Source organism: Agrobacterium sp. LAD9, from assembly GCF_003031125.1.
Lineage (GTDB): Bacteria > Pseudomonadota > Alphaproteobacteria > Rhizobiales > Rhizobiaceae > Agrobacterium > Agrobacterium radiobacter.
In genome coordinates, this window is sequence record NZ_PHGS01000001.1 from 1 (window position 1) to 114,833 (window position 114,833).

The 114,833-nt window shown below is 59.2% G+C and carries 105 protein-coding genes, 1 tRNA gene, 1 other RNA gene and 1 riboswitch (1 of these 108 running past the window's edge); of the genes, 54 read left to right on the forward strand and 53 right to left on the reverse strand.

Going from position 1 to position 114,833, the window contains the following annotated elements:
• Positions 1-231 precede the first annotated feature (231 nt).
• Positions 232-2,040 carry a DNA helicase RecQ gene (gene recQ, locus DA915_RS00005; protein WP_107674690.1) on the forward strand — a complete coding sequence of 603 codons (1,809 nt, stop codon included), beginning with the start codon at positions 232-234 and terminating at the stop codon, positions 2,038-2,040.
• Between the two features lie 58 nt (positions 2,041-2,098).
• Here recQ and DA915_RS00010 read toward each other — a convergent pair whose 3' ends face one another.
• On the reverse strand, positions 2,099-3,331 hold the full coding sequence (locus DA915_RS00010) for an ROK family transcriptional regulator (RefSeq protein ID WP_107674692.1): 1,233 nt from the start codon (positions 3,329-3,331) through the stop codon (positions 2,099-2,101).
• 263 nt (positions 3,332-3,594) lie between these two features.
• Between DA915_RS00010 and DA915_RS00015 the strand changes: the two genes are divergently transcribed.
• From DA915_RS00015 to nrdF, 8 genes are all read left to right on the forward strand, one after another.
• Positions 3,595-4,617, forward strand: a complete 1,023-nt coding sequence (locus DA915_RS00015; protein WP_003507133.1) for a sugar ABC transporter substrate-binding protein — start codon at positions 3,595-3,597, stop codon at positions 4,615-4,617.
• Between the two features lie 226 nt (positions 4,618-4,843).
• Positions 4,844-5,926, forward strand: coding sequence for an ABC transporter permease (locus DA915_RS00020; RefSeq protein ID WP_107674694.1), 1,083 nt, complete (start codon positions 4,844-4,846; stop codon positions 5,924-5,926).
• A complete protein-coding gene (locus DA915_RS00025; protein ID WP_107674696.1) occupies positions 5,926-6,708 on the forward strand; it encodes an ATP-binding cassette domain-containing protein in 783 nt (260 codons plus the stop codon). The genes DA915_RS00020 and DA915_RS00025 overlap by 1 nt, the downstream gene beginning before the upstream one ends.
• Positions 6,705-7,334 carry a nucleoside triphosphate hydrolase gene (locus tag DA915_RS00030; protein WP_099085773.1) on the forward strand — a complete coding sequence of 210 codons (630 nt, stop codon included), beginning with the start codon at positions 6,705-6,707 and terminating at the stop codon, positions 7,332-7,334. The genes DA915_RS00025 and DA915_RS00030 overlap by 4 nt, the downstream gene beginning before the upstream one ends.
• A gap of 133 nt (positions 7,335-7,467) precedes the next feature.
• Positions 7,468-7,692: riboswitch (cobalamin riboswitch) on the forward strand.
• 309 nt (positions 7,693-8,001) lie between these two features.
• Positions 8,002-8,223, forward strand: a complete 222-nt coding sequence (gene nrdH / locus DA915_RS00035; RefSeq protein WP_003507138.1) for a glutaredoxin-like protein NrdH — start codon at positions 8,002-8,004, stop codon at positions 8,221-8,223.
• A 12-nt stretch (positions 8,224-8,235) separates the two neighbouring features.
• Positions 8,236-8,634, forward strand: coding sequence for a class Ib ribonucleoside-diphosphate reductase assembly flavoprotein NrdI (nrdI, locus tag DA915_RS00040; protein ID WP_003507140.1), 399 nt, complete (start codon positions 8,236-8,238; stop codon positions 8,632-8,634).
• Positions 8,622-10,808, forward strand: coding sequence for a class 1b ribonucleoside-diphosphate reductase subunit alpha (nrdE, locus tag DA915_RS00045; RefSeq protein WP_107674698.1), 2,187 nt, complete (start codon positions 8,622-8,624; stop codon positions 10,806-10,808). The genes nrdI and nrdE overlap by 13 nt, the downstream gene beginning before the upstream one ends.
• A gap of 16 nt (positions 10,809-10,824) precedes the next feature.
• Positions 10,825-11,799: a class 1b ribonucleoside-diphosphate reductase subunit beta gene (nrdF, locus tag DA915_RS00050; protein ID WP_003507143.1), complete on the forward strand. Its 975-nt coding sequence runs from the start codon at positions 10,825-10,827 to the stop codon at positions 11,797-11,799.
• Between the two features lie 30 nt (positions 11,800-11,829).
• Here the strand turns inward: nrdF and DA915_RS00055 are convergent, their stop codons facing one another.
• A complete protein-coding gene (locus tag DA915_RS00055; RefSeq protein WP_099085770.1) occupies positions 11,830-12,933 on the reverse strand; it encodes an alpha/beta hydrolase in 1,104 nt (367 codons plus the stop codon).
• A 152-nt stretch (positions 12,934-13,085) separates the two neighbouring features.
• Here DA915_RS00055 and recF point away from each other — a divergent pair, with 152 nt between their 5' ends.
• From recF to DA915_RS00070, 3 genes are read left to right on the forward strand one after another with little or no spacing between them, the layout of a single operon-like run.
• The gene (gene recF, locus DA915_RS00060; RefSeq protein ID WP_003507147.1) at positions 13,086-14,213 is read left to right on the forward strand and encodes a DNA replication/repair protein RecF; all 1,128 of its coding nucleotides are present in this window, start codon (positions 13,086-13,088) and stop codon (positions 14,211-14,213) included.
• A 22-nt stretch (positions 14,214-14,235) separates the two neighbouring features.
• On the forward strand, positions 14,236-15,003 hold the full coding sequence (locus DA915_RS00065; RefSeq protein ID WP_107674700.1) for a molybdopterin-synthase adenylyltransferase MoeB: 768 nt from the start codon (positions 14,236-14,238) through the stop codon (positions 15,001-15,003).
• A complete protein-coding gene (locus DA915_RS00070; RefSeq protein ID WP_107674702.1) occupies positions 15,000-15,476 on the forward strand; it encodes a GNAT family N-acetyltransferase in 477 nt (158 codons plus the stop codon). Before DA915_RS00065 ends, DA915_RS00070 begins: the two co-directional genes overlap by 4 nt.
• Before the next feature lie 64 nt (positions 15,477-15,540).
• Here DA915_RS00070 and DA915_RS00075 read toward each other — a convergent pair whose 3' ends face one another.
• Both DA915_RS00075 and DA915_RS00080 read right to left on the reverse strand, forming a co-directional pair.
• Positions 15,541-16,230 (reverse strand): hypothetical protein, encoded by a 690-nt coding sequence (locus tag DA915_RS00075; RefSeq protein WP_107674704.1) that lies wholly within the window; start codon positions 16,228-16,230, stop codon positions 15,541-15,543.
• Between the two features lie 45 nt (positions 16,231-16,275).
• The gene (locus DA915_RS00080) at positions 16,276-17,280 is read right to left on the reverse strand and encodes a D-glycerate dehydrogenase (protein WP_003507155.1); all 1,005 of its coding nucleotides are present in this window, start codon (positions 17,278-17,280) and stop codon (positions 16,276-16,278) included.
• Between the two features lie 174 nt (positions 17,281-17,454).
• Here DA915_RS00080 and DA915_RS00085 point away from each other — a divergent pair, with 174 nt between their 5' ends.
• On the forward strand, positions 17,455-17,994 hold the full coding sequence (locus DA915_RS00085; RefSeq protein WP_003507156.1) for an SH3 domain-containing protein: 540 nt from the start codon (positions 17,455-17,457) through the stop codon (positions 17,992-17,994).
• Here DA915_RS00085 and DA915_RS00090 read toward each other — a convergent pair.
• A complete protein-coding gene (locus tag DA915_RS00090) occupies positions 17,987-18,979 on the reverse strand; it encodes an adenosine kinase (protein ID WP_107674707.1) in 993 nt (330 codons plus the stop codon). The genes DA915_RS00085 and DA915_RS00090 overlap by 8 nt on opposite strands.
• A 482-nt stretch (positions 18,980-19,461) precedes the next feature.
• Here DA915_RS00090 and DA915_RS00095 point away from each other — a divergent pair, with 482 nt between their 5' ends.
• Positions 19,462-20,406 carry an AEC family transporter gene (locus DA915_RS00095; RefSeq protein ID WP_003507159.1) on the forward strand — a complete coding sequence of 315 codons (945 nt, stop codon included), beginning with the start codon at positions 19,462-19,464 and terminating at the stop codon, positions 20,404-20,406.
• 17 nt (positions 20,407-20,423) lie between these two features.
• Here the strand turns inward: DA915_RS00095 and DA915_RS00100 are convergent, their stop codons facing one another.
• The 9 genes from DA915_RS00100 to rimP all read right to left on the reverse strand — a co-directional run bounded on the left by DA915_RS00100 (position 20,424) and on the right by rimP (position 31,644).
• A complete protein-coding gene (locus DA915_RS00100; protein WP_035213073.1) occupies positions 20,424-21,440 on the reverse strand; it encodes a class I SAM-dependent methyltransferase in 1,017 nt (338 codons plus the stop codon).
• A 75-nt stretch (positions 21,441-21,515) separates the two neighbouring features.
• The gene (pnp, locus tag DA915_RS00105; RefSeq protein ID WP_003507162.1) at positions 21,516-23,663 is read right to left on the reverse strand and encodes a polyribonucleotide nucleotidyltransferase; all 2,148 of its coding nucleotides are present in this window, start codon (positions 23,661-23,663) and stop codon (positions 21,516-21,518) included.
• Between the two features lie 279 nt (positions 23,664-23,942).
• The gene (rpsO, locus tag DA915_RS00110) at positions 23,943-24,212 is read right to left on the reverse strand and encodes a 30S ribosomal protein S15 (RefSeq protein ID WP_003492949.1); all 270 of its coding nucleotides are present in this window, start codon (positions 24,210-24,212) and stop codon (positions 23,943-23,945) included.
• Between the two features lie 163 nt (positions 24,213-24,375).
• Positions 24,376-25,323, reverse strand: a complete 948-nt coding sequence (gene truB / locus DA915_RS00115; RefSeq protein WP_003507165.1) for a tRNA pseudouridine(55) synthase TruB — start codon at positions 25,321-25,323, stop codon at positions 24,376-24,378.
• A gap of 3 nt (positions 25,324-25,326) precedes the next feature.
• On the reverse strand, positions 25,327-25,743 hold the full coding sequence (rbfA, locus tag DA915_RS00120) for a 30S ribosome-binding factor RbfA (RefSeq protein ID WP_006309910.1): 417 nt from the start codon (positions 25,741-25,743) through the stop codon (positions 25,327-25,329).
• A gap of 75 nt (positions 25,744-25,818) precedes the next feature.
• Positions 25,819-28,566: a translation initiation factor IF-2 gene (gene infB, locus DA915_RS00125; protein WP_107674709.1), complete on the reverse strand. Its 2,748-nt coding sequence runs from the start codon at positions 28,564-28,566 to the stop codon at positions 25,819-25,821.
• Positions 28,567-28,668: 102 nt separating this feature from the next.
• Positions 28,669-29,370, reverse strand: coding sequence for an RNA-binding protein (locus DA915_RS00130; protein ID WP_003507171.1), 702 nt, complete (start codon positions 29,368-29,370; stop codon positions 28,669-28,671).
• The gene (gene nusA / locus DA915_RS00135) at positions 29,367-30,983 is read right to left on the reverse strand and encodes a transcription termination factor NusA (RefSeq protein WP_003507172.1); all 1,617 of its coding nucleotides are present in this window, start codon (positions 30,981-30,983) and stop codon (positions 29,367-29,369) included. The genes DA915_RS00130 and nusA overlap by 4 nt, the downstream gene beginning before the upstream one ends.
• 64 nt (positions 30,984-31,047) lie before the next feature.
• Complete coding sequence (gene rimP / locus DA915_RS00140) at positions 31,048-31,644, reverse strand: ribosome maturation factor RimP (RefSeq protein WP_003507173.1); 597 nt, start codon at positions 31,642-31,644, stop codon at positions 31,048-31,050.
• Positions 31,645-31,931: 287 nt separating this feature from the next.
• Between rimP and DA915_RS00145 the strand changes: the two genes are divergently transcribed.
• A complete protein-coding gene (locus DA915_RS00145) occupies positions 31,932-33,560 on the forward strand; it encodes an MFS transporter (RefSeq protein WP_060722713.1) in 1,629 nt (542 codons plus the stop codon).
• Positions 33,561-33,725: 165 nt separating this feature from the next.
• Here DA915_RS00145 and DA915_RS00150 read toward each other — a convergent pair whose 3' ends face one another.
• Together DA915_RS00150 and recR are read right to left on the reverse strand one after the other, a co-directional pair.
• Positions 33,726-34,991, reverse strand: a complete 1,266-nt coding sequence (locus DA915_RS00150) for a lytic murein transglycosylase (RefSeq protein ID WP_107674711.1) — start codon at positions 34,989-34,991, stop codon at positions 33,726-33,728.
• Positions 34,992-35,028: 37 nt separating this feature from the next.
• Entirely contained in the window at positions 35,029-35,634 is a 606-nt protein-coding gene (gene recR, locus DA915_RS00155; RefSeq protein ID WP_107674714.1) for a recombination mediator RecR, read from the reverse strand.
• A 37-nt stretch (positions 35,635-35,671) separates the two neighbouring features.
• Between recR and DA915_RS00160 the strand changes: the two genes are divergently transcribed.
• Entirely contained in the window at positions 35,672-36,307 is a 636-nt protein-coding gene (locus DA915_RS00160; protein WP_003507178.1) for an MOSC domain-containing protein, read from the forward strand.
• A gap of 66 nt (positions 36,308-36,373) precedes the next feature.
• Here the strand turns inward: DA915_RS00160 and DA915_RS00165 are convergent, their stop codons facing one another.
• The 3 genes from DA915_RS00165 to ffs form a co-directional block, all read right to left on the reverse strand.
• Complete coding sequence (locus DA915_RS00165) at positions 36,374-36,697, reverse strand: YbaB/EbfC family nucleoid-associated protein (RefSeq protein WP_003507179.1); 324 nt, start codon at positions 36,695-36,697, stop codon at positions 36,374-36,376.
• A gap of 24 nt (positions 36,698-36,721) precedes the next feature.
• The gene (locus DA915_RS00170) at positions 36,722-38,599 is read right to left on the reverse strand and encodes a DNA polymerase III subunit gamma/tau (protein ID WP_107674716.1); all 1,878 of its coding nucleotides are present in this window, start codon (positions 38,597-38,599) and stop codon (positions 36,722-36,724) included.
• Between the two features lie 80 nt (positions 38,600-38,679).
• An RNA gene (gene ffs, locus DA915_RS00175) (signal recognition particle sRNA small type) lies at positions 38,680-38,776 on the reverse strand.
• A gap of 65 nt (positions 38,777-38,841) precedes the next feature.
• On the opposite strand from ffs, the gene DA915_RS00180 reads away from it, so the two are divergent.
• Both DA915_RS00180 and nudC read left to right on the forward strand, forming a co-directional pair.
• Positions 38,842-39,270 carry an HIT domain-containing protein gene (locus DA915_RS00180; protein WP_162709037.1) on the forward strand — a complete coding sequence of 143 codons (429 nt, stop codon included), beginning with the start codon at positions 38,842-38,844 and terminating at the stop codon, positions 39,268-39,270.
• A complete protein-coding gene (nudC, locus tag DA915_RS00185; RefSeq protein WP_003507186.1) occupies positions 39,270-40,232 on the forward strand; it encodes an NAD(+) diphosphatase in 963 nt (320 codons plus the stop codon). Before DA915_RS00180 ends, nudC begins: the two co-directional genes overlap by 1 nt.
• A 15-nt stretch (positions 40,233-40,247) precedes the next feature.
• On the opposite strand, the gene DA915_RS00190 is transcribed toward nudC, so the two are convergent.
• Both DA915_RS00190 and DA915_RS00195 read right to left on the reverse strand, forming a co-directional pair.
• Positions 40,248-41,111: a prephenate dehydratase gene (locus DA915_RS00190; protein ID WP_003507188.1), complete on the reverse strand. Its 864-nt coding sequence runs from the start codon at positions 41,109-41,111 to the stop codon at positions 40,248-40,250.
• 11 nt (positions 41,112-41,122) lie between these two features.
• Positions 41,123-41,878 (reverse strand): 3-deoxy-manno-octulosonate cytidylyltransferase, encoded by a 756-nt coding sequence (locus tag DA915_RS00195; RefSeq protein WP_107674718.1) that lies wholly within the window; start codon positions 41,876-41,878, stop codon positions 41,123-41,125.
• Positions 41,879-42,027: 149 nt separating this feature from the next.
• On the opposite strand from DA915_RS00195, the gene DA915_RS00200 reads away from it, so the two are divergent.
• Positions 42,028-42,603 (forward strand): cytochrome c family protein, encoded by a 576-nt coding sequence (locus DA915_RS00200; protein ID WP_003507191.1) that lies wholly within the window; start codon positions 42,028-42,030, stop codon positions 42,601-42,603.
• Positions 42,604-42,699: 96 nt separating this feature from the next.
• Here DA915_RS00200 and DA915_RS00205 read toward each other — a convergent pair whose 3' ends face one another.
• The 3 genes from DA915_RS00205 to DA915_RS00215 all read right to left on the reverse strand — a co-directional run bounded on the left by DA915_RS00205 (position 42,700) and on the right by DA915_RS00215 (position 46,618).
• A complete protein-coding gene (locus tag DA915_RS00205) occupies positions 42,700-43,428 on the reverse strand; it encodes a sugar transferase (RefSeq protein WP_003507192.1) in 729 nt (242 codons plus the stop codon).
• A gap of 290 nt (positions 43,429-43,718) precedes the next feature.
• Complete coding sequence (locus DA915_RS00210) at positions 43,719-46,013, reverse strand: transglycosylase domain-containing protein (RefSeq protein WP_107674720.1); 2,295 nt, start codon at positions 46,011-46,013, stop codon at positions 43,719-43,721.
• A 146-nt stretch (positions 46,014-46,159) separates the two neighbouring features.
• Positions 46,160-46,618 carry a YbaK/EbsC family protein gene (locus tag DA915_RS00215; protein ID WP_003507196.1) on the reverse strand — a complete coding sequence of 153 codons (459 nt, stop codon included), beginning with the start codon at positions 46,616-46,618 and terminating at the stop codon, positions 46,160-46,162.
• A 477-nt stretch (positions 46,619-47,095) separates the two neighbouring features.
• Here DA915_RS00215 and DA915_RS00225 point away from each other — a divergent pair, with 477 nt between their 5' ends.
• Positions 47,096-47,305 carry a cold-shock protein gene (locus DA915_RS00225; protein WP_003492998.1) on the forward strand — a complete coding sequence of 70 codons (210 nt, stop codon included), beginning with the start codon at positions 47,096-47,098 and terminating at the stop codon, positions 47,303-47,305.
• A gap of 400 nt (positions 47,306-47,705) precedes the next feature.
• Here DA915_RS00225 and DA915_RS00230 read toward each other — a convergent pair whose 3' ends face one another.
• Both DA915_RS00230 and DA915_RS00235 read right to left on the reverse strand, forming a co-directional pair.
• The gene (locus tag DA915_RS00230; protein WP_059758948.1) at positions 47,706-49,097 is read right to left on the reverse strand and encodes a dipeptidase; all 1,392 of its coding nucleotides are present in this window, start codon (positions 49,095-49,097) and stop codon (positions 47,706-47,708) included.
• 166 nt (positions 49,098-49,263) lie between these two features.
• Positions 49,264-49,698, reverse strand: a complete 435-nt coding sequence (locus tag DA915_RS00235) for a MarR family winged helix-turn-helix transcriptional regulator (RefSeq protein ID WP_035213110.1) — start codon at positions 49,696-49,698, stop codon at positions 49,264-49,266.
• A gap of 415 nt (positions 49,699-50,113) precedes the next feature.
• Between DA915_RS00235 and polA the strand changes: the two genes are divergently transcribed.
• The 10 genes from polA to DA915_RS00290 all read left to right on the forward strand — a co-directional run bounded on the left by polA (position 50,114) and on the right by DA915_RS00290 (position 61,800).
• A complete protein-coding gene (gene polA, locus DA915_RS00240; protein ID WP_003507202.1) occupies positions 50,114-53,113 on the forward strand; it encodes a DNA polymerase I in 3,000 nt (999 codons plus the stop codon).
• Between the two features lie 75 nt (positions 53,114-53,188).
• Positions 53,189-53,908 carry a DUF1868 domain-containing protein gene (locus DA915_RS00245; protein ID WP_107674722.1) on the forward strand — a complete coding sequence of 240 codons (720 nt, stop codon included), beginning with the start codon at positions 53,189-53,191 and terminating at the stop codon, positions 53,906-53,908.
• 192 nt (positions 53,909-54,100) lie between these two features.
• Complete coding sequence (gene rpmF / locus DA915_RS00250; protein WP_003507205.1) at positions 54,101-54,286, forward strand: 50S ribosomal protein L32; 186 nt, start codon at positions 54,101-54,103, stop codon at positions 54,284-54,286.
• 187 nt (positions 54,287-54,473) lie between these two features.
• The gene (locus DA915_RS00255) at positions 54,474-56,276 is read left to right on the forward strand and encodes a sensor histidine kinase (protein WP_162686210.1); all 1,803 of its coding nucleotides are present in this window, start codon (positions 54,474-54,476) and stop codon (positions 56,274-56,276) included.
• Positions 56,273-57,619 carry a sigma-54 dependent transcriptional regulator gene (locus tag DA915_RS00260; protein WP_080865692.1) on the forward strand — a complete coding sequence of 449 codons (1,347 nt, stop codon included), beginning with the start codon at positions 56,273-56,275 and terminating at the stop codon, positions 57,617-57,619. Before DA915_RS00255 ends, DA915_RS00260 begins: the two co-directional genes overlap by 4 nt.
• A 197-nt stretch (positions 57,620-57,816) precedes the next feature.
• A complete protein-coding gene (locus tag DA915_RS00270) occupies positions 57,817-58,800 on the forward strand; it encodes a tripartite tricarboxylate transporter substrate-binding protein (RefSeq protein WP_060723017.1) in 984 nt (327 codons plus the stop codon).
• A gap of 97 nt (positions 58,801-58,897) precedes the next feature.
• A complete protein-coding gene (locus tag DA915_RS00275) occupies positions 58,898-59,359 on the forward strand; it encodes a tripartite tricarboxylate transporter TctB family protein (protein WP_035213079.1) in 462 nt (153 codons plus the stop codon).
• Between the two features lie 9 nt (positions 59,360-59,368).
• Complete coding sequence (locus DA915_RS00280; protein ID WP_003507211.1) at positions 59,369-60,874, forward strand: tripartite tricarboxylate transporter permease; 1,506 nt, start codon at positions 59,369-59,371, stop codon at positions 60,872-60,874.
• Positions 60,875-61,022: 148 nt separating this feature from the next.
• Positions 61,023-61,235, forward strand: coding sequence for a SlyX family protein (locus tag DA915_RS00285; protein WP_035213112.1), 213 nt, complete (start codon positions 61,023-61,025; stop codon positions 61,233-61,235).
• A 13-nt stretch (positions 61,236-61,248) separates the two neighbouring features.
• The gene (locus DA915_RS00290; RefSeq protein WP_107674726.1) at positions 61,249-61,800 is read left to right on the forward strand and encodes a DUF924 family protein; all 552 of its coding nucleotides are present in this window, start codon (positions 61,249-61,251) and stop codon (positions 61,798-61,800) included.
• Between the two features lie 3 nt (positions 61,801-61,803).
• Here DA915_RS00290 and DA915_RS00295 read toward each other — a convergent pair whose 3' ends face one another.
• Entirely contained in the window at positions 61,804-62,391 is a 588-nt protein-coding gene (locus DA915_RS00295; protein ID WP_107674728.1) for a TetR/AcrR family transcriptional regulator, read from the reverse strand.
• A 237-nt stretch (positions 62,392-62,628) separates the two neighbouring features.
• Between DA915_RS00295 and DA915_RS28775 the strand changes: the two genes are divergently transcribed.
• Positions 62,629-62,871 carry a hypothetical protein gene (locus tag DA915_RS28775; protein WP_162687143.1) on the forward strand — a complete coding sequence of 81 codons (243 nt, stop codon included), beginning with the start codon at positions 62,629-62,631 and terminating at the stop codon, positions 62,869-62,871.
• Between the two features lie 122 nt (positions 62,872-62,993).
• Here the strand turns inward: DA915_RS28775 and dnaJ are convergent, their stop codons facing one another.
• From dnaJ to DA915_RS00325, 4 genes are all read right to left on the reverse strand, one after another.
• Positions 62,994-64,130, reverse strand: a complete 1,137-nt coding sequence (gene dnaJ, locus DA915_RS00305; RefSeq protein ID WP_003507223.1) for a molecular chaperone DnaJ — start codon at positions 64,128-64,130, stop codon at positions 62,994-62,996.
• Positions 64,131-64,219: 89 nt separating this feature from the next.
• Positions 64,220-66,121 (reverse strand): molecular chaperone DnaK, encoded by a 1,902-nt coding sequence (gene dnaK / locus DA915_RS00310; RefSeq protein WP_107674733.1) that lies wholly within the window; start codon positions 66,119-66,121, stop codon positions 64,220-64,222.
• A 463-nt stretch (positions 66,122-66,584) separates the two neighbouring features.
• Positions 66,585-67,400, reverse strand: a complete 816-nt coding sequence (locus tag DA915_RS00320) for an APH(3')-I family aminoglycoside O-phosphotransferase (protein ID WP_107674814.1) — start codon at positions 67,398-67,400, stop codon at positions 66,585-66,587.
• Positions 67,401-67,519: 119 nt separating this feature from the next.
• A tRNA-Ser gene (locus DA915_RS00325) sits at positions 67,520-67,609 on the reverse strand.
• Between the two features lie 219 nt (positions 67,610-67,828).
• On the opposite strand from DA915_RS00325, the gene DA915_RS00335 reads away from it, so the two are divergent.
• The 10 genes from DA915_RS00335 (at position 67,829) to deoA (ending at position 77,057) form a co-directional block, all read left to right on the forward strand.
• Positions 67,829-68,146, forward strand: a complete 318-nt coding sequence (locus DA915_RS00335; RefSeq protein ID WP_060722723.1) for a hypothetical protein — start codon at positions 67,829-67,831, stop codon at positions 68,144-68,146.
• Between the two features lie 76 nt (positions 68,147-68,222).
• Positions 68,223-68,873: a peptide-methionine (S)-S-oxide reductase MsrA gene (gene msrA / locus DA915_RS00340; RefSeq protein ID WP_107674737.1), complete on the forward strand. Its 651-nt coding sequence runs from the start codon at positions 68,223-68,225 to the stop codon at positions 68,871-68,873.
• Positions 68,874-69,088: 215 nt separating this feature from the next.
• The gene (locus tag DA915_RS00345; protein WP_107674739.1) at positions 69,089-70,081 is read left to right on the forward strand and encodes a BMP family protein; all 993 of its coding nucleotides are present in this window, start codon (positions 69,089-69,091) and stop codon (positions 70,079-70,081) included.
• Positions 70,082-70,164: 83 nt separating this feature from the next.
• Entirely contained in the window at positions 70,165-71,670 is a 1,506-nt protein-coding gene (locus DA915_RS00350) for an ABC transporter ATP-binding protein (RefSeq protein ID WP_099085762.1), read from the forward strand.
• A 7-nt stretch (positions 71,671-71,677) separates the two neighbouring features.
• Complete coding sequence (locus DA915_RS00355) at positions 71,678-72,781, forward strand: ABC transporter permease (RefSeq protein WP_087743164.1); 1,104 nt, start codon at positions 71,678-71,680, stop codon at positions 72,779-72,781.
• Between the two features lie 6 nt (positions 72,782-72,787).
• Positions 72,788-73,759, forward strand: coding sequence for an ABC transporter permease (locus DA915_RS00360; RefSeq protein WP_099085761.1), 972 nt, complete (start codon positions 72,788-72,790; stop codon positions 73,757-73,759).
• A 4-nt stretch (positions 73,760-73,763) separates the two neighbouring features.
• Complete coding sequence (locus DA915_RS00365) at positions 73,764-74,168, forward strand: cytidine deaminase (RefSeq protein ID WP_003507241.1); 405 nt, start codon at positions 73,764-73,766, stop codon at positions 74,166-74,168.
• Positions 74,168-74,968, forward strand: coding sequence for a purine-nucleoside phosphorylase (locus tag DA915_RS00370; RefSeq protein ID WP_003507243.1), 801 nt, complete (start codon positions 74,168-74,170; stop codon positions 74,966-74,968). The genes DA915_RS00365 and DA915_RS00370 overlap by 1 nt, the downstream gene beginning before the upstream one ends.
• Positions 74,969-74,970: 2 nt before the next feature.
• Complete coding sequence (gene deoC / locus DA915_RS00375) at positions 74,971-75,744, forward strand: deoxyribose-phosphate aldolase (protein WP_003507245.1); 774 nt, start codon at positions 74,971-74,973, stop codon at positions 75,742-75,744.
• Entirely contained in the window at positions 75,741-77,057 is a 1,317-nt protein-coding gene (deoA, locus tag DA915_RS00380) for a thymidine phosphorylase (protein ID WP_107674746.1), read from the forward strand. Before deoC ends, deoA begins: the two co-directional genes overlap by 4 nt.
• Here the strand turns inward: deoA and DA915_RS00385 are convergent.
• The 9 genes from DA915_RS00385 to cyoA form a co-directional block, all read right to left on the reverse strand.
• Complete coding sequence (locus tag DA915_RS00385; protein WP_060722729.1) at positions 77,050-77,571, reverse strand: TIGR02281 family clan AA aspartic protease; 522 nt, start codon at positions 77,569-77,571, stop codon at positions 77,050-77,052. The genes deoA and DA915_RS00385 overlap by 8 nt on opposite strands.
• Positions 77,572-77,704: 133 nt before the next feature.
• Complete coding sequence (upp, locus tag DA915_RS00390; RefSeq protein ID WP_003493096.1) at positions 77,705-78,334, reverse strand: uracil phosphoribosyltransferase; 630 nt, start codon at positions 78,332-78,334, stop codon at positions 77,705-77,707.
• Positions 78,335-78,430: 96 nt separating this feature from the next.
• The gene (locus tag DA915_RS00395) at positions 78,431-79,408 is read right to left on the reverse strand and encodes an adenosine deaminase (protein WP_107674749.1); all 978 of its coding nucleotides are present in this window, start codon (positions 79,406-79,408) and stop codon (positions 78,431-78,433) included.
• Positions 79,405-80,625, reverse strand: coding sequence for a phosphopentomutase (locus DA915_RS00400; RefSeq protein ID WP_107674751.1), 1,221 nt, complete (start codon positions 80,623-80,625; stop codon positions 79,405-79,407). The genes DA915_RS00395 and DA915_RS00400 overlap by 4 nt, the downstream gene beginning before the upstream one ends.
• 113 nt (positions 80,626-80,738) lie before the next feature.
• A complete protein-coding gene (locus tag DA915_RS00405; RefSeq protein WP_192886368.1) occupies positions 80,739-81,500 on the reverse strand; it encodes an SURF1 family protein in 762 nt (253 codons plus the stop codon).
• 168 nt (positions 81,501-81,668) lie between these two features.
• Entirely contained in the window at positions 81,669-82,061 is a 393-nt protein-coding gene (cyoD, locus tag DA915_RS00410) for a cytochrome o ubiquinol oxidase subunit IV (RefSeq protein WP_107674754.1), read from the reverse strand.
• Positions 82,061-82,684, reverse strand: coding sequence for a cytochrome o ubiquinol oxidase subunit III (gene cyoC / locus DA915_RS00415; protein WP_099085758.1), 624 nt, complete (start codon positions 82,682-82,684; stop codon positions 82,061-82,063). Before cyoC ends, cyoD begins: the two co-directional genes overlap by 1 nt.
• A gap of 6 nt (positions 82,685-82,690) precedes the next feature.
• Positions 82,691-84,694 (reverse strand): cytochrome o ubiquinol oxidase subunit I, encoded by a 2,004-nt coding sequence (gene cyoB / locus DA915_RS00420; protein WP_107674761.1) that lies wholly within the window; start codon positions 84,692-84,694, stop codon positions 82,691-82,693.
• Between the two features lie 72 nt (positions 84,695-84,766).
• Positions 84,767-85,897 (reverse strand): ubiquinol oxidase subunit II, encoded by a 1,131-nt coding sequence (cyoA, locus tag DA915_RS00425; RefSeq protein ID WP_003507258.1) that lies wholly within the window; start codon positions 85,895-85,897, stop codon positions 84,767-84,769.
• Positions 85,898-86,146: 249 nt separating this feature from the next.
• Here cyoA and DA915_RS00430 point away from each other — a divergent pair, with 249 nt between their 5' ends.
• The 3 genes from DA915_RS00430 to DA915_RS00445 all read left to right on the forward strand — a co-directional run bounded on the left by DA915_RS00430 (position 86,147) and on the right by DA915_RS00445 (position 95,148).
• Positions 86,147-87,475 (forward strand): MFS transporter, encoded by a 1,329-nt coding sequence (locus DA915_RS00430; protein ID WP_003507259.1) that lies wholly within the window; start codon positions 86,147-86,149, stop codon positions 87,473-87,475.
• Positions 87,476-87,883: 408 nt separating this feature from the next.
• On the forward strand, positions 87,884-93,385 hold the full coding sequence (locus DA915_RS00440; protein WP_107674765.1) for a glutamate synthase-related protein: 5,502 nt from the start codon (positions 87,884-87,886) through the stop codon (positions 93,383-93,385).
• Complete coding sequence (locus DA915_RS00445) at positions 93,382-95,148, forward strand: sulfite reductase subunit alpha (RefSeq protein ID WP_107674768.1); 1,767 nt, start codon at positions 93,382-93,384, stop codon at positions 95,146-95,148. The genes DA915_RS00440 and DA915_RS00445 overlap by 4 nt, the downstream gene beginning before the upstream one ends.
• Positions 95,149-95,191: 43 nt before the next feature.
• Here DA915_RS00445 and DA915_RS00450 read toward each other — a convergent pair whose 3' ends face one another.
• From DA915_RS00450 to fabA, 5 genes are all read right to left on the reverse strand, one after another.
• Positions 95,192-95,785, reverse strand: a complete 594-nt coding sequence (locus DA915_RS00450) for a TadE/TadG family type IV pilus assembly protein (RefSeq protein WP_060727113.1) — start codon at positions 95,783-95,785, stop codon at positions 95,192-95,194.
• Entirely contained in the window at positions 95,782-96,378 is a 597-nt protein-coding gene (locus DA915_RS00455; protein WP_003507270.1) for a TadE/TadG family type IV pilus assembly protein, read from the reverse strand. The genes DA915_RS00450 and DA915_RS00455 overlap by 4 nt, the downstream gene beginning before the upstream one ends.
• Before the next feature lie 187 nt (positions 96,379-96,565).
• Complete coding sequence (fabI, locus tag DA915_RS00460) at positions 96,566-97,372, reverse strand: enoyl-ACP reductase FabI (RefSeq protein WP_003507271.1); 807 nt, start codon at positions 97,370-97,372, stop codon at positions 96,566-96,568.
• Positions 97,373-97,378: 6 nt separating this feature from the next.
• Positions 97,379-98,602: a beta-ketoacyl-ACP synthase I gene (gene fabB, locus DA915_RS00465; RefSeq protein ID WP_003507273.1), complete on the reverse strand. Its 1,224-nt coding sequence runs from the start codon at positions 98,600-98,602 to the stop codon at positions 97,379-97,381.
• Between the two features lie 75 nt (positions 98,603-98,677).
• Positions 98,678-99,193 (reverse strand): 3-hydroxyacyl-[acyl-carrier-protein] dehydratase FabA, encoded by a 516-nt coding sequence (gene fabA, locus DA915_RS00470; protein WP_003507274.1) that lies wholly within the window; start codon positions 99,191-99,193, stop codon positions 98,678-98,680.
• Between the two features lie 316 nt (positions 99,194-99,509).
• Between fabA and irrA the strand changes: the two genes are divergently transcribed.
• Complete coding sequence (gene irrA, locus DA915_RS00480) at positions 99,510-99,929, forward strand: iron response transcriptional regulator IrrA (protein WP_003507276.1); 420 nt, start codon at positions 99,510-99,512, stop codon at positions 99,927-99,929.
• A 76-nt stretch (positions 99,930-100,005) separates the two neighbouring features.
• Here irrA and DA915_RS00485 read toward each other — a convergent pair whose 3' ends face one another.
• The gene (locus DA915_RS00485; protein WP_099085756.1) at positions 100,006-100,644 is read right to left on the reverse strand and encodes a trimeric intracellular cation channel family protein; all 639 of its coding nucleotides are present in this window, start codon (positions 100,642-100,644) and stop codon (positions 100,006-100,008) included.
• Between the two features lie 78 nt (positions 100,645-100,722).
• Here DA915_RS00485 and DA915_RS00490 point away from each other — a divergent pair, with 78 nt between their 5' ends.
• Entirely contained in the window at positions 100,723-101,241 is a 519-nt protein-coding gene (locus DA915_RS00490; protein ID WP_107674770.1) for a hypothetical protein, read from the forward strand.
• Between the two features lie 12 nt (positions 101,242-101,253).
• Here the strand turns inward: DA915_RS00490 and DA915_RS00495 are convergent, their stop codons facing one another.
• Entirely contained in the window at positions 101,254-101,964 is a 711-nt protein-coding gene (locus DA915_RS00495) for a YoaK family protein (RefSeq protein WP_107674772.1), read from the reverse strand.
• Between the two features lie 208 nt (positions 101,965-102,172).
• Between DA915_RS00495 and DA915_RS00500 the strand changes: the two genes are divergently transcribed.
• The 8 genes from DA915_RS00500 to DA915_RS00535 all read left to right on the forward strand — a co-directional run bounded on the left by DA915_RS00500 (position 102,173) and on the right by DA915_RS00535 (position 109,417).
• The gene (locus tag DA915_RS00500; protein ID WP_060722744.1) at positions 102,173-103,114 is read left to right on the forward strand and encodes an ABC transporter substrate-binding protein; all 942 of its coding nucleotides are present in this window, start codon (positions 102,173-102,175) and stop codon (positions 103,112-103,114) included.
• 139 nt (positions 103,115-103,253) lie between these two features.
• Positions 103,254-104,027, forward strand: coding sequence for an ABC transporter permease (locus DA915_RS00505; protein ID WP_020810313.1), 774 nt, complete (start codon positions 103,254-103,256; stop codon positions 104,025-104,027).
• On the forward strand, positions 104,027-104,812 hold the full coding sequence (locus tag DA915_RS00510; protein WP_060722745.1) for an ABC transporter ATP-binding protein: 786 nt from the start codon (positions 104,027-104,029) through the stop codon (positions 104,810-104,812). The genes DA915_RS00505 and DA915_RS00510 overlap by 1 nt, the downstream gene beginning before the upstream one ends.
• 34 nt (positions 104,813-104,846) lie before the next feature.
• Complete coding sequence (hutC, locus tag DA915_RS00515) at positions 104,847-105,584, forward strand: histidine utilization repressor (protein ID WP_107674775.1); 738 nt, start codon at positions 104,847-104,849, stop codon at positions 105,582-105,584.
• 191 nt (positions 105,585-105,775) lie between these two features.
• A complete protein-coding gene (gene exbB / locus DA915_RS00520) occupies positions 105,776-106,879 on the forward strand; it encodes a tonB-system energizer ExbB (protein WP_192886369.1) in 1,104 nt (367 codons plus the stop codon).
• Between the two features lie 6 nt (positions 106,880-106,885).
• Positions 106,886-107,371, forward strand: a complete 486-nt coding sequence (gene exbD / locus DA915_RS00525; RefSeq protein WP_003507299.1) for a TonB system transport protein ExbD — start codon at positions 106,886-106,888, stop codon at positions 107,369-107,371.
• Complete coding sequence (locus tag DA915_RS00530; protein WP_003507301.1) at positions 107,368-108,294, forward strand: TonB family protein; 927 nt, start codon at positions 107,368-107,370, stop codon at positions 108,292-108,294. The genes exbD and DA915_RS00530 overlap by 4 nt, the downstream gene beginning before the upstream one ends.
• Before the next feature lie 133 nt (positions 108,295-108,427).
• Complete coding sequence (locus DA915_RS00535; protein ID WP_107674779.1) at positions 108,428-109,417, forward strand: Ldh family oxidoreductase; 990 nt, start codon at positions 108,428-108,430, stop codon at positions 109,415-109,417.
• A gap of 225 nt (positions 109,418-109,642) precedes the next feature.
• On the opposite strand, the gene DA915_RS00540 is transcribed toward DA915_RS00535, so the two are convergent.
• From DA915_RS00540 to phnE, 6 genes are all read right to left on the reverse strand, one after another.
• Positions 109,643-109,888: a LuxR C-terminal-related transcriptional regulator gene (locus DA915_RS00540; RefSeq protein WP_003507304.1), complete on the reverse strand. Its 246-nt coding sequence runs from the start codon at positions 109,886-109,888 to the stop codon at positions 109,643-109,645.
• A 389-nt stretch (positions 109,889-110,277) separates the two neighbouring features.
• Positions 110,278-111,318, reverse strand: a complete 1,041-nt coding sequence (locus DA915_RS00545; RefSeq protein ID WP_035213083.1) for an AraC family transcriptional regulator — start codon at positions 111,316-111,318, stop codon at positions 110,278-110,280.
• 87 nt (positions 111,319-111,405) lie between these two features.
• On the reverse strand, positions 111,406-112,005 hold the full coding sequence (gene phnN, locus DA915_RS00550) for a phosphonate metabolism protein/1,5-bisphosphokinase (PRPP-forming) PhnN (RefSeq protein WP_192886370.1): 600 nt from the start codon (positions 112,003-112,005) through the stop codon (positions 111,406-111,408).
• The gene (locus tag DA915_RS00555; RefSeq protein WP_003507308.1) at positions 112,002-113,138 is read right to left on the reverse strand and encodes an alpha-D-ribose 1-methylphosphonate 5-triphosphate diphosphatase; all 1,137 of its coding nucleotides are present in this window, start codon (positions 113,136-113,138) and stop codon (positions 112,002-112,004) included. The genes phnN and DA915_RS00555 overlap by 4 nt, the downstream gene beginning before the upstream one ends.
• The gene (locus DA915_RS00560) at positions 113,135-113,833 is read right to left on the reverse strand and encodes a DUF1045 domain-containing protein (RefSeq protein WP_192886371.1); all 699 of its coding nucleotides are present in this window, start codon (positions 113,831-113,833) and stop codon (positions 113,135-113,137) included. Before DA915_RS00560 ends, DA915_RS00555 begins: the two co-directional genes overlap by 4 nt.
• A gap of 273 nt (positions 113,834-114,106) precedes the next feature.
• Positions 114,107-114,833, reverse strand: the 3' portion of a protein-coding gene (gene phnE / locus DA915_RS00565) for a phosphonate ABC transporter, permease protein PhnE (RefSeq protein ID WP_107674781.1). 623 nt of this gene lie beyond the right edge of the window; only the last 727 of its 1,350 coding nucleotides appear in the window; its start codon lies off the right edge, out of view; its stop codon occupies positions 114,107-114,109.

Sequence of the window (114,833 nt, forward strand, 5' to 3'; positions counted from 1 at the left end):
CCCCCGCAACCAAACCCTACCAAACATATCAAAGGGCTCCGGGGAAACTCGTAGCCCTTTTTGCGTCCGGAATATAAAATCGGACCCGCACCGCTGCCAACGGCAAAACAGGGTTCCTGGTCGTAAAATCAATCCCGCTACGCACTTCCATGACCAATTCCATCTTCGGGATTGCCATAGACCCCAAAACGGTGATGATGCGCCATCATTCCAGTTCGGATAAAAGCTGCCGTGACCGCTGATCCCTTGCATATCCTCAAGACCGTCTATGGCTACGATGTGTTTCGTGGGCGGCAGGCCGAAATCATCCAGCACGTGGTGGCGGGCAATAATGCTTTCGTTTTGATGCCGACAGGTGGTGGGAAGTCGCTTTGTTACCAGATTCCAGCGCTTGCACGCGACGGTATGGGGCTGATCGTCTCGCCGCTCATCGCGCTGATGGTCGATCAGGTCGCTGCCCTACGTCAGGCGGGCGTGCGGGCAGAGGCTCTTAATTCCGATCTCTCTCCTGAAGAGCGGCGCGCGCTCTGGCGGGATATGCGGGCCGGTAAAGTCGACATTCTTTATGCCGCACCGGAAACCCTTCTCAAGCCGGATGTCCTGGACGCCCTCCAGCCCATTGCCCTGTCGCTGATCGCTATCGATGAAGCCCATTGCCTGTCTCAATGGGGGCATGATTTCCGGCCACCTTACCGCCAGCTTGATACGCTGATCGAGCGTTTTCCCGACACGCCACGTATGGCGCTGACAGCAACGGCCGACGGCCCCACGCGCACCGAAATTCTCGGTCACCTCGGAATTGAAGAGGACGACGCCTTCATCGCCGGGTTCGATAGGCCCAATATCCGCTATGCGATCTTGGAAAAGGATAATCCACGCGCGCAGTTGAAGCGCTTTCTGAAGGACCGCGACGGTGAAAGCGGCATCGTCTATTGCCTTTCCAAACGAAAGGTGGATGAAACGGCCGCATGGCTGCGGGAGGAGGGGCGCGACGCGCTGCCCTATCACGCTGGCATGGACAAGGCGGCCCGCGAGGAAAACCAGACCCGTTTCCAGCACGGCGAGGCGGTCATCATTGTCGCGACCGTCGCTTTTGGGATGGGCATAGACAAGCCCGATGTGCGCTTCGTGGTTCATATCGATTTGCCCGGCAGCATCGAGGCCTATTATCAGGAAACGGGCCGAGCCGGCCGCGATGGCCTGCCGTCGGACGTACTCATGCTCTATGGCTACGAAGATATTGCCCTGCGTAATCGTTTCATCGAAGAGTCTGATGCAGCAGACCAGCGCAAATATATGGAGCGCCAGAAGCTCGATGCGCTGCTCGGCCTTGCGGAAACCGCGAGTTGCCGCAGGCAGGTTCTGCTGTCCTATTTCGGCGACCGGTGTGAGCCCTGCGGTAATTGCGATACCTGCGCCGAGCCGCCGGACCTGTTTGACGGGGCCATCGCCGCACAGAAGCTTCTGTCCTGTATTTATCGCACCGGTGAACGTTTTGGCCAGGCCTATGTCATCCGCGTGTTGCTGGGTGTCGAGGATGAGCGGATTTCCCGCTTCGGACATGATCGCATCACGACATACGGTATAGGTAAAGAACATGACAATCGCACCTGGCGCGCCATTCTGCGTCAACTGGTTGCGTTACGTATGATTGAAGTGGATCTGTCCGGGCATGGTGGTCTGTCCATTTCCGAAGATGGACGGCGGTTCCTGCGCGAAAAACCTGCGTTGATGCTGAGGATACCATCTGCTCCGCGTTCCGCCCGGCAACAGACGCCCCGCAACACGGTATCGACGATTTTGCCTGAAGCTGATCGCAGTCTTTTTGAGGCACTGCGTGCGAAGCGCATGGAAATTGCCCGTGCGCAGAACGTTCCGCCCTATGTGATTTTCCACGACAAGACCCTGATAGAACTTGCCACGGCAAAACCGGTCTCTGCGAAGGAAATGGCTGGGATCCCCGGCGTCGGAGACACCAAGCTGGAGCGCTACGGGCCAGCCTTTCTGGCGGCGATCATGCAGCACGCCGCTGGCGAGTGACCGGCAGAAATCGAATGAAGAGCCGGGTAAGCAAAAATCGGTGGGCTCTGACAAAGGCTCAGCCGGTCGTGTCCTTGAACAGAACGTTCTGATCGATGAGGTAGCGCGAAAACAGCGGTAGGCTAGCACCGCCGATTGCCCGCGCTTGGCTACCCACCGCACCTTCGATGATGTCAGGCAGCGTGACACCCTGCAAATCGTGGTGTTTAAGGGCAAGGCGGGTGGCGGCTACGATCCTTGTTCTGACCCAATCGGGAAAACCGCCGTCGATGATGACGCTCGAAAAATCGATGATGGAGGCGGCGGCAATGACGGCCTGCGCCAGAGCTGCAGCAGTTTTTCGAATCCAGCTTTCCAGCGGCTCGCCGAAATCGATCCACTCGTCTGGAGAAAACCACAGGGGACGAGGATCGATGCCCCTTTCTCGCAGCATGTTTTCCAGAACGAAGATCGACGCGATTTTCAGAAGCTGGACGGTATTGCCGTCCTGCCCCTGCACCGGCAGGGGGCCGATAGCGCCGGCCGTTCCGGTCTTTCCGGAAAACAGCGCCGAATTCAAAACGACGCCGCCGCCAATGAAGGAGCCGATGAAGACGTAGAGAAAATCCGGATAATGCTGGCCTGTCCCGAAAACCAGTTCAGCGCCACAGGCACTGGTCGCGTCGTTTTGCAGAAAAACGGGATAGCTGACGCTTTCAGCAATCTCCGACCGGATATCGACGCCCCGCCATCGCTCCATTTCAATCTGCGGAGCGCCCACTTCCTGCGCCCAGTTCCACAATTCGAATGGCGCGGCGATGCCGACGCCGGCAATTTTCTCTCGCTCGGCCGGCGAAAGCTTCGATTCGAGCTCCGTTATGCCGTCGATTACGAATGGTAATATCCATTCCGGCAGGGGATAGGGATAGGTTCTGCGCAGCTTGAGCCTGATCCGGCCGACAAAATCCATCAGCACGAGATCGACGCTGCGCCGGCCGATCTTTACACCAAAAGAAAAGACGGCGTCAGGATTAAGCCGCATCGGCGTCGATGGCTGGCCGACTTTGCCGCGCAGTCTTTCACCACGAATGAGAAGCCCGTCCTTTTCAAGCGACCGCATGATGACGGAGACGGTCTGCGCCGAAAGTCCGCAAAGTCTTGATATTTCGGCTTTTGACAGTCCGCCGTGGCGGCGAACGAGGGACAGCACGAGCCGCTCATTATAGGCGCGCACCCCGATCTGGTTGGCGCCGCTGCTTATATCCATGGTAGTGGGCGACGCCGGCGGCGCCGTCTCGACAGATTGTCTCATATGTCATCCTCCCGCCCGCAATATCCGTCGCGACCGATACAGCAGGCTTTATGGCAATCTTGCTATCGCAACGTTAAACGACGCGGCGATATTCCTCCCTGCCGCCTATTAGAATGCCATAGAGAATTAATAATTCAATCGGATTTATTTATTGACAGCCGTTTCCTTTGATGGTTCCATCTGGGTCAACGATCATCGCTCTCGGAGGAGACGGGATCGTCGGGTAACCGTCACGGTGCTCAAATATCCATTGGGAGGATCTCATGAAGACCACTGTTTCCGCTCTTCTGGGCGCGCTTGCGCTTGGCGTTTCTTTCGCGTCCGTTGCGTCTGCGGCCGATACTTCGGTTTGCCTCATCACCAAAACCGATACCAATCCCTTCTTCGTCAAGATGAAAGAAGGCGCGACCGCCAAGGCTAAAGAGCTGGGCGTGACGCTGAAATCCTATGCCGGCAAGATCGACGGCGATTCCGAAAGCCAGGTTGCCGCCATCGAGACCTGCATTGCCGATGGCGCCAAGGGTATCCTGATCACCGCATCGGACACCAAGGGCATCGTTCCGGCCGTGCAGAAGGCGCGTGACGCCGGTCTTCTGGTCATCGCCCTCGATACACCGCTCGAACCCGTTGACGCAGCCGATTCCACCTTCGCCACCGACAATCTTCTCGCCGGCGAACTGATCGGCAAATGGGCCGCCGGCAGCCTCGGCGACAAGGCCAAGGATGCGAAAATCGCCTTCCTCAACCTCACCCCCTCCCAGCCGACGGTCGATGTGCTGCGCAACCAGGGCTTCATGAAGGGCTTTGGCATTGACGTGAAGGACATCAACAAGATCGGCGACGAGAGCGATCCGCGTATCGTCGGTCACGATGTCACCAATGGTAACGAAGAAGGCGGCCGTGCAGCGATGGAAAATCTGCTGCAGAAGGACCCGACCATCAACGTCGTCCACACCATCAACGAGCCTGCGGCTGCCGGCGCTTATGAGGCGCTGAAGGCGGTCGGCCGCGAAAAGGATGTTCTGATCGTATCCGTCGACGGTGGTTGCCCGGGCGTCAAGAACGTGGCGGAAGGCGTTATCGGCGCAACCTCACAGCAATACCCGCTGCTGATGGCGGCGCTCGGCGTGGAAGCCGTCAAGAAGTTTGCCGATACGGGCGAAAAGCCGAAGCCGACCGAAGGCAAGAACTTCGTCGATACCGGCGTGACGCTGGTAACCGACAAGCCGGTCAAGGGCCTCGACTCGATCGATACGAAGGAAGGTCTCAACAAGTGCTGGGGCTGATGCCTCACCTTTGAAACCCGCGGGGGCATTCGTGCCCCCGCCCTTGGACCAGAGAATATCAGGCACGATCCGGGGGATCGGACAAAGGAATAAACGAGCGCGTTGCGCGCCCCTGCGGGGATGACATAGGCCGCTTCACAACACTTTGAAATCTACGCATCATTCTCTTTGGAGATAGACCCCGGTGTCAGGGCTGATGCGATAGAGCGATCGGGAGGAAAATCCAATGAGCGATCAGCCGGTGCGGGCTCAGCCGCATAATGAATTTGAAAAGGTGCTTTCGGAAAGTTCGACGCAGGTCGCCGCTTTCGATACGCACGACAAGAGTGCGCTGGAAAAATTCCAGCATTTTCTCCATTCCAGCCCGGCGGCGGTGCCGCTTATCGTTCTGGTGCTGTCGCTGATTATTTTCGGCCTGCTCCTTGGCGGCAAGTTTTTCTCCGCCTTCTCGCTAACCCTCATCCTACAGCAGGTCGCGATCGTCGGCATCGTTGGCGCAGCGCAATCGCTGGTCATCCTGACGGCCGGCATCGACCTTTCGGTTGGCGCGATCATGGTTCTGTCCTCCGTCGTCATGGGGCAGTTTACCTTCCGTTACGGTCTTCCGGCGGAGCTTTCCATTCTCTGTGGCCTCGCCGTCGGCGCATTTTGCGGCTTCATCAACGGCGTTCTGGTTTCGCGCATGCGCCTGCCGCCCTTCATCGTCACGCTTGGCATGTGGCAGATCGTGCTTGCGACCAACTTCCTCTATTCCGCGAATGAGACGATCCGGGCCCAGGACATCGCCCAGCAGGCGCCGATCCTGCAGTTCTTCGGCGCGAATATCCGTTTCGGCAACGCGGTCTTCACCTATGGCGTCATTGCCATGGTTCTGCTGGTCGCCCTGCTCTGGTATGTGCTGAACCGCACCGCCTGGGGCCGCCATCTTTATGCCGTGGGTGACGATCCGGATGCTGCGGAACTCGCCGGTGTCAACGTCAAGCGTATGCTGACCACCGTTTACACCCTGTCCGGCCTCATCTGCGCCTTTGCCGGCTGGGCCCTCATTGGCCGTATCGGCTCGGTTTCACCGACCGCCGGCCAGTTCGCCAATATCGAATCCATCACGGCGGTGGTTATCGGCGGTCTGTCACTGTTCGGCGGACGCGGCTCCATCATGGGCATGATTTTCGGCGCCCTGATCGTCGGCGTCTTTTCGCTCGGCCTCCGGCTTATCGGAACAGACCCGCAATGGACCTATCTGTTGATCGGCGTCCTCATCATCTTGGCTGTCGCAATCGATCAGTGGATCAGAAAGGTAGCAGGCTGATGGCAAAAGAACCCATTCTCACAGCACGCAATCTCGTCAAGCGTTATGGTCGTGTGACCGCCCTCGACCATGCCGATTTCGATCTTTATCCGGGCGAAATCCTGGCCGTGATCGGCGACAACGGCGCCGGCAAATCCTCTCTCATCAAGGCGATTTCCGGTGCGGTGACACCCGATGAAGGGGAAATCCGGCTCGAAGGCCAGACCGTGCAGTTCCGCTCGCCGATCGAGGCGCGCAAGGCTGGTATCGAGACGGTCTATCAGAACCTTGCGCTGTCGCCGGCACTTTCCATAGCCGACAATATGTTTCTCGGCCGCGAAATCCGCAAGCCCGGCATTCAGGGCAGCCTGTTCCGGGCGCTCGACCGCCCGGCCATGGAAAAATTCGCCCGCGAAAAACTGTCGGAACTCGGCCTGATGACGATCCAGAACATTAATCAGGCGGTGGAAACCCTCTCCGGCGGTCAGCGCCAGGGCGTGGCGGTGGCGCGTGCGGCCGCGTTCGGCTCCAAGGTTGTCATCCTCGACGAGCCGACGGCGGCACTTGGCGTCAAGGAAAGCCGTCGCGTTCTCGAGCTTATTCTGGATGTGCGCTCACGCGGTCTGCCGATTGTCCTGATCTCGCATAACATGCCACATGTTTTCGAGGTCGCGGATCGCATCCATATCCATCGGCTCGGCAAGCGCCTGTGCGTCATCAATCCGAAGGACTATTCCATGTCGGATGCTGTTGCCTTCATGACCGGCGCCAAGGAAGCACCGAAGGAAACGCTTGCCGCATGACGCTGAAGCTCGAGACGATCGTCGAAGACGTTCTTCGGCGGGCAGAGGGTCAATCCCGTTTCATCATAGCCATTGCCGGTCCCCCTGGGGCCGGCAAATCCACGCTGGCGGATGCTCTTTGCGAGGCCTTGTGCGCGCGAGGCGAAACGGCTGCCGTCCTGCCCATGGATGGCTTCCATATGGACAATGGCATTCTTGAGGAACGGGGACTGCTGCCGCGAAAAGGCGCACCTGAAACTTTTGATGTGCGCGGCTTCCTTGATATCGTGTCCGCCGTCCGCAAGGGCGGGCAGGAGGTACTTGTTCCGGTTTTCGACCGCTCCCGGGAGATCGCCATTGCGTCCGCGCGGGCGATTGCGCCGGAAACACGCCTTATCCTTGCCGAAGGCAATTATCTGCTGCTGAACGAAGCGCCCTGGACAAACCTTTCCGAGAGCTTTGACCTCACCATCTTCGTGGGCCCGTCCGTCGCCGTGCTGGAAGAGAGGCTGCGGAACAGATGGCAGGGTTATGGTCTCGATGCCGCTCAGATCCATGCCAAGCTTTTCGAAAACGATCTTCCCAACGGAAAAAGGGTGATCGAAAACGCGCGTCCAGCCGATATTCATATCGATATCTGGGAATAGATTAACGCTTTCCAGTTCTTTACCGGCAAAGCGCGTTTGCCGTTAAGCCTTTGTTGACCATGTGTTGAATCTTTTTGATCCACAGGGTGGGGCTTTTGTGTGTCTATTCATTGACGTAAAAATTTCCTCATATACTATATGTGGTGTTCAAGGTTCTTCCGATTCGCAAGGGTTGGGAGCTAAGACGGGAATTCGGTGCGTAACGCCATCATGGCGGAACAAGGCCGAAACTGCCCCCGCAACTGTAAGCGGCGAGCATCGTTCCGATTTGGGTCACTGGAGCCAAAAGCTCCGGGAAGGCCGGAATAGATGTTGTGACCCGCAAGTCAGGAGACCTGCCTTGAGCGCAAACGTCCACGGGCGGGGTGTCCGGAGGAAGGTGTTGACGCAAATGATTTGCGTGCGCCCTTTTCTGCCCCCTCCAGAACAAGCTTCGGGGTGAAGTCATGCCAGTGCATTTCTTTAAGTTGCTGCGCTCGTCGGCGTAGAGAGTGATTTTGTGCGGCTTGCAGCATTTTGGGAAAACCGGACCCCGGTTTCCATCCGAAAATGCGAAGAGTTGCCTGGGCTACGCGCCTCACCAGAATGACAGATCCACCGCCACCCGATTGCGATTGTAATCGGCAATGTTGAGCCGTGTCCGAAATCGGCTTCGAGAGAGGAAATCATGACCGTCACCGTTTACAGCAAACCCGCCTGCGTCCAGTGCACCGCCACCTATCGTGCGCTCGACCGCATTGGTGTTCCCTATGAGATCATCGATATATCCGAAGATGCGGATGCGCTCGATCACGTCCGGGGTCTTGGTTACATGCAGGTTCCCGTGGTCGTCGCCGGCGAACGCCATTGGGCGGGTTTCCGGCCGGATATGATCGGCTCGATCAGCTGAGGCGGTAAGGCGATGGGCCTGATCGTCTATTATTCCAGCCGCTCTGAAAACACCCATCGTTTCCTTCTGAAACTGGGGCGGCGTTTGTTTCGCCTGCCGCTCGGCGCTGAGGACGACGTGCCTCATGTGTCGGAACCCTATGTGCTGGTCACCCCCACCTATGGGGGCGGCGGCACCAAAGGGGCCGTGCCTAAGCCGGTCATCCGGTTTTTGAACGAGCCCTCCAACCGAAATCTCATTCGCGGCGTCATCGCGGCGGGAAACACGAATTTTGGCGCCGCTTTCGCATCCGCCGGAGATATCGTCTCGCGCAAATGCGCGGTGCCGTTTCTCTATCGCTTCGAGCTTCTCGGCACGGAAGAAGACGTCGCCAACGTCAAACATGGATTGGAACGATTTTGGACACGCTGACCTCGAGCGCGCTGCGCAAGGACGCCAAACAGCCGGCAGCCGCAAGCCAGAAACCGCTTGATGCGGGGCTGGACTATCACGCGCTGAACGCGATGCTGAACCTTTACGACGAGAACGGGAAGATCCAGCTCGACAAGGATCGGCTGGCCGCCCGGCAATATTTCCTCCAGCACGTCAACCAGAACACGGTATTTTTCCATAACCTCAGGGAAAAGCTCGATTATCTGGTGACGGAGGGATATTACGAGCAGGAGGTGCTGGACCAGTATTCCTTCAATTTTGTTCGTGACCTCTATGACGAGGCCTATGCCCGGAAATTCCGCTTCCCGACCTTTCTCGGCGCCTTCAAATATTACACCTCCTATACGCTGAAGACCTTCGACGGAAAACGTTATTTGGAGCGTTATGAGGATCGCGTCTGCATGGTGGCGCTGGCCCTTGCGCGTGGTGATGAGCAGCTTGCCCGCAATCTGGTCGATGAAATCATTTCAGGCCGCTTCCAGCCGGCCACCCCGACATTCCTCAATGCCGGCAAAAAGAGCCGCGGCGAGCTGGTCTCGTGTTTTCTGCTGCGGGTGGAAGACAATATGGAAAGCATCGGCCGCTCCATCAATTCGGCCTTGCAGCTTTCCAAGCGCGGCGGCGGCGTGGCGCTGTCCTTGACCAATATTCGCGAATTCGGAGCGCCGATCAAACAGATCGAAAACCAGTCTTCCGGCGTTATTCCCGTGATGAAGCTGCTGGAAGATTCTTTTTCCTATGCCAACCAGCTTGGCGCACGCCAGGGTGCTGGCGCGGTCTATCTACATGCCCATCACCCTGACATCATGCGCTTCCTTGATACCAAGCGCGAAAACGCCGACGAAAAAATCCGCATCAAGACGCTGTCGCTCGGCGTGGTGATCCCCGACATCACCTTCGAACTCGCCCGCAACAACGAGGACATGTATCTGTTCTCGCCCTATGATGTGGAGCGGGTCTATGGCGTGCCGTTGACCGAGATTTCGGTCAGCGAAAAATATCACGAAATGGTCGCCGACAGCCGCATCCGCAAGAAGAAGATCAAGGCGCGCGAATTCTTTCAGGTGATCGCCGAAATCCAGTTCGAGAGCGGTTACCCCTACATCATGTTCGAGGACACGGTGAACCGCGCCAATCCGATCGCCGGCCGCATCAGCATGAGCAATCTCTGCTCGGAAATCCTGCAGGTCAGCGAAGCGAGTGAATTCAATGCCGATCTGTCCTACAGCCATATGGGCAAGGATATTTCCTGCAATCTCGGTTCGCTCAACATTGCCGCTGCAATGGATTCGGCCGATTTCGGCAAGACCATCGAGACCTCCATCCGGGCGCTGACAGCAGTGTCTGATATGAGCCACATTTCCTCCGTCCCCTCGGTGGAAAAGGGCAATGATGCGAGCCACGCCATCGGGCTCGGCCAGATGAACCTGCACGGCTATCTGGCGCGCGAACGCATCTTCTACGGTTCCGAAGAGGGCGTCGATTTCACCAATATCTATTTCTACACCGTGACCTATCATGCCATCCGCGCCAGCAACCGGCTGGCGGTGGAAAGAGGCCAGAGCTTCAAGGGCTTTGAAAATTCGAAATATGCCTCGGGTGACTATTTCGACAAATATACCGACCGGGAATGGTTGCCCGCGACCGAAAAGGTGAAGGAACTGTTCGAAAAGGCCGGCATTGCCATTCCGACGCAGGAGGACTGGAAGGCGCTGAAGCAGGACGTCATGGCATCAGGTCTTTATAACCAGAACCTACAAGCCGTGCCGCCGACAGGTTCGATCTCCTATATCAACCACTCGACGTCTTCCATTCATCCAATCGTCTCGAAGATCGAAATCCGCAAGGAAGGCAAGATCGGCCGCGTTTATTACCCGGCTTCCTATCTCTCGAACGACAATCTCGAATATTATCAGGATGCCTATGAGATCGGTCCTGAGAAGATCATCGACACCTATGCGGCGGCCACCCAGCATGTCGATCAGGGCCTGTCTCTGACGCTGTTCTTCCGCGATACGGCAACGACGCGCGATATCAACCGGGCGCAGATCTACGCCTGGAAGAAGGGCATCAAGACGATCTACTACATCCGTTTGCGCCAGATGGCGCTGGAAGGCACGCAGGTTCAGGGCTGCGTTTCCTGCACGCTCTGAATTGAGGGACAAGACAATGAACATCGCCGTAAAACCCGCGTCCCGCATTCGCGCGGTCAACTGGAACCGCATCGAGGACGACAAGGATCTCGAAGTCTGGAACCGCCTGACCTCGAATTTCTGGCTTCCGGAAAAGGTGCCGCTCTCCAACGACATTCCCTCCTGGGGAACGCTGAAGCCGGAAGAACAGAAACTGACCATCCGTGTCTTCACCGGGCTGACATTGCTCGACACCATCCAGAACGGCGTCGGCGCCGTGCGGCTGATGGCGGATTCGGCCACGCCGCATGAGGAGGCCGTGCTCTCCAACATTTCCTTCATGGAGGCCGTGCACGCCCGCTCCTATTCCTCGATCTTCTCGACGCTATGCTCCACGCCTGATGTCGACGATGCCTATCGCTGGTCGGAGGAAAACGAGTTCCTGCAACGCAAATCCGCACTCATCATGCGCGAATATGACAGCGGCGATCCGCTGAAAAAGAAGATCGCCAGCGTGTTCCTGGAAAGCTTTCTGTTCTATTCCGGCTTCTACCTGCCGATGTTCTGGTCAAGCCGCGCCAAGCTTACCAATACGGCGGATTTGATCCGCCTCATCATCCGCGACGAGGCCGTGCATGGCTATTATATCGGCTACAAGTTCCAGCGGGCGGTGGAGCGCCTCGGCGAAAAGGAGAGACAGGAGATCAAGGACTTCGCCTTCGATCTCCTGCTCGAACTTTACGATAACGAGGCGAAATATACCGAAGACCTCTATGACGGCGTTGGCCTGACCGAGGATGTCAAGCAGTTCCTGCATTACAACGCCAACAAGGCCCTTATGAATCTGGGTTACGAGGCGCTGTTTCCCGCCGAGGCCTGCCGGGTCAATCCAGCGATCCTGTCGGCACTCTCACCTAATGCCGACGAGAACCACGACTTTTTCTCCGGTTCCGGCTCGTCCTATGTCATCGGCAAGGCGGTCGCGACTGAAGATGAAGACTGGGATTTCTGAAACCCTGATGTCAGCAGGAACCCGAAAAGCCTATTGCGGGTTCACCACCTGGCTCGCAAGGCGGAAGGGGCTGGAGACCGTTGCGCCGATCGCATCGAAAACGAAGGCTCCTGCACTATTGATATCACCGCCGCGCCTGCTTGCCTCCAGCTGCGGAACCATGGAGGCCAGCGCGGCATAACGGTCGTGATTGAGTGGGTCCGACGCCTCCAGATTGGAGATATCGACGAATTGCACGCCCTCTTTCAGGGCCGCTTCCTGAACCTGCGGATCGGTGACGTCAAGCGCACCGATGCGGGTGACATCGGCACCCAGTATGGAGGATGCTTTTAAGGCCCGGTCGTCCTTGGACACCAGCACGGTGAGTGGCGGATTGAGCCGGCCGACGACCTCGATCTGCTTGCGGAAGACATCGGCGTCGATATCGGGCGCAGCCAGCACCACCTGCAGCTTGGCGATGACATCGTTCCTGCCTTCGAAGCGCAATTGCCGCAACGCTTCCATCACCAGCCAGCCGCCCATGCTGTGACCGAACACGACGACGCTTTTTCGTGGTGTCTGCCGGGTGAGGTCGGTCAATAGGGCGGCCAGCGCATCACGCGAATAGGTCGCCGATTCCTTGTCGGCGACGTAGCCGGTGACATTGGCCTGCGAAGGCCAGGAAAAGACTAATGGCACGCCATTCATATTGGCATCGGCAGCCATTTGCGCCGCGCGGAAAAGGGCTTCCTGATAGCTGTAATTATAGCCATGCACAAAAAGTGCGATCTGCTTGCCAGAGCGGGCAATATCGCCGAGATCGGCGTTGAAGGCCGTCTTCGTCAACATATCGGCCTTGGTAACAACGAAGTCCTTCTTCGGGTCCGGCTTGCCGCTGGACCACTCGATTTTTCCGCTTTTATGGGTAGGAGGAATGGAAATATCGAAGCGCGCATAATTCGGCTCGGCCGCCCGTTCCGTCCCGAAGCCCTTTTTTGCGTCCTTGTTTCTCTCGCGTGTACTCGCCACATAGGCGGTTACGATTTTGGTGCCTTTGGCCCTGGTGTCCACAGCCTGCAGCACATCCGCCCCCGGTCTGCCCGCGCAGGATGAAAGAACGCTGAGGGTGAGAAGGAGCGAAAAAATCAGGCGCATGAATGGGCTACCGATGACAAGGAACGGCTGATAAATAACCGGCCGTCAAAAAAGTTGCTACTGGAGAATGAATTGTGCTGCTGCGGTGGTCTTCGATGTGGAGAGGCATTCCCCACCTTGCTATCCGGACATGTTCGTTTTAGGCCGTAAAGATGACGAACAAGGTGTCGCTTTTACGGCTGAAACTCACGGACTTCCGCAATTATGCGGCGGCTGCGCTCACGCTCGATGACCGCCATGTGGTGCTGACGGGCGACAATGGTTCCGGCAAGACCAATCTGCTTGAGGCTGTCTCCTTTCTCTCACCCGGAAGAGGCCTGCGCCGGGCCACTTTATCCGACGTAACACGGGTGGGGGCGGAGGCTGCCGGTTTCTCGATTTTTGCCGATGTCGAAGGCATGGATGGCGAAGTCGCCATCGGCACCGGGATCGAAGGTGACGGAGAGGTGGTGTCGCGTCGCCTGAGACTGAATGGCACGCCCGTCAAATCCGTCGACGAATTGACCGACCATCTGCGGGTGCTGTGGCTGACGCCCGCCATGGATGGCCTCTTTACCGGCTCATCATCGGATCGCCGGCGTTTCCTCGACCGGCTGGTGCTGTCGCTCGATCCAGCTCATGGACGGCGGGCAAGCGATTTTGAAAAGGCCATGCGCGGCCGCAACCGCCTGCTTTCGGAAGGCCGCTTTGATCCGGTCTGGCTGGACGGTATCGAAAAGCAGATGGCCGAACTCGGCATATCCATGGCCGTTGCCCGTTATGAGATGCTCGGCCTTCTGAAGAGCCTGATCGAAGGGCGGGCGGGCAATGCCGCTTTCCCGTCGGCAGCGCTCTCGCTCTCCGGTTTCATGGACGATGGGCTCAACCGCCCTGCCGTCGATCTGGAGGATGAATACAGGCTTATGTTGCGCGATGGCCGGTATCGCGACGCCGCTGCCGGCCGTACGCTGGATGGGCCGCACCGCGTCGATCTCTTCGTGCGTCATGCGGAAAAGGACATGGAGGCCGAACGCTGTTCAACCGGGGAACAGAAGGCGCTGCTGGTGGGGCTGGTGCTTGCCCATGCGCAGCTCACCGCCAATATGACCGGCCATGCGCCGGTCCTGCTGCTGGACGAGATCGCCGCCCATCTGGATGAGGGCAGGCGGGCGGCGCTGTTCGATCTCATCCACGCGCTTGGCGGCCAGAGCTTCATGACGGGAACGGATGCGGCCATGTTCTCGGCCCTTGGTGAGCGGGCGCAGTTCTTCAATGTCTCCCACGGGAGCATCACGGCATGATTGCAGAGAGATGGAGTGCGACATGGACCCGCTGAGCCCGGAAGAAATCGAACGCTACAAGCGTCACATCCTGCTGCCGGAAATCGGCGGCGCCGGACAGCAGCGGCTGAAGGCGGCGCGCGTACTGGTGATCGGAGCGGGCGGTCTTGGTGCGCCCGTGCTTCATTATCTTGCCGCCGCCGGTGTCGGCACGCTCGGCATGATCGATGACGATGTGGTTTCCCTCTCCAACCTCCAGCGACAGGTGATCCACGATACCGGCACGATTGGGGAGCTGAAAACGGAAAGCGCCCGCAAGGCCATCGCCCGTCTCAACCCGTATGTCCGTACTCTTGTTTATGAGGAACGCTTTTCGCAGGTCTGGGTGCATGACCATCTGCAATCCTTCGATCTCCTTATCGACGGCTCGGACAATTTCGAAACGCGTTATACCGCCGCCGATGCGGCGGAGGCTGCCAGGAGACCGCTGGTAACGGGTGCTGTCGGCCGTTTTGACGGCTCGGTGACGGTGCTGAAACCCTACGAGACAAATGCCGAGGGCATTCTGCTGCCCGGCTATCGTGACCTGTTTCCCGAGCCGCCTCCGCAGGGGCTTATTCCCAATTGCGCGGAAACAGGTATTGTCGGCGCGCTGACCGGGGTTATCGGCACGCTTATGGCCATGGAGGCGATCAAGGTGATCACCGGTGCCGGCGAACCGCTGATCGGCCGCCTGCTCCTCTATGATGCCCTGTCTGCCCGTTTCGAAACCGTGCGATACAAGCGGCGGGCAACGGGAGGGAAGCCGTGACCGAGATTATCGAGATCGGAGAGGACTTCGATCGCTGGCAGGAATTGCTGGCGCTCATCATGTCGTCCTTCGCCTATATGGACGGCGTCATCGATCCACCGTCCTCGGCCCATCGCCTGACGCTGGATAATCTCTCCGAAAAGGCGAGGGCGGAAATTGCTTTCGCGGCGCTGGACGGAGGCGAACTGTTGGGCTGTCTGTTCTGCCGACCGGAGCCACCCGCCTGCCTTTACGTCGGCAAGCTGTGCGTCTCACCCCAGGCGCAGGGAAAGGGCATAGGCAAGATGCTGCTGCGGAGGTCCGAAGCGTTGGCGCGCGAATTGGCGCTGCCGGCGCTGCGGCTGGAAACCCGCATCGAGCTGATCACCAATCACGCCAGATTCGCCGCCTGGGGTTTCGTCAAGACTGCTGAAAACGCCCATGCCGGTTACGATCGCACGACCTCGATCGAGATGACCAAGGTCCTCGGCTGAAATCGTCTTCAGCCGATCCGGCTGCGTAAAGTCCGGAGTTATCTTCCCTGGCCGATCACAGAGCCTATTGCAAAAGGCCGGATTGCACCATCTGGGAGAGAAAGACCGAGGAGACGCGGTCAATGCCGGTCTGCGACTGGTTTTCTGCCGATCCGACCCGCCACACAGCTTTCCCCGGCTCGCTGAAGAGCTGGATTTCCGTGCTGACCTTGTGGGTGAGAGGAGCCGCCTTTGTCGCTTCCACCATCTGCTTCATCAGTCTTGCGGACGGCATGCGCGTTCTGTCGCCGATCTCGTCTGCATTTGCACTGGCCTTCAGCCGCTGGAAGGCTGGCGCGACATCCGGCAGAGAGCAGTTCATCCTGATTTGCGCCACAACAACACCCGTGGGCGTTTGTGCACCGATACGTGCGGGCTCCGCCTTACAACGCACCCGTTTCGTACTCGCCACCCAGAGCTTTGCGAATTGCTCCGATTGTTCGTTCGTTGTCCCCTTGGGTGAATGCATGCCTCTGTTTCTGCGCTGCCAGGCGACCGGGTCTGCAACCAGTTCCATATCCGTGTAGCGCGGGCTGCTACCCGAGGATCCCCATTCCTTGTTCAAACGAGACATGCTGGCGCGATCAAAATTCAGCCAGGCGCGATAATAGAGTTCCGCAGTCTCTTCAGGGGAGGGCGAAGCGGCCTGGGCCGAACCGCCGACCAGCATGAGCAGGATGGAGATCACCGTTAAGAACTTCGCCTGGATACCCATTGAACTTTCCCTCCCTATGATCGAACGACGGTGGCCTGAGCCGGCTCAGTTCCGCCCCGGCAGCACCCGGTTCGGGGGACGGTGGCCGTCGAACAGCGTGCGGATGTTGATGATGACCTTGTCGCCCATTTCGATGCGGCCTTCGATCGTCGCGGAACCCATATGCGGAAGCAGCACGACCTTGCCTTCCCTGGCGAGCTTGATGAGCTTGGGGTTCACCGCAGGCTCGTTCTCATAGACGTCAAGACCGGCGCCGGCGATCTTGCCTTCGCGCAGGCACTGGATCATCGCCGCCTCATCGATGATATCGCCGCGCGCAGTATTGACGATGTAGCTGGTCGGCTGCATCAGCGCGAGCCGCCGCGCCGAAATCAGATGATAAGTTGCAGGCGTCGAGGGGCAATTGACGGAAACGATATCCACCCGCGCCAGCATCTGGTCGAGGCTGTCCCAATAGGTCGCCTCAAGCTCCGCCTCGGTGGCCGGATTGACGCGCTTGCGATTATGATAATGAATGGAAAGCCCGAAGGCCTTGGCGCGGCGTGCAACCGCCGTTCCGATGCGGCCCATGCCAACAATACCGATGCGCTTGCCGGAAATACGCCGCCCCAGCATCCAAGTCGGTGACCAGCCAAGCCATTCATCTGCGCCATTGGCGAGCACGCGTGTGCCCTCGATCATGCGGCGCGGCACGGCCAGCACCAGCGCCATGGTGATATCGGCGCTGTCCTCGGTCAGCACATTGGGTGTGTTGGTGACGGTAATGCCCTTGCGGGCTGCGGCATCCACATCCACATGGTCGATACCGTTGGAAAAGCTGGCGATCAGCTTCAGCTGCGGCCCCGCCTGATCGATCATCGCGGCGGTGATGCGGTCAGTGACGGTCGGCACCAGCACATCCACTCGCTGCATGGCGGCGACAAGCTCCGCTTCGCTGCGCGGCGTATCGTCGATATTCAGCTCGGCATCGAAGAGTTCGCGCATTCTGGTTTCGACGACGTCTGGCAATTTGCGGGTGATATAGACTGTCGGTCTCTTCTTGTGGGTCATCGTTTGCCGCTGCCTTGTTCAGAAGTCATTAACCAGAAAGAGCGATAATTTCTTTCAATCAGGGCGTTTCTACCAGACCCACCGGCGAAGACAAATAAAACTCGCTGAAGCTTGAGGCATGTGGAAACGAGCCTCCTTAAATATCATCCGGTTTGCAGAAGGCGGGAAACGGAAATGGGCATACGCAGTGTGGTTTCTATCGTTTGCATTGCATTGTCTCTGGGCCTTCTCGGTGCGGCCGGCGAAGCCATGGCGCAGGGTGCCGCAAAAGGCGCAAGCGGTCTGCCGCTGCCGCGTTTTGTCAGCCTGAAATCAAAGCGCGTCAATATGCGCATCGGCCCGAGCACGGATTATGCCGTGTCATGGATGTATTTGAAATCGGGAATGCCCGTCGAAATCATCCAGGAATATGAAAACTGGCGGCGTATCCGCGATGCCGACGGCACGGAAGGCTGGGTCAATCAGGCCCTGCTGTCAGGTGAGCGCACGGCCGTTGCGGCTCCGTGGATGCGTGGCAAGGGCAAGGAAGTCTTTGTGAACATGCGCCGCGAAGCGCAGTCGGGCGCTTCCGTTGTTGCACGGCTCGAGCCGGGCGTGGTCTTCAGGATCGGCGAATGCAATGGTGACTGGTGCCGCGCCGAGGCCGGTCAGGCCTCGGGCTGGGTTTCGCAGGGCGAAATCTGGGGTGCTTACCCGGGCGAAGCCTTTAAATAAGGCCGTGTTTTTCGCCAAGCGTCTTCAACGATGACATAGGGCGCGGGCCGATCTGCTGAATGACGGCGGCAGCCGCAAGGCAGCCGAGCTTGCCGCAATCTTCGAGCGACCGGTCCTGCGTATAACCAAACAGGAATCCGGCAGCGAAAAGATCGCCGGCACCCGTCGTGTCGACCACGTCATGCACCGGATAGGCTTCTACCTTCACACGCTCCGTGCCGCGCAGGATGACAGCGCCTTCCTCGCTCATCGTCACCGCCGCGATCTTGCAGTCGGCCGCGATTTTGGTCAGCGCCAGTTCGAAATCGTCGGTTTCGTAGAGCGACAGCGCTTCCTGCTTGTTGGCGAAAACGATGTCCACCGTGCCGGAGCGCATCAGGTCGAGAAACTCTTCGCGGTAGCGGCCGACGCAGAAGCTGTCGGAAAGCGTCATGGAGACTTCGCGGCCGTTTTCATGCGCAATGCGGGCGCATTCGCGGATGGCGTCCTTGGCGCGCGGCGGGTCCCACAGGTAACCCTCGAAGTAGGTGACTTTCGTATCCGCCACCACATCATCTTCCACATCTTCCGGACCGAGATCGACGCAGGCGCCGAGATAGGTGTTCATCGAGCGCTCGCCGTCTTCGGTCACGAAGATCATGGAGCGGGCGGTCGGCGGGAAGGTGCCTTCCGGTTTCGTTTCGAAATAGACACCCTGGGCGCGGATATCGTGCTGGAAGATTTCTCCGAGCTGGTCTTCCGCCACCTTGCCGAAATAGGCGGCCTTACCGCCGAAATTCGCTACGCCTGCTGCCGTGTTGCCAGCGCTGCCGCCGGAGGCTTCAAGAGCCGGCCCCATAAGCGAATAAAGCAGCTCGGCGCGTTCCGCGTCGATGAGGTTCATCGCACCTTTGGTAATGGCATTGTCGTTGAGAAAGCGATCATCGCAGCGGGAGATAATGTCGACGATGGCATTGCCGACAGTCAGTACGTCGAATTTCGTCATAGGCCCTATCCGTTTCGCACGGGGTGTGCATATTTTTCGAAAGGTCTTAAACATTTCTCGCGGCAAGAAAAGCCCAAAGAGAAAATATGCGGTTCTCGGGACGGGGCGAAAACGCGTCATCTGCCTGTAATGTGGTTAAGCTATTCCTTCTACCAGAGCAAAAGGTGTGTGAACGCGTACCGGAATGGAAGACATGATGGTCTTCTGGCTCAACCGTTATCTCCGCCACGGATGTACTGGCGGTATATAACGGACATAAAAGGCGGGGGTGACCCCGCTTTTTCTTTTTGGAGAACGCCGGCCCATGGCACCACGTGGCCACTAACGGCGTTTCCGCCCAAGCGCCTCACCACGTTCTTCCCCTTCACGGCATACCTCATCGGACGAAAACGCGGAGCGAAAGCGTATTCGTGATTCCATTCCCGCTGAAAAGGCTCTAAAGCGGAGTATCTCCCCGCAAAAGCCGCGAAAGCTTTCCCTCCATGTCTGCCGTTGCCGCGAATGTCGCCCCGATTTTCATTCTCATCCTGATCGGTTGGCTCACCGTCAAGGCCGGTCTGTTCAGGGCCGATGCCGGCGATATCCTCAGCGACTTTGTGTTCAAGATTGCTGTGCCGACCTTGATCTTCCGCACGCTTGCCGAAGCGAATTTTCACGGTGCTTCGCCTTTCCGACTGTGGATCACCTATTTCGCCGGCGTAGCCGTCACCTGGACGGTTGGGCATATCGTCACCCGTTATGTCTTCAAGCAGGATGTCCGCATCGCCGTCATTGCCGGCATTTCCTCGGCCTTTGCGAACAATATCTTCATCGGCCTGCCGCTGGTCGGGCGGTCCGTGGGGGATGAGGGGCTGGTCGCTCTCTCCATCCTGCTCGCCATCCATCTGCCTGTGATGATGATCGCCGGCACGATCCTGATGGAAAATGCCACCCATAAGGCGGTCGGCGGTGAAAAGCGCAGCATGGCTGCGGTGTTCAAGCAGGTAGGCCGCAATCTCATTACCAATCCGCTGGTGATCGGGCTTGTCATCGGGCTTTCGACCAATGTTTCCGGCGTAGCTCTGACGCCCATTTTAAAAACCGTGGTTGATCAGATCGCGTCGATGGCGGGGCCGGCGGCGCTTATTTCGCTCGGCATGGCGCTGACCAAATACACCATCCGCGGCAATATGGGCATTGCCGTCACCATGACGGTGTTCAAACTGCTGCTTCTGCCCGCCTGTGTGTGGGCAATGGGTCATGCGCTCGGTCTCAGCCGGGAATGGACTGCGGCGCTCGTGCTCACCTCCTCGGTGCCCACGGGGGTGAATGCCTGGCTTATCGCCAACCGCTTCGGCATCGGCCACAGCGTTGCCGCCTCCACCATCAGCATTTCCACAGCGACCGGCGTTCTCTCCGTGTCGCTGTGGGCATGGCTGTTGAGCTGATTATTCTGCTGCGTTGATTACTTCTGGGCGCTCAGAATCTTGAAGCGGGCGTTGCGGCATACTTCAGTGCTGGTGCGGAATTCAGCCGCGAGCACCGGCTCATAGGGCATGCCGCGATTGGCGACCATCAGCAGCTTGCCGCCGCTGCGCAGTGCGCCGGCGGCGGCCTTGATGAAGGCCTGACCGAGGGCAGGTTCTGCTGCCTGTCCCGCCGCATGGAAAGGCGGGTTCATGATGATGAGGTCGTATTTTTCCTTCGGCGGCTCGTTTGCCAGATCCTGCCAGAAGAAGCGCGCCGTCAGTCGCGGATTGTTTTCGAGAAGATTGGTCTTTGCAAATTCCAGCGCGTTCCAGTCTGCTTCAAACAGATCGATACGGGCCGTGCGCGGCGATTTCTCGGCCAGCATGACGGAGAGATAACCCCAGCCCGCGCCGAAATCGGCGGCGTTGCCGTCAAAATCGTTCGGTAGGCGCGATGCGAGCAGTTCTGAGCCATCATCCACGCGGTCATGTGAGAACATGCCGGGCAGGGCGGTGAAACGGCCTTCAACCGTCGCCGGTTTCTGGGCGAGTTTCGACACTGCGGATGCAATATCGTCCGGACGTTTGAACCAGAGGGCGACGCCGTGATATTTCGGTGTCGATTCCGCCTCGATGCCAAGCTTCGCCAGCGTCTTGCGCAGCGTCACGATACCGTCTTCCTTCGATCCTGCCGCGACGATCAGGCCGCCGGCCTTCACGCGCGAAAGTGCTTCGGCGACGCGGTTTTCGTTTTCGCCACGGTGCTTGCCGCACAGCAAAAGCGCCGCATCGTAGTCCTCGCCCGAAACATCCGGGGTGACTTCTGCGCCCTGAGCCTGCAAGGCCCGGTAGAGCGGCCGGAGATGTTGAACCGCGACGATCTCGGCGTCGAAACCATCAAGGCGCGGACCGGCCTCAGCTCCCAGAAACAGAACGCGCTCGCCCTCTTTCGGCATAGGAAGCATTTCCGAGGCAAAGGGGTGGAAAAGGGTTTTCACAGCGTCACGGCTCATGGGAGCATCCTCAAGGTAGAATAGAAAAAAGGCGCGGGCAAAACCCGCGCCTCGATAGGGTCTGGCGGCGCTGCCTTATTCGGCAGCGGCTTCGCCGTCTTCTTTCTTCTTGTCGGCAGCGATTTCCTGGCCGGTGGCCTGGTCGACAACCTTCATGGACAGGCGAACCTTGCCACGCTCGTCGAAGCCCATCAGCTTGACCCAGACCTTGTCGCCTTCCTTGACGACGTCGGAGGTCTTGGCGACACGCTCGGAAGCGAGCTGCGAGATGTGAACGAGGCCGTCACGGGCGCCGAAGAAGTTGACGAAAGCGCCGAAGTCAGCGGTCTTGACAACAGTGCCTTCGTAGATCTGGCCGACTTCCGGTTCCGCAACGATCGAGTGGATCCACTTGCGGGCCGCTTCGATTTCCTTGCCGGAAGAAGAGGCGATCTTGACGGTGCCGTCGTCTTCGATGTTGATCTTCGCGCCGGTCTTTTCGACGATTTCGCGAATGACCTTGCCGCCGGAACCGATGACTTCACGGATCTTGTCGACCGGAATGTTCATCACTTCGATGCGCGGTGCGAATTCGCCGAGCTGGCCGCGGCTTTCGGTGATGGCGTTGGCCATTTCACCGAGGATGTGCTTGCGGCCACCCTGTGCCTGCTCCAGCGCGATCTTCATGATCTCTTCGGTAATACCGGCGATCTTGATGTCCATCTGCAGCGAGGTGATGCCGTCGGCGGTGCCGGCGACCTTGAAGTCCATGTCGCCGAGGTGATCTTCGTCACCCAGGATGTCGGAGAGGACCGCAAAGCGCTCGCCTTCGAGGATCAGGCCCATGGCGATACCGGCAACCGGCTTTGCCAGCGGAACGCCGGCGTCCATCAGTGCAAGTGAGGTGCCGCAGACCGTTGCCATCGACGAGGAGCCGTTGGACTCGGTGATTTCGGAAACGACGCGCAGCGTATAGGGGAACTGTTCCGCAGTCGGCAGCATCGGACGGATAGCGCGCCATGCGAGCTTGCCGTGACCGATTTCGCGACGGCCCGGGGAGCCCATGCGACCTGTTTCACCGACCGAGTAGGGCGGGAAGTTGTAATGCAGCAGGAAGCGTTCCTTGTACATGCCGGTGAGGCTATCGACATACTGTTCGTCTTCGCCGGTGCCGAGCGTCGCAACGACGATCGCCTGGGTTTCACCGCGGGTGAACAGCGCCGAACCGTGGGTGCGCGGCAGCAGGCCGACTTCCGAAACGATCGGACGAACGGTCGACAGGTCGCGGCCGTCGATACGGCTCTTGGTGTCGAGAACGTTCCAGCGAACGATCTTCGCCTGAAGGTGCTTGAAGACGGCGCCGATTTCTTCCGGCGAGTACTTGGCTTCGCCTTCTTCCGGCAGGAAGTGCGCCTTGACCTTCGCCTTCACGGCGTCGACGGCGGCGTAACGGGCAGCCTTTTCAGTGATCTTGTAGGCGTCGCGCAGTTCGGCTTCGGCGAGCGCCAGCATTTCGTTTTCGAGAGCGGAGAAGTCTTCCGGTTCGAATTCGCGTGGTTCCTTGGCGGCAACTTCGGCGAGCTTGATGATCGCGTCGATAACCGGCTGGAAGCCGCGATGACCGAACATGACGGCGCCGAGCATGATTTCTTCGTTGAGTTCCTTGGCCTCGGACTCAACCATCAAAACAGCGTCCTGCGTACCGGCAACGACGAGGTCGAGAACAGACTCGTCCATTTCGTCCAGATGCGGGTTAAGAACATACTCACCGTTGATATAGCCAACGCGCGCGCCGCCAACCGGGCCCATGAAGGGAATGCCAGAGAGCGTAAGCGCTGCGGAAGCCGCAACCATCGACAGAACGTCCGGGTTGTTTTCCAGATCATGCTGGATAACCGTGACGACGACCTGCGTGTCGTTCTTGTAGCCTTCCGGGAAGAGCGGGCGGATCGGACGGTCGATCAGGCGGGAAACGAGAGTTTCGTTTTCGCTCGGACGGCCTTCGCGCTTGAAGTAGCCGCCGGGGATCTTGCCGGCCGCGTAGGTCTTTTCCTGGTAGTTGACGGTCAGCGGGAAGAAGTCCTGGCCGGGCTTCGGAGACTTTGCGGAAACCACTGTCGCGAGAACCATCGTCTCGCCGTAGGTTGCGATGACGGCGCCGTCAGCCTGACGGGCAACCTTGCCGGTCTCGAGCTTCAGCGGGCGGCCTGCCCATTCGATTTCCACGGAGTGTTGATTGAACATATCTTGTCCTTGGTTGTGGCTGCCGCTCCAGCATCGTGCCGGCGGTGGCAACGCGGTGACTCAATCACGGGCAAGACAGCGGGAGGCTTTCGACAAGCAAGCATCCGGCAATCCTGCCCCATGACAGGTCTGCGGTTGAAAAGGCGACACCGGCCCATCCGGGTCTACCTTATCGTCCGGGGGCCACATCTGCGGCAAACGCCCGGAAATTCATATAGCCTTTGAAAGGCCGGATATAAAAACCGGCGGGCATCGTTGCGAAACCCGCCGGAGAAGTTATTAGCGGCGAATGCCGAGAGCACCGATCAGCTTGCTGTAACGGGCTTCGTCCTTCTTCTTCAGATAGTCGAGAAGCGAACGACGGCTCGAAACCAGCGTCAGAAGGCCACGACGGGAGTGGTTGTCCTTCTTGTGGTCCTTGAAGTGACCGGTCAGGTTGTTGATCCGCTCGGTCAGGATAGCGACCTGAACTTCCGGAGAACCGGTGTCACCTTCCTTCGTGGCATATTCCTTGATGAGGGCGGCTTTGCGCTCTGCAGTAATCGACATCGGACGATCCTTTCTGTTTTAAGGAAAAATGGGACGCCTTGAGCCGGGATGTCGTCCAGCTCAGGCCATTCAGCAGCATAGGCAAAGCCCAAGCTGGCGCTGCCTATAAACTATTCCGGGTGCGATGGAAAGAGGCGATTGATTCCTGCCCGCGCTGCCCGGCTCAGCCGAAAACCCGCTTCGGCCGGAACTCGCCTTCACCGATCTCGCCGATAGCGACAAGCTTGCCATGCGCGGTGGCATAGGCTTCCGGATGGTTGGCCGGTGCATCACGCCCGCGAAGCAGGATGGGGTTGCCCATCTTCAGCCGGTGCGCCTGGTCGTCGTTGATGATGAGGCGGGGAAGGGCGGAAAGCGCCTCGGCCGTATCGATCAGGAAGGCGTCCAGCGCCTCCAGCCGTTCGTCGCGGTCCTCCACGGCCTCCAGTGCCGTCAGGGTTTCGAGCGGCACCATCATGTCTTCGCCGAAGGGAGCGACCATGGTGCGGCGCAGTTCCGAAATATGGCCGAAACAGCCGAGATCGCGGCCCATATCGCGCGCCAGCGCCCGCACATAGGTGCCCTTGCCGCATTCCACTTCGAAATGGGCCGTATTGGCGTCCGGGCAGGCAAGCAGCGTCAGGCGATGGATTTCGACCTCGCGTGCGGGGATTTCCACCGTTTCGCCTTCGCGCGCCAGATCATAGGCGCGCTCGCCAGCGATCTTGATGGCCGAAAATTGCGGCGGCGTCTGCAGGATCACGCCGGTATAGTTGGGCAGAATATCGCGGATCGCCTGTTCGTCCGGGCGCTGCTCGGAGGAATCGAGCACCTCGCCTTCCAGATCGTCGGTCGTGCGCTGCTCACCCCAGGTGACGGTAAATTCGTAGATTTTCCGACCGTCCATGACGTAAGGCACGGTTTTGGTGGCGTCGCCGAGCGCGATCGGCAGCATGCCGGAGGCCAACGGATCGAGCGTGCCGGCATGGCCCGCCTTCTGGGCATTGAACAGCCACTTGATCTTGGAAACGGCCTCGGTGGAGCCGAAATCGAGCGGTTTGTCGAGGATGAGCCAACCGGAAATCGGGCGGCCCTTGGGTTTGCGGTTCTGCTGTTTGCGTGGTTTGGACATGCTTCAGTTCTGTTCGTCGTCTTTTTCGTTTGAAGGTCCAAGATCGCGCTGCACTTCGGGCGAGCGCAGAAGGGCGTCGATCTTCTGGTAATTGTCGAAACTCGTATCGTCGCGGAAGCGCAGTTCCGGCATGTATTTCATCTGCCGCAGCTGCGGGCCGAGACGGCCGCGCATGAACTTGGCGTGGCGGTTGAGCGCGCTGATGATATCGGTGTGATCGGCAACGCCAAGCGGCGTCACATAGGCGGTCGCGATCTTCAGATCGGGCGACATGCGCACTTCCGAAATGGAAATGACGGTGCCTTCGATCAGATCGTCGCGGACTTCACCGCGCTGGAGAATCTGGGTCAGTGCGGCGCGCACCTGTTCGCCGACGCGCAGCATGCGTTGCGAAGGGGCCGATGATGTAGCTTTTGCCATGGGTTATGCCTCAAACGGAGCGAGCGCCGGTAAGCCGGCGCCCGACAGTAAATTCCTGTTTTGCGGCGAGAACGCTTAGAGCGTTCTCGTGATGTGTTCGACGCGGAAGCACTCGATGGTGTCGCCGGCGCGGATGTCTTCGTAGTTTTCGAAGGCCATACCGCATTCCTGACCAACCGGCACTTCGTTGACTTCGTCCTTGAAGCGCTTGAGGGTCTTGAGCTTGCCTTCGTGGATGACGACGTTGTCGCGAACCAGACGTACGCCTGCACCACGTTCCACCTTGCCTTCGATGACGCGGCAACCCGCGACCTTGCCGACCTTGGTGATGTTAAACACCTCGAGAATTTCGGCATTGCCGAGGAAGGTCTCGCGACGTTCCGGCGAAAGCAGACCCGACATCGCCGCCTTCACGTCATCCACCAGATCGTAGATGATGTTGTAGTAGCGGATTTCGATACCGGCGCGTTCGGACGCCGTACGTGCCTGTGCGTTGGCGCGAACGTTGAAGCCGATGATCGCGGCGTTCGATGCCTCGGCAAGCGAGATATCCGATTCCGTGATGGCACCAGCACCAGAGTGAACGACACGAGCGCGGACTTCGTCTGTGCCGAGCTTGTCGAGCGAAGCGATAATGGCTTCGACCGAACCCTGCACGTCCGCCTTGATGACCAGCGGGAATTCCTTCAATCCCGAAGTCTGCAACTGGCTCATCATCTGTTCCAGCGAACCGCGCTGGCCGGTCTGACGGGCGACAGCCTTGTCGCGGGCCAGACGCTGGCGGTACTCGGAAATCTCGCGGGCGCGGCTTTCGTTTTCGACGACCGCAAAACGGTCACCGGCCGAAGGCGTGCCGGAAAGGCCGAGAATCTCGACCGGCATTGCCGGACCGGCTTCCTTGACGTGTTCGCCCTTGTCGTTGACGAGTGCGCGCACACGGCCCCACTGGTCGCCGGCAACGATGATCTGGCCGGGCTTCAGTGTGCCCTTCTGCACGAGAACGGTCGCAACGGCACCGCGTCCACGGTCCAGCTCGGCCTCGATGACCGTGCCTTCTGCGGTGCGGTTCGGATCCGCCTTCAGATCGAGGATTTCGGCCTGAAGCAGGATCGCCTCGAGCAGCTTGTCGAGGTTGAGCTTGTTCTTGGCCGAAACTTCGACATCAAGAACTTCACCACCCATCGATTCCACGAAAACTTCGTGCTGCAACAGCTGCTGGCGCACCTTTTCCGGGTTTGCCTCGTGCTTGTCGATCTTGTTGATCGCAACGACGATCGGAACACCGGCAGCCTTGGCATGGTTGATGGACTCGATCGTCTGCGGCATCACACTGTCATCAGCGGCGACAACCAGCACTGCAATGTCGGTTGCCTGCGCGCCACGGGCACGCATGGCCGTAAAGGCGGCGTGGCCGGGAGTGTCGATGAAGGTGATCTTCTGACCGTTCTTTTCGACCTGGTAGGCGCCGATATGCTGGGTGATGCCACCGGCTTCGCCAGCGACCACGTTCGCCTGACGAATGGCGTCGAGCAGCGAGGTCTTGCCGTGGTCGACGTGACCCATGATCGTCACGACCGGCGGACGGGAAACCATCTCGCCTGCGTCGTCGGCCTGGTTGAAGATACCTTCTTCAACGTCGGATTCGGAAACGCGCTTGACGGTATGGCCGAATTCGACCGCGATCAGTTCCGCCAGATCGGCGTCGATCACGTCGCCCGGCTTCATCATCTGGCCTTCCTTCATCAGGAACTTGATGACGTCGACGGCGCGTTCGGACATGCGCTGCGACAGTTCCTGAATGGTAATGGTTTCCGGCAGGATCACTTCGCGCATGACCTTTTCACGGGTTTCCTGCATCTGGCTGCGGCGGAATTTTTCCTGGCGGCGGCGCATGGATGCCATGGAGCGACCACGCGGCGTTCCGTCTTCATCCAGATTGGACGAGGTAACGGTCAGCTTGCCGCGACGGCGTTCTTCTTCCGTCTTCAGGCGGGCAGCGGGCTTGGCCGGAACCGGAGCCACGACCTTGCCGCGAGCCGGAAGGCTGCTACCGCGGCGCGCACTACGATCGTCCTCGTCGTCACCACCGGTACGACGTCCGCGCGGAGCGACGGCGTCAGGCGTGGCAGGAGCAGAACGGGGAGCGGCGGCTGCAGGCTGAGGACGGGCGTCGGCTCGTGGCGCAGGTGCTGCGGCCGCAGCCGGCGTTTCATCGGCCGGTTCGGATTTTGCTTCAGTGGCAGGCTGGCTTGCAGCCACCTTTGCAGCCGCTGCCTCTTCGACGGCGCGGCGTGCCGCCTCTTCCTTTTCGGCTGCGATGCGCTGTTCTTCCTCGACCTTGCGGCGCGCTTCATCTTCCGCGCGCTGCTTGGCTTCCACCACGTCACGAGCCTGCGCTTCCATCAGCGCGCGGCGACGGGCTTCCATCTCGCCTGCTGAAAGGTCGTGCAGAACATTGCCACGCGGTCGGTCAGGCTGGCGCTGCTGGGGTGCGGACGAGCCCGGACGCTGCTGCGACTGGGAAGAACCCGGACGCTGCTGCTGGCCGCCCGGCTGGTGAATACGCTGCTGGGGAGCCTGCGGACGCGGTGCCGAAGGCGCGGGGGCTGCTACCACTGGCCTCGGTGCTGCCGCAACAGGCTGAACCGGCTTCTCGTCTTCGGGACGCAGGGGGCGGCGCTTGCGTGTTTCCACGACAACCGCGTTTGTGCGACCTCGACCCATGTCCTGCCGCACGGTACCTTGATTCATCCCGCCCGGTTTCAGGGTAAGAGTCTTCTTGGCCGGCGCATTGAGTGTCTTGTCGTCGTTGTTGTCGGTCATTCCGTTCCCGTTCCTTCGGACGAGAACCGGATGACGTTCATCAGGTCTCGTCGTTCAATTGCTGCATCGGAACGCGGCGACCGTTCATGTCGGGCAACCGCGTCATTGTTCTGTCCGGGCAGCGTCGCGTTCCGCCTGAGATCGACCGCCAAGGCGGTACTGCTCAAGCATCGTTGCGCGCTTCACTACACCTTCACCCGCCTGCCCTGCAAGCGCGCAGGCATGGATAAAAGCATTCTGGCCCATCAACTCGTCCATTTCGGCTTCGCTAAAGAGCCGGAAGGACGGAATTTCATTGCCGGCATCGCTGCCGAGCGCCCAGGCCTTGCGGGCCTGGTCCAGTTTTCTCACGCCATCGGCCGCAGCATCGGTCGCGTGGAATACGGCGATCGCGTTCCCGGACCGGACGGCGGCATCGACCTTCGTCGCGCCACTGATGAACTGGCCCGCCTTGCGCGCCATGTTCATCATACCAGCCACATGCTGCGCCATCAGCCGGTCGAGAATAGCAAGAAGCTCGGGTCCGGCCTTGACGTCACGTTTGAGCGCCCGCGCGAAGAGCTTCTTCGCGATGGCCTTCTCGATCAGGGCGCGCTCGGGTGTTACCCAGCAGCCGCGCCCCGGCAATTGGCGTTTCAGATCCGGCACGACGCTGCCGTCCGGGCCTGCGACGAAGCGGATCAGCTCATCCGGCGATCCGCTTTGCCGTGTCACAATGCACATACGTCCATTGACGTCGCCTTTGAGCCGCCCGTCGTCATCCGTTTCGGGCAGCTCGTCCGGCTCATGCGCCTGCGATGTCATTCCTGTTCGGCGGTATCCGCCTCCTCGGCAGCTTCCGCATCGGCTTCCTCTTCAGAAGCGAGCTCTTCGGCGGTGATCCAGCCTGCCAGAAGGCGGGCCTGCACCACCATGTTCTCGGCTTCGACGCGCGAAACGTCGAGCTTGGAGAAGATGCCTTCGAACTTCTTCGTCTCGCCGTCCTTGCGCTCGCTCCAGCCGACCAGGTCGTCTGCGGCACAGCCGGCAAAGTCCTCGATGGTCTTGATGCCTTCTTCACCGAGGGCGACCATCATCTGCGAGGTCAGGCCGTCGATCTGGCGCAGTTCGTCGGAAACGCCGAGTTCCTTGCGCTTGGCGTCCATTTCGGCTTCCAGGCGCTCCAGATATTCGCGGGCGCGGGTCTGGATTTCATCGGCGGTGTCTTCGTCGAAGCCGTCGATCGACGAAATTTCGTCGAGATCGACATAGGCCAGTTCTTCAACCTGCGCGAAGCCTTCCGAAGCCAGAACCTGACCGACCATTTCGTCGACATCCAGCGCTTCCATGAAGAGGGCCGTACGCTCGTTGAATTCCTTCTGACGGCGCTCGGATTCTTCCTGCTCGGTCATGATGTCGATATCCCAGCCGGTCAGCTGCGATGCCAGACGCACGTTCTGGCCACGGCGGCCGATGGCGAGCGACAGCTGCTCATCCGGAACAACCACTTCGATGCGCTCGGACTCTTCATCCAGAACGACCTTGGCGACTTCTGCCGGCTGCAGGGCGTTGACGATGAAGGATGCCGGCTCCTGGCTCCACGGAATGATGTCGATCTTTTCGCCCTGGAGTTCGCCGACGACGGCCTGAACGCGCGAACCGCGCATACCGACGCAGGCGCCGACCGGATCGATAGACGAGTCGTTCGAGATAACCGCGATCTTGGCGCGCGAACCCGGGTCACGGGCAACCGACTTGATCTGGATGATGCCGTCGTAGATCTCAGGAACTTCCATGGTGAACAGCTTCACCATGAACTGCGGATGGGTACGCGACAGGAAAATCTGCGGGCCGCGCTGTTCGCGGCGAACGTCGTAGACGTAAGCGCGCACGCGATCGCCGTAACGCATGTTTTCACGCGGGATCATCTCGTCACGACGGATGATACCTTCACCACGGCCGAGATCGACGATGACATTGCCATATTCGACGCGCTTGACGGTGCCGTTGACGATTTCGCCGATACGGTCCTTGAATTCGTCATACTGGCGGTCACGCTCGGCTTCGCGCACCTTCTGCACAATCACCTGCTTGGCGGACTGGGCGGCGATACGGCCAAAATCCATCGGCGGCAGTGGGTCGGCGATGAAGTCGCCGAGCTTGGCGTCCGGGTTGCGGTCGCGGGCCAACTCAAGCGGGATCTGGGTCGAATAGTCCTCGGCCGCTTCGACAACTTCGAGAAGACGCTGCAGGCGAATTTCGCCGGTCTTGGAGTTGATGTCGGCGCGGATGTTGGTTTCCGAACCATAGCGCGAGCGGGCGGCTTTCTGGATAGCGTCGGCCATTGCGGCAAGCACGATTTCGCGGTCGATGACCTTTTCGCGCGCCACAGCATCGGCGATCTGCAGAAGCTCAAGCCGGTTAGCACTCACTGCCATTTTTCTATCTCCGTAAGTCGCATAATTGCGTTGATCGCCCGTTTTTTCGGGCTTTACGTTGGAATTAGTCTTCGTCTGCTTCGTTTTCGTCGTTCTGGTTTGCGGCGGCGGCCTTGGCGGCCTTGTCTGCCCGCAGCGCATCACGAATAAGGTCGTCCGTCAGAATGAGCTTCGCATCGGAAAGCGCGCTGAACGGAATGATGACTGTCGGCTCTTCGCCGTAGGCGATCTGGTCGCGTTCCAGCTTGAAGCCGTCAGCATTAACCTCAACGATCTTGCCGCGAAACCGCTTGCGGTTCTCGACCAGAATGGAGGTCTCGACCTTCACCAGATGGCCCTGCCAGCGGGTGAAATCCGATTTGCGAACCATCGGCCGGTCGATGCCGGGCGAGGAAACTTCGAGATGATACGCTTTATCGACCGGATCTTCCACATCAAGAACCGGTGAAATCGCCATCGAAATGGCTTCGCAGTCCTGAACGGTCATGGTTCCGTCTTCGCGCTCGGCCATCACCTGCAGCGTCATGCCGTTCTGGTTGGAGAGCCGCACGCGCACCAGAAGATAGCCCATGCCCGTCAGAACAGGCTCGATGATCTCGGCAATGCGCTGGTCGATGCCTGTTTCGGTAATCAGTCGCGGTTCTTGTGCGGTGTCTGCCATCTGGCCTTCCGGTCTTTGATTTTCACCGGGCTTTCTGCCCGTGGTTTCCGGTTCGCCTAACGAAAAAGAGCGGAGCCTTGCGGCCCCACTCTTCATCAAGCGATCAAGAATTTCAGGGGTCATATAGACCCATCGGGGCGGGATTGCAAGGTTTTAGCGGGCTCCTCCGCTTCGGTCACTGCCTTCGCCACATTTTCACCCTTACCTTGTCGGAAAGGCTGGCATGATTACCGGCACTGTCTATAGTTGCCGTTTGACAAATCGCAGTTGCATCAAGTGGACAGAGCGTGCCTGACCGTAAATCGCCACTCGCGCCTTTAAGGCATTTGACTTACAGACGAATCTGGGTCGCGAGCCTTGCCTCGAATTTCGGCGGACTGATCCAGGCGGTGGGCGCCGCATGGATGATGACGTCGCTCTCAAGTTCGGAAAACATGATCGCTCTGGTGCAGGCCTCCACCTCTTTGCCGATCATGCTGTTCTCACTGATTTCAGGCGCGCTGGCCGATAGTTTCGACCGCCGCCGCATCATGATTTCGGCGCAGCTGCTGATGCTGACGGCCTCTGTGCTGCTCACGGTTTTTGCCTGGTCCGGCTGGCTCACGCCCTGGCTTCTGCTCTTCTTCACCTTCATGATCGGCTGCGGCACGGCGCTCAACAATCCGTCCTGGCAGGCATCGGTCGGCGAAATGGTGCCGCGCGAGGATTTACCCGCCGCCGTGACGCTGAACAGCGTCGGCTTCAACATCACCCGCAGCGTCGGCCCGGCCATCGGTGGTATCATCGTCGCCGCCGCCGGTGCTGCCGCTGCGTTTTTCGTGAATGCGCTGAGCTATTTCACCCTGATCTACGCCCTGTTTCGCTGGCAGCCGCCCAAATATGCCTCGACATTGCCGCGCGAGCAGCTTCTGGCCGCCATTTCGGCCGGCATGCGTTATGTGGCGATGTCGCCCAATATCGGCAAGGTGTTGGTGCGCGGTTTCCTCTTCGGCCTTTCCGCCAGCGCCATCCTGGCGCTGATGCCCATCGTCGCCCGCGATCTGGTCGAGGGCGGTCCGCTGACCTACGGCGTCATGCTCGGCGCATTCGGTGTCGGCGCGATAGCCGGCGCGCTGGTCAGTGCGAGACTGCGTGAGGTCCTGTCCAGCGAATGGATCGTGCGCGTCGCCTTTTTAGGCTTCGCTTTCAGCTCCGGCGTGACGGCGGTGAGCACGAGCGCGATCATCACCTCGCTTGTCCTGACGGTTGCCGGCGCCTGCTGGGTTCTGGCGCTGTCGCTCTTCAACACCATCGTCCAGCTTTCCACGCCGCGCTGGGTGGTGGGTCGGGCGCTGTCGCTTTACCAGACGCTGACCTTCGGCGGCATTGCGGTCGGCAGCTGGCTGTGGGGTGAGTTGGCGGAAGACTACGGCATTTCCTATTCGCTTCTCTGTTCCTGCGTGCTGATGCTGCTCGGCGTCGTCGTCGGCCTCAAGCTCGCAATGCCGGCCTTCGCCTCGCTCAATCTCGATCCGCTCAACCGTTTCGTGGAACCGCCGCTGAGACTGGACATTAAGCCGCGCAGCGGCCCCATCGCCATTCTCATCGATTATGAAATCCATGACGAGGACCTTGGCGAATTCCTGCCGTTGATGGCCGAGCGTCGCCGTATCCGCCTGCGCGACGGCGCGCGCAACTGGAACCTGATGCGCGATCTCGAAAACCCCGACATCTGGACGGAAAGCTACCATGTGCCGACATGGGTGGAATATGTCCGCCACAACCACCGCCGCACCCAGGCGGATGCGGAAGCCTGGGACCGGCTGCTTGAGCTTCACCGGGGCAAGACGCGGCCGCGGGTACACCGGATGATCGAGCGGCAGACCATCCCGCCGACCGACGATATCTTTCACAAGCCGCATACCGATCAGCACTAAAAGACGATGCGCTGGGAGAGTGGCGGCGGCTTTTACCCCACACGCGCCGTCATCCTCGGGCCTGTCCCGAGGATCCAATCACCTGTCGTTAAATCAATCGGTTGCAGATGCTCGGGAAAGGCCCGAGCATGACGAAGGAGAGGTTTGTGCTTCGCCAGCAACCTGCTATTTCAGTTTCGCCTTTAGCGTCGCATCGGGAAAGCAGGTCGGAACGAGCCCGTTCTTCGCCTGCCAGTCGCCGAGCGAGCGGCGCGTCTTGAAGCCCGCCAGCCCATCGGCCTTGCCGACATCATAACCCTTGGCGACCAGCGCCTTCTGCATGGCTAAAACGTCTGAGCGCAGCATCGACCCGACATTGCCCCATTCACCCTTGAACGATCCTGCTCCATGGGTGATGCGGTCGGCGAGATTGCCGATGAAGAGCGCGTAGAGATCGGAATTGTTATATTCCTTGATGACGTAAAAATTCGGCGTCACCACAAATTCCGGTCCGTGCCGCCCGGCCGGCACCAGCATCATGCCGTCGGCGGATAGGTCATTGGCCGGAAAGGCTTTTCCGGAAATGCGGGTAATGCCCATCTTCGCCCAGTCGGCCACCGGCCGGGCAAGATCAGGACCTTCCTGCGCGCAGGAGACATTGGCGGGGATAGAGACTTCAAAACCCCAGTCACGATTGCGCTGCCAGCCGCGCTGGGAAAGATAGTTTGCTATGGATGCCAGCGCATCCGGCACGGAGTTCCAGATATCGCGGTGGCCGTCGCCATCGAAATCCACGGCATATTTGAGATAGCTCGACGGCATGAATTGCGGCTGGCCGAGGGCGCCGGCCCAGGAACCCATCATGCGCGAGGCCGCGATATCGCCGCTTTCGACGATCTTCAGCGCATCGATCAGCTCGGCGCGGAACATCTCCTTGCGGGTCGACATATAGGCTTTTGTGGCGAGTACATCGACCACGGAATGCGGCAGTTTTGCCCGGCCGAACCCGGATTCGCGACCCCAGATCGCAACGACGATATCACCCGGAACACCGTATTTCGCCTCGATCCTGCGCAGCGTCGCCGCATGGGTGGCTGCAAGCGAACGGCCGGTGCTGGCCAGCCCCTGCAGCCGCTTTTCGGAGAAATAGGCGCCGGGTGAGGAAAATTCCGCCTGGCTCTGGCTCTGCTCCTTCGGCGGCTTCTGGCCGGGAATGACGAGATCGGGCAGGTCCCAGCTGATGGAGAGACCACTGAGCGTAGCTTCAAGCGTCTTTTGTGAAATGCCGGCCTTGCGGGCTTCCGGCCAGATTTCCTTTTTCAGCCAGGCATTAAATTCGGCGTCATATCGGGCTGCCGCTGCTCCTGTCGGTGCCGATTGCGCTAGAGCTGTCGTTGCTGAAAAAACGGAAAGAAGTGCAGCCAGTGCCTTCGGGGCAAAATGGATTCGCATTCGGTCTCCTCTTTGAATGACGGGGAGGGAGGGGACTTCAGATCGTCGTGCGCGCCCGAAGCGCCGCCGTCAATGTGCCCTCGTCGAGATAATCGAGCTCACCGCCCACCGGCACGCCATGCGCAAGCCGGGTGATCTTGATGTCGAGACCGGAGAGGCGGTCGGTGATGTAATGGGCGGTTGCCTGTCCCTCCACCGTCGCATTGACGGCGATGATAAGCTCGCGAATGCCGCCCGCGCTGACACGGTCGATCAGGCCCTTGATATTCAGGTCCTCCGGCCCGACGCCATCGAGTGGCGAAAGCGTGCCGCCGAGAACGTGGTAGGCGGTGTTCATCGCGCCCGTCCGCTCCAGCGCCCAGAGATCCGATACGTCTTCCACCACGATGATGATCGACTGGTCGCGCCGATCGTCGGTGCAGACGGTGCAGGGATCGATGGTATCGACATTGCCGCAGCAGGAGCAGATCTTCACCTTGTCATAGGCCTCGCCCATGGCATGGCCCAGCGGTCCGAGAAGCTGCTCCTTCTTCTTGATGAGATGCAACGCTGCCCGCCGCGCCGAGCGGGGCCCAAGCCCCGGCACTTTTGCCAGAAGCTGGATGAGTTTTTCAATTTCGGGACCGGTGACTCGTTTTGCCATGAGCGCTTTCTACTGCATAAATCGGGAAACGGGAATCATGAAGCACGAAGGGCAGGCCATGAAAATACAGGCGGTATGCCGGGGCGAGGCAAAAAGCCTGCCGGGAAAGACGACGAAGACGGGCATCTTCAAGCATCCCGTGAAGGGGCCGGTCATGGTGGATGCCGAAGGTATCGTCAGCGATGCCGTCTGCAATCGCAAACATCACGGCGGGCCGGATCAGGCAATTTACGTGATGGGCTCCGTTGATCTCGACTTCTGGTCCCGCGCTCTGGGTTTCGTGGTCGAACCCGGATTTTTCGGCGAGAACCTCGTGCTTGATGGTGTCGACAGCGCGAAACTCCATGTGGGTGACAGGTTCTCGGCAAGCGAAGTCTTGCTGGAGGTGACCGCTGCCCGCATTCCCTGCGCCACGCTGTCGGCCCGGATCGGCGATCCCGATTTCGCACCGCGCTTCCGGCAGGCAGGCCATCCGGGTTTTTATTGCCGGGTGTTGAAGGGCGGAATGCTCGCTGCCGGGGAGGATATCGCCTTTGCAGCCTATCAGGGAACGAAGCTGCCGATACCGACTATTCTGCAGCGCTTCCGCCCCATGCAGCTCGACGCAGCCGAACGCAGGACCTATCTCGAAACACCGCTTGCAAGCCGGTTCCGTGCGATGCTGGAAGCCTGAATCTCGCCTTGAGACAGGGACGGCGACCACGCCATGCGTGTCGCCATCCTCTTCGGGTTGATTATATTAGAACGGGAATTTCATGCCGGGCGGCAGCGGCAGACCCGCGGTCAGGCCGGCCATCTTTTCCTGTGCCTGCGCTTCGCCTTTTTCCTTGGCGTCCTTATGGGCAGCCACGATCAGGTCCTCGAGGATTTCCACCTCGTCTTCCTTGAACAGCGAAGGATCGATTTTCAGGCCGCGCATTTCGCCCTTGCCGTTGAGAATGACGGTCACCAGACCGCCGCCGGCCCTGCCTTCGACTTCAAGGGCGGCGATTTCTTCCTGCACCTTCTCCATCTTGGACTGCATTTCCTTGACCTTGCCCATCATGCCCATGATGTCACGCATGTGCCAATCTCCTGTTCTTTTTGTTTAAAACTCGATGTCGTCGCCGGGAAGGATGTCGCCTTCGCTCGATTCGGCAACCGATGGCGGTGCGATATCCTCCGCCTCATCCTGTGCGGCGGCGCGGATGCGCACGTCGGTGATTTTTGCACCGGGAAACTGCGCCAGAATGGCGGCAACGTCAGGATCCTGACGCGCATCGACAAGGCGGGCATCCCGGGCATTGCCTTCAGCTTCGACGAGGGTCGGCTCCCCCTGCTCCTTGCTGAGGCTGATGATCCAGTGGATACCGGTCCATTCCTTGAGCTTGACGCCAAGCTCACCGGGCAGAGAGCCGGGCGCACCTTCGCCGAGGCGCATATCAAGCCGGCCGGGCTCCAGCCGCACCAGCCGCACAAAGTTGCGCACCTTTGCCCGCATGACGGGATCGCGGTTCTTCTGGCAGAGATCGGCAACATCCTGCACCGAATTGACGAGAACCTTCGGCTCCGGCCGCTCCTCGGTTTTGGGTGCTACGACCTGCATCTCCTGCGGGCGGCTGTCTGGAACGGCGCGCAGCACGGCGGAGGTCTGCGGCGTCGTCTGGCGCTGGGCGGGAAGATCGACAGGTCTTCCCGCGGCCACGGTCTGTCCTGACGAATAGGCGCGCGCACCGCCGCCATTGCCGCCGCCCGAAGGTCCGCCATTGGCGTAACCGCCGCCGTCGCCGCTCGAAAGCTCGAGCAGGCGCCGCGCGGCATCTTCAGGTGCGGGCAGATTGGCGGCGTGCGAAAGCCGGATCAGAACCATTTCGGCAGCACCGGCAGGCCGCGAGGCGTTTTCCGTTTCCGGAATGCCCTTCAGCAGCATCTGCCAAATGCGCGACAGTGCGGTTACCGCAATCGTCTCGGCAAATTCCGCGCCACGCACGCGTTCTATTTCCGAAAGCGAGGGGTCTTCCGCCGCATCAGGCACATATTTCATGCGGGTGACGAGATGGGTGAAATCGGCAAGGTCGTTCAATACGACGACAGGGTTCGCGCCTGCCTCATATTGCCCGTTGAACTCCGAAAGGGCTGCCGCGACATCGCCTTTGACGACGTGCTGGAAGAGATCGACGATGCGCGCACGGTCGGCAAGGCCGAGCATGCCGCGCACCGCTTCGGCCTCCACGCGGCCGCCACCATGGGCAATCGCCTGGTCGAGCAGGGAAAGGCCGTCACGGGCGGAACCCTCTGCAGCGCGGGCGATCATCGACAGCGCCTGCGGATCGGCCTCGAAACCTTCCTTGCCGGCAATGGCGGTGAACAGGCCGACGAGATCGGCGGCGCTGATGCGGCGCAGGTCGAAGCGCTGGCAGCGCGACAGAACGGTAATTGGAACCTTGCGGATTTCGGTGGTCGCGAAGATGAATTTCACATGTTCCGGCGGCTCTTCCAGCGTCTTCAGAAGACCGTTAAACGCCTGCGTCGACAGCATGTGCACTTCGTCGATGATATAGACCTTGTAGCGCGCCGAGACCGGGCGATAGCGCACCTGTTCGATGATCTCGCGAATATCGTCGATGCCGGTATGGGAGGCGGCGTCCATCTCGATCACGTCGACATGCCGGCCTTCCATGATCGCCTGGCAATGTTCGCCGGGGATCCGAAGGTCGATGGTCGGCTTGTCGATGGTGTCGGTCTTGTAATTCAGCGCGCGGGCGAGAATGCGTGCCGTGGTCGTTTTGCCCACGCCGCGAACGCCGGTCAGCATATAGGCCTGGGCAATGCGGCCGGTCTCAAACGCGTTGGTCAGCGTGCGGACCATCGGCTCCTGGCCGACCATCAGATCAGAAAAATCTTTCGGGCGATATTTGCGTGCCAGTACCCGGTAGCCGGTCCCGACCTGGGATTCGCTTGTTGTGGTGGGTACGGTATCGCTCATTGCCTCGCCAGTTTGTTTTGCCAGTTTGTCTTGGGGCGCTGAACTGGCCCGGCGAAAGCTGAGCACGTCTTTTAAAAAAGGTGGGAGGCTGGCACGGCGACCCGTGCCGGGCTCGTTAGGGCTGCTTCCTTCCGGACCTGACCCGGTTGGCGAGTGGCTCGTCCACCACCAACCTCCCGGGGCCACATATCGGCAATATCGACAGCAAATGCAAGCCAAGCCTTCAAAAAACTGCTATCACGATGAAAACAAACATGGAGGACACCTTGGAGACATTCCGGCTGGACGACAGGCTGGCGCGCGACAGTGTGCTTGTGACGCGTTTGGGGCTATGTGAACTGCGTTTGCAAAACGACAGTCGCTGGCCCTGGCTGGTGCTGGTGCCGCAGCGAGACGGCGTCAGCGAATTGTTCGATCTCACCCCGCTTGATCAGGCCGTGCTGACATTCGAGACCAATCTCGTCGCGTCCGCCTTGAAGGAGATCACGGGGGCCACCAAGATAAATGTCGGTGCTTTGGGCAATATCGTCCGGCAATTGCATGTCCATATTATCGCCCGCAATGAAGGCGACACCTGCTGGCCCGGTCCCATCTGGGGGCACGGAACGGCGGTGCCCTATGCCGCAGGCGAAAAGGAAACTTTGATGAAAAAAATCTCCGGCGCGCTCTGATGATTTCCATGAAAATTTTTGAAACCACTGCCCCCCATCCTGAAGCAAGCCTGCTGACGGCCTTTTCCAAAAATGCCCTCGACCGTTTCGCCGAAAAGCGGACGGAGGAGTGTGTTGCCGATGCACTGAAAGTCGATGGCACCCATATTTTTGCCTTCTCGGGCAACCGGCTGGTCCTGAAACATGATGAGCAGGTCATCGATCCCCTGTTTTCCGCCTATGAGCTGGCCGAGTTGCAGCCGGATTTCGACAATGCGGTGCTGCTCGGATATCGCGAAACCGGTGAGCCGAGAATTGCGGTGCCGGTCGCCGTTGCCGAGGATCAGCTGGCGAGCCATTACAAGCTGGCCGATGCCCGCACGCTTTATCGCGATCATCTTCTCGACGAGGAACTGCTGAGCGAGGTTGCGCAGGCAGTCAGCCTGACGCACTGGAATGGCGACAATCGCTTTTGCGGGAAGTGCGGCGGAACCATGGAGCTGCGAATCGGCGGCTACAAGCGCATCTGCGGCGCCTGCAGCCACACTATTTTTCCGCGCACCGATCCCGTTGTCATCATGATGACCATCGATATCGAGCGTGATCTCTGCCTGCTTGGCCGCGGTGCGCATTTTGCGCCGGGCATGTATTCCTGCCTTGCCGGCTTCGTGGAGCCGGGTGAGACCATAGAGCAGGCCGTCCGCCGCGAAACGCATGAGGAATCCGGCGTCGAAATCGGTCGTGTGCGGTATCACGCCTCCCAGCCCTGGCCGATGCCGCATACGCTGATGATAGGCTGTTATGCCGAGGCGCTCTCTTTTGAGATCGCGCGTGACGAGATCGAGCTTGAGGATTGCCGCTGGTTCACGCGGGAAGAGGTCGCAAAGATGCTGGAGGCCCCGACGGGTGAAGGTTTTTCCGCGCCGCCAATGGGAGCCATCGCGCATCGGCTGATGCGCGACTGGGTGGAATGGCTAAAGTAATGGGCTGCGGCAGGCTCAGCTCTGGTTGAGCTTGCCGCGCATCGCGTGACCGTTGTAGACGCCGAGAATGCGGACTTTTTCCGAGAAGAAACGCAACTCGTCCAGCGCATGCCGCACCGGCTCGTCATCGGGGTGGCCTTCAATATCGGCATAAAACTGCGTCGCCACGAATTTGCCGCCGAGCTGGTAGCTTTCGAGCTTCGTCATGTTGATGCCGTTCGTCGCAAAGCCGCCCATGGCCTTGTAGAGTGCTGCCGGAATGTTGCGGACGTTGAAAACGAAGGTGGTGACGACGATTTCATCGCTCGACTGGCGCTTGGCCCAGTTTTCATCGCGGGAAAGCACCACGAAGCGCGTGACGTTGTTTTCCGAATCCTCTACATTTTCAGCGAGAATATCGAGACCGTAGAGGCTGGCGGCAAGACGTGGCGCAAGGGCCGCCATGCTGCGGTCGCCCTGTTCGGACACGAGCCTTGCGGAGCCTGCCGTATCGCCGGCGATGACTGGCTTCCAGCCGTTGGAACGAATGATCTTGCGGCATTGGCCAAGCGCGTGGATGTGGCTGTGGACGGTGCGAATCTCATCCTTCTTCACGCCGGGCATCACCATCAGCTGGAAGCGGATCGGCATGAAATATTCACCGATGATGTGCAGGCGCGATTCCGGCAGCAGGTGATGAATATCCGCAACGCGGCCGGCCAGTGTATTTTCAATCGGGATCATGCCGAGATCAGCTTCGCCGTTTTCAATGGCGTTGAAGGCATCCTCGAAGGTCGGGCAGGGCAAAGGCTCCATATCCGGGAACATGTCGCGGCAGGCCATGTCGGAATTCGCGCCGAATTCGCCCTGGAAGGCAATACGATTTGTGCTCAAGGTCATGGGACTGTCCGTTAGAGGGTTCTGCTTGCGAGAATTTTGCGGGCTTTTTCCAGATCGTGCGGCGTGTCGACGCCGAGCGGCACGGAACGGACGATTTCAGCGTCGATGCGCATCCCCGCTTCCAGTGCGCGCAGCTGTTCCAGCCGCTCACGTTTTTCAAGCGGTGAGGGCGGCAGGCTCACGAATGTCTCGAGCGCAGAGCGGCGATAGGTATAAAGTCCGATGTGATGATAAAGCGGGCCGTCGCCATAGGGTGCGGTGGTGCGGGTAAAATAAAGCGCGCGCAATCGCGTCTCGGAAAGCGGGCTGCCCACCACTTTCACCACGTTCGGATTGGTTTTTTCTTCCTCGTCGGTGATTTCGACCGTCAGTGTCGCAATATCGACCTCTATATTTTCCAGCGGGCGCAGCGAAGCGCGGATCGTTTCCGCTTCGATGGTAGGAAGGTCGCCCTGAACATTGATGACATATTCCGCCTTGCCATAGGGGTCGGCCTTTTGCAGCGCTTCGAAAATACGGTCCGAGCCGGATTGGTGGTCGTCGCGGGTCATCATCACGTCGAAACCGGCATTTTGCACGGCCGAAAACACCTGTTCGTCATCAACGGCAACAACGATTCGTTCCGCACCGGCCTCACGTGCCCGCAGCGCAACCTGCACGATCATCGGCTTGCCGCCTATGTCGGCGAGCGGCTTGCCTGGCAGGCGTGTGGATGCCATCCGCGCCGGTATGAGGACGACAGCTTTCTCGAATTCCCGATTCTTCATCCGACACCCTTCAAATCCCGCCCGAAAAGTGTCAAAACGTCACGGTGTGGGGAGCATTATTCAAGTTGCGCAGGCTGTGCAAAAGCCATAGCTTTCGAGCAATTTCAAGATGCCCGTTATATCAAGCGGATGCGAGGGAGCGCATATAGATGAATTCTTATGTAAATATGGGCGTTGGGGCGTTGCTTGGCACGGTTTTCGTCCTGATGTCGGTGTCGATTGCGTCTGAGGGCATTTTCCATGCGCCTGCGCCCGAAAAGGAAGGTTTCGCCATTGCTGCGGCAGAGAGCGGCGGCGAAGCGGGTGGCGGTGAAGCCGCTGCCGCGGCGACGCCGATCGCGCAATTGCTTGCCAGCGCCGATGCCGCCAAGGGCGAAACAGTCTTCAAGAAGTGTACGAGCTGTCATACCGGAGAGAGTGGTGGTGCAAACAAGGTCGGCCCCAATCTCTTCGATATCGTCAACCGGCCGATCGCCAGCCATGAAGGTTTCAGCTATTCCGCCGGGATGAAGGATTTCTCCAAGGGCGGTTCCGTGCATTGGGACTACGATCATCTCAGCTACTTCCTCGAATCCCCCAAAAAACACGTTCCCGGCACGGCCATGGGCTTTGCGGGTGTGAAGAAGGAAACGGAACGCGCCGATCTCATCGCTTATCTGCGCACGCTTTCGGCAAACCCGGCACCGCTTCCGGATCCGGCAGCGGCTCCCGCGCCGACAAACTGATCGTCATGATGATTTCATGATAAAAGCCCGGCATTGCTGCCGGGCTTTTGTTTTTATAACGGATGGACTGCAGCTGCGGGAATGGCGTCTGAAAAATCAGAAACCCTTGCCGCCGCGCAATTCGGAAATCACCGTTCCGACCATGATCCTGATATCAAGCCAGATCGAAAAATTGTCGACGTAATAAAGATCGGAGACGATTCGGGCGCGCGCCTTGTCGCTGCGATCCGTCGGGCCGCGTAATCCCCGCATCTGTGCGAGGCCGGTAATGCCCGGCCGCACCCGGTGGCGCATATGGTAGTGTGGCACCAGTTCCTCATAAAGACGGCCGGCCGCCAGCATGCCGATGGCATGGCAGCGGGGCCCGACCAGCGACATATCGCCTTTCAGCACATTCAGAAGCTGCGGCAGTTCGTCGATATTCGTGCGGCGAAGAATCGCGCCGATCCGGGTTATTCTGGGATCGTTCTTCACCGTTTGCGCCACACCGGTGGCATCGCAAAGGTCGGTTCTCATGGAGCGGAATTTATAGACACGGATTTTCCGCCCGTTCATACCCCAGCGGACCTGCGAAAACAGGACCGGCCCTTTGCTATCGAGTTTGACCAGAGCCGCTACGGTGAGCAACACCGGCGCGAGCGCGACAAGGGCGATGGACGCCCCTGCAATATCCATCGTTCTTTTGAGCGCGAACTGGCCGCGCAAAAATGCGGAGACGGTTTTTTCCGAAGAGGAGGGTTGCGTTTCCGACGATTCGAAAGTTGTGGCTGCGGAATAGGAGGCACCGTAAAAAACGGCATGCGATGAGCCTTTAGTACCCAGCATAATATAAAGCCCTGAAAAGTTATTTTGATAGAAGAAAATTAATTTATATGAACGATTAATAATTCATTTACCGTAAAAAGTCATCCGAAATGTAACCGCTCCGGAGCAAATGGCAATCTACGGTTAATGCGACTGCACGCGGATGTTGCAGGGCGAGCATCCTCTCCGCTCGTAGCTGCCGAGACGACCAGTCTCCATGGAGCCAAATCCTGCTAAATCGGGAATTTAGCGCGACAATGACGTCATCGTCACCGGCCGTGAGATCAGCGCCTGCCGGCCACGCTATGCCGTCAGTTTCCCAGCAGAATATCGAGCAGGGTCGTCTGCTTTGGTCCGGATGGCGCCTGACCGCCGATATCGGCGGGTGGTACAGGCCCGTTGCCGGCTGAATAGCCGGGCTCGATATCGCGGGAAGGGATATTTGCCGGCGGCATCGGCACATCCGGCTGATTCGGGTTCGGCGCAATGGGGGCTTGGGGATAGGCGCGCGTATCCGGCGTCCCGCGCCCGAGCGCATTGGAAATGATATCGCCGATGGAGGAGGGCGGGTTTTCCGGTGCCGGCTGCTGCATTTCCCCAAGCGGCGGCACGCCGCCTGCGCCAAGCCCGAAGAGCGGCGAGGGTGAAAGCCCCGAATGGGCGGCGGTCATGAAATCTTTCCACGCCTTTGCCGGAAGCCCGCCGCCGGTGACCTTTTTCATCGATGTGCCGTCGTCATTGCCGAACCATACGCCGGTGGTCAGGTTGCTTGTGTAGCCGACAAAAAGTGCATCGCGGAAGGACTGCGTCGTGCCGGATTTTCCGGCCGCCTGCCAGCCCTGCAGCCTTGCCGCCTTGCCAGTACCTTCGGTGATGACGCGCGACAGCATGCTGTTCATGGTCGCGGCGATCTCTTCGCTCAGGACGCGGGGCGGATTGTCATATTTGTTTTCGTAAAGCACCTTGCCGTCGGCGTCGGTGATGCGTTTGACGATATGCGGCGTCGCCTTGTAGCCGCCATTCATGAAGGGGGCGTAGGAGGCCGTCAGCTCCATCAGCGACACTTCCGAGGTGCCGAGCGCGATGGAGGCATTGTTCTGCAGCTCGGATTCGATGCCCATGCGATGCGCCACCTGGGTCACACGATCAGGACCCACTTCCATCACCAGTTGCGCGGCAATGGTGTTCAGCGAATTGGCGAGCGCGGTGGCGAGTGTCACTTCGCCTCGATATTTCTTCTCGTAATTTTCTGGGGTCCAGTTGCCGATACGAACAGGCGCGTCATTACGGATGGTATAGGGGGTAAGCCCGGATTCGAGCGCGGCAACGTAAACGAAGGGCTTGAATGCGGAGCCGGGTTGCCGTTTTGCCTTGGCGGCGCGGTTGAACTGGCTTTCGGCATAATCAGCACCGCCAACCACGGCGCGGATTGCACCCGTGCCATCAATGGAAACAAGCGCGGCCTGCGAGGCGCCCTGTTTCTTGCCGTCGCCCTGCAGCACGTGGGTCAGCGCCTTTTCGGCATCGCGCTCGAGATTGGGATCGATCGTCGTGTCGACGACGATATCCTGCTTCACCTCGCCAACCAGGTTGCGCACTTCCTCCAGCACCATGTCGGCGGCGTAATGTTCGGCGCCGGACCAGAAACGTTTCGCCTTGGTTGGCGGCTGCGACATGGCGGTCTTGATTTCGTCGTCCGTGATGAAGCCGACATCGCGCATGGATTGCAGCACGACCTGCGCCCGCTCTTCCGCCGCCTGCGGATCGCGCGCCGGCGAAAGGCGCGAGGGCGCTTTAAGAAGCCCGGCCAGCATTGCCGCTTCGCCCAGATTGACGTCGCGCGCGGATTTGTTGAAGTAGCGCCGCGAGGCCGCCTCGACGCCATAGGCATTGGAGCCGAAATAGACGCGATTGAGATACATCGCAAGAATCTGGTCCTTGGTGAATTCATGCTCCAGCCAGAAAGACAGCAGCACTTCCTGAACCTTGCGCTCCAGCGTGCGATCCGGCGAGAGGAACAGGTTTTTTGCCAGCTGCTGTGTCAGCGTCGAGCCGCCCTGCACCGTTCGCCCCGTCAGGACATTCGTTACGATAGCGCGTCCAAGACCCAGCGGATCGACGCCGAAATGCGAATAGAACCGCCGGTCCTCGATCGCCATCACGGCCTGCGGAATATAGGGTGACATGTCCTCCAGCGCGAGCGCCTCGCCGCCGGTGGTGCCGCGATTGGCAAGCACGCTGCCATTCACCGAAACGATCTTCACATTCGGCGGGCGTTCGGGAATGGACCAGCTGCTGGCGCTCGGCATGCGCGCACCATAATAAAGGACAAGACCGGCAACGCCGATGCCGCCCCAGATGCCGAGTACGATACACCAATAAACGAGGGAGCGGAGGAAGCCCGTCGCGCCACGGCCGGAACTGCGGGTGCGCTTTTCTTTTTTGCTGGATTTGGTGCGGCCGGATGCCGGCTTCGGTTTCCTGGCCTGCTGCTTTGTGGTTCCGCTGATGCGCTCGCTGGCGTCAAGGCGCAGGTCGTCACCGGACTCATGGAAATCCCCGAAGGAAGGTTCTACCCGTTCGCGTGATTTACCCTTGCCTACCATCCAGCCGAAGTCGCTCCTATTCGCGAAACCGCGCGCATCCCATTCGGGTTTCAGGCTTCTATGCCTGCGCGATCCTTAATCCAGGATGAAGAGTTTAAATGCGGCAATTTAAGGCGGGGTTAAGTCCCGGCCGCATCAAATCAGCGTCATTGGCAGACGTCGACCCACTCCGCGTCCGTCAGTTCGGCCATCACATCGGGTGAAATCTTCACCGCCGCATTGGTGGCGCCGGCCGCGGGAACCACCTCACGATAGTTTTTCAGCGATATGTCGCAAAACACCGGGAGGGTCGAGGGCAGGCCGAAAGGGCACACCCCGCCGATGGGATGGCTGGTCACCGCAACCACCTCATCCGGTCCAAGCATGCGCGGCTTTGCTCCGAAATGATCGCGGAATTTCCGGTTGTCGAGGCGTTTCGTGCCGGCGGCGACGACGAGAAGAATGGTGTCGCCCGCCTTCAGGCAGATCGTTTTCGCAATCTGGTCGGGGTCGACGCCGTGTGCTTCGGCGGCCAGCGCCACCGTCGCTGAACTCGCTTCCGTTTCAATCACGGTCACTTCGGGCGACTTTTCGGTGAAGAAGGCTCTGACGGATTCGATAGACATGCGTATTTATTAGGCGTTACGCGGAGAAGCTTCAAGTCACCCTGAAGTAGCTATGCATTATGCGCAATGCTGCGCTGCGATGAAACGTCTGTTTTTTAAGCTGATATCCTGTATCTTCAAACCATCGAAGCGACGCACTCCTCCTCCCAGCGTCGCCCGATTGGACTGACAATACTCCTCCTCCCAATTGTCAGTCAGTTTCAAGAACCCGGCGCACCTCCTCCCGCGCCGGGTTTTTGCTATTTAGGGCCCTGTTTCCAACGGGTTTGGGTGGCCGGCGGCTCACAAAGATCGCCGCGTTTTTCAAAGAAACTTGACTTTTCGCCCCTGCCAACCTAGGTGTTCGGCCATCGATATTTGTTTGACGACCAGAGCTTCGGCGCCTTTTTGGGTGCACACGACGATCTTTCCTTCAAATTCGACCTAAGTCCGCACTGCTCGCAGTGCAAATACAATTGCCAACGGAAGGAAATCGTTATGGCGACTGGTACAGTAAAGTGGTTCAACGCAACCAAGGGCTACGGCTTCATTCAGCCTGACGACGGTTCGCAGGACGTATTCGTTCACATCTCCGCTGTTGAGCGCGCTGGTCTGACCGCCCTCAACGACGGCCAGAAGCTCTCCTACGAGCTGATGCAGGATCGTCGCTCGGGCAAGATGTCCGCAGGCAACCTCGTTGCTGCCTGATAAGCGCTTTGGCCCGAAAGGGTCATTCGCATGAATGGAAAGGCCGGATTTTTCCGGCCTTTTTCTTTTGCAGGAAGGGACTGGGCCGGCCACTCTTGAAAAAGCCGGACGACATACCAATATAGGGTTCAACAGTGCTCCGGATCGGAACTGCCGGGAATGGCGCTTTTAAAAGTGCCGCTGCTGTTGTGTTAACCAAAGATTAACCAAAGCAGCCGATCCTGAGCCGGAAAGCAGCGTCGATATCTTTGGCGCGCTCTGGAGCATCAGACCGTTTGAACGCTTTGACCACGGATGTACTGGCATTGACGAAAAACGGATGGAAAGGTCGGGCTTGCCCGGCCTTTTTGTTTATGTACCGAGGAGGCGCCAAATATTCGGCGCCTCCTCTTTTTTCGGATTATTTTGCCGCGAGTGCGTCGAGAATGCGGACCCAGGAGCGGATGCCCTTGTGGAACGACTGCAGGTCGTATTTTTCATTCGGCGAATGAATGCGGTCATCGGTAAGTCCGAAGCCCACAAGCAGCGAATCCATTCCCAGCATCTTCTGGAAATCGCCGACGATCGGGATCGAGCCTCCCATGCCGATGACGACGGCGGGTTTCGGCCACTCTTCCGAAAGCGCATTTTTGGCTTTGGTCAGTACGGGCGAGTCGTAGGACAGCTGGATGGCGGGTGAACCGCCATGTTCGTGGAACTCCACGGAGCAGTCGGCGGGAATCTTCGAGCGCACATAGGCCCGGAAGCTTTCGCGAATGGCCGCAGGGTCCTGCTCGCCGACGAGGCGGAAAGATACCTTGGCGGAGGCTTTCGCGGCTATCACGGTCTTGAAACCATCGCCGGTATAGCCGCCGATAATGCCGTTGACTTCCGCCGTCGGCCGCGCCCAGGTCTGCTCCAGCACGGAGCGACCCTTTTCGCCCGAGGGAACCGAAAGGCCGACTTCGCCGAGAAAGGCTTCGGCCGTGCGGCCCAGTGTTTCCCAGGAGGCCTTGATGTTGGCTGGGGTTTCTTCCACGCCGTCATAAAAGCCTGAAAGAGTTACCCGGCCGGTCTCGTCATGCAGGCCGGCGAGAATATCGGTGAGGATGTGGATGGGGTTTGCCGCCGCCCCACCGAACAGACCGGAATGCAGATCGCGGTCGGCTGCTGTGATGACAACTTCTTCGCCGACCAGGCCGCGAAGGGCCGCAGCAATGGCTGGCGTATCCCGGTCCCACATGCCGGTATCGCAGACCAGCGCATAATCGGCCTTCAGTTCTTCCGCATTGGCTTCGAGGAAAGGCTTCAGCGACGGCGAGCCGGATTCCTCTTCGCCTTCAAAAAGAATGGTGACACGCACCGGCAGGCCGCCATTCACTGCCTTATAGGCGCGGCAGGCTTCGACGAAGGTCATCAGCTGGCCCTTGTCGTCTGCCGTACCACGTCCCGTGATCACCTGGCGGCCGGCGCCGATATCCTTTACGGCGGGTTCGAACGGATCGTTTTCCCAGAGCTCGAGCGGATCAACCGGCTGTACGTCATAATGGCCGTAAAAAAGCACATGCGGCGCGTCCTTGGTGGCCGCATCATGATGCGCCACCACCATAGGGTGGCCGGCCGTATCGCGCACGGAGGCCGTAAAGCCGAGCGCTGAAAGCGTCCTGACCAGCCACTCCGCCGCCTTGCGGCATTCCGCCTTGTAGGCGGGGTCCGTCGAAATCGACGGAATGCGTACGAGCTCGAACAGTCGCTCAAGGCTGGAGGTGAGATTGTCGTCGGCGGTGGAAAGAATGGGGGAAACGTCTGTCATCGCTGATCCTGTCATGTCTGTCGTGACCCGGCGATAAGACGAAACATCCGGGCATCGCGCATCGCGGGAAACAAGGGGGCCGGCGCGTCGTGAATCGGCAAACGTGCGGCCGCCGGAACGATAGAGCAGTTCAGGGAAAGTGCGAAGTGGTTTCGGGCTGTAAATGCTATTTCGCTTTTTTGGCGCTTTCGATCGCCCGGCGCATATATTCCAGCAAAAGCTGTCTCTCGAAACGCCGGAAATCCTTGAGCAGTGCATCTTCGGTGGCTTCGGAAGCTGCAATGGCATTGGCTTCCAGATCCCTGCCGCGCTGTGTCAGCTCGATGATCTGGGCACGGCGGTCGCTTGGATGGGATTTGCGGATGATCAGCCCGTCGCGTTCCATGCGTGAGAGCGTATTGGCGAGCGTCGCCTGTTCGACATCGATTCTATCAAGCAATTGTCGCTGCGTCAGGCCGTCCTCATGCCAAAGTTCGATGAGAATGGGGAATTGTCCGGGCGAGAAACCCAGGGCGGCGGCTCTTTTCTGCAGCGCCATGGTGAATTCCCGCGCCATTTTCGAGGCGAGATAGATCGCCGATTCGTCCCGGGAAAAACCCATTTTTCCGCCCATAAAACATCACGGCCGGCTCAGCCCGGCAATTCAATAGCGCGATATATATCGCATGATATGTTTAGGCCAGCCCGAAACGGCGCATAAAATAAAACCGCCATGGCCGGGAGGGGTCGGCCATGGCGGTCATATTGGAGGACAAAGGCCCGGAGAGGGGGAAAGGCCTTTGTCCGGTCTGACGCGGCGGGGGACGAGCCAGCTATCAGACTACGGCGTGATCAGGCGCCGTCCCTTATGAAATGTGTCTGCAAATGCGGCTTTTCAAGGGAAGAGCGGATTACAAATCGGTAACGTTCCGGTGAATTTTGCGGGCCTGTACTGACGCCTCGTTCCCCGCGCTTTACGGTGCGTTGTGCGAAGTTTCGGTAGACGTCAAAACGGCCCCGCGCTATCCATGCTACCCATGAAAAAAGGCGATCACCTCTTCCTCGTTGACGGTTCCGGTTTCATTTTCCGGGCCTTCCATGCAATCCCGCCGCTGAACCGCAAGTCGGACGGGCTGCCGGTCAACGCCGTTTCCGGTTTCTGCAACATGTTGTGGAAGCTCTTGAGGGATGCGCGCAATACCGATGTCGGCGTGACGCCTACCCATTTCGCGGTGATTTTCGACTATTCATCGAAGACCTTCCGCAACGAGCTTTATGATCTCTACAAGGCCAACCGCACCGCGCCGCCGGAAGATCTGGTTCCGCAATTCGGCCTGATCCGCGAGGCGACGCGCGCCTTCAACCTTCCCTGCATCGAGACGGAAGGCTTCGAGGCTGATGATATCATCGCCACCTATGCCCGGCAGGCCGAAGCGATCGGCGCCGATGTCACCATCATCTCCTCCGACAAGGATCTGATGCAGCTCGTCACGGCCAATGTACACATGTACGACGCCATGAAGGACAAGCAGATCGGCATTCCTGATGTCATCGAGAAGTGGGGCGTAGGCCCTGAAAAGATGATCGACCTGCAGGCGATGACCGGCGATTCTACCGACAATGTGCCCGGCATTCCCGGCATCGGCCCGAAGACGGCGGCGCAGTTGCTGGAGGAATATGGCGATCTCGATACCCTCCTGACCCGTGCTGGCGAAATCAAGCAGCAGAAGCGGCGGGAGAATATCATCGCCAATGCGGAACTTGCCCGCCTTTCCAGACAGCTTGTGGCGCTCAGGACTGATGTGCCGCTGGAGCAGTCGCTTGAAGCGCTGGTGCTCGAACCGCAGAATGGGCCGAAACTGATCGCCTTCCTGAAGGCGATGGAGTTCACGACGCTGACACGCCGGGTGGCCGAAGCGACCGAAACCGACGCTTCTGCCATCGACCCTGCCAATGTGCCGGTGCAATGGGGTGCCGATGCCCATGGTCCCGATCTTGATGCGCCAGCCCCTGCCGTTCAGGCTGGTGAAGTGGCCACTAACACCGCTGGCGCCGCGGCTTCGCCCGCCGCTCCGGCAAGAAAAGTAACGGGGGAGGGCAGCGCGCCCGCCGATCTGGCCGCAGCGCGACAGGCGCTTTTTTCCGCCGCCAAGATCGATACGACAGCCTATCTAACGATCAGGGATCTTCCGACGCTCGACCGCTGGATTGCGGCGGCCCGGGAGACGGGCGTTGTCGCCTTCGATACGGAAACGACTTCGCTCGATCCGATGCAGGCCGAACTTGTCGGTTTCTCTCTGGCGATTGCCGATAATGGCAAGGATGCCACGGGCACCGATATCCGGGCCGCTTATGTTCCTTTGACGCACAAGACCGGCTCCGGCGGCGATCTCTTCAGCGATGGCATCAGAATGGCGGAGGGGCAGGTGCCCTTTGCCGAGGCGCTGGCGCGTCTGAAGGACCTGCTCGAAGATGAAGCTGTCCTGAAAGTCGCCCAGAACCTCAAATATGATTATCTGCTGATGAAACGCCACGGCGTCGTCATGCAGAGCTTCGACGACACGATGCTGATTTCCTATGTTCTCGAGGCCGGCAAAGCCACGCATGGCATGGATTCGCTGTCCGAGCGCTGGCTCGGCCACACGCCGATCGCCTATAAGGACGTGGCGGGATCGGGCAAGTCGAGCGTCACCTTCGATTTTGTCGATATCGACAAGGCGACAGCCTACGCGGCGGAAGACGCTGATGTCACGCTGCGGCTCTGGATGGCCCTGAAACCGCGGCTCGCCGCCGAGCGTCTGACCAGCGTGTATGAGCGGCTGGAGCGCCCGCTTGTGCCGGTTTTGGCACATATGGAAGAGCGCGGCATCACCGTCGACCGGCAGATCCTCTCGCGCCTTTCCGGCGAACTCGCGCAGAAGGCTGCGTCCTTCGAAGAGGAAATCTACGAGCTGGCAGGCGAGCGTTTCAATATCGGATCGCCAAAGCAGCTCGGTGATATCCTTTTCGGCAAGATGGGCCTGCCGGGTGGTTCCAAAACCAAGACCGGCCAATGGTCGACATCGGCGCAGGTTCTGGAAGATCTCGCGGCGGAAGGTATCGAACTGCCGCGCAAGATCGTCGACTGGCGGCAGCTGACGAAGCTGAAATCGACCTATACTGATGCGCTGCCAGGATATATCCATCCCGAAACGAAGCGGGTGCATACGTCCTATGCCCTCGCCTCCACCACCACGGGACGCCTGTCCTCCTCGGAGCCGAACCTTCAGAACATCCCGGTCCGCACTGCCGAAGGGCGCAAGATCCGCACGGCTTTCATCTCCACGCCCGGTCACAAGCTTCTGTCGGCCGATTACAGCCAGATCGAACTGCGCGTGCTGGCCCATGTCGCCGATATTCCGCAGCTTCGCAACGCCTTCGAAAACGGCATCGACATTCATGCGATGACGGCATCGGAAATGTTCGGCGTGCCTGTCGAAGGCATGCCGTCGGAAGTGCGCCGCCGCGCCAAGGCCATCAACTTCGGCATCATCTACGGCATTTCCGCTTTTGGCCTTGCCAATCAACTCAGCATCGCCCGCTCCGAAGCAGGCGACTATATCAAGAAATATTTCGAGCGTTTTCCCGGCATTCGCGACTACATGGAGGCGACCAAGGCCTTCGCCCGCGAAAACGGTTATGTCGAAACGATTTTCGGCCGCCGCGCGCATTATCCGGAAATCCGCTCATCGAACCCTTCGGTAAAAGCATTCAATGAGCGCGCGGCCATCAACGCGCCGATCCAGGGCTCGGCTGCCGATATCATCCGCCGTGCCATGGTCCGCATCGAGCCCGCGTTGGAGGCGGAAAAACTTTCCGCCCGCATGCTGTTGCAGGTGCATGACGAACTCATCTTCGAAGTCGAGGAAGCGGAGATCGAAAAGACCTTGCCCGTCGTCGTCTCTGTCATGGAAAACGCGGCCATGCCGGCGATTTCGATGAAGGTGCCACTAAAAGTGGATGCCCGCGCGGCCGACAATTGGGATGAGGCACACTGATCGCTCTTCAGGCGGTCGATGTCATTGCCTTGTTGCGTGCAGGTACTAGGGGGAAATTCTTACAAGGAGTTTCCCATGCACGCCCCGCTCGTCTCGAAAGATCTTGAGTATATTTCTGCCGCTGATCACGATCAGCCGCCGCGCCATCTGGGTAGCCGCTACAATGCTGATGGTGAATTCCTGCCAGAGCCGGGCAATACGGTTGTGTGCCATCTTGTCGAAGGGTCGCAGACCGAAAAAGCCATCATTGCAACCCGCCAGCGTTTTCTGGATATGCCGGAGGCGCCGCAGCTTGCCTTCACGCCGGTTTCCAGCCTGCACATGACGGTGTTTCAGGGCATTATCGAATTTCGGCGCGCTTTGCCCTACTGGCCGGAAAACATGCCGCTCGATACGCCGATCGACGTGATGACGGAATATTATCGCCAGCGTCTTTCCGCCTTTCCGGCCCTGCCGGCGTTCAACATGCAGGTTACGGGTCTGCGCCCGGTGGGACTGGTCATGAAGGGTGCAACCGTCGAGGACGATCGGATCGTGGCTCTCTGGCGGGATACATTCGCCGATTTCTTCGGCTACCGACATCCTGATCACGGCACTTATGAGTTTCATATCACCTTGTCCTACATCATCAGCTGGTTCGAGCCGGAATGCTTGCCGCGCTGGCAGGTGATGCTCGACGAGGAACTGGAAAAGCTGCGCGCCGCAGCGCCGGTCATTGAGATGCGTCCGCCAGCTTTCTGTGAATTCCGGGACATGAACCACTTCAAGGAGCGCGTCATTTTCGATAAGATGTGAGCCATGATTTGCGATGCCTGACGATCGCTTGTTGCGCTTATTCCGCTGAATCGGAAAAAATGCGCGTCAGGGCTGGTCAAAGCCCGTTTGGGCATGTATAAGCGCGCCAAATTTCCGATATCGAGACATCCGACATTCGGCCTTTGGTTCTGGCCGGTTCCGTTGTTTCGCCGCTTAAGTGGAGTAACAAAAATGGCTGTACCAAAAAGAAAAACAAGCCCGTCCAAGCGTGGCATGCGCCGCTCGGCTGACGGTCTCAAGTCTGCGACCTACGTTGAAGACAAGAACTCCGGCGAACTGCGCCGCCCGCACCATATCGATCTGAAGACCGGTATGTATCGCGGCCGTCAGGTTCTGACGCCGAAGGAAAGCGCATAAGCTTTTCTGAAATCATCTTTGCAAAAAACCGGTCCTCGTGGCCGGTTTTTTTGTTTTTGGGACTGTCTGGCTGCCTTTTCCGCTCACTTGGAAAATTCGGCCGCTCCACCTACACTCTTTTAGGGAGAGCAGGTTTGATGCCTGCAACAGGAGGGGAGCTTCGGTGAAATATCGCTGGATTTTGTTGATGCTTCTCAGCCTCGGTCTCGGTTATGGCGCCGTGACGAGAGGTGGCGGCATCATTGCGGAAAGCTATTTCGGCGAAATGTCCGAGCAGGGCCGCACGACCCTCCGGTTGGCCGTCTCCGCTCTCGGCGGGCTTTTGAACCGTTACGAGCCGCTGCCCGCCTTGATCGCCGATCACGACGACATTGAGGAACTGGTCGCACATCCCAAGGATGCCGAGCTGCGCCAGCGCGCCAATGTCTACCTCAAGTCCATCAACACCCTGCTGGAATCCTCCGATATCTACATCATCACGCTCGACGGGGAGACCATCGCCGCCAGCAACTATGATGGTCCGACGAGTTTCGTTGGTGAGAATTTCAGCTACCGCCCCTATTTTCAGGATGCCGCGAAGGGCTTGCAGTCGCGGTTCTTCGCGCTTGGCACCACCTCCCATAAACGTGGCTATTATTTTTCCGCACCCATCCTCTTCAATGAGGAAATCAAGGGCGTCATCGTCTTCAAGGTCGATATTGAAGGCATAGAGGCCTCATTCGGCGATGGTGAGAACCGAATTCTGGTCTCGGACCCTGAGGGCATCATCTTCATGACCGGAACGCCGCAATGGCTTTATTCCGGTCTGATGCCGCTGACGCCCGAACGGCTGGCGCGAACGGAGGCGTCCCGCCGGTATGCCAATGCCACCCTTAAGGAACTGCCGTTGAAAAACGGCAATTTCGGTTCGCATCAGCTGATGACGATCGCCCAGGACGACGGTGAGAGGGAATATATGCTCCTGTCACAGCCCATGCCCGATGCCGGTTGGACGGTCAGTGTGCTGATGGATACAGGTTCGCTCAGGACGCAGGTCAAGACCGCGATGATCGCGATAATCCTGTGCCTGTGTCTGGCCGCTGCCGTGATTGCGGCCATGCTGCAAAGACGGCGGCGTCTGCGCGAACGGCTGATCCATCAGGCAGAGGCGCAGGCGGAACTGGAACGCCGGGTGGAGGAGCGCACTGCCGATCTGGCGCGGGTGAACCAGGAGATCGAACACGAAATCGCCGAACGCCGCCAGACGGAAAAACAGCTGCGCAAGATGCAGAACGATCTGGTGCAGGCCGGCAAGCTTGCAGCCCTCGGGCAGATGTCGGCGGCACTGTCGCATGAGTTCAACCAGCCGCTTGCCGCGGCCAAGAACTATGCCGAAAATGCTTCGCTTCTCGTGGAGCGCGGGCGGCTGGCAGAGGTGACGGAAAACCTCAGGCGCATTTCCGGCCTTATCGACCGCATGGCGTCGATCAGCAAGCATCTCAGGAATTTCGCCCGCAAGCCCAACGAAAAAATGGCGGCGGTGGGTCTGGAGGCGGTGCTTCGGGATACGCTCGAAATTGTCGGTGCGCGGTTGAAGGCCGCCGATGCGGTGCTGGATGTTGATCTCGGGCCGGTGCAGCTTGCGGTGAAAGCCGGCCCGGTGAGATTGCAGCAGGTGCTCGTCAACATCATCTCCAACGCGGCCGATGCTGTGGAAGGGCGCGAGGATCGCCACATTGCGCTGCAAGCCGTCCAGCATGGCCAGATGGTATCGATTTTTATCCGCGATCGTGGTCCCGGCGTGCCGGCGGCGATTTCGGAGCGCATTTTTGATCCCTTCTTCACCACCAAGGGTGTGGGACGCGGCCTGGGCCTTGGCCTGTCCATCTCCTACAACATCATCAAGGATTTTGGCGGCCAGCTGCGGGTGAGAAACCATGAAGAGGGCGGGGCGGAGTTCGAGATCGAATTGCCAGCCGCCGCCTGGCGCGTGGAGGCGGCTGCGGAATGACCATGTCGCGGGTTCTGTTGATTGATGACGAGGAGGAGCTGCGCTTTTCCACCGCGCAGGCGCTGGAGCTTTCCGGCTTTGCCGTCACCATGCTGGCGAGTGCCGAGCATGCGCTCGAACTCATCGGTTACAGCTTTGATGGCGTCGTGGTCAGCGATATCAGGATGCCTGGCATGGATGGCATGACGTTGCTGCAGAAGGTGCGCGAGCTCGATCCGGAAATACCTGTCATCCTGATGACGGGCCATGGTGATGTGCAGCTTGCGGTCAACGCCATGCGCAACGGCGCCTATGATTTCATCGAAAAGCCGTTCACGCCGCAATATCTCGCCGGCATCATCAAAAGGGCGAATGACCGGCGGGCGCTGGTGCTGGAAAACCGCCGCCTGAAGGCGGTGGCGGGCAAGCACGACGATCTCGAAACACGTCTGCCCGGCAGAACCCAGATCATGGTCGATCTGCGATACCGCATCCGCGCGATTGGCGCGACGGACGCCGATACGCTGATCGTCGGCGATACCGGCGCGGGCAAGGAGGTCGTGGCGCGCGCGCTTCACGATATCAGTGCCAGAAGCAACCGGCCCTTCGTTGCGATCAATTGCGCCGCCCTCCCGCAGACGTTGATCGAAAGCGAATTGTTCGGTCATGAGGCGGGTGCGTTTCCCGGCGCGCTTCGCCCGCGCTACGGCAAGTTCGAACATGCCCGCGGCGGCACGATCCTGCTGGACGAGATCGGCTCCATGCCCTTCGAATTGCAGGGCCGTTTTCTTCGTGTCCTGCAGGAACGGGTGATTACCCGTCTGGGCTCGAATGAAACGGTCGAACTCGATGTTCGCTTCATCGCCACAAGCAAGGTGGATCTGGAACAGGAAGTCGCGGCTGGCCGGTTCCGTGCCGATCTTCTTTATCGGCTCAACGTGGCTACACTTCTCGTGCCATCTCTCTCGCAGCGCAGTGCCGATATACCGCTCCTCTTCCTGCATCTCGTGCGGGAAGCTGCTGCGCGCTACGGGCGGGAAGACATGGAGGTGCCGCAAAATCTGCTCTCGGCCATCTCCCTTCGTGAGTGGCCGGGCAACGTGCGTGAATTGCGCAATGCCGCGGACCGTTTCGTTCTCGGCCTGGAAAGCGACGTTTCCGAAGGGTCGTTGCCGTTTCAGGCTGACGGAAAAGCGGCTCTTGCTGCAAGGGTCGCGGCTTATGAAAAAAGCCTGATCGCACATGCAATTGCCGCCCACGGCGGAAATCTGAAATCCGTCTATGAGGCGCTCGGCATTTCGCGCAAAACGCTCTATGAAAAAATGCAGAAATACGGGCTGCACCGGCACATGACCGAGGTGTAGTGGGTGGATTTCCACCCATGAATAGGTGCTTATGGGTCGAAATCCACCCATTGCCTCTCGCGATAGCGATAAAAGCGCATCCCACTGCAAGACCGCCATTGCTGAACGGCAATCCCGGATCGCAAATATGTCACCCCGGTCGCCATGGAGGAGCATGCGCGGCTGAAGTGGCGAACATTTTCATCCGGGAGGAATCGATGAAAATACTGAAGACAGTCACCGGCCTTGCTGCCGCCGCTGCCGTTTCCCTTTTTGCGCTGTCCGCATCCGCTCAGAACTATCCAGAGCGCAATATCACCATGGTTGTGCCCTTTGCTGCCGGCGGCCCGACGGATACGGTCGCGCGTCTTGTTGCTGAATCCATGTCGAAGGATCTCGGCCAGCAGATCATCGTCGAAAATGTCGGCGGCGCAGGCGGCACGCTGGGTGCTGGTCGTGTGGCATCGTCCGATCCGGACGGTTACACCGTCCTTCTCCACCATATCGGCATGGCCACCAGCGCCACGCTCTACCGCAAGCTCGCCTATGACACGCTGAACGCCTTCGAATATGTTGGTCTCGTCACCGAAGTGCCGATGACGATCCTGTCGCGCAAGACCCTTGAGACGAAGGATCTGAAGGGGCTGATCGAATACGCCAAGGCGAACAAGGACAAGGTCACGGTTGCCAATGCCGGCATTGGCGCTGCCTCGCATCTCTGCGGCATGCTGTTCATGAGCGCCATCGAGACGCCGCTGGTCACCGTTCCCTATAAGGGCACCGGGCCGGCCATGACCGATCTGCTCGGCGGCCAGGTGGACATCATGTGCGATCAGACCACCAACACCACCAAGCAGATTCAGGGCGGAACCGTGAAAGCCTATGCCGTAACCACGGCCAAGCGGCTGGACGTGCTGCCTGACGTGCCGACGGTCGTCGAGGCGGGCCTGCCGAAGCTTGAGGTTGGCATCTGGCACGGCATCTATACGCCCAAGGGCACGCCGGCTGAAATCAACGAAAAGCTCTCCAAGTCGCTGCAGGTCGCGCTGAAGGACAAGAATGTCGCGGCTCGTTTTGCCGAACTGGGCACCACGCCCTCTTCGGAAAGCGATGCGACGCCGGCGGCACTCAAGGCCAAGCTCGAAAGCGAAATCGCCCGCTGGAAGCCGGTGATCGAAGCTGCCGGCCAATATGCCGACTGATGAGCGCGGAAGGACCGGCGGCATCGCCGCCGGTCGACCGTGATCATTTTAACAGGCGGACCGGTGTGATGCCGGCCGCGGTGGAGGGGCATCTTTCATGAAGTCATTATTTAATGACCCTGCCGAGGCAGTCTGCGGGGCAATTTTCATGGGACTTGGCGTCTTTTTCGCCTTGCAGTCCTATGGGCTGGAGATCGGAACCGCCTTTCGTATGGGGCCGGGCTATTTCCCGCTCGTTCTGGCAATCATCCTCATTCTGCTCGGTGGCATCATATTCCTCCGCTCAGCCCGCCCGGCCGGGGAAGGGATCGGAGCGATCGCATGGCGTGGCATATTCTTCATCCTGCCCGCGCCGATCTTCTTCGGTTTCACTGTCCGGGGTCTTGGTTTCGTGCCGGCGCTGTTTTTTAGCGCGCTCATCGCCTCCTTTGCCTCGCACAAGATGAGTCCGATCATGGCGATTATTCTTTCCGCAGCCATCACGGCCTTCTCCGTCGCTGTTTTCAATTACGGTCTCGGCCTGCCCTTCCAGCGCTTCGGCCCCTGGCTTAAATTTTGAGGTGCTGCGATGGATTTGCTTGATAATCTTGCTCTCGGTTTCGTCACTGCCTCATCGCTGGCAAACCTGTTCTTCTGCCTGATCGGCGTGCTGCTCGGCACCCTGATCGGCGTGTTGCCCGGCATCGGCGCGACGGCGACCATTGCCATGCTGCTGCCCATCACCTTTCAGCTCGAGCCCGTCTCGTCGCTGATCATGCTCGCCGGCATTTATTATGGCGCGCAATATGGCGGTTCCACCACGGCCATCCTGATCAACATGCCCGGCGAATCCTCCTCTGCCGTCACCGCCATCGATGGTTATCAGATGGCGCGCAAGGGCAAGGCAGGGGCTGCTCTCGCCATTGCCGCCATCGGTTCGTTCTTTGCCGGCACGGTTTCCACCTTCCTCGTGGCGATCTTTGCGCCGCCTCTGACCGCAATTGCGCTGGAGTTTGGTGCAGCGGAATATTTCTCACTGATGGTCGTCGGCCTCGTTTCGTCCATCGCCCTTGCCCATGGCTCCATCGTCAAGGCGCTGGCCATGGTCGTGCTTGGTCTGCTGCTCGGTCTGGTCGGCACAGATATCTATAGTGGTACGCCGCGTTTCACCCTTGGCATCCGCGAATATGCCGATGGTCTGAACTTCGTCGCCGTGGCTGTGGGTGTCTTCGGTATCGCCGAAATCCTGCGCAACCTCGAAAACGAGCGCACCCGTTCGGTGCTGATCGCCAAGGTCAGCGGGCTGATGCCCACGCGGGAGGATTTCCGGAAAATGGTTGGCCCGGTGCTACGCGGCACGGCTATCGGTTCCGCGCTCGGCATCCTGCCGGGCGGCGGCGCCATCCTCGCGGCCTTTGCGTCCTACACGGTGGAAAAACGCGTCTCCAAGAACCCGGAGGAATTCGGGCATGGCGCGGTGGCCGGTGTGGCTGGTCCGGAATCGGCCAATAATGCCGGCGCCCAGACCTCCTTCATCCCGCTGCTCACGCTCGGCATCCCCGCCAATCCGGTGATGGCGCTGATGATTGGGGCGATGATCATTCAGGGGATCGTGCCGGGTCCAAACGTTGCAATCGAGCAGCCGGCGCTGTTCTGGGGCATCATTGCCTCCATGTGGATCGGCAACCTGATGCTCGTCGTCCTGAACCTGCCCCTGATCGGGCTGTGGGTTAAGCTATTGACGGTGCCCTATTATGTGCTGTTCCCCATCATCATGGCTTTCTGCGCCATCGGAGTTTATAGCGTCAATTCCAACGTCTTTGATCTCTATGCCGTCGCCTTCTTCGGCTTCATCGGCTACGTGCTGGTGAAATTGCGCTGCGAGCCGGCGCCGCTGCTCCTCGGTTTCGTGCTTGGCCCGCTCCTGGAGGAAAACCTGCGTCGCGCGATGATCCTGTCCCGCGGTGATCCAACCACCTTCGTCACCCGGCCGATCAGCGCCACACTGCTTTTCATCGCTTTGGCAGTGCTGATCGTCGTCTTCCTGCCAAGCGTGAAGAAGAAACGAGAAGAGGTTTTCGTAGAAGAAGACTAAGCAATATCAAACTTCCCGACGCCGGCGATGGAAACCTCGCCGGCTTTTTCCGTTTCCGGATCACCATGACGAATTCGCTTCACGAAAGCGACATATGGTTGACTCGCAAGCTTTTAGGCCCAAGGAAGGGCTGGAAAGAGAGGTCGATATGACGTCGGAAACCGAAAAACGGATCATCGCGCTCGAGGAGACGGTCGCGCATCAGGTGAAGGTGATAGAGGAACTGTCCGACCAGCTGGCGGAACAGTGGAAGGTGGTGGAGCAGACCCGCGCCAAGCTCGACCGCTTGACGGAGAGGTTCCTGAGCCTTGAGGAGCAATCGCTGGACGCGCCTGCGATCACCCGGCCACCGCATTATTGACAGGGAAGAGCAGATGAAAAACGACACAGCCGCGCTTGCCGCCGATATCGTCGATTTCTGGAAGAAGGCCGGGCCGGACAAGTGGTTCGACAAGGATGCCGCCTTCGACAGTCATTTCCACGACCGTTTCCGCGATGCCCATTTCGCGGCAGCACGGCGCGAACTGGATGACTGGCTGGAGGGTGCGGAAAGCAGCCTTGCGCTGATGCTTCTGCTGGATCAGTTTCCGCGCAATTGTTTTCGTGGCACCGCCCACATGTATGCCACAGACCCCCTGGCGCGGCTTTTCGCCGACGAGGCCATTCGCCGTGGCCATGATCAGGCCGTGAGCGAGGATTTGCGCGTCTTCTTCTATTTGCCCTTTTCCCATGCGGAGAATATCGCCGCCCAGCGGCGTGCCTGCACTCTCAACCAGCCGCTTGGCGGGCTATATCTTCACCATGCCGAAGAGCATCGGGATATCGTCGAACGTTTCGGCCGCTTTCCGCATCGCAACGACATATTGCTGCGGGAAACGACATCAGAGGAACGGCAATATCTGGAAGAAGGCGGCTTTTCCGGCTGACGTCTATTTACGGATTCCGTTCAAAATTTGACGCAGAAGGATGCGCAGCTCATCATCCGTTATTTGAAGCCGATTGGTCAGCAACCGGTTCCATGCAAAGCCAGCAATAGTCTCGATAACGAGCTCCGGCTGAACCCACTCTGCGATCTCATTTCTATCTTTACCTTTTTGAACAATGTCTCCGGCTTGCCTCCAGCGTTCGCGGATGTAATCGCACAGCGCCTCCTGAGCCTTTTCATCGTGCTGGGCTTCCGCCAGCACGGAGCGAAAGACTTCACCCGCGCTCCCGTTTCGCCAATAGTCAAAAAGATGTTTCGAAAAACCGAATAAATCCTCTTCCACGCTTCCCGTGTCGACAGGCGTGTCCGCCTGCTTGTTCATATGATAAACGTCCAGAAGCAGGGCTGTCTTGGAGGGCCACCAGCGATAGATCGTCGGCTTTCCCGCTTTGGCGCGCCGGGCGACGGCTTCGATGGAAAAGCCGGCAAGGCCTGCCTCCGACAACAAGGCCTCAGCAGCCGATAGAATAGCTGCCTGGCTTGCAGGATTACGTTGAGCGCCGATGGAACGTCTCTTTTCATCATTCGCCATCAAATCGTATCCTTCCTGATTTTCGACCCGGCATCGGGAGTATCTCCACTTTTTCCAGAACGTCGACGGCTCTTGTCTCAATACTTCCGGAGGTGAAGCGGTTTCGAACTTTAGGAAGGCTCTAGCAGTTTTTATGATTGAACGATACGTTTCGTTTCTATATATACGAAACGTATCGTTTCAATCTGGGTTACTGATATGCACACTGTTTCGAATAGGAAGAATGAAGCCGCGCCCATGATATCGCCCCGCCCGTCAAAGCTGAGACTAGCGCTGGTCATGTTCGCACCGGTCTACCTGTTGATTACCGGTCTATTATACGTGCTGATGCCTTTGACTGAAGACTGGCAGATCTGGCATCGCACGCTGCTGATCGCTCCGCTCATGATCTGCAGCATCGTGTTCGTTATCAGCCCCAACGTCCAAAAATATCTCGGCTGGTTCATAGTTAAGGTGCCGGAAAACACGTTCGACCAGTGACCATCACCCCGCGAATGTCACGGCGAGCGCTGGGGGCTAGACGGAAAAACCAAGAATGTGAAGAAAAAAGCTGCGGTCCGAAAGGATCGCAGCATTCCGGGATGGCAGGTGATATAGCGAGATCAGCCGTCGAAGAATTCCTTCATCCGGGCAAAGAAGCCGGTGGATTCCGGGTTATTCTCCTTGGAGGAGAGCTGCTCGAACTCCTGCAACAACTCGCGCTGGCGCTTGCTGAGCTTCTGCGGGGTTTCGATCTGGATCTGGATATAGAGATCACCCGTCTGCGCAGAACGCAGTACCGGCATACCCTTGCCCTTCAGACGGAACTGCTTGCCCGGTTGGGTGCCTTCCGGAACGGTGACGCGTGACTTGGTGCCATCGAGTGTCGTGACATCGAAGGTGCCGCCAAGCGCTGCCGTCGTCATGGAGATCGGTACGGTGCAATAAAGATCGGCACCGTCGCGCTGGAAGAACTCATGGGGACGCACGGACAGGAAGATATAGAGATCGCCCGCCGGACCGCCCCGCATACCGGCTTCGCCTTCGCCCTGCAGGCGAATGCGGGTGCCGTCTTCAATGCCCGAGGGAATGTTGACCGACAGCGAACGCTCTTCCGTTACACGGCCCTGACCATGGCACTTGCCGCACGGATCGGAGATCGTCTGCCCGCGGCCATGGCAGGTGGGGCAGGTGCGTTCCACCGAGAAGAAGCCCTGTGCTGCGCGCACGCGGCCGGAACCCTGACAGGTAGCGCAGGTCTTCGGCTGTGTACCTGGTTTGGCGCCAGAGCCCGAACAGACATCACAGGTGATCGAGGTAGGAACCCTGATCTGCGCCGTCTTGCCGGTGAAGGCCTCTTCCAGCGTGATTTCCATGTTGTAGCGAAGATCGGCGCCGCGTTCGCGCCCGCCGGAAGAGCGGCGCGCACGGCCACCACCCATCATCTCGCCGAAGATGTCCTCGAAGATGTCGGAGAAGCCGCCATTGGCGAAACCGCCGCCGCCAAAGCCACCGCCGCCGCCCATGCCGCCATTTTCAAATGCGGCGTGGCCGAAACGGTCATAGGCCGCGCGCTTCTGCGGGTCCTTCAGCGTTTCGTAGGCTTCGTTGATTTCCTTGAATTTCTGCTCGGATTCGGCGTTATCCGGGTTCTTGTCCGGATGGTATTTCATCGCGAGTTTGCGGAAGGCGCTTTTCAGCTCTTTTTCGTCCGCGGTCTTGCTGACGCCGAGTGTTTCGTAAAAGTCTGCTTTCGCCATTAAGTTAACAAGCCCCGCAAATGGATTTCCGGCTGCACTCGGCAGCCGGATGTCTTGCATATGTTGTCAGGAGACGGGAAGTCACGCGATTATGCGGACTTCTTGTCGTCCTTGATTTCTTCATAGTCGGCGTCGACGACGTCGTCCTTGCCGCCTTCAGAAGCATCACCGGCCTCGGCCTGCTGCGCTTCGTAGATGGCCTGACCAAGCTTCATGGAAACTTCCATGAGGGTCTGGGTCTTCGCCTGAATGTCGTCTGCGTCAGGCTCAGCGGCTTCGACAGCGGTCTTCAGGGCGGCTATGGCGTCTTCGATTGCCTTGCGGTCGGTGTCGGAAACCTTGTCACCATATTCCTTCACCGACTTCTCGGTGGAGTGAATGAGGCTTTCGGCCTGGTTCTTGGCTTCGACACCGGCGCGACGCTTCTTGTCGGCTTCGGCATTGGCTTCGGCGTCCTTGACCATCTTTTCGATGTCGGCGTCGGAAAGACCGCCGGAGGCCTGGATGCGGATCTGCTGTTCCTTGCCCGTGCCCTTGTCTTTCGCCGAAACCTGCACGATGCCGTTGGCGTCGATATCGAAGGTGACTTCGATCTGCGGCAGGCCGCGCGGCGACGGCGGCAGGCCGACGAGGTCGAACTGGCCGAGCAGCTTGTTGTCCTGGGCCATTTCACGCTCGCCCTGCGAAACGCGGATGGTCACGGCCGACTGGTTGTCTTCGGCGGTCGAGAAGGTCTGGCTCTTCTTCGTCGGGATCGTCGTGTTGCGATCGATCAGACGGGTGAAGACGCCACCCAGCGTTTCGATGCCGAGCGACAGCGGCGTCACGTCGAGCAGCAGAACGTCCTTGACGTCGCCCTGCAGAACGCCGGCCTGGATGGCGGCGCCCATGGCGACCACTTCATCCGGGTTCACGCCCTTGTGCGGCTCCTTGCCGAACAGCTGCTTGACGACTTCCTGCACCTTCGGCATGCGGCTCATGCCACCGACGAGAACGACTTCATCGATCTCGGAAGCGGAAACGCCGGCATCCTTGAGCGCTGCCTTGCAAGGCGCGACGGTGCGCTGCACCAGATCGTCCACCAGGCTTTCGAACTTGGCGCGGGTCAGCTTCAGCGTCAGGTGCTTCGGGCCGGAAGCGTCCGCCGTGATGAACGGCAGGTTGATTTCGGTCTGCTGCGAGGACGACAGTTCGATCTTTGCCTTTTCAGCAGCTTCTTTCAGGCGCTGAAGGGCGAGCTTATCGTTCTTCAGGTCGATGCCCTGATCCTTCTTGAACTCACCGGCCAGATATTCGACCAGACGCATGTCGAAGTCTTCACCACCAAGGAAGGTATCACCATTGGTGGACTTCACTTCGAAAACGCCGTCGCCGATTTCCAGAACGGAAATATCGAAGGTGCCGCCGCCAAGGTCGTAAACGGCGATCGTCTTGCCGTCCTTCTTGTCGAGGCCGTAGGCGAGCGCTGCCGCGGTCGGCTCGTTGATGATGCGCAGGACGTCCAGACCGGCGATACGGCCGGCATCCTTGGTAGCCTGGCGCTGGGCGTCGTTGAAGTAGGCCGGAACGGTGATGACGGCCTTTTCGACCTTTTCGCCGAGATAGGATTCAGCCGTTTCCTTCATCTTCTGAAGGATCATCGCGGAAATCTGCGACGGGGAATAATTCTTGTCCTGAGCCTTCACCCATGCGTCGCCATTGTCGCCCTTGACGATTTCAAAGGGAACGAGGGCCTTGTCCTTTTCGACAGTCGGGTCTTCGTAACGACGACCGATAAGGCGTTTCACCGCAAACAGGGTGTTGGTCGGGTTGGTGACCGCCTGGCGCTTGGCCGGCTGGCCGACAAGGCGTTCGCCATCGTCGGAAAATGCCACCATGGACGGCGTGGTGCGCGCGCCTTCCGCGTTTTCAATTACTTTCGTGTCCTTGCCGTCCATCACTGCGACGCAGGAATTGGTCGTGCCAAGGTCGATACCGATTACTTTTGCCATGCTCTTCTCTCCTTGAAGCGAGCCGTCGGAACCCCGTGAGGCATTCCATTGACAACTCCTTGACTTGGATTTGCAGTATTCGCTGCAGTTATGCGGCGTATATAAGGAGCGATTTTTCCTGCTGCAAGGCGCAAGAGAGGGGGAAGCGCAGCAAAAAAGCGCAAGAAACCCCTGTCTGTGCAGAAGCATAGCCATCAACGCCTGTCGAAACGAAAAAACGCGACTTTGACGTTATGCTGTCCCGTCATCAGATGCGATGGCGGTGGGGGAGGACGAGGTTCGATTCCGAAGCGGGTTTGGACCGCTTTCGCGATTATTGAGGCTTATGGTGAGCCGGAGGTGGCCTCATACCTCGCGAAGCGCTCTTTTTTCAGTCAAGCTGCAAATGGCGTCGCGACCCCTTCTGGTCAATGATAAAGTACGACCGTCAATTATACCCGGATAAAATTACTGCCGGTGCTGTTCAAAATAACTCGTCCAGCATCAGGTGAAATTGGAGTCTGGCCCTGTCGGGACTCGGCACGCCGTATTGCGCGAGAAATCTGCCTTGAAGATCGCCCGTGAACTCTTGGAGGCAGTTCCAGACTATGGCGATGTCCTGATAGCGATCCGCGATACCAACACGTCCCGTGTCGATGCAGCCGACCACCTTGCCGTCCACCATCAAGAGATTGTCGAGCGAAAAGTCGCCGTGGGTTACGACCGGATCGGATTCGAATGGCAGCAGTTCGTGCAGGGCGCGCCAGACCTGCTCGGCTGTCCAGCCTTCCCGTTCCGCATCGAAATCGTTTTCCTCCACCAAGCCCGAATCGATTCTCTTCCGTGCCAGATCAAGTCGGTAGGCGTGATCGCTATTGAACGGACAATCGTGAAGTGGAATTTCGTGGAGGCGCCGAAGAAAGTCCGCCAGCGCATCGACCACGGCCATGCTGTCTTCGGGCCGTTCTTTTAGAGCCTGATAGGCGGTTTCTCCCGGCAATGCAGTCGTGATCAGCCACGCTTCATCAGGCCTGATGACGAAGTGTGTGATCGCAGGCACCGGCATGTGCTTCGCCAGCCAGCGCAGCCTGACCATCTCGTCTGTCAGATCGTCAACGGCGGCACCGCGGCCATGCTTCAGGAAGAGATCGGGAGCTCCTGGCTTGCCATGGAGCCGATAGACGGCAGCGCCGGACTCGCCGACTTTGTTCCGCGCCCACTCATACCCCGCCAACTCGGCAGATGCTTCCGCCGGCAAGACTATTGCTGCACAGCTTTCCTCGCGATCCATATCCATCAATCGGGGTTCCTTTCCGCTGGCGTCATTTGATAGCGGCGGATAGGGAAGCTGAAAAGAGTGCGGCCAGCCGCGGCGGGTGTCGCATCGCTGCTCGGTGATGTTTGATGATGTGCGGTAAATGGCGGACAGGGTGGGATTCGAACCCACGGTACGCTTTCACGCACACACGCGTTCCAGGCGTGCGCCTTAAACCACTCGGCCACCTGTCCTTTTTCAAGTCTGCATGTCATGAAGAATGCAAATCACTGGAACGGCGCGATATATACCGATGAATTCGCAGGGATCAACACGAATCTGACAGTTTTTTGAAATGTCGGCAATTTCCTGTGTTCCGACGCGATTGCAAACCGGTTTTCCCACCTTTATCGATGCATTATAGGTTTCAAAAAGTGGCTGTCTGACCGGCAGATCGTGAGCGAGGTATACCAATGAAAGCTTTTTTGCGGTTTTTGAGCTTTCTTTTCCTCGTTGCGGCGGTTTTTCTGGGCGTGCTCGATTCGATCCGCTCGGTTTCCACATCCTCGGTCGACATCACCGGCATCCTGTCCGTCTGGAACTATCTTCTTCCTGCTTCCCGCACCATGGTGGAAGCGGCCTTGGCTCACTATATTCACCCTGAAGCGTGGCGCTTCATTGAAAATGCCCTGACGGCGGTGCCCGCATTTGCCGTTTCCCTGGCGCTTTCCCTGCTCTGCTGGATGGCGGGGTACAGGAAACACAGGCCGATGAGGCGTTTGTCAGCCTGACTTGTGTCAGCCGAATTGCGCGCGCCCGCAGATGTGAACCATGAAAAGCGGCGGAGCTGGCCGCATGGAGGACCGAATGTTCCTGTTCGATACGCTTTCAAAAAAGACGACGATGCCGACGCAAGAAACCGCCTTGCCTGGCCGTGAAGCGGCGCTTGCGGTGCCGGAGGCCCATTTCGTCAATGGCCGGCCTTTGAAGGGGCCTTATCCCGACGGCCTTGAAACCATCTATCTCGGCATGGGCTGCTTCTGGGGCGCGGAACGGCTGTTCTGGAAAACGCCTGGTGTGTGGGTGACGGCGGTGGGGTATGCCGGCGGTTTCACCCGCAATCCCACCTATCAGGAGACGACGACAGGCCAGACGGGCCACGCCGAAGTGGTCAAGGTTGTCTATGATCCGGCCGTGATCTCGCTCTCGGGCCTCTTGAAGATATTTTTTGAGGAGCACGATCCGACGCAGGGCATGCGACAGGGCAACGATGTCGGCACGACCTATCGTTCCGCCATCTACGCGATGACGGAAGGCCAGTTGCAGCAGGCGCAGAAGGCCCGCGATGCTTTTCAACAGGCTTTGGAGGAGGCTGGCCATGGCAGTACCATCACCACCGAGATCGGGCCGCTTGAAAAGTTTTATTACGCTGAAGACTATCATCAGCAATATCTTGCCAAGAACCCGGGTGGCTACTGCGGTCTCAGGGGAACGGGCGTAAGCTGCAATATCGACTAGATTTTTTGCAGGTCGCCCCGGTGGAAAGACCAAAAAAGCGCCAGAATAAAGTTTTTCCACCGGGTCAAAAAAACCGGATGAATTTTTCATTGAGCCATGCAAGGATATGAGCCAAGCACAGCCGGGAAACACGGCTGGCGGTTCCGCAGACATTCCCGGTCAACGGGTTTGCGGGAGGACCCTTAAAATATCAATTGCAACAACAGGGCTGCACAATGAAAAAATCCCTTCTGACGCTTTTTGCGCTTGCCGCAATGTCGGCTTCCGCGCTCGCCGCCGATATCAAGCCGGCACTGGTCTATGGCACGGGCGGCAAGTTCGACAAGTCGTTCAACGAAGCCGCTGCGGCCGGCGCTGAAAAGTTCAAGGCGGAAACGGGCATCGACTACCGCGACTTCGAACCGACCAGCGACACGCAGGGTGAGCAGGCTATCCGCAACTTCGCGAGCAAGGGCTTCAACCCGGTTGTTGCTGTTTCCTTCGCCTGGACCTCGGCCATGGAAAAGGTCGCAGCCGAATTCCCCGATACCAAGTTCGTCATCGTTGATTCCGTCGTCGAGCTGCCGAATGTACGCTCCGTTGTCTACAAGGAGCACGAAGGCTCCTATCTCGTTGGTCTGCTGGCTGGCATGGCCTCCAAGACCGGTAAGGTCGGCTTCATCGGCGGCATGGATATTCCGCTGATCCGCAAGTTTGCCTGTGGTTATGCGCAGGGCGCCAAAGCCGCGAACGACAAGATCGAAGTCTTCCAGAACATGACCGGCACCACGGGTGCTGCCTGGAACGATCCGGTGCGCGGTGGTGAACTCACCAAGAACCAGATCGACCAGGGTGCTGACGTGATCTACGCGGCAGCTGGTGCGACCGGTATCGGCGTGTTGCAGACCGCCGCCGACAACAAGAAGTTCTCGATCGGCGTCGATTCCAACCAGAACCATCTGCATCCCGGTTCGGTTCTGACCTCGATGGTCAAGCGCGTTGATCTGGCTGTCTACAATGCCTACAAGGATGCCAAGGACGACAAGTTCACCCCCGGCATCGTTGCGCTGGGCGTCAAGGAAGACGGCGTCGCTTACGCTGTTGACGACAACAACAAGGCCCTGATCACAGCGGAAATGACCGCCGCCGTGGACAAGGCAAAGGCCGACATCATTGCCGGCAACGTCAAGGTTCATGACTATATGGCGGACAATTCCTGCCCGAAATGATATGATATGTGACTGGGGCGCATGATGATTTTTCATCTTGCGCCCTTTTCATATCCAGCCTTCGGAGAGGTTTCGGTTTGAGTATGGACCCAGCAATCGAACTCGTGGGCATCGACAAGAAATTCGGTGCCGTTCACGCCAACAAGAATATCAATCTGACCGTTGCCAAGGGCACGATCCACGGCATCATCGGGGAAAACGGCGCCGGAAAATCGACCCTGATGTCGATCCTCTACGGTTTTTATCAGGCCGATGCCGGCGAAATCCGGGTGAATGGTGCGCCGGTCTCGATCCGCGACAGTCAGGCCGCGATCAGTTCGGGCATCGGTATGGTGCATCAGCACTTCATGCTGGTGGAAAATTTCACCGTGCTTGAAAACGTCATGCTGGGCGCGGAAGGCGGCGCATCGCTCGCCAAGGGTCGGGCAGCCGCGCGCAAGGAGCTGCAGCGCCTCGAGGACGATTACGGGCTGGAAGTCGATCCCGATGCGGTGATCGAGGAATTGCCCGTTGGCCTGCAGCAACGTGTCGAAATCCTCAAAGCCATGTATCGTGGCGCGGAAATCCTGATCCTCGACGAGCCGACCGGCGTTCTGACCCCGGCTGAGGCCGATCACCTTTTCAAGATTCTCGGCGTCCTGCGCGAGCAGGGCAAGACTGTCATCCTTATCACCCATAAGCTGCGCGAGATCATGGCGATAACGGATTCCGTCTCCGTCATGCGCCGCGGCGAAATGGTGGCGACCCGCAAGACCTCCGAAACCAGCGTCGAGGAACTGGCCGAACTGATGGTCGGCCGCCGGGTGCTGCTCAGGGTGGAAAAGGGTGAGACGACGCCGGGCGAGGTTTTGCTTTCCATCCGCAATCTCACTGTCAAGGACAGCCGCGGCGTCACCATGGTGGATGATGTCTCGCTCGATGTCCGTGCCGGTGAAATCGTCGGCATCGCCGGTGTGGCGGGCAATGGCCAGTCCGAACTTCTCGAGGCAATCGCGGGGATCCGTAAGCCTTACTCGGGTGAGATATGGGTGGCCGGGCAGAAGGTCGACCGCCCCGATCCGGCCATTTTGCGCGAGCTCGGTCTCGCGCATATTCCGGAAGACCGACACCATATGGGGCTGGTGCTGAAATTCGAGGAATATGAAAACTCCATCCTCGGCTATCACCACGACGAGCGTTACGGCAAGGGACCGTTCCTCAACCCCGAAGCCATCCGCAGGGATGCTGTCGAAAAGATCGAGAAATACGATATCCGCCCGCCGAACCCGCAGCTGAAGACTGCCAATTTTTCCGGCGGCAACCAGCAGAAGATCGTCGTCGCCCGCGAAATCGAACGTGACCCCAAGATGCTGATCATCGGCCAGCCGACCCGCGGCGTGGATATCGGCGCCATCGAATTCATCCATCGCCGCATCATTGAAATGCGCGATGCCGGAAAGGCTATCCTGCTTGTTTCGGTCGAACTCGATGAAATCCGTTCCCTTTCGGACCGGATCATGGTCATGTTCGCCGGGCGTGTCGTTGGAGAAAAAACGGCGGAAGCCGAAGAACAGACGCTGGGCCTGATGATGGCCGGCATCGCCGCATGAGGCATGAATGAGCACCGCTTCCACTCCCCTGCCAAACTGGATCAGCTACGGCCTGTTGCCGCTGCTGAACGTCGTCACCGCCTTTCTGATTTCCGGCCTCGTCGTCTGGTCCATCGGTGAAAATCCGCTGGCGGCACTTCGCCTGCTCATCGAAGGCGCCCTCGGTCGTGGCGACGCCATCGGCTTCACGCTGTTTTACACGACTAGCTTCATCTTCACCGGCCTCTCCGTTGCGGTCGCCTTCCATGCCGGCCTGTTCAACATCGGCTCCGAAGGTCAGGCCTATATTGGCGGGCTGGGTGCCGCACTGGTGGCGCTTGCGCTCGACCGTTATGTGCCCTGGTATGTGACGATGCCCTTCGCCGTCATCGGTGCTGCACTTTTCGGTGCGGCCTGGGCCTTCATTCCGGCATGGCTGCAGGCAAAACGCGGCAGCCACGTCGTCATCACCACCATCATGTTCAACTTCATCGCCGCGGCACTGATGGTCTATCTGCTGGTGAATGTGCTGATCGTGCCGGGCAAGATGGCGCCGGAAACGCGCACCTTCCTGGCCGGGGGGCAATTGCCGAAGCTCGACTGGCTGATGGCGCTGTTCGGCCTCAAACTCGGGCCGGCACCGTTCAACGTCTCCTTCATCATCGCGCTGGTCATGTGTTTCCTCGTCTGGGTGCTGATCTGGCGCACCAAGCTCGGGTACGAGATGCGCACGCTCGGCGTCAGCCCTTCAGCGGCCGTTTATGCCGGCATTCCCTATGCGCGCACCGTCATCATCGCCATGCTCATTTCTGGTGGTCTGGCGGGAATGATGGCGCTGAACCCTGTCATGGGCGCTTCCGCCCGCCTGCAGGTGGAATTCGTCGGTGGCGCAGGTTTCGTCGGCATCGCCGTGTCGCTGATGGGGCGAAGCCACCCGCTCGGCATCATCTTCGCGGCATTGCTGTTCGGCATTCTCTATCAGGGCGGCGCGGATCTTTCCTTCGAGATGCCCAACATTACCCGCGAAATGATCGTAGTCATCCAGGGTCTGGTGATCCTCTTCGCTGGCGCGCTGGAATATATGTACCGGCCGGCGATCGTCCACATCTACCAGCGTTTGGCAAAGGGGTGAGCTGATATGGATTTCTTCGATATGCTGGTCAGCATCCTCGGCTCGACCGTCCGTCTCACCATCCCGCTGCTCTTCACCGCGCTCGCCGGGCTTTTTTCCGAACGCGCCGGCGTGTTCGATATCGGCCTTGAAGGCAAGATGCTGGCGGCGGCCTTCGCGTCCGCCTGTGTTGCCTACATCACCGCAAATCCCTGGGCCGGTCTGCTGGCCGGCATTGCTGTCTCCATCCTGTTCTCGCTGATCCATGGTTTCGCTGTCATCACCAATCGCGGCAACCAGATCGTATCGGGCGTGGCGTTGAACTTCATTGCTGCCGGTTTGACTGTGGTTCTGGGGCAGGCCTGGTTCGGCCAGGGCGGCCGCACGCCGCAGCTTCCGGGAGAAGGCCGTTTTGCTCCGATCATCCTGCCCGGTGCGGATACGATGCGGGAGGTGCCTTTCATCGGCCCGCTCTACGCTAACGTAATCTCCGGCAATAACATCCTCACCTATCTCGCCTTTCTGGCGGTGCCGCTGTCCTGGTGGGTGCTTTATCGCACCCGTTTCGGCCTGCGTCTGCGCGCTGTCGGTGAAAATCCGGGTGCCGTCGATACGGCAGGCATTTCGGTGACGTGGATGCGCTACCGCGCCGTTATCGTTGCCGGTTTCCTTTGTGGTTTTTCGGGCGCCTATCTCGCCGTTGCGCAATCGGCGGCCTTCATTGCCAACATGTCGGCGGGCAAGGGCTATATCGCGCTGGCGGCGCTGATCTTTGCAAAATGGAAGCCGGTGCCGGTCATGTTCGCCTGCCTGCTGTTCGGTTTTCTGGATGCCTTTGCCAACTTCATGCAGGGCAAATCCGTGCCCGGCATCGGCGAGGTGCCGGTGCAGATATTCCAGGCCATGCCCTATATTCTGACCTGCATCCTGCTTGCCGGTTTCATCGGCGTCGCCAAGCCACCAAAGGCCGGTGGCGTTGCCTATGCGAAGGAGCGTTAAGCTTATGTCCTCCGATACTCAATCCCATGCCCTGTTCGAGGCAGCGGTGGAGGCAATGGCCTTTGCCCACGCGCCCTATTCGAAATTCCCGGTCGGTGCAGCAATCCGCGCCGAAGACGGCAAGATCTACAAGGGCGCCAATATCGAGAACCTTTCCTTCCCGCAGGGCTGGTGCGCCGAACCTTCCGCCATCAGCGCCATGATCATGGGTGGGGCAAAAAAGATCAGCGAAATCGCCGTCATCGCCGAAAAGCTTGCTCTCTGCCCTCCCTGCGGCGGCTGCCGGCAGAAGATCGCCGAATTCGCCACGCCGGAGACGAAAGTCTATCTGTGCGACGAAACCGGCGTCCAGAAGGTCATGACCATGGAAGAGCTTTTGCCCTTCAGCTTCAAGACAGAGCTGCCCTGATGCCGGATATGCTGATTGATATTCTGGTGGAGCGCCTGAACGGCCTGATGCCGCGCGTGGCCATCGTCCTCGGCTCGGGTCTGGGTTCTCTGGTGGAAGAGGTCAGCGATCCGATCCGGGTGCCCTATGCCGAACTCCCTGGTTTTCCCGCAAGTGGCGTCTCTGGCCATGCGGGCGAGCTGGTGGCCGGTTATCTCGGTGGTGAACCGGTCATGATGCTCTCCGGCCGGGTGCATTATTACGAAAAGGGCGATCCCTCCGCCATGCGTGCGATCATCGGGGCGCTGGCTGGTCTCGGCGTGCAGTCACTCATCCTCACCAATTCGGCGGGTTCGGTAAGGCAGGATATGCCGCCCGGCTCGGTCATGCAGATCACCGATCACATCAACTATTCCGGCATGAACCCGTTGATCGGCGAGGAAAGCGACCGACGCTTCGTCGGTATGACGACAGCTTACGATCCTGATCTGATGCTTGCCATGCGCAATGCCGCGATCCGCGCGACGGTGCCTTTGTTCGGTGGTGTCTATATGTGGTTTTCCGGCCCGAGCTTCGAGACGCCGGCGGAAATCCGCATGGCGCGGCTGCTGGGAGCGGATGCCGTCGGCATGTCCACCGTGCCGGAAGTCATCCTTGCCCGCTTTTTCGGGATGCGTGTTGCCGCCGCATCGGTTATTACCAATTACGGTGCCGGCATGACCGGCGCGGAACTGAGCCATGAAGAAACCAAGGATATGGCTCCCGTGGGTGGCAAGAGGCTTGCCGCCATTCTGAAGGAAATGATCGCAGGAGGAGCGTGACCATGGAACTCCAGCGTCCGCGCGAAGCGGCTGCCCTGACACTGTCCTTGCTGGACCTGACAAACCTCAAGGAAGACTGCACGCCTGAGCAGATTGCTGCTTTGTGCCAGAGGGCGCATACGGAATATGGCAATACGGCGGCGATCTGCATCTGGCCCCGCTTCGTCGCTCAGGCGCGTGCGGCGTTCGGAAAGGACCACGCGATCCGCATCGCCACGGTCGTCAACTTTCCTTCGGGTGACCTCGACGTCGCAAACGTGGTCGCGGAAACCGAGGCCGCGATCCGCGACGGCGCCGACGAAATTGATCTGGTCATTCCCTATCGCAAATTCATAGCAGGCGATGAATCGGCGGTTTCCACCATGGTGGCCGCTGTGCGCAAGGCCTGCGCAGCACCCGTGCTTCTCAAGGTCATTCTTGAAACCGGTGAGCTGAAGGACAAGGCGCTGATCCGCCGCGCTTCCGAGATCACCATTGCCGAGGGGGCCGATTTCATCAAGACCTCGACCGGCAAGGTCGCGATCAATGCCACGCTGGAAGCGGCCGACATCATGTTGCAGGCGATCCGGGACAGCAGGCAAAAGGTTGGCTTCAAGCCCGCCGGCGGCATCGGTACGGTGGAAGACGCCACGCTTTATCTGCGGCTGGCGGAAACCATCATGGCGCCCAACTGGGCCATGCCGTCCACCTTCCGTTTCGGCGCTTCCGGCGTCCTCGACGACGTATTGAACGTGCTGGCTGGCGGTGAGCCGGCCAAGGCTGCCAGCGGGTATTGAGCTTGATCCCGCAGGAAATCATCCGCCGCAAACGCGATGGCCTGTCTCTGGAACCGCAGGAGATCGCCGCTTTCATAAGCGCGCTTTCGAAAAACGGCATATCGGAAGGCCAGGCGGCGGCCTTTGCCATGGCGGTGTTTTTCCGCGGCATGAACCGGGACGAAATGGTGGCGCTGACGCTCGCCATGCGCGACAGCGGCGATGTTCTGTCCTGGAGCGATATCGGCAGGCCGGTGGCGGACAAGCACTCGACCGGTGGTGTCGGCGACAATGTCTCCCTGATGCTTGCTCCCATCGTTGCCGCCTGCGGTCTCGCCGTGCCTATGATCTCCGGCAGGGGTCTCGGCCATACCGGCGGCACGCTCGACAAGCTGGAGGCGATCCCCGGTTATAACGTCATGCCGGACGAGGCGCTGTTTCGCCAGACGGTGAAAACGGTCGGCTGCGCCATCATCGGCCAGACGGGCGATCTGGCCCCCGCCGACAAGCGCCTCTATGCCATCCGCGACGTGACCGCGACGGTGGATTCCATACCGCTGATCACCGCCTCCATCCTGTCGAAGAAGCTTGCAGCCGGGCTGCAAACGCTGGTTCTGGATGTGAAGGTCGGCAATGGTGCTTTCATGCAGAGCGTGGAGGATGCCCGCAATCTCGCCCGCGCGCTGGTCGATGTGGCGAATGGTGCAGGTCTGCCGACGACGGCCCTGATAACCGACATGAACCAGCCGCTTGGCGATGCTGCCGGCAATGCGGTCGAAATCGTCAATTGCCTGGATTTTCTGGCTGGTAGCAAGGCGGGAACCCGTCTCGAAAAGGTCGTGCTCGCCTTCGCTGCGGAAATGCTGGTGCAGGCCGGAAGAGCGACTACGCTTGATGAAGGCGAGGCGCAGGCCATGGCCGCTCTTTCCTCTGGCCGGGCCATGGAGGTCTTTGCGCGGATGGTTTCGGCACTCGGCGGGCCTTCGGATTTCGTTGAACGCCCGTCCCATTACCTGCCATCCGCACCGGCCACTCTCCCTGTTCCGGCTCCGCGCAGCGGCTGGCTCGCATCCTGTGCGACGCGCGATCTCGGTATGGTCGTTGTCGAGCTTGGCGGCGGCAGAAGAAAACCGTCGGATACCATCGATGCTGCGGTCGGTATTTCGGACATCCTGCCGCTCGGCACAAAAGTAGAAAAGGGCGAACCTATCGCCCTCGTCCACGCGGCTTCGAAAGAAGAAGCGGAACGCGCCGCCGAAAGGATTGCGGCCTGTTACGGGATTGGCGACTCTGCGACAGAGACCGGCAACGTGGTTCTTGAGCGGATTATCTGACCAGCCGCATTTCGCCGTTCGACACCTTGAATGACGACAATTGCTTCAAAAAGCTCATGCCGATCAGCATGTTGCTCAGCGCATTGTCTTTGAGCACCATGGCATCGACATTCTGGACACGGATCGTGCCGATTTCCACGCGGTCGAGCTTCACATAGGCCGCCATGGTCTGGCCGTTGGCGGTTGAGATCGCATATTTAAAGTCGAGGCTGTTGACGCCGAAACCGAGCCGCCGGGCGATCGTCTCGTTGATGGCGACCGTGGAGGCGCCTGTGTCGACAAGCCCGTCGAAAGATTTGCCGTTGATACGGAAGGTGGCATTGAAATGACCGCGCGCATCCGCCTTCAGACTGACGCTGCCCAGCGACACCGGCTGCGGTTTGGCAAGTTCGGCGGTGGCATCGGATTTTGCCGCGCCGGTTTCCGGGCGTGGCTGAAATTTTTCCATCAGCGCCGGGATCTGCGTGGCGCTGACCGAAAGACCGACAAGCAGAAAAATCGCACGCGCCAGCAAGTGATTGCTCCTAATCGCAAGGTTTATCCACATGCAGCATAGGCGCAAAACATGCTGAAATCTTAAAAGAAAAAGCCATCCGCCGCGTTGCGTGCGGCGAATGGCTCAAGCGGTTAAGCAATGATGAACGGTATTACTTGGTGCCGTACATGCGGTCGCCGGCATCGCCGAGGCCAGGAACGATGTAACCCTTTTCGTTCAGCTGCTTGTCGATTGCGGCGGTGTAGATCGGCACATCGGGATGCGCTTCACGGAAATTCTTGATGCCCTCGGGGGCGGCCAGCAGACACAGGAAGCGAATGTTCTTCGCACCACGTTCCTTCAGCTTTTCCACGGCGGCAATCGAGGAGTTTCCGGTTGCCAGCATCGGATCGACAACGATGATAAGGCGCGCATCGAGACTTTCGGGAGCCTTGAAGTAATATTCGACGGCCTCCAGCGTATCGTGATCGCGATACACACCGATATGGGCAACACGCGCCGAAGGCACGAGTTCCAGCATGCCTTCCAGCAAGCCGTTGCCGGCGCGCAGGATGGAGGCGAAAACCAGCTTCTTGCCCTCCAGCACCGGAGCCTCGATGGTTTCGAGCGGCGTATCGATGGTTTCCATCGTCATTTCAAGGTCGCGCGTCACTTCATAGCAGAGCAGCGTCGAGATTTCCCTGAGCAGGCGGCGGAAGCCGGCCGTTGAGGTTTCCTTCTTGCGCATGATGGTAAGTTTGTGCCGCACCAGCGGATGTTCGATGACTGTGACGCCGTCCATGAAACTGGCCTTCCTTTTTATCTTGTGTCCTTGTCATTCACCGAAAGTGCGCTTTTCGCAAGCCTTCTTCGCGGTTTTACCCCGCGAACCGCAGCGTCACACACAATCGAGTTTTGCGAGCAGCTGGTTGCGCGTTTCCTCGTCCACGAAGGCGCATTCCAGCGCGGTTCGCGTCATGCGGTTGATCTCGGCATCGCTGAAACCGAACTCGTCCGCGGCCAGCGCGTATTCCCGTGCAAGCGAGGTGAAGAAAAATGGCGGATCGTCGGAACTGATGCAGACGCGCACCCCCGCGTCGTGCAACGCCTTGAGTGGATGGCTGCCGAAATCGGGATAAACGTCGAGTGCGATGTTCGATCCGGGGCAGACCTCCAGAACCGTTCCCGTCTCGACCAGCCGGGCGATGAGGCCGGCATCTTCGATGGCGCGCACGCCATGGCCGATGCGGGCTGGTTTGACGAGATCGAGCGCATCGGCGACGCTTTCAGGGCCGCAAACCTCGCCCGCGTGAATGGTCAGCCCGAGACCCGCATCGCGGGCGATATCGAAGGCGCGCGCATAATCGGCGACCCGACCCATGCGCTCCTCGCCCGCCATGTTGAAGCCGGTCACCAGTGGATGCCGGGCGCGTGCTGCATATTCCGCCGCTGCGATCACCCGTTCAGGACCGAAGTGGCGCTCGCCGGTGACGATGATGCGGGTCTCGATGCCGGTCTTTTCTTTGGCGATCCGGATGCCCTCGGCAATGCCGGCGAGATAGGCGTCTGCACCGAGCCCGATGCGGTCACCATGGTCGGGCGAGATGATCAGTTCACTATAGATCGTGTTGGCCTCGGCAAGTTCAGTCAGATAGGTTTCCGTCAGAACCGCGTAGTCTTCGTCCGTCTTGAACACCTGCGCCACCGCATCGTAGCACTGGATAAATTCGGCGAAATCCGACCAGACATATTGGCCGTCGCGCAAAAAGCCGCTGGTGTCTATGCCGTATTTCTCCGCCTGTCGTGCGACCAGCGCGGGCGATGCCGCCCCTTCAAGATGGCAGTGGATTTCCGCTTTCAGCAAATGGGATGTCAAATGAAGCTCCTGCCGTGTGAACCGGCCTCGATGCCAAGATGGTGGGCGATGCTTTCGCCGATATCGGCGTAGCTTGAACGGATGCCGACATCACGGGAACGGATACCCGGTCCGAATGCCATGATCGGCACCCTTTCCCGCGTATGGTCGGTGCCCCGCCATGTGGGGTCGCAGCCGTGATCAGCGGTGAGAAGGGCGATATCGCCAGGCGCCATCTTGCGATGGATTTCGGGGATGCGCGCATCGAAGGCCTCAAGCGCCGCCGCATAACCCGCAACGTCGCGACGATGGCCGTAAAGCATGTCGAAATCGACGAAATTGGTGAAGACGAGATCGCCGTTTTCAGCTTCGTCGATGGCCTGCAACGTTGCGTCCATCAGGGCGCTGTTGCCATTTGCCTTGATGACGCGCGAGATACCCTGATGGGCATAGATATCGCCGATCTTGCCGATCGCGTGCACCTTGCGGCCGGCCTCCACAAGCCTGTCGAGCAGGGTCGGTTCCGGTGGCAGAACGGAAAAATCGCGGCGGTTGCCGGTGCGTTCGAAGGTTGCGACCGTTTCGCCGATGAAGGGGCGGGCGATGACGCGGCCGATATTCAGCGGATCGAGCAGCTTGCGCACCGTCTCGCAGAGCGCGATGAGCCGCTGCAACCCGAAATGTATTTCATGCGCGGCTATCTGGAATACGGAATCGGAAGAGGTGTAGCAGATCGGCTTGCCGCTCCTGATATGCTCCTCGCCGAGCTTCGCGATGATCTCTGTGCCGGAAGCATGACAATTGCCGAGAATGCCGGGAATATCGGCTTGCCTGCAAATGGCCTCCACCAGATCGGGAGAAAAGGCGTCGCCCTCCGTCGGGAAATATCCCCAGTCGAACGTTACCGGCGTGCCGGCGATCTCCCAATGGCCGGAAGGCGTATCCTTGCCTTTGGAGATTTCACTGGCGGAACCGTGAAGACCGAAAATACGCTCAGGCGGTTCCATGCCCGCGGGAATGTCGCCGCTTGCCTGTTTCGCGATCTCCAGCAGGCCGAGCGAACACATGTTCGGCAGTTTCAGCGGACCGGAGCGAAGCCCGGCTTTGTCGGCAGCGCCCGCGGCACAGAATTCCGCGATATGGCCAAGCGTGTTCGCGCCAAGATCGCCATAGTGTTCCGCATCGGGTGCACCGCCGACACCGAAGGAATCCAGAACGAGAAGAAATGCTCTTGCCATAACTCACCGAAACAAAATGCGCCGACGGGCAATGTCAGGCCGAACTGTCGTTATAGATCAGCAAAACGTGAAGAAGGAAGTGCTTTTATGAACCATCCGGTAAAACCGGCCGTTCAATCCTCGCCCCGTTTCGATTTGGGAGCGTTGAGATTACGCAGGACATACCAGCCCGCGGCCACCACCATGGCCGCCAGAATATACCACGTAACGGCATAGGAGAGGTGGTTGTTGGGGAAGGTGAGCATGGTCTTGCCGCCGACCGGCAGGCCGTCCGGATTGGGTGTTGCGTCGGCGTCGACATAGAACGGCGCGACATCGGAAAGGCCGGATGCCTGCGAGATCTGAGGAATATTGCGGGAATACCAGCGGCCATTTGCCGGATCGTTGGTGCGCAGGAAAAGCCCGCCGGTTTCGGGCGCGCGCATCAGCCCGGTGATCTCGACGTTGCCGGCTGGTTCGCCTTCCCGGCGGGAGGATGGATCGCGCCTGTCGGACGGCACGAAGCCTCGATTGACGATGATGCTGGAGCCATCGTCGCGCTTGAGCGGCGTCATCACCCAATAGCCGGGACCGAGGTCTGTGACCGTATAGACCTGAACCTCCCTGTCATTGAGGAAGGTGCCGGACAGTTTCACACGGCGATATTCGTATTCTGCGGGGTCTTTGAGGGCTGGCCATTCGCCGGCGGCAGGGGCATCGACGGGGTCGGCATGGGCGCGGGCTTCGATGCGCTCGATAAGATCGAGCTTCCAGGAAAGGCGTTTGACCTGCCATGTGCCGAGCACCAGCAGCAGACCCGTCAGGACAACGGTCAGAAACAGAACGATGATCGCGGCGGGGCGGATAAGCCGGTTGTGGGGTGTGGTGTCACTCATGTCACGGTCCTTGCGAAGCGCGGCTGGCGGGAAAGGCCATCTGCTTTGGCGTCCACCGGGGGCTTCCTCCAGCAAATAACCCCATAAATCGCACCGGGATTCATGGGGTTATGTGTTGGCGCGGAACGCGGCCCGCCGGAAAACCGGCAGGCCGCTGATATCTGCTGCTCAGGGCAGGTTCTTCACATCCTCGATGTGCAGCGGCATCATGTTCTTGTTCATGTTGTACATGACCCAGAGCGAGCCGGAGAGCGTGATCAGGAGCACCACGACGGTGAAGATCAGCGCCATGAAGGTCCAGCCGCCTTCGGACTTGGTGTCCATGTGCAGGAAGTAGATCATATGCACGAAGATCTGGATGACGCCGAGACCCATGATCGCGATGACCAGCAGGGTCTTGCTTTCAAGAACGTCGCCCATGACCAGCCAGAAGGGGATCGCCGTCAGGATAACCGACAGGATAAAGCCGATCATGTAGCTCTTGAACGTGCCGTGGCTGGCGCCATCATGATGATGGTCGTCGCCATGCGCGTCGTGATGTGCGTGTGCTTCGGAACTCATCAAAGAACTCCCATGAGGTAAACGAAGGAGAAGACGCCGATCCAGATGACGTCAAGGAAGTGCCAGAACATCGACAGGCACATCAGGCGGCGTTTGTTTGCTGCGATCAGGCCATGCTTGGTAACCTGAACCATCAACGTGACGAGCCAGATGATGCCGAAGGTGACGTGCAGTCCGTGCGTACCGACCAGCGCGAAGAAGGCTGACAGGAACGCCGAGCGCTGCGGGCCGGCGCCTTCCGCGATCAGGTGGTGGAATTCGTAGAGTTCCACGGCAAGGAAGGCGAGGCCGAAGAGACCCGTGACGCCGAGCCAGACCAGCGTGGTCTTCACCTTCTGCTTTTCCATTTCCAGCATGGCGAAGCCATAAGTGATGGAGGAGAAAAGCAGGAAGCCGGTATTGATCGCCACCAGCTTCAGATCGAACAGATCCGCACCCGAAGGGCCGGCCGCGTAGTTGCGGCCGACAACGGCATAAGTGGCAAACAGCGTTGCGAAGATGAGGCAGTCGCTCATCAGATAGAGCCAGAAGCCCAGCGAGGTGCCGTTCTCCGGGTGGTGGTCTTCCTTCAGGTAGAAGACCGGTTCAGCGCCGTCGACGCTTTGTGCAGGTGTATGAGACATGTTCCGTTACGCCTGTTCCGCGAGCAGCTTGGTACGTTCCGCCTCGACCGTCGAAACATCGGACGCCGGAATGTAATAATCGCGATTGTAGTTGAAGGTATGGGCGATGGAGACCGCGATGATGGCGAGCATGGAGAGAGCCGCAAGCCACCAGATATGCCAAACCAGGGCGAAGCCGAGAACCACGCTGATGGCGCTGATGATGACGCCTGCGCCGGTGTTCTTCGGCATATGGATCGGGATGAAGCCTTCCTTGGGACGGTTGTAACCGCGCTTCTTCATGTCCGCCCAGGCGTCGACATCATGAATAACAGGCGTGAAGGCGAAGTTGTAGGCCGGCGGCGGCGACGAGGTCGACCATTCCAGCGTGCGGCCGTTGTAGGGGTCGCCGGTCACGTCGCGCAGCTTGTCGCGATTGAGGAAGCTGACGATGAGCTGGATGACGAAGGAAGCGATGCCGAGAGCGATCAGGAAGGCGCCGAAGGCGGCAATCAGGAACCAGATCTGCAGGGAATTATCCTCGAACTGGCTGATACGGCGGGTAATGCCCATCAGGCCGAGAATATAGAGCGGCATGAAGGCGAAATAGAAGCCGATGAACCAGAACCAGAAGGACAGCTTGCCCCAGAACGGATCGAGACGGTAACCGAAGGCCTTCGGGAACCAGTAGACGATGCCCGCAAGCACACCGAACACCACGCCACCGATGATGGTGTTGTGGAAGTGGGCGATCAGGAACAGCGAATTGTGAAGCACGAAGTCCGCTGGCGGAACGGCAAGAAGAACGCCGGTCATGCCGCCGATGACGAAGGTGATCATGAAGCCGATTGTCCACAGCATCGGAACGTCGAACTTGATGCGGCCCTTATACATGGTGAAGAGCCAGTTGAAGATCTTCGCACCCGTCGGGATCGAGATGATCATCGTGGTGATGCCGAAGAAAGCGTTGACGCTTGCGCCGGAACCCATGGTGAAGAAGTGGTGCAGCCACACGATATAGGCGAGGATGGTGATGACGCCCGTGGCGTAAACCATCGAGGCATAACCAAAAAGACGCTTGTTGGAGAAGGTCGAAACGATTTCCGAGAAGATGCCGAAAGCCGGCAGCACCAGGATGTAAACTTCGGGATGGCCCCAGATCCAGATGAGGTTGACATACATCATCGGATTGCCGCCGAGATCGTTGGTGAAGAAATTCGTGCCAACGTAACGGTCAAGGGTGAGAAGGGCGAGTGTTCCGGTCAGGATCGGGAACGAAGCCACGATCAGGATGTTCGAACACAGCGACGTCCAGACGAAGATCGGCAGGCGCATCATGGTCATGCCAGGCGCGCGCATCTTGATGATCGTCACGATCAGGTTGATGCCCGATAGCGTCGTTCCCACACCGGCGATCTGCAGACCCCAGATATAATAATCGACCCCGACCCCCGGGCTTCCGTCGATGCCGGAAAGCGGCGGATAGGCGAGCCAGCCGGTCTGCGCATATTCACCGATGAACAGCGAGATCATGGTGATGACGGCGCCGGCCGTGGTCATCCAGAAGGAGAAGTTGTTGAGGAAGGGGAACGAAACGTCGCGGGCGCCGATCTGCAGCGGCACGACGAAGTTCATGAGACCCGTGATCATCGGCATGGCCATGAAGAAGATCATGATGACGCCATGGGCCGTGAAAATCTGGTCGTAATGGTGCGGCGGAAGGTAACCTTCCGATCCGCCGGAGGCGATCGCCTGCTGAACGCGCATCATGATTGCGTCGGCGAAGCCGCGCAAAAGCATGACCAGCGCCAGAATGATGTACATGATACCGATCTTCTTGTGATCGATGCTCGTGAACCATTCGTTCCAGAGATAGCCCCACAGGCGGAAATAGGTAAGGGCGCCGACGACGGCGATGCCGCCCAGAGCCACGGCCGCGAAGGTCGCGACAAGAATGGGCTCGTGAAGCGGGATGGACTCCCATGTCAGCTTCCCGAACAGGAACGACGTTTGATCGGAATTGACGATCATTTTAGCCTCTTGCGATTCGAAAACGTAAATTCGGCGCGGACAGGCCGCGCCGCAGAATGCCGGGACGTATCGTCAGCCAGCGACTTGTTTCTTTTCCGGCAGCGCCGCAGGCTCGAAAGTCTGACCTTCGATCGCAGCCGGAGTGGATTGGGGGCCGCTGGCGACGCCGTAAGGTGCAAGCGGTGTGCAGACGACGGAGTTCAGCGCCTTGGCGATGTCGATGCCTTCCTTGCCGCCGCCGCCATTGGCGTCGATATGCATCATGTCGCGCATGCAGAGCTTGTTCGGCTCAACGCAGCGGTTGAGAATGGCGCTGTAGAGCTCCGGATCGACCGAAGCGAAATATTGCACCGGCTCACGCTCGGAAGGCTTGGCGAATTCCAGATATTCCTGCCGGCCAAAGCCCTTGCCGCCTTCCTTCGCCCTGGCAACCCACTGGTCGAAGCCCTGCTGGCTCAGACCATGGAACTTGAAGCGCATGTGGGAGAAGCCCGGGCCGGAGAAGTTGGCCGAGAAGCCGTCATAGACGCCTTCCTTGTTGATGACCGCGTGCAGCTTGGTCTGCATGCCGCCCATGGCGTAGATCTGGCCCGCAAGCGCTGGAACGAAGAAGGAATTCATCGCGGTCGTGCCGGTGATCTTGAAATTGATCGGAACATCAACCGGAGCGGCGAATTCATTGACGCTGCCAATGCCGAGTTCGGGATAGAAGAACAGCCACTTCCAGTCCATGGCCACCACTTCGACGGTGATCGGCTTGGTCTCGGCGGTCACCTGGCGGGTCTCGTCGATACGCTCCAGCGGGCGATAGGGGTCGAGACGGTGGGTGGAAATCCAGGTCACGGTACCGAGCATCAGGATGATGGCGACCGGAGCCGACCAGATAACCATTTCAAGGCGCGTGGAGTGGTGCCACTCGGGATCGTAGTCTTCGGCTTTCCCCGATTCGCGATACTTCCATGCGAAGAACAGCGTCAGGGCAATGACCGGGACGATGATGAGCAGCATCAGAACCGTGGACGTGATGATAAGGTCGCGCTGCTGGATGGCGACGTCGCCCGAAGGGTTCATCACCACGAGGTTACAGCCGCTGAGAAGCAGCAGAGCCGGGATTGCCAGAAGGGCGGATAGGATTTTTTTGATCGTGCGCACGTTCTTTGAACTCGTACAGTTTGGATTATGCCGCGAATAATTGCCGAACATCATTTTTCAAATGAGGTATATTGTCGCGGTGCAGCGAAACCTTCGCGATGCACCATGTCTCGGGCAGAGCTGCGTTTGAAGACGGAGCCCGTGCATTATCGCATGGTCGACCGACTGGGCAACCCTTTATTGCCAAACTTCAATTGACGTTACGTAGGGTGCGTGTGACAATCCGTCGCATCGTAACGCAACGGAAGAGGAGCCGGCGCGTTACAGGAAATGGTTCGTCCATGACGCAGGAGGGATATTATGAGTTATACGAATGCTGCTCCATCCTTTGGGCAGGCGCCGGAAGCGAACGGACATGGGGCCGGTCCCGTCAAGGTCGATCCGGATCGCATCACGATTGCAGTCATTCTTGCGAGAATGACGGAATTTTTCGACTTTTTCATCTATGCCATCGCCTCCGCGCTCGTTTTCCCGCATGTCTTCTTTTCCTTCGTCGATCCGCTGACGGCCACGCTCTATTCCTTCGCGGTTTTCTCATTGGCCTTTATCGCAAGGCCGATCGGCTCGCTGATCTTCCTCCAGATCGACCGAAAATTCGGCCGCGCCGTGAAGCTGATGGCCGCCCTCTTCACGCTCTGTGGTTCCACCATGGCGATCAGCTTTCTTCCGTCCTATGCGGAAGCAGGCGTGCTTGCTCCCTGTCTTCTGGCGGTATTCCGCATCGGCCAGGGTCTTGGCCTTGGCGGCGCTTGGGACGGTCTAGTCTCGCTGCTCGCCATGAATGCGCCGCCGAAGCAGCGCGGCTGGTACGCCATGATGCCGCAGATCGGTGCGGCCATGGGCTTTGGCCTCGCCAGCGCCTTCTTCATCGTCTTCGTCACGCAGCTTTCCAATGCGGAATTCCTCGCCTGGGGCTGGCGTTTCCCCTTCTTCGTGGCGCTGGCGCTCAATGTTCTCGCACTGTTTGCCCGTCTTCGCATGATCGTGACGCCGGAATTCCAGGCCATGCTGGAGCAGCATGAGCTGGAACCGCGCCCGATGTTCAAGATGCTGCGTTCGCAGTTTCCGGTGGTCGCCACCGGTGCCTTCGTGCCGCTGGCGAGCTTTGCGCTCTTCCATCTCGTCACGGTCTTTCCGCTGAGCTGGGTTTCGCTCAACACCAGCCAGCGTGTCTCGGACTTCCTGTTCGTGCAATTCGTCAGCGCCATCATCGCCGGCGGCATGATCGTGGTTTCAGGCATACTGGCCGACAGGATCGGCCGGCGGAAGCTTCTGGCTGTCGCGGCGGTGCTGATCGGCCTCTTCAGCCTCGTGGCCCCCGTTCTCCTGAGTTCGGGCGATATCGGTCGCTATCTCTTCGTGCTGATCGGCTTCTCGTTGCTTGGCCTGTCCTTCGGTCAGGCGGGCGGCGCACTCGCCTCCCGCTTCAGTCGCGAGTACCGTTATACCGGCGCATCGCTCACCTCGGATATTTCCTGGCTGATCGGGGCCGGTTTCGCACCGCTGGTCGCACTCGGATTTTCGTCCAAATTCGGCCTTTTCGCGGTTGGCATCTATCTGATGTCGGGTGCTCTTTGTACCCTGATTGCCCTCTGGTTCAGCCGTACGCTGGATATGCCGTCGGAGTGATTTCGGCAATTTAAAAATCCCTGCAGCCATCGCGCCGCGGAATCCTGTCGGATTTCGCGGCGTTTTTGTTTTTTTATTGCGCAAGGCCGATTTTAATCTTGACTCGGTCGATCATGAAATATTATGTAAGTACTGCTGACATAATTCAGTGTACCTCACCGCCGGAAAGCCGGCCATCAGGGAACGCGATGCGAACGACGACGATCATTATTTGCGAGAGAGCGGCCATCGCCGCCACGCCGTTTGACGGCCGCAAAACGACCGTTCGCGCCATTAAACGCCGATAAGCAGAAAAGAAGAGGAGCAGCCAGGTCGCCTGCGGCTCCGCCCGCAGAATGCCGGTTGCCGCGCCGGATTTCGGGAAAAGAGGGTGATGCCGCGCGAAATGCGCAATGAGAGGAGAGTGCCTTGAGTGTGACGGAGCAAAAATTCGGCCTTTACGATGCCGCTTTTGAAAAAAGCAGCTGTGGCGTCGGTTTCATCACCCGCAAGGACGGCGTGCAGACGCATGATGTGCTCAAGCGCGGTCACGAGGCGCTCTGTGCCGTGCCGCATCGCGGCGGCATGTCGGCGGAAGGTGTCGGTGACGGTGCCGGCGTTTCGCTTGATCTCTCACTCTCCTTTTTCCAGAAGCTGACGGGGAACGACGCCTTGCAGACTGGCCGGTTCGGCGTCGGCAATTTTTTCCTGCCGCAGAACCCCGCATTCCACGATCAGGCGGTTGGCATTATCGGCAGCGCGCTGCAGGAGCAGGGGTTTTCGATCCTCATCGTCCGTGACGTGCCGGTGAATGACGCGGCCATCCGCCCCGCTGCCATCCCTTACCAGTTGCCGATCCGGCAATGGGTCTTTTCGTCGCCAGTGGAATGCGCAACTCTCGTCGAATTCGACTGGCGCATCCACAAGGCGCTGCTTGCCATCGAAGCACTTGCTTATACCGTGCCGGAACTCGCCGGCTTTTATCCGCTGTCGCTCAGTGCGCGTACGCAGGTGCTCAAAGGGCGTCTGAACTCGCACGAGGTCATGCCCTATTTCTGCGACCTCACCGATCCGCGCCATGAAGTGCATACGATGTATTTCCACACGCGGTTTTCCACCAATACCGATCCACACCCCTCCATGGCGCAGCCTTTCCGCCTGATGGCGCATAATGGTGAGCTCAACACCGACAAGAAGAACCGGCTGTCGGAAGCGGCCGTGGCGCTGGCGAAGAATGCCAGCATCGTCAGGCCTAAGGGCCAATCGGACAGCTGCCGGCTGGACCAGACCCTGCAGACGCGGGTGATGGAGGATGGTCTCGACCTCGTCACCGCCGTGGTCTCGATGATGCCGCCGGCATGGGAAAACGATGATACCCTGTCGCCGGGCGTCAAAGCGATGCTGGAATATTTCTCGCTCTATGAGGAGAAGAATGATGGTCCGGCCGCGCTGATCTTCGGTGATGGTACCATCATCGGTGCCCGTCTCGATCGTCTCGGCCTGCGCCCGCTGCGCACCGTCGAGACGGAGGGTTATCTCTGCGTCATGTCGGAGGCGGGGCAGATCGCCTTTCCGGCAGAAAGCGTCATCCGCCGCGGCCGCATCGAGGCGGGTGGCATGCTCTATTACGATCACGCCGAACGTCGCGCCTTTTCCACCGTCGAGGCGCTGGAGCTTCTGGCAGCGCGGAGGGACTATCCGTCGCTGCTGTCCGAATCCCGGGTAATGCTTGATGACTTACCGGAAGTGCCGGCGGAAAAGCAGGGCTCGCCGCTTCGTTACAATGGCGATCTGGAACGCCACCAGCGTTACGTCGCCTATTCGCACAATCAGGAAAGCTTCAAGTTCCTGATGGACCCGATGTTAGCCTCCGGCGCGGAAAAAATTTCGGCCATGGGTTACGGCAACGCCATCAACGCGCTTTCCGATCAGGAAGGCGGGGTTGCCAAGTATTTCTCGCAACGCTTCGCGCAGGTCACCAACCCGCCGCTCGACAGCATTCGTGAGGCCGATGGCATGACGCTGCGCGTGGCTCTCGGCGCAAAGCCGAACAGCGGCGCGAAGAAGGCCCGCCAGATCGTCGTGCGCTCGCCGATCCTGACCCACCTCGACATGCTGCGTATTCGCGAACAGTCGGAGACGCCTCTTCGCCGTTTCGAAATGCTCTATTCGCCGGTCTTCGACGTTGCGCACGCCAATGAAACGGCCCTGCGGCAGGCAATCGACGGCCTCTGCGGTGAGGTTGTGGCTTTTGCGGCTGAGGAAGGCGGCATTGCCATCATCACCGACCGGCATGTCTCGGCAGGCCGCGCGGCTTTGCCGATGATCATGGTCGTCTCCGCCATCAATCAGCGGCTGATCGAGGAAGGCCTGCGGCTGCGCGTTTCGCTGATCGTCGAAAGCGGGCAGTTTTCCTCCTCGCATCACATTGCGGCAAGCCTCGGCTTCGGCGCTTCGGCCGTCTATCCGCTCGGCGTGCAATTCCGCGCCGAGGAGAAATTCGGTGCTGATGCCGACAAGGCCTTCAAGCGCTTCGCCAAGGCGGCCGAAAAGTCGCTGATGAAGACCATGGGCAAGGTCGGGCTGTGCACGGCGGAAAGCTATATTGGCGGCGAGTTCTTCGAGCCGAACTTCCTCGATACCGACGACGTGGTGCTGAAGCGTTATTTCCCGAATGTGAAGACGCCGGTCGGCGGCGTCAATTTCGCCGTCATTGCGCAGGCGGTGGCTGACTGGCACCGGAAGGCGCTGTCCGTGAAGGGTGAAAATGACATTCCCCTGCTCGGTCTTTTCAAGGAGCGCGCCGAAGGGGCCGGCCATTCCTATGGCACGACGGCCGTGCGCGGCTTCGTGGACATGACGGAGGAAAAGATCGGTTTCGACAAGGGAACCGATAATGAAGAGGCGCTACGCCTCCTGCCGCTCAACCGGCTGGAGGATGCCTTCGGTCTCAACGATGCGGCCTATTATCACAACAGCTTTGACCGGCTGACCCCGGAGGCGATCGACGCCTTCGAGGTAACGCCCGGCTATCGCGCCTTCGCCCGCATGATGGCGGAAGAAAGGTCGCGCCGTCCTGCCGCCCTGCGCGATGTTCTGGAGTTGCCGGCCGATGTGACATTCGCCGGTTCGGCAGAAGAGTTCCGCCGGGAAATGGGTCGCTTTTCCCGGCATGGCAATAACAGCTTCATGGTGCGCGGATTGCTTTGCGAGAGCGCGGGAGACGGTGCGTTCCGGCTACAATTGACCGGCTCGCACGGTCATGAACTTGCCCGGCTTGCCGCACTCGGCCAGTCATTGCTCGACCGCTTCGGAACGGATATCCCCGGCCATTGGCTGGAAGGCGGCGCGCTGCTGGTTCAGGCAAAGGGCGAGGCATTCACCTACCTGTCTCTCATCCGTACCGCGCCGGCAGGCATTCCGCTTGATGCCGTGCAGAAGGCCAGCGAGATCACCAAGACCCTAGCATCGGGCGCCATGAGCCATGGCGCGCTGGTCGCGGCTGCCCATGAGGCGGTGGCGCATGGCACCAATATGGTCGGCGGCATGTCCAATTCGGGTGAGGGCGGCGAGCATATTTCCCGTTACGGCACCATCCGCGCCTCCCGCATCAAGCAGTTCGCCTCCGGCCGTTTCGGCGTCTGGGCCGGTTATCTTGCCGATCCAATGCTGGAGGAAATCGAGATCAAGATCGGCCAGGGTGCAAAGCCGGGCGAGGGTGGGCAGTTACCGTCTCCCAAAGTGACGGTCGAAATCGCCGCCGCGCGCGGCGGCACGCCGGGCGTCGAGCTTGTCTCGCCGCCACCGCATCACGACACTTATTCGATCGAGGATCTGGCCCAGCTCATCCATGACGCCAAGGCGGCGCGTGTGCGCGTCATCGTCAAGCTCGTCTCGTCGGAAGGTATCGGCACGATCGCGGTCGGCGTCGCCAAGGCTGGCGCGGATGTCATTAACGTTGCCGGCAATACCGGCGGCACGGGTGCAGCGGCCGTGACCAGCCTCAAATATACCGGCCGTGCGGCGGAAATCGGCATTGCCGAGGTGCATCAGGCGCTTTGCGCCACTGGCCTGCGCGCCAAGGTGCTGCTGCGTTGCTCCGGCGCACACCAGACGGCGAGCGACGTGGTGAAATCAGCGCTTCTCGGCGGTGACAGCTTCGAATTCGGCACCACGGCGCTGATGATGCTGAAATGCGTGATGGCGAAGAACTGCAACATCAAGTGCCCAGCGGGTCTCACTACCAATCAGGAAGCTTTCAACGGTGATCCGCGCGCGCTGGCGCAATATCTCATGAACATCGCCCATGAGACCCGCGAGATCCTGGCCGCACTCGGGCTGCGCTCGCTGCGCGAAGCACGGGGCCGTTCCGATCTTCTTCACCTTCTCGATCATCCGGCCAGCGTCGGCCAGCTTGACCTCCGGGCGATGCTTGCCGTGGTCGAAGAGGTGAAGATCGACAACCCCGTCTATATGGAAAAGGACTTCGCGCTGGACGATGCCTTCATCGAACTCATCCGCTCGGCTCTGATCGACGGCAGACGGGAAAACATCGAGCTTGGCGGCAATCGTTTCCTCAACAATTGCAACAAGAGCGTTGGCGGCCAGCTCGCCGTCGATATCGAGCGCATGCTGAACCACGAGCTTTCCGACGAAGAGGCGGATGCGCTGCCGGCAGTGAAGCAGGACAGCCGTGGCCGCCGGTTCCTCGAGGCTGGGTCGGTGCGCATCGATACTTCAGGTTCGGCCGGGCAGTCCTTCGGCGCTTTCTGCAATGACGGCATGGTCATGGTCCATACCGGCACCTGCAATGACGGCGTTGGCAAAAGCGCCTGCGGGGGCACCATCGTCGTACGCTCTCCGGGCGGCGGTTCGCAAGAGGCTGGCGGCAATGTGCTGGTCGGCAATTTCGCGCTGTTCGGTGCCACTGGCGGCCGCACTTTCGTCGAGGGTCAGGCGGGCGACCGTTTCGCGGTGCGTAACTCCGGCGCGACCGCCGTGGCCGAAGGCGTGGGCGATTTCGCCTGCGAATACATGACCAACGGTGCCGTTCTCAACCTTGGCAGTTTCGGCAAGGGTTTCGGCAACGGCATGAGCGGCGGTTTCGTCTATCAGTATGATCCCTATGGCGATCTGCCGAAGAAGGTCAGCCACGATTCCATCCTGCTCGGTTCGATCACCGGTGAGGACGAACAGGCCGCGATCCACAATCAGGCCGTCCACCAGCTTTTGACCTGGCATGTCGCGGAGACCGGCTCGGCCAAGGCCGCATGGCTTCTGGAAAACTGGGAGAGCGAACAGCACAATTTCGTCTATGGCATGCCGCGCGCCCTGCTGCTTTATCAGGACAGCGATGAAATTCTGAAGGCGAAGCCCCGCAAGGAGCTGCTGGAGGAACTGGCATCTGCGCTTGCCGCCCATCAGGTGCGGAAGTTCAAGCTCGCTTACCGCGACCGTAAGGCCGTTTTGAACGGAACCGTACCGGGTTATGGCGAGACGGACACGGAGGACATGTATGCGCTTCTCAACAACTACACGGTGTTGAGCATGGCGCAGGCAATCGCCCTGCAGCGGCTGCCGATGGCGGCGGGCCCTTCCGATCCCGCAATCGAAAAAGCCGTACGCAATCTCATCCTCACGGAAGACTACGCATTGATGCAGCGTTTGCTGAAATACGCCCGCGAGGCGCTCTCCGATCATAGCGATGAACAGCTTGCGGTGATGATCGCCGCCAAGCGTCTCGACGACTACAAGCAGGCGCTGGCGCGCCGCAACATCTGGTCGGTGGACAGCCCCGGCACCTATGGCTGGATCATTCAGCAGAACCGGAAAAACATCGAGAGGATCGGCCGCCTCCCGGGCTTCGAGGAGCTTTTCGCGGCGCGTGCCATTCCAGATCTCGCCACCGCATCCAGCCACAGGGCAGCATGATGAAGATACCTTATATTCCCGAAGACGCGCCCTTCAATGGTGATCAGCGCGCATGGCTTTCCGGTTTTCTGGCCGGGCTCCATTCCCGCGCCGCCATAGGTATGGAGACTTCTGTTGCCGCCGCTGCCCCAAAGGCGGCGGCCAGCCTGCTGAATATTCTCTTCGGCACCCAGACCGGCAATGCCGAGGCGCTGGCGATGGATATCGCCGCCGCAGCGCGTGCGCAGGGCATGCGGCCGGTGGTGGCTGCGCTGGATGATGTCTCGATGGACGGTCTCGGTGCCATGAAGCGAGTCATCGTCGTCACCTCGACTTACGGCGAAGGTGAAATGCCTGACAATGCCCAGCTTTTCTGGGAAGCACTTTCCACCGGCGCCGCGCCGCGTCTGGATGAGATGAATTTTGCCGTGCTTGCGCTTGGCGATACCGGTTATGATGGCTTCTGCCAGGCGGGCAAGCTCATCGATACGCGGTTCGAGCAACTTGGCGGCAAGCGGATGAAGACGCGTATCGACTGCGATATCGACTTCGAGGATGCGGCCGCCGCATGGATCGGCGAGACCCTGCCGCTTGCGCTTGCTGTCGATGGTGGCAATGCGGCAGCTGTCATGCCCGATGTCGCCGAACCTACTGTGCCGACAAAGCAGGGCTGGAACCGCAAGAATCCCTATTCGGCTGAGGTGAGCATCAATCGCCGCCTGTCCGGTCCCGGATCGTCCAAGGAGATTCGTCACTACGAATTCGGTCTCGGCGAAAGCGGGCTCGACTATGAGGCGGGTGATGCTCTTGGCGTCGTGCCCCTGAACGATCCGAGACTGGCGGGCGCGCTGCTGGAACACTTCGGAGCGGCCGCGGACAGCCAAATCAGCGGGCTGGACCGGCCCGTTGGTGATGCGCTTCTCAACATGTTCGAGATATCGACTCCCTCACGCGAACTCGTCGCCGAAATCGGCAAGCGTGCGGGGCATGAGGAACTCAGCCACATCATCGCAAACGGAGACAAGGAGCAGATGGCCGCCTTTCTCTGGGGCAAGGATATTCTCGACCTCATCAATCTCGGCGGAAAGCCGCTATTTGATGTCGCTGAATTCGTGACATTGCTGAAGCCGCTGCAGCACCGGGCTTATTCCATATCCTCCAGCCCTCTGGTTGCGAAAGACAGCGTACATCTGACGATTGCCAGCGTTCGTTATCGCGCCGAGGGCCGTGAGCGCGGCGGCGTGTGCTCCACCTATCTGGCCGACCGGGTGGAGGCTGGACGGAATGCCGGAATTTTCGTCTCGCCGAACAAGTCATTCCGTGTGCCGCAGGACAATGATGCGCCTGTTATCATGGTGGGACCGGGAACGGGCATCGCGCCTTTCCGGGCATTTTTGCAGGAACGGCAGGCGCGCGGCGCCAAGGGCAAGAACTGGCTGTTTTTCGGTGATCAGCACCGGCAGTCGGACTTCATCTATGAAAACGAACTTGCCGACATGAGCCGCGACGGCGTGCTGACCCGTCTCGACCTGGCCTTTTCACGGGATCAGGTGGAGAAGATCTATGTCCAGACACGTATGCGGCAGAACGGCAAGGCGCTCTATCAATGGCTTGAAGAGGGCGGTTACTTCTACTTGTGCGGCGATGCGACCCGCATGGCAAAGGATGTTGACGATGCCCTGCATAGTATCGTCAGCGATGAGGCCGGCATCTCGGCCGAAGCGGCAAGCGATTATGTGAACCGGCTGAAGCGCGAAAAACGCTATCTGCGCGATGTCTACTAGAGATTTCCTCTGGATGAAAGATTACCGTCTGCGCCCAACTGCGTCAGCAATTGGTGCAGGCGGTCTCCGTATCGCGCTGCTTGAAAAAATAATCACGGCCGATGGTGATCGACTTTACCCCGGATGAGGAAATATCTGTCATGAACATCAGCAATTCATGCGGGATGGAAAGCTCGACATGGATGAGGAAGCTGTTTTCCGCGAGCAGCCGTGTCGGAACCGCGACCGCTGATCCTACCGCGTAGGGTCTCTGGTTTTTCTCATTCCAGGACCAGACAATTTTGGCCTGCTTCTGCGCGTCGATCTTGATGCCGCTGATCTTCAGTTGCAGACCCTTTGTGCTGTAGGGCGCAAAGACCGCGGATGCGACATCTTGCATGCCCGCAAGATACGTTTTGTCGACGGAACCCGTCTTCGATATCAGGTCGTTGATAGTGGCGGCGGCGCTGCTTGCGCGTTTGTAGGTATTATAGCCGATCGTCAACTCGAAAGAGGTCACATAAAGCGCGAGCAATATAGGGAAGAGGATCGCAAACTCCACCGCGCCCACGCCGCGCTTGTCTTTTGCAAAGCTTGAGGCGAGCGCCATCAGGCGTCGTTTGCACTTCGTCGCGACGGACACCATCCCTGCCATCATGAGCCCCCGCTTGTGATATATTTCTCGTTCATGAAAGCACCGGTCGCGACAATGAGGAAATGCGAGGGCATCGACCCGTCGGCCGGTCGGATCTTGGTCAGATACGGCCGGATGATATCGGCGATCACACGCCAGCGATAATAGACGCGCAACATGTTGATGGTTTCCGGTCCACCCGGCTTGAAGCCGAATTGGGCCGTATCAAGATCGTAATATTCGCCAAACGCTTTGAGCGGTATCTTGGTCGGAATATCCTTGAAGGCGGTGAAGGAGCGAAGATCGATATAGAGTTTCTGTTCCTTTTTGATCTCATCCGCCGAGCAGGTGATCATCACTGAAACTTCATTACAGAAACTCTTGCGAAAATCCTCTTTCGAAATCGAACTGCTTATCTGCCCGGTCCTCAGACGCCGGGCCATGTTTTCAGTGGCATTGACGACCACCTGTTCTGCCATCATGGCGATGAAGGTTTCGATGATCGCAAAAACAACAAGGAAATAGGGAATGGCGAGGATCGCAAATTCGATGGCTGCGGTCCCGTCGCGCGAGACTCCGAATTTTTCCAGCAATGGCTTCAGTCTGGCCAGTCGCATGAGGTGGTGTCTATCTCTAAGAATATGCGGCAAGCGCAACCGTTGAATTTGTTGCGGACCATAACCACCCGATGTTTAAATTCAGTTACTCCGATGAATTATACTTTAGTGAATTCCGAAATTGATACGACCCGCAATATAAAAGCCCGGCGCATGGCCGGGCTTTTGTCGAAATTGAAATGGGCGATTATTCCGCATCCGCTCTGGAGAGAACCTCCAGAGTCGGCGTGGAGGTGATGTTATAACCGCAGTCCACATAGTGGCACTCGCCGGTAACACCACGCGACAGACTGGACAGCAGGTAAAGTGCCGATCCGCCGATATCATCGATATCCGCCGTCCGCCGAAGCGGCGCGTTTTTCTGGTTCCATGCGTAGATCGCCCGCGCATCCGAGATGCCGGCGCCCGCCAGCGTGCGGACCGGACCGGCCGAGATGGCGTTGACGCGGATATCGCGTGGGCCGTAGTCGGCGGCGAGATAACGAACCGATGCCTCAAGAGCCGCCTTGGCGACGCCCATGACATTGTAGTTCGGAATGACGCGCTGTGAACCATTATAGGTCAGCGTCAGCATGGAGCCGCCGTTCGTCATCAGTTCGGCGGCGCGCTTGGCGATTTCCGTGAAGGAGAAACAGGAAATGACCATGGTGCGGCTGAAATTCTCCCGCGTCGTATCCGCATAGAGACCCTTCAGCTCGTTCTTGTCGGAAAAGCCGATGGCGTGCACGACGAAATCCAGTACACCCCATTTTTCGCGGATCGCCGCAAAAAGCGCGTCGACCGAGGCAACATCCTCGACATCGCACGGCACGATGAAATCGGAACCGAGTTCGGCGGCGAGCGGCTTCACACGCTTGCCGAGCGCCTCTCCCTGATAGGTGAAGGCGAGTTCCGCGCCCTGTGCCGCAAGCGCCTTGGAGATACCCCAGGCGATCGAGTGATTGTTTGCGACGCCCATGATGAGGCCGCGTTTACCCTGCATGATGCCGTTCATTGGCAATTATCCGTTATGACGCTGGAAGACGAGCGTGGCGTTGGTGCCGCCGAAGCCGAAGGAATTGGAAAGGATGGTGTCGATCTTGGCGTTGTCGATGCGGCTGCGAACGATCGGGACGCCTGCAAATTCCGGATCGAGCTCGGAAATATGCGCGCTTTCGCCGATGAAGCGTTCCTGCATCATCAACAGGCCGTAGATCGATTCCTGAACGCCGGCGGCACCCAGCGAATGGCCGGTGAGCGACTTGGTCGACTGGATATGCGGGATCCTGTCGCCGAAGACTTCCCGGATCGCGCCGATTTCCTTGCTGTCGCCAACCGGCGTCGAGGTGCCGTGGGTATTGATGTAGTCGATATCGCCCTTGACGGTGGAAAGCGCCTGCCGCATGCAGCGGATCGCGCCTTCGCCTGAGGGAGCCACCATGTCGTAACCGTCGGAGGTCGCGCCGTAACCCACGATTTCGGCGTAAATCTTGGCACCGCGCGCCTTTGCATGCTCCAGTTCTTCGAGAACCAGCACGCCAGCACCGCCGGCAATCACGAAACCGTCGCGATTGACGTCATAGGCGCGCGAGGCAACGTCCGGCGTCTCGTTATATTTGGACGACATGGCGCCCATGGCGTCGAAAAGGTTGGACATGGACCAGTCGAGATCCTCATGGCCGCCTGCGAACATCACGTCCTGCTTGCCCCACTGGATCATTTCAGCCGCGTTGCCGATACAATGCGCCGAGGTGGAGCAGGCCGACGAGATGGAATAGTTGACGCCGTGGATCTTGAACCAGGTGGCGAGCGTGGCCGAAGCGGTGGAGGACATGGCCTTCGGCACGGCGAAGGGGCCGATGCGCTTCGGGCTGTTGTTCTTCAGCGTGATATCGGCGGCTTCGACGATGGTACGGGTGGAAGGACCGCCCGAACCCATGATGATGCCGGTACGCTCATTACCGCTGATATCGCTCTCTTCGAGACCGGAATCGGCGATTGCCTGCTTCATCGCGACATGGTTCCACGCGCCGCCCTGCGACAGGAAGCGCATGGCGCGGCGGTCTACCAGATCGGTCGGGTCAAGAGACGGCTTGCCCCAGACCTGGCATTTGAAACCGTGTTCGGCAAAATCCGGCGAAAATGAAATGCCGGATTTGGCATTGCGCAGGGATGCGGTGACTTCAGCGGCATCACCGCCGATGGAAGAAACAATACCGAGGCCGGTGACAACAACTCGTCTCATGAAAGGGACCTTTTCTTAAGATTTCGGCTGGACGACCGAAGCCGCCCGGCGTTTGTCAGGACTATTCCGTCTGCCTCAGGCAGCCTTTTCCTTCGACAGGCCTACGCGCAGGTCCGTCGCCTGATAAATGGTTTCGCCGTCCGCCTTCAGCCAGCCGTCGGCGGTGCCGAGCACCAGACGACCGCGCATCACGCGCTTGAAATCAATACCATATTGAAGGAGCTTCGTGTGAGGGCGAACCATGCCCTTGAATTTCACTTCGCCGGTGGAAAGCGCCATGCCGCGGCCTTCTTCGCCCAGCCAGCCAAGGAAGAAACCCGTCAGCTGCCACATGCCGTCAAGGCCGAGGCACCCCGGCATGATCGGGTTGCCCTGGAAGTGGCAGGGGAAATACCAGTCGTCGGGGCTGACATCATATTCGGCACGGATGAAACCCTTGTCGAAGGCGCCGCCGGTTTCGGAAATTTCGGTAATGCGATGGACCATGAGCATGGGGGGCAATGGGAGCTGTGCATTTCCCGGGCCGAACAATTCGCCGCGACCGCAGGACAGGATCTCCTCATAATTGTAACTTGATTGCCTCGTTGCCATACCGCTTTCACTTCCCCAGTTACTGGTGTTGATCGACTTCACTAGAGCAAGTTAGGTTCAAAATGAAGCGCTGCAAGGGCAGAGGCCGCTCGGGCGTCATTCTTTGTCTTCGAACCTTCTTTGCAGAAGTCATTACCTCAATATGCCGTCCGCATACAGGAACCATCCGGCTGGAACCAGAGGAAATTTGCAAGAATGGCCGGTTTGCCGCCATTTGCCGCGCCTGACGGCGCTGAAACTATTGAAAGCGCTCGCTGCAAAAGATATATGCTAATGCAATTGATGAGTTTTACTCCTGTGCTCGGAATGGGATTGCATGGCATTTGACGCCACATTGGATATCGGAACGAGGCTGCGGCGCTCGGGGCTGCGCCCCACGCGACAGCGTGTGGCTTTGGGCGATCTTCTCTTCGCAAAGGGCGATCGCCACCTGACGGTCGAGGAACTGCATGACGAGGCGGTCACAGCCGGCGTGCCCGTTTCTCTCGCCACGGTCTACAATACGCTGCACCAGTTCACCGAGGCCGGTCTTATCCGCGTTCTCGCTGTGGAAGGCGCCCGCACCTATTTCGACACCAACGTTTCGGATCACCACCACTTCTTCGTGGAGGGCGAGAACGAGGTTCTCGATATTCCCGTCAATAACCTCCAGATCGACAATCTGCCGGAAGCGCCCGAAGGCATGGAAATCGCCCATGTGGACGTGGTCATCCGCCTTCGCCGCAAGCGTGGCTGAAGCTCTTTGTCCGATAACGGATGTGAAAATGGCGCCCATGGGCGCCATTTCTGTTTTCATCGGTCGTTTTTATATGTCACTTCATGACATCTTCTGGCCGCCTGCCTGGCTTGGCCTTGTAGGGCGGGAAAGTCCAGCCGAAGATCAGCGCGCCGGACCGGATGCCAAATGCCGTCAGAAAACCCGCCGCTGATGCGGCATAAAGCGGTGCGCCGAAAAAATAGACGACAATGAAGGTGGAGGAGCCCAAAAGCGCGCAGGTGATATAGATCTCCGGCCGCAGGAGCACGGAAGGTTCCCCGGCGAGAATATCGCGCAGTACACCACCGAATGTCGCCGTCAGAATGCCGGTGACGATGGCGACGGTTGCGGAGCCGCTGGCGGCAAGACCCTTGGCTGCTCCCATGACGCAATAGGCGGAAAGGCCGAGCGCATCGAGCCAGATCAGCACCCGGTAACGGGATTCGAAAAGATGGGCGGTGAAGAACAGCAGCACCGCGACCGAGACGCAGACGAGAATATAGGTGGGGTTTATCACCCAGAACACCGGCGTCCTGCCCAGTACGAGATCACGCACCGTGCCGCCGCCAATGCCGGTCGCGGCTGCGAAAAACAGGAAGCCGATCAGGTCGAGCTGCTTGCGCGAGGCGGCGAGCGCGCCGGTTGCGGCAAAGACGGCGACGCCGGCATAATCGAGAAAACCTAGAAGCGTCATGAAAAGGTTCCCCCCGGAAACACGGGCTGCGAACACGTCAGTGTCGCGCAAGCACTAAACTCTAGGCTGGCCGCCCGGATGATCGCAACATCCATAACCGAAACGGATGCAAAGGAAAATGCCGTGCGAATCGCTCTCGTTGCCGCGCTTCAGGTGCTGGTTCTCTTGATGTTTCCGGTGACACTCTCGGCGCAGCAGCAGCTGGTGAGTGATCCCGAGATTTATGAAAAGGACCATTTCCGCAACGAGTGCAAGGTGGCGGCGTTCGGCGACGATTTCGTCACGCGGCTGGATATCAACAATGACGGGCTGATGGATGCCGTCGTCAATCATGGCGTTCTCGATTGCGATGGCGAAAAAGGCCGTGCCTGCGACGAAGAGGGATGCCCCTATAATTTCTACGTCCAGGTGAAAGAGGGCGGTTATCTGATGATCGCTACCGCCCGGATTTACGGTTATGATTTCATCAAGCGTTTCGGCAACATGGTTTTCGTGCTGAAGATGCACCCGCGTTATTGCGAGCGGACCGACAAGGAGCCCTGCCTGATGACGGTGCGGGTGCGCGGCACGAAATTCGTCACCATCTCGCGAAAGTGACGGCGACGATTGTCATGGCGTAATCCGCCGTATTTTGACCCTTTGATTGTAGCGCTGCCGAAGCGAGCGCGGAATGATGAAGGTGGCGATGGCGACGGCGAAAACCGTGGCCGCAACCACCCACAGGGCATTGGACTGCAGCGTGGCGCCCAGAATGGCGCCGCAGATTGCGCCGCTGATCATGCCGAGCCAGGGCACGATCTGAATGCCCCAGTCGAGGCTCCGTTCGCCCAGAAGAAAACGGCCAATGCCGCGGCCGAAGCGGGAAAGAGCGCCTGTCACATAGGTAAGCCCGATCGGTAGTCCCTCTATATGTTCGACGGCGGCGTTGACCATTCCCATGGCGAAAACGACGAGATAAAATTGCGCGAGAGCGGAAGCCTCGCCGCCGAGCAGCGCGGCAATGACCACCAGCGATCCCACCGCCATCAGGACGGCAAAGATGCGCCGGTCGAACTTATGCGCCACCACGATGCCGCCGGCATTGCCCGCCACGAAGGCGATGATCGCGAAAAGCAGTTTTGCGGCATGGGAATAGAGGCCGGCCTCCACCGAAACGGCGGCGCGCGTGGTGTTGCCGGTCATGAAGGACACGAAGTCGCCTGAAATATGCAAGCCCACGGCATCCGTCATGCCGGCGATGAAGGAAATGGCGGCAACCAGCGCAATTCCAGTTCCGGTCCGCCTTGCTCTGATGATACTGCGACGTCTTTGTCTGGTCATGGTAAGAGCTCGATATGGAAAAACAGCATGCCCGTGCAGAGGGCCGTGTTATCCTATGTCTAGAATGCCGGGCGGTGCGTTTGCAATCGTTCTGGAGGCGCTCGGAAGCTTCTATTTTGTCTAGACAAATATAAAATCCCTGCCTACCATGCCTCAAATAAAGCGAAAAATAACATCGCACAAAAATAAATCAAAAGGGGTTCAGATCATGAGAAAAACGTGGGTTCTCGCCACCATTGCAGCGCTCGTCTCATCCGCTTCAGCCTATGCCGAGACGTCGGTAACGATCGGCATGTCCGGCTGGACTGGTTTTGCGCCGCTGACGCTTGCCAAGCAGGCCGGCATTTTCGAAAAGAATGGCCTGAAGGTCGATATCAAGAAGATACCGCAGGCCAGCCGGCATCTGGCCCTTGCTTCTGGTGATATCCAGTGTGCCGCCACCACGGTGGAGACATGGATCGCGTGGAATGCCAATGGTGTGAAATCCACGCAGATTTTCCAGATGGACAAGTCTCACGGCGCCGATGGCATTGCGGTGCGCAGCGATGTCTCGAAGATCACGGATCTCAAGGGCAAGACGGTTGCAGCGTCTGCGCCGGGCACGTCCCCTTATTTCTTCCTTGCCTGGATTCTCAAGGAGAATGGTCTGACGCTCAAAGACGTCAAAGTCGTCAACCTTGAGCCGGGACCGGCCGCGCAGGCATTTGTCGCCGGTCAGAACGATGCGGCCATGACCTATGAGCCCTATCTCTCCACAGTGCGCGCCGCGCCCGACAAGGGCAAAATCCTTGCGACGACGCTGGATTACCCCGCCGTCATGGATACGTTCGGCTGCACGCCGGATTTCCTGAAGGCCAATCCGCAGGCGGCGAAAGCCCTGGCGGACAGCTATTTCCAGGCTCTCGACCTCATCAAGTCCGACCCCGAAAAGTCCTATGAGACGATGGGAGCGGATGTGAAGCAGGCGGGCGAGGCTTTTGCCGCTTCGGCAAAGTTCCTCGAATGGCAGGACAAGGCCGCCAACCAGAAATTTTTCGAGGGTGAATTTAAGACCTTCTCTGAAAAATCGGCCGATCTGCTGCTGGAAATCGGCGTGATAAAGTCGAAACCCGATCTTTCGACACTCGCGGATACCTCCTTCATCAAGTGACAGAAAAAGGCGGCCGCATTCCCTGCGGGGAATATTGCGGCCAAAGATAAGTGAGAGCGTCGATTGTACGTCACGAAAGGCGCACGGCGTTCTGATGGCGCGGCGAAAATGCCGCGCCGGTTTTCCGGACAGGCGACAGATGCAACCTCTTCAACCCATCAGGAACAGTACGAGAATTGCTCTCGGGATTCTGTTCTTCGTGCTGTTTTTCTCCGCCTGGGGCTTTGCCACGCTGGGCGGTTTCGTGTCGCCGACCTTTCTGGCCGACCCCATCACCATGCTGAAGGACGGCATCTATCTCCTGACCGATCAGGGTTTTGCCAGCGATATCGGCATGACGATCTGGCGCGTGGTGGGCGGTTTCGTACTGGCATCGGTCGTCGCCGTGCCTGTTGGCATCGCCATGGGAGCTTATAAGCCCATCGAGGCGCTACTTGAGCCCTTCGTCTCCTTCGCGCGCTATCTGCCGGCTTCCGCCTTCGTGCCGCTGCTCATTCTCTGGGCCGGCATCGGCGAGATGCAGAAGCTGCTGGTTATCTTCATAGGTGCGGTGTTCCAGATCATCCTGATGGTGGCCGTAGCGGTTGCCGGCACGCGCCGGGATCTGGTGGAGGCAGCCTATACGCTGGGCGCGAAGGACCGGGGCGTGGTGCGCCGTGTCCTCATTCCCGCCAATGCGCCCGATATTGCCGAAATCCTCCGCCTTGTCCTTGGCTGGGCCTGGACCTATGTCATCGTGGCGGAACTGATCGGCGCTTCCTCGGGGATTGGCTATATGATCATCAACAGCCAGGCGCTGATGGCGACCGGCCAGATCATCTTCGGCATCATCGTCATCGGCATTATCGGCCTCATTTCCGATTTCGCGTTCAAATCGCTGAACCGGAAGCTTTTCGCCTGGAGGCTTGCCTGATGAGCGAACTCATTATCAAGGGCGTCAGCCGCACCTTTCCCGGCGTTCAGGGCGGGCAGCCGACGCTGGCCTTGCAGCCGACGAATCTGGAAATCCCCCGCAATGATTTCGTCACCATCCTCGGCCCGTCGGGATGCGGGAAATCAACCCTGCTGCGCATCATCGCCGGTCTCGACCGCCCGACGACGGGTGAGGTCCTTCTCTCCGGCAAGGCGGTGACGGGCCCGGGGGCGGATCGCGGCATGGTGTTCCAGTCCTATACGCTGTTTCCCTGGCTGACGATCCGCGAAAACGTCGCCTTCGGCCTGCGCGAACGCGGCGTGGCCGAGAAGGAAAAATGGGAGATTGTCGATAGCTATATCGACAAAGTCGGCCTGCGCGGCTTCGAAAACCATTGGCCGAAACAATTGTCCGGCGGCATGCAGCAGAGGACGGCCATTGCCCGCGCTCTGGCGAACGGCCCGAAAATCCTGCTGCTCGATGAGCCTTTCGGCGCTCTCGACAACCAGACGCGTGGGCTGATGCAGGAATTGCTGCTCGGTATCTGGGAGCGGGAGCAGAAGACGGTCATTTTCGTCACCCATGATATCGAGGAGGCGGTCTTCATGGCGTCGCGTGTGGTGACCATGTCCGCAAGGCCGGGCCGTATCAAGTCGATCACACCGGTCGACCTGCCGCATCCGCGCCACTACACCGTCAAGGCCAGCCCGGAATTTTCGCAGCTGCGCGCCAAGCTTACGGAGGAAATACGCAGCGAGGCGATTGCCGCCGCTGCCCATGGATAGTTGATCCGGCAAAGGGGAGGATGGAAGCATCGGGATGAGGAGCACAGACGCCGATCTTCAGGAGAAATCGCTACACGAGCGCATCCGCAATGATGTCGAGCGCCACATCATGTCGGGCGAATGGCCGCCGGGTTATCGTATTCCCTTCGAACACGAGATGACCCGGCAATATGCCTGTTCGCGCATGACGGTGAACAAGGCTCTCGGCGAACTGGTGCAGCGGGGCCTGATTGAAAGACGCCGGCGTCTCGGCACTTTCGTTCGCCAGCCCCATGCGCAATCGGCCGTGCTGGAGATCCATGACATTGAACGGGAGGTGCAGGCGCTCGGTCTCGTTTACGGTTATCGTCTCGACAAGCGACATCTGCGCCCTGCAGGGGAAAAAGACGGCGCAGCCATGGCCCTTGCGGCCGATGCCCCGGTTCTGGAACTCACCTGCACGCATTTTGCCGGCGGCGTTCCCTTTTGCCTTGAAGAACGCATCATCAATACCACCGCCGTTCCTGACGCCGAATTTGCGGATTTTTCGCAGGTTGGGCCAGGAACGTGGCTGCTGAAGATGGTGCCCTGGAGCGCTGCCGAACATCGGATCAGCGCCGTTTCCGCCGACCGTAAAAATGCGATGGCGCTGGGTATCGCTTCCGGTGCGGCCTGTCTGGTCATTGATCGGCGGACCTGGCATGGGGCGGATCATATTACCCGCGTCCGGGTCACCTATCCCGGCGATCGACATGCGCTCATTGCGCAGTTTTCACCCTCACAGAACAGCTGAAGACCGTCGATCGGTCAATTTTTTGTAAAGAAGAGTTTACGGGTCGTCTTTTGGCAATATAATAGTTGTCAAAAGAACTCAGGTTTATTATCGGAACGTCAAGCTTTCACGACGGCATCCGTTGATGGCCCCGGTTTAAAATCCGGTCAATCTGCGGATGAGTTCATCGACGGAAATCCGGGATAAAAATTATGTCAGCTGAGACCTCAACTTCCTCCGCATCTTTCAACAGGGCAAATACAACACGGCATCTCTCCCTTGCCATGGCTGTCACCTTGCTGGCCGGCTTAAGCGCCGGCGCGGTTTTCGCTCAGACGGCATCGGAAACCCAGATACAGCCGGCACCGCAAACGGAAGCGGCTCAGCCCGCCCAACCGGCCGCTAGCGCACCATCGCAGCCCCCGTCAACTGAACCCGCACAGGCCCAGCCTGCACCCACACAGCCCGCGACAGATACCGCGCCGCAGCCGACGCAGCCCGCGCAGACGAACCAGACGGCCGCGCCGAATGAAGCCGCGACCCCGATAGAGCCTGTCAGCGCTGCGCCAGCAAGCGCCGAACATCGCGCGGATATCCCGCATAACCTGTCTCCATGGGGCATGTTCATGGCGGCGGACTGGGTCGTGAAGGGCGTGATGATCGGTCTTGCCTTCGCATCGCTGGTCACCTGGACGGTCTGGGTAGCAAAATCAATTGAGCTTGCGGGTGCGCGGGTGCGCGCCGGCGCGACGCTCAAGGTCATTCGCAGGGCAAAAACCTTGAACGAGGCCACCGAGGCCGTCGAGAAGAAGGGCGGCCCGGCAGCGCTGATGTTGCGTATGGCGACCCATGAAATGCAGCTTTCCGACGCGGTGGTGGAACACACGGATGGCGGCGGCATCAAGGAACGTGTCTCTTCGGCGCTGTCGCGTATCGAAACCCATGCGGGTCGCCGTATGTCGCGCGGAACGGGCGTTCTGGCGACCATCGGTTCCACCGCCCCCTTTGTCGGCCTGTTCGGCACCGTCTGGGGCATCATGAACTCTTTCATCAGCATTTCGGAATCGCAGACCACCAATCTCGCCGTTGTCGCGCCGGGCATTGCCGAAGCGCTCCTCGCCACCGCCATCGGTCTCGTCGCCGCTATTCCGGCTGTTGTGATCTACAACGTCTTCGCCCGCTCCATCACCGGATACCGCCACCTGCTGGCGGATGCTGCCGCCGGTGTGGAACGCCTCGTCAGCCGCGACCTCGATTTCCGCCGCATTCCGCCGGGCAGTGCGAGCAAGCCCGCCGTGTCGCTGGTTGGACGGTGATCGGTCATGGCTGGCGGCATTCGCGAAAATAGCGGAGACGATCTCTCCGAAAACCACGAGATCAACGTCACGCCCTTCATCGACGTGATGCTTGTTCTGCTCATCATCTTCATGGTGGCCGCACCGCTCGCCACCGTTGATGTGAATGTCGATCTGCCGGCATCCACCGCCAAACCGGCGGAGCGCCCGGAAGAGCCGCTTTATCTGACTGTCAAGGACGATCTGTCGCTCAATCTCGGCAATGATGCGGTTGCCCGCGAAGCATTGGCGGCAGCGATCGACCGGCAGACGGGTGGCAAGAAGGATACGCGCATCTTCCTGCGCGCCGATAAAGCGGTTGATTATGGTCACTTCATGGAAATCATGAACCTGCTGAGAGATGCCGGCTATCTGAAGATCGCCCTTGTAGGGCTGGAAAATGCGGCTGCCGCATCGCAGCCTGCTGCCGCTGGCCAACCAGCAGCGCCGGCGGGGCAGGGAACCGCGCCATGAGTGAAAACGGCTATCCGCAGGCTCGGCATTCCCGTCTCGGGGAAGTGACGCTGTGGTCTGCCGCGGCGGTGCTCATGCTGAGCGTTCATGCGGGGTTTGCCTATTATCTGATGCAGGAGCCCGAGGAGCTGGATGCCGGCGGGCCGCCGCCTGCCGCGATCATGATCGAAATGGCGGCGATACCGGAAGCCGTCAACACCGAAGAAACGACGCAGGCGCAGGATGTCGAAGACGCCGAAGAGGTAAAGAGCGACAGCAGCGAACCGGTGGAGGAAGCAGCCCCCGAAGAGCCGCCGCCACCGGAGCCGGTGGCGGAAACGCCGCCGCCAGAGCCCGTGCAGCCACCGGAACCGCCGGTCGAGGAGATCGTCGAACCGCAGGAAATTCCCGAGCCGGTGGAGCCGATCGATCCCGTCCAGGAGCAGATGATGGCGGAACTCGAAAATGTCGAGGTTCCCTTGCCCGTGATACGGCCTCCGCCGCCACCTGTCGAAAAGAAGGTGGAAAAGAAAGAGCCGGAAGAGAAAAAGAAGGTCGAGCGCCAGCGTCCCAAACCGCAACAGGCATCGGAACTGCGTGAAACGGCGAAGGCAGAAGCCCAGCAGTCCGACCGGACGGCGGCATCGCGCAGCAATGCCGGCTTTTTCTCGTCCTCGTCCGCCTCGCCGGCGAAATGGGGATCGAAGGTCCGTTCGCATATTCAACGGCGCAAGCCCCGGTCGCTGCGCAGTGATGCTATGACGGCGACGGTTCGCTTCAGGGTCAATGATGCTGGCGCCATCAGCGGGGTCAGCGTTGTGCAGTCCACAGGCGATTCCTCGATCGACCAGCAGATTACGGCATGGATTCAGAGCGCCTCACCCGTGCCTGCTCCGCCTCCGGACGCAAACAAAACGATCACATTGCCGATCAGCATCCGCTAGGCCGCCCGCTTAAGTCACCCCTTGGGTATGTTCACTATTCCTCGCGCGCGGCCCGGTTTGGGCGTGAATAACATTTCGCGAATGTTTTTGATGGTGTAGGTCTTGTTGACTTCACAAGCAGAGGCATTCCGGAATGAAATTCTCAATCGCAGAGGCGGAGGATCTCGTATCCTCTATCTTTGAGCGCAACGGCGTTCTGCCGCAAAATGCCCGTTCGGTGGCGAAGGCGCTTGTCGCCTCCGAGGCGGCTGGCCAGAGCGGACACGGTTTTCGTCGCATCCCCGTCTATGTCCGCCAGGCGCGGGTTGGAAAGGTTGATGGCAAGGCGCGTCCGGTGGCGACGCGCGTGAAGCCGGGTGTGCTCTCCATCGACGCCAATTACGGTTATGCCTATCCGGCGATCGATTGCGCCCTTGAGGAATTGCCTGAAATGGCCCGGCAGCAGGGCATCGCGCTCGCCGCGATCCACCGCTCCCATCATGCCGGTGTTATGGCGCTGACCGTCGAGCGGCTCGCCGAAATGGGTCTTGTCGCGCTCATGTTCGCCAACGCGCCCGCATCCATGGCGCCCTGGGGCGGCAGTAAACCGCTTTATGGAACCAATCCAATCGCCTTCGCCACCCCCGTCGGCGGCGCCGATCCGCTGGTCATCGATCTCGCGCTCTCCAAGGTCGCGCGCGGGAAGATCATGGCCGCCCGCCAGAAGGGTGAAACGATCCCCGGCGACTGGGCGCTCGACAGAAACGGCCGGCCGACGACCGATCCCGAAGAGGCCATAGAGGGTACTATGGTGCCCGCAGGTGAGGCCAAGGGGGCTGCGCTGGCGTTGATGGTAGAGATCATGGCCGCCGCGATTACCGGCGGGAATTTCGCATTCCAGGCTTCTTCGCTTCTGGACGACAAGGGCGCTCCGCCCTCCCTCGGCCACACGATCATCGCCATTGACCCGGTATCGTCGGGCGGCGCGGCCTTTACCGAGCGGCTGGCGCTTATCGCCGGCGAGATCGAAAAACAAGAAAATGTGCGTCTGCCCGGTCGTCGCAGTCAGGGTATTCGCAAACAGGCGCTGGAAAGTGGCATCGTGATCGAAAGCGATATTCTGGCCGAAATTCAATCGCTCTAAAGTCCCCACAATAATAAAACCCGGCGGGTCGAATAGGACCCGCCGGGCAAACCGTAAATGGCTGCTTTGCATCTGCGTCGATAGGGCGGGACATCATGTCCAGCCCACCTTTGGTCCGCCATCCCGCCATTGATATGGAAGGATTTTGACGCAGAAAGCCGCTCATTCGGTTTTCAGCTTACGGGAGGGGACGTTCGCGTAAGCTTGGACTTGAGCAGGTGGTGACTACGCTTCCTGTTCGATCAGGCCGCGCAGCAGTGCGATGCTGACGGCATTCAGCAGATTGGCCGCGCCCAGCCTTTGGCGCACGCGTTCAAGAGTATCCTTCACGTCCGCTTCGTCCGCACCTGTAATCAAGGCGACGTGGGAGGGATGCTTGCCTCTCGCCACCAGCCCGAGATATTGCCGCTCACGCTCCGAAAGGATGATTTCGCGTGTCTGGCGATGTTCATGCGGCGTATTTGAAGACATTTCTTTCAGCCTCAAAAGAGATTGACCTTCCCGGGGCACGATCAGGCAATGATTCATTCCCCGAAACCAGCTCGCTAACCGCTCTGTCTAGACGCGAACAGAAACGTTAGTTTCGCCAATAGGTTTCATCTGGCATCGGGAATTATGCAGTAAAAAGCCGCTTTCGCAGCCAGCCGATCCCGGCGCGGAGCTCCCAAGCTCTGGAATGTTTTTCGCCACACCCTAGGGATATGCGGCGCTCTAATAGGCGATGTACTACGCCGATAGAATAACATCTCGCGCCAAGTTTTTCGTTTTATTGTTATGTTTCGGCACATATTGCGATGAGAGGCGACATATTTCTCAAAATTAAATGCGTCATTCCGAAATATTGATACCGTAAACATGTATCATCCGGTGGAATGATGCGCGTGTTTCTTGCGAATGTCCGTCGGTGTTGCCCCGAACCAGCGGGAAACGGAACGCGAAAACGCACCTGGCGTCGAATAGCCAAGCCTGTAACTGATGTCGGATACCGGAAGATCGCTTTCCACGAGGAGTTTAAAACCGGCGTTTTTGCGAATGGCATCCTTTATCTCGTTGAGATTGGTGCCGAGCTCAGCGAGCCGCCGTTGAAAACTCCGTTCCGACAGGTTGAAATAGGGAGCGATCTCGCTGAGCGAAAGCTCGGCATCCGAGAGCCGCATCTGCATATACCGCTTCACCTGGTCGATGAAATGGGTCGCATCCGCCGATGTCTCCGGTCGCAACATGCGGCATTGCAGATTCATCAGTTCGAACAGCCGCTCATCCGTATTCGGATTGACCACATCGAGAAGCGATACCGGAAGACGCATGGTATGGATCGGCTGGGAAAAACTGACGCGCCGGGTCATTTTTTCTTTAAATAGCTGAATATTATTCGGTTTCGGCCGCTCCAGACCGATCTCGATCTGGTTGATACGATCTCCGAGAATATCACGGAGGCGCTGTACCAGGACGGCGAGCGATAAATCCACATATTGATCGCGTTTGGCAATCACCGGTGCGAAGGACCATGACAGGGTTACCTGCGTGGCATCCGTTACCATGGTGAAATTGCTGTTGTTGGTGGCGTAATAGACATGGTCCTGAAGAAAGCGCAGGAAGGCCCGTACCGTCGGCGCGCTGATCAGGCCATATCCGAACGCGCCGGATGCGCCCGCTGGAAAGGCGGAGGCGCATTGCAGGCCAAAGGCGTCGTCACCGGAAATCAGTGCGCAGGTTTCGAGCAGACGGGAAAATCTATCGAGGCTGATGCGTTCCGTCAGGCTGCTGAATGTGGCGGGATCAATATCAAGAGCCTTGCAGATGGGAGTGATATCGATGCCCCGTGACCGGGCATAATTGCTGACGCCGGCAGCCAGACCGGCCACCACACTTATCTCGTCACTGACCCTTTTTTCAGGCATCCCTCGCCTTGGCGTACCATGTTTGGAAATTGTCGCCTGATGGTAAGCCCTGAGACAGCGTTTGTCGAGCAGCCCGGCTGCGGGATTCTAAGTACGGCTGAAGCCGACACTCTGCTGCAATAGCCGCAGGATGGTTTTGCCGGCATCTTCGATTGCGCCGCTATTATCGACGGTCGTCACGTCGAAGTCGCCGACGACCGTCAGGGAACTGCGTTCCAGCCGTCGGAGAATATCTTCCCGGCTTTCCCGTCCGCGCTGCTCCAGCCGCCTTGCCAGCACGTCCGGCTGTGCGACGATGTTCACGACCTTGAGACGGGAAAAGGCGGTGCCGAAATGGGGCAGGGCGGAACGTGATCCGTTGGCGATGACCACGTCTCCCGCGTCGAGATGATGATAGACGACAGCCGGGATTCCGTATTTCAGCCCATGTGCCTCCCAGGAAACCGCGAAGGCGCCTGCATCTTTCAGGCGGTTGAATTCGTGCATCGAAACGGCATCGTGATTTTCACCGCCCGCGTCGCCGCTGCGGGTAATGACGCGACGCGTGAAGTGGAAACCCGGCCGGCCGGAAAGCTGGGTCGCCGCATAATCCATCAGCGTGTCCTTGCCGGCCCCGCTCGGGCCGACAACCACGATCATCGTACCGGGCGATTGTTCGCGCCGGTTATCCTGCCCATCGTCGGTCATGCCACGCGCTTGCCCTGACGCCAGACGGAACGGGCGACCGGCACGCCATCCTCGCGGTGAACCCGGACCAGATCGGCCCGCAATCCCGTCGCAATACGACCGCGATCAAGTAGGCCAACCGTCCGGGCGGGCGTGGCGGTGACCATGCGCAGCGCTTCCGGCAGGGTGATGGCTTCCACCTGGTCGGCAAGCAGGAACGGTGCGAAGAGCAGGCTGAACGGCACGTAGTCGGAAGAAAGAACATCCAGCACGCCGATCTCGGCGAGATCGCGGGCGGCGATATTACCGGAATGGGACTTGCCGCGAACGATGTTCGGCGCACCCATCAGCACGCTCATGCCGGCGCTGTGCGAGGCTTTTGCGGCTTCGACGCTGGTCGGGAATTCCGCCAGCTTCACGCCGTGGCCGATCGCTTCGCCTACATGTGCTTCGGTGGCGTCGTCATGGCTCGCAACGGTGATGCCGCGTTCGGCGCAGCGGGCGGCCAGATAATCGCGGTGCTTGGTGGAATATTCCGCTGACGCGGCCTGCCGGCGCCGCACGAATTCGGCGAAGGCCTCGTCGCTCAATCCGCGCTTCTTCTGATAATAGAAGATATACTGATCCATGGACTGGAACTGGCGCTGACCCGGGGAGTGGTCCATCAACGAAATCAGCCGCACGCGCGGATCCGTTTCGAAGTCTTCGAAATGGTCCAGTACGTCGGCAGACGCCACTTCGCAGCGCAGATGCAGCAGGTGGTCTGCGCGCAGGCGGTTCTGATCCGCCGCAGCCTCAATGGCGTCAGCCATTTCCCGCATTTCGCCCTTCTCGAAACCGCCATCCTCATCCGAACCAAGCCGCAGGCAGTCGAACACGGTGGTGATGCCGGAGGCGGCCACCTGCGCGTCATGCGCCTGAATGGCGGCAATCTTGTCCCAGATCACGCCGGGACGCGGCGAATAATGCTGTTCCAGATGGTCGGTATGCAGTTCCACCAGACCGGGGATCAGAAAGTCACCTTCAAGGTCTTCGCCGGTTTTGGAAGCGCCCTCGCTGATATCGGCAATCTTGCCGTCACGGATCAGGACGGATCCCAGAATAATATCGTCTTCCAGAACGATACGGGCATTGGAAAGGGCGTGCTCGGTCATGGGGTCGCATCTTTCTTTGGTGGCTGGCCAAGGGGGTGCCAGCTATGAACGGTAAAGGGTGCGCCGCGCGTTTCTTCAATGAACAAAGCGAGGCCGGAAATAGTGAGAGGCTTGTCAACGAATTCGGAAAACCGCGCCGACAGCACCTCTTGCATGGCGGGCTGTTCGGTTTCATCGATGCGGCCGGTCAGCGTCATGTGAAAACGGAAATCATCCATGACATGCGGATAACCCCAGAGCGACAGATTTTGCCGCTGGCTTTCCGTCAGCATCTGTGGCCGCCGACGGGCAATATCGGTCTCGGAGAGGGGTGCACGAAACCGGTCGAAATGATCGACGATCTCGGCGGCAAAATCCTGCAGCGGCTGATAGGTGCGGTCCGGGACCAGTGCGTAAAAGGGCCCTAGCGCACCGACAACCACCCGCGGAATTTCGAAGGCGGACTGGCTGGCTGCGAAATCTTCGAAGGCCGAGAGCAGCTCCGCTTCGCTGTATTTTTCGGCAAGTTCGAAAGGAGCCTTCAGCGTCGCATGGAAACCATAACGGCGAGGCTCCTCCGTCATGTCGGCATAGTCGTCGTGCTCGTCATGCAATGTGCCGGAAAATGCATTGCGGCCCAGCCATCGTGACGCTGCCTCGGTCAACGGATGATCTTTAGCCGGAGAAAAATAGATGGCGTAGCGCACGGCAAGCACTCTTCAGTGTCATGGGAAACCAGGGATGAGAAGCTATTTGGCGTGACTCGCCCGCTTCCCGCAAGGTCAGGAGTGCGAGGTAATCGGTTTCCGTGACAGAATGATGATGCGGAGGAAAAAAAGCGCATTCGAAATGCGGCAAATCTTCAGAATATGCCGAGGACTCAGAAGGACATGATGAGGCGGTGCGGCTGGCAGAAATAAGGACTGCGCGAGTGTCCTGATGGGATGACGAACGTCGTTGCGACTTTCGTCATCCCGCCCCATTAAGGCTTAGTGCTGTGTTTTGCCGATCAGGCGCGAACGCAGTGAGTTAGAGATATGGTCGAACAGGAAAACGACCAGGAGGATAAGCAGAACCATATAGGCGACCTTGTCCCAGTCGGCATTGGTGCCCATTGCTTCCAGCAGTTTAAGACCAATGCCGCCCGCACCCACCGCACCGATGATGGTGGCGGAGCGCGTGTTGCTTTCCCAGAAATAAAGCGATTGCGAAATGAAGACCGGCAGAACCTGCGGCAGCACGCCGAAACGATTGACCGCGATTGGGGACGCACCGACCGACTTGACGCCCTCGCGCTGCTTGTCGTCGACATTCTCAAGCGCTTCGGCATAGACCTTACCCAACGCTCCGGTATCGGTGAAGAAGATCGCGGCAATGCCGGGGATCGGTCCGGGGCCGAAACTGCGAGTGAAGAACAGCGCCCAGATCAGCATGTCGATTGAGCGCAGGAAGTCGAACAGGCGCTTCATGCCCCAATTTGCGGCCTTGTTAGCGGTAATGTTGCGGGCGGCGATAAAGGCGAGCGGCAGGGCGACGACTGTGCCGAACAGCGTGCCGACAAAGGCCATGACCAGCGTCTGCATCAGCTTGGAAAGAATATCGGCATGTTGCCAGACGCTGTTGTCGAGGAAATCATCGACCATGTGGCCGATATTGGAGCGCTCGGGATCGAGCCTCTCCCCCCACAATGCGAGAGCGGCGAGTTCGCCATAACCC

Excerpts from the sequence above, each read along its gene's own strand:
- nrdI (WP_003507140.1), top strand. The coding sequence starts at position 8,236 with ATGGGCCTGATCGTCTATTATTCCAGCCGCTCTGAAAACACCCATCGT.
- exbB (WP_192886369.1), top strand. The coding sequence starts at position 105,776 with ATGTCAGCTGAGACCTCAACTTCCTCCGCATCTTTCAACAGGGCAAAT.
- nrdH (WP_003507138.1), top strand. The coding sequence starts at position 8,002 with ATGACCGTCACCGTTTACAGCAAACCCGCCTGCGTCCAGTGCACCGCC.
- DA915_RS00350 (WP_099085762.1), top strand. The coding sequence starts at position 70,165 with ATGGACCCAGCAATCGAACTCGTGGGCATCGACAAGAAATTCGGTGCC.
- DA915_RS00245 (WP_107674722.1), top strand. The coding sequence starts at position 53,189 with ATGCACGCCCCGCTCGTCTCGAAAGATCTTGAGTATATTTCTGCCGCT.
- DA915_RS00090 (WP_107674707.1), bottom strand. The coding sequence starts at position 18,979 with ATGACGAAATTCGACGTACTGACTGTCGGCAATGCCATCGTCGACATT.
- DA915_RS00450 (WP_060727113.1), bottom strand. The coding sequence starts at position 95,785 with ATGATGGCAGGGATGGTGTCCGTCGCGACGAAGTGCAAACGACGCCTG.
- DA915_RS00495 (WP_107674772.1), bottom strand. The coding sequence starts at position 101,964 with ATGACCAGACAAAGACGTCGCAGTATCATCAGAGCAAGGCGGACCGGA.
- DA915_RS00400 (WP_107674751.1), bottom strand. The coding sequence starts at position 80,625 with ATGGCAAGAGCATTTCTTCTCGTTCTGGATTCCTTCGGTGTCGGCGGT.
- deoC (WP_003507245.1), top strand. The coding sequence starts at position 74,971 with ATGGAACTCCAGCGTCCGCGCGAAGCGGCTGCCCTGACACTGTCCTTG.
- exbD (WP_003507299.1), top strand. The coding sequence starts at position 106,886 with ATGGCTGGCGGCATTCGCGAAAATAGCGGAGACGATCTCTCCGAAAAC.
- cyoA (WP_003507258.1), bottom strand. The coding sequence starts at position 85,897 with ATGTTCGGCAATTATTCGCGGCATAATCCAAACTGTACGAGTTCAAAG.
- DA915_RS00085 (WP_003507156.1), top strand. The coding sequence starts at position 17,455 with ATGGGCATACGCAGTGTGGTTTCTATCGTTTGCATTGCATTGTCTCTG.
- rpmF (WP_003507205.1), top strand. The coding sequence starts at position 54,101 with ATGGCTGTACCAAAAAGAAAAACAAGCCCGTCCAAGCGTGGCATGCGC.
- DA915_RS00170 (WP_107674716.1), bottom strand. The coding sequence starts at position 38,599 with ATGAGCGATACCGTACCCACCACAACAAGCGAATCCCAGGTCGGGACC.
- DA915_RS00055 (WP_099085770.1), bottom strand. The coding sequence starts at position 12,933 with ATGCGCCTGATTTTTTCGCTCCTTCTCACCCTCAGCGTTCTTTCATCC.
- fabA (WP_003507274.1), bottom strand. The coding sequence starts at position 99,193 with ATGGCAACGAGGCAATCAAGTTACAATTATGAGGAGATCCTGTCCTGC.
- infB (WP_107674709.1), bottom strand. The coding sequence starts at position 28,566 with ATGACCGACAACAACGACGACAAGACACTCAATGCGCCGGCCAAGAAG.
- DA915_RS00455 (WP_003507270.1), bottom strand. The coding sequence starts at position 96,378 with ATGCGACTGGCCAGACTGAAGCCATTGCTGGAAAAATTCGGAGTCTCG.
- DA915_RS00160 (WP_003507178.1), top strand. The coding sequence starts at position 35,672 with ATGAAGCACGAAGGGCAGGCCATGAAAATACAGGCGGTATGCCGGGGC.
- DA915_RS00335 (WP_060722723.1), top strand. The coding sequence starts at position 67,829 with ATGAAAGCTTTTTTGCGGTTTTTGAGCTTTCTTTTCCTCGTTGCGGCG.
- recR (WP_107674714.1), bottom strand. The coding sequence starts at position 35,634 with ATGGCAAAACGAGTCACCGGTCCCGAAATTGAAAAACTCATCCAGCTT.
- irrA (WP_003507276.1), top strand. The coding sequence starts at position 99,510 with ATGGCATTTGACGCCACATTGGATATCGGAACGAGGCTGCGGCGCTCG.
- DA915_RS00180 (WP_162709037.1), top strand. The coding sequence starts at position 38,842 with ATGAAAACAAACATGGAGGACACCTTGGAGACATTCCGGCTGGACGAC.
- fabI (WP_003507271.1), bottom strand. The coding sequence starts at position 97,372 with ATGAACGGCATCATGCAGGGTAAACGCGGCCTCATCATGGGCGTCGCA.
- DA915_RS00215 (WP_003507196.1), bottom strand. The coding sequence starts at position 46,618 with ATGTCTATCGAATCCGTCAGAGCCTTCTTCACCGAAAAGTCGCCCGAA.
- DA915_RS00540 (WP_003507304.1), bottom strand. The coding sequence starts at position 109,888 with ATGTCTTCAAATACGCCGCATGAACATCGCCAGACACGCGAAATCATC.
- truB (WP_003507165.1), bottom strand. The coding sequence starts at position 25,323 with ATGTCCAAACCACGCAAACAGCAGAACCGCAAACCCAAGGGCCGCCCG.
- msrA (WP_107674737.1), top strand. The coding sequence starts at position 68,223 with ATGTTCCTGTTCGATACGCTTTCAAAAAAGACGACGATGCCGACGCAA.
- DA915_RS00200 (WP_003507191.1), top strand. The coding sequence starts at position 42,028 with ATGAATTCTTATGTAAATATGGGCGTTGGGGCGTTGCTTGGCACGGTT.
- DA915_RS00075 (WP_107674704.1), bottom strand. The coding sequence starts at position 16,230 with ATGGGTATCCAGGCGAAGTTCTTAACGGTGATCTCCATCCTGCTCATG.
- DA915_RS00535 (WP_107674779.1), top strand. The coding sequence starts at position 108,428 with ATGAAATTCTCAATCGCAGAGGCGGAGGATCTCGTATCCTCTATCTTT.
- DA915_RS00430 (WP_003507259.1), top strand. The coding sequence starts at position 86,147 with ATGAGTTATACGAATGCTGCTCCATCCTTTGGGCAGGCGCCGGAAGCG.
- nudC (WP_003507186.1), top strand. The coding sequence starts at position 39,270 with ATGATTTCCATGAAAATTTTTGAAACCACTGCCCCCCATCCTGAAGCA.
- DA915_RS00065 (WP_107674700.1), top strand. The coding sequence starts at position 14,236 with ATGGACCCGCTGAGCCCGGAAGAAATCGAACGCTACAAGCGTCACATC.
- DA915_RS00210 (WP_107674720.1), bottom strand. The coding sequence starts at position 46,013 with ATGGTAGGCAAGGGTAAATCACGCGAACGGGTAGAACCTTCCTTCGGG.
- DA915_RS00275 (WP_035213079.1), top strand. The coding sequence starts at position 58,898 with ATGAAGTCATTATTTAATGACCCTGCCGAGGCAGTCTGCGGGGCAATT.
- DA915_RS00370 (WP_003507243.1), top strand. The coding sequence starts at position 74,168 with ATGCCGGATATGCTGATTGATATTCTGGTGGAGCGCCTGAACGGCCTG.
- DA915_RS00260 (WP_080865692.1), top strand. The coding sequence starts at position 56,273 with ATGACCATGTCGCGGGTTCTGTTGATTGATGACGAGGAGGAGCTGCGC.
- DA915_RS00235 (WP_035213110.1), bottom strand. The coding sequence starts at position 49,698 with ATGGGTTTTTCCCGGGACGAATCGGCGATCTATCTCGCCTCGAAAATG.
- rimP (WP_003507173.1), bottom strand. The coding sequence starts at position 31,644 with ATGGCAGACACCGCACAAGAACCGCGACTGATTACCGAAACAGGCATC.
- DA915_RS00205 (WP_003507192.1), bottom strand. The coding sequence starts at position 43,428 with ATGCTGGGTACTAAAGGCTCATCGCATGCCGTTTTTTACGGTGCCTCC.
- DA915_RS00355 (WP_087743164.1), top strand. The coding sequence starts at position 71,678 with ATGAGCACCGCTTCCACTCCCCTGCCAAACTGGATCAGCTACGGCCTG.
- DA915_RS00360 (WP_099085761.1), top strand. The coding sequence starts at position 72,788 with ATGGATTTCTTCGATATGCTGGTCAGCATCCTCGGCTCGACCGTCCGT.
- DA915_RS00190 (WP_003507188.1), bottom strand. The coding sequence starts at position 41,111 with ATGACCTTGAGCACAAATCGTATTGCCTTCCAGGGCGAATTCGGCGCG.
- polA (WP_003507202.1), top strand. The coding sequence starts at position 50,114 with ATGAAAAAAGGCGATCACCTCTTCCTCGTTGACGGTTCCGGTTTCATT.
- DA915_RS00290 (WP_107674726.1), top strand. The coding sequence starts at position 61,249 with ATGAAAAACGACACAGCCGCGCTTGCCGCCGATATCGTCGATTTCTGG.
- DA915_RS00285 (WP_035213112.1), top strand. The coding sequence starts at position 61,023 with ATGACGTCGGAAACCGAAAAACGGATCATCGCGCTCGAGGAGACGGTC.
- DA915_RS00225 (WP_003492998.1), top strand. The coding sequence starts at position 47,096 with ATGGCGACTGGTACAGTAAAGTGGTTCAACGCAACCAAGGGCTACGGC.
- DA915_RS00500 (WP_060722744.1), top strand. The coding sequence starts at position 102,173 with ATGAGAAAAACGTGGGTTCTCGCCACCATTGCAGCGCTCGTCTCATCC.
- DA915_RS00485 (WP_099085756.1), bottom strand. The coding sequence starts at position 100,644 with ATGACGCTTCTAGGTTTTCTCGATTATGCCGGCGTCGCCGTCTTTGCC.
- DA915_RS00530 (WP_003507301.1), top strand. The coding sequence starts at position 107,368 with ATGAGTGAAAACGGCTATCCGCAGGCTCGGCATTCCCGTCTCGGGGAA.
- DA915_RS00345 (WP_107674739.1), top strand. The coding sequence starts at position 69,089 with ATGAAAAAATCCCTTCTGACGCTTTTTGCGCTTGCCGCAATGTCGGCT.
- DA915_RS00150 (WP_107674711.1), bottom strand. The coding sequence starts at position 34,991 with ATGCGAATCCATTTTGCCCCGAAGGCACTGGCTGCACTTCTTTCCGTT.
- DA915_RS00015 (WP_003507133.1), top strand. The coding sequence starts at position 3,595 with ATGAAGACCACTGTTTCCGCTCTTCTGGGCGCGCTTGCGCTTGGCGTT.
- nusA (WP_003507172.1), bottom strand. The coding sequence starts at position 30,983 with ATGGCAGTGAGTGCTAACCGGCTTGAGCTTCTGCAGATCGCCGATGCT.
- DA915_RS00095 (WP_003507159.1), top strand. The coding sequence starts at position 19,462 with ATGTCTGCCGTTGCCGCGAATGTCGCCCCGATTTTCATTCTCATCCTG.
- DA915_RS00230 (WP_059758948.1), bottom strand. The coding sequence starts at position 49,097 with ATGACAGACGTTTCCCCCATTCTTTCCACCGCCGACGACAATCTCACC.
- pnp (WP_003507162.1), bottom strand. The coding sequence starts at position 23,663 with ATGTTCAATCAACACTCCGTGGAAATCGAATGGGCAGGCCGCCCGCTG.
- DA915_RS00365 (WP_003507241.1), top strand. The coding sequence starts at position 73,764 with ATGTCCTCCGATACTCAATCCCATGCCCTGTTCGAGGCAGCGGTGGAG.
- rbfA (WP_006309910.1), bottom strand. The coding sequence starts at position 25,743 with ATGGCAAAAGCTACATCATCGGCCCCTTCGCAACGCATGCTGCGCGTC.
- DA915_RS00510 (WP_060722745.1), top strand. The coding sequence starts at position 104,027 with ATGAGCGAACTCATTATCAAGGGCGTCAGCCGCACCTTTCCCGGCGTT.
- DA915_RS00025 (WP_107674696.1), top strand. The coding sequence starts at position 5,926 with ATGGCAAAAGAACCCATTCTCACAGCACGCAATCTCGTCAAGCGTTAT.
- phnN (WP_192886370.1), bottom strand. The coding sequence starts at position 112,005 with ATGACCGACGATGGGCAGGATAACCGGCGCGAACAATCGCCCGGTACG.
- cyoC (WP_099085758.1), bottom strand. The coding sequence starts at position 82,684 with ATGTCTCATACACCTGCACAAAGCGTCGACGGCGCTGAACCGGTCTTC.
- DA915_RS00405 (WP_192886368.1), bottom strand. The coding sequence starts at position 81,500 with ATGAGTGACACCACACCCCACAACCGGCTTATCCGCCCCGCCGCGATC.
- DA915_RS00490 (WP_107674770.1), top strand. The coding sequence starts at position 100,723 with ATGATCGCAACATCCATAACCGAAACGGATGCAAAGGAAAATGCCGTG.
- DA915_RS28775 (WP_162687143.1), top strand. The coding sequence starts at position 62,629 with ATGATATCGCCCCGCCCGTCAAAGCTGAGACTAGCGCTGGTCATGTTC.
- hutC (WP_107674775.1), top strand. The coding sequence starts at position 104,847 with ATGAGGAGCACAGACGCCGATCTTCAGGAGAAATCGCTACACGAGCGC.
- DA915_RS00555 (WP_003507308.1), bottom strand. The coding sequence starts at position 113,138 with ATGACCGAGCACGCCCTTTCCAATGCCCGTATCGTTCTGGAAGACGAT.
- dnaJ (WP_003507223.1), bottom strand. The coding sequence starts at position 64,130 with ATGGCGAAAGCAGACTTTTACGAAACACTCGGCGTCAGCAAGACCGCG.
- cyoB (WP_107674761.1), bottom strand. The coding sequence starts at position 84,694 with ATGATCGTCAATTCCGATCAAACGTCGTTCCTGTTCGGGAAGCTGACA.
- DA915_RS00020 (WP_107674694.1), top strand. The coding sequence starts at position 4,844 with ATGAGCGATCAGCCGGTGCGGGCTCAGCCGCATAATGAATTTGAAAAG.
- DA915_RS00280 (WP_003507211.1), top strand. The coding sequence starts at position 59,369 with ATGGATTTGCTTGATAATCTTGCTCTCGGTTTCGTCACTGCCTCATCG.
- DA915_RS00130 (WP_003507171.1), bottom strand. The coding sequence starts at position 29,370 with ATGACATCGCAGGCGCATGAGCCGGACGAGCTGCCCGAAACGGATGAC.
- DA915_RS00195 (WP_107674718.1), bottom strand. The coding sequence starts at position 41,878 with ATGAAGAATCGGGAATTCGAGAAAGCTGTCGTCCTCATACCGGCGCGG.
- upp (WP_003493096.1), bottom strand. The coding sequence starts at position 78,334 with ATGGACGGCGTCACAGTCATCGAACATCCGCTGGTGCGGCACAAACTT.
- fabB (WP_003507273.1), bottom strand. The coding sequence starts at position 98,602 with ATGAGACGAGTTGTTGTCACCGGCCTCGGTATTGTTTCTTCCATCGGC.
- DA915_RS00030 (WP_099085773.1), top strand. The coding sequence starts at position 6,705 with ATGACGCTGAAGCTCGAGACGATCGTCGAAGACGTTCTTCGGCGGGCA.
- DA915_RS00255 (WP_162686210.1), top strand. The coding sequence starts at position 54,474 with ATGCTTCTCAGCCTCGGTCTCGGTTATGGCGCCGTGACGAGAGGTGGC.
- rpsO (WP_003492949.1), bottom strand. The coding sequence starts at position 24,212 with ATGTCGATTACTGCAGAGCGCAAAGCCGCCCTCATCAAGGAATATGCC.
- DA915_RS00545 (WP_035213083.1), bottom strand. The coding sequence starts at position 111,318 with ATGCCTGAAAAAAGGGTCAGTGACGAGATAAGTGTGGTGGCCGGTCTG.
- DA915_RS00270 (WP_060723017.1), top strand. The coding sequence starts at position 57,817 with ATGAAAATACTGAAGACAGTCACCGGCCTTGCTGCCGCCGCTGCCGTT.
- DA915_RS00295 (WP_107674728.1), bottom strand. The coding sequence starts at position 62,391 with ATGGCGAATGATGAAAAGAGACGTTCCATCGGCGCTCAACGTAATCCT.
- cyoD (WP_107674754.1), bottom strand. The coding sequence starts at position 82,061 with ATGAGTTCCGAAGCACACGCACATCACGACGCGCATGGCGACGACCAT.
- DA915_RS00010 (WP_107674692.1), bottom strand. The coding sequence starts at position 3,331 with ATGAGACAATCTGTCGAGACGGCGCCGCCGGCGTCGCCCACTACCATG.
- nrdF (WP_003507143.1), top strand. The coding sequence starts at position 10,825 with ATGAACATCGCCGTAAAACCCGCGTCCCGCATTCGCGCGGTCAACTGG.
- DA915_RS00445 (WP_107674768.1), top strand. The coding sequence starts at position 93,382 with ATGATGAAGATACCTTATATTCCCGAAGACGCGCCCTTCAATGGTGAT.
- DA915_RS00165 (WP_003507179.1), bottom strand. The coding sequence starts at position 36,697 with ATGCGTGACATCATGGGCATGATGGGCAAGGTCAAGGAAATGCAGTCC.
- DA915_RS00505 (WP_020810313.1), top strand. The coding sequence starts at position 103,254 with ATGCAACCTCTTCAACCCATCAGGAACAGTACGAGAATTGCTCTCGGG.
- DA915_RS00100 (WP_035213073.1), bottom strand. The coding sequence starts at position 21,440 with ATGAGCCGTGACGCTGTGAAAACCCTTTTCCACCCCTTTGCCTCGGAA.
- DA915_RS00080 (WP_003507155.1), bottom strand. The coding sequence starts at position 17,280 with ATGACCCACAAGAAGAGACCGACAGTCTATATCACCCGCAAATTGCCA.
- dnaK (WP_107674733.1), bottom strand. The coding sequence starts at position 66,121 with ATGGCAAAAGTAATCGGTATCGACCTTGGCACGACCAATTCCTGCGTC.
- recF (WP_003507147.1), top strand. The coding sequence starts at position 13,086 with ATGACGAACAAGGTGTCGCTTTTACGGCTGAAACTCACGGACTTCCGC.